We start from the raw sequence: 111,645 nt of genomic DNA, 5'->3' as shown, positions 1-111,645 counted from the left end.
GTGCGCTACAGAAAACACGCACAATGGGGTGGCGCGCTCGCCAGCATCGATGGGCGCAAGCGTCAGAAGCTGATACTCGCCGCGCAGTTTTTCCTGCAAAAAGAGCATCGATGGGCCGACAGCCCATGCCGTTTCGATGTGGTTGCCATAGAAAGCACACCGTCGGGGCCCGCTGATCTGAATTGGCTCAAAGATGCCTTCGACAGCTGACTCACCCGGCACCTTCACCCCACACTTTTGCTCTTTGCTTTGCGGGCTGCACATTTCTGTGCCAAACAGCCGCGCTAATTAAGGTCACACAGATGGACATGCAATCCCGAATTCGCCAGCTTTTCCAGGCCAGCATCGACACCAAGCAACAGGCGATGGACGTACTTGCACCGCACATCGAGCAAGCCAGTCAGGTCATGGTCAACGCCTTGCTCAACGAAGGCAAAATGCTTTCGTGCGGCAACGGTGGCTCGGCCGGCGACGCCCAGCATTTTTCCTCCGAGCTGCTCAACCGCTTCGAGCGCGAGCGCCCGAGCCTGCCGGCGATCGCCCTGACCACCGATTCGTCGACGATCACCTCGATCGCCAACGACTACAGCTACAACGAAATCTTCTCCAAACAGATCCGCGCCCTCGGCCAGCCGGGCGATGTGCTGCTGGCGATTTCCACCAGTGGCAACTCGGCGAACATCATTCAAGCGATCCAGGCCGCACATGATCGCGAAATGATTGTCGTAGCATTGACCGGGCGCGACGGCGGCGGCATGGCTTCGCTGCTGCTACCTGAAGATGTGGAGATTCGCGTTCCAGCCAACGTCACCGCACGCATTCAAGAAGTCCATCTGCTGGCGATCCACTGCTTGTGCGATCTGATCGACAGCCAACTGTTCGGGAGTGAAGAATGACCGTTAATCGCCTCAGCCTTTTGGCCATCACGCTGTGCCTCGCCATCAGCGGCTGCAGCACGGCAATTACCGCTACACGGGACACCCCGATCCAGGACGACAGGGGCACACGCACCTTCGGCAGCACCATCGATGACTCGCTGATCGAAACCAAGGTCAAGGTCAACGTCGCCAAAGCCGCTACAGACCTGGGCAATGGCGCATCACGCATTGTGGTCACCAGCTTCAATGGCGTGGTGCTGCTGGCCGGGCAGACCCCGCGCGCCGAGCTCAAGGCCCAGGCTGAACAAGCCGCCTCGACGGTGCAGCGAGTCAAGAAGGTTCACAACGAGCTGCAGGTCATGGACCCGATCACGCTGCTGGCCATCAGCAACGATGCCCTGCTGACCACCAAGATCAAGGCGCAGATGCTCACCGACAGCGCCGTTCCGGGCTCACGCATCAAGATCGTTACTGACAACGGTATCGTCTACATGATGGGCCTGCTGACCCAGGCTGAAGCCACCCGCGCGGCCAACCTGGTACAGGGCGTGTCCGGTGTGCAGAAAATCGTCAAGGTGTTCGAATACATCGACTGATGTAACCGTCACCCACAAAAAAGGGCGCCGTGCATTGACTGCACGGCGCCCTTTTTTGTGGGTGACGGTTTACTGGTACTGCGAGTACGGGTTGCCCTGGAACTGGTTGTTCTGCTGTGGCGCCTGTTGCTGGGCACCTGGCTGGCCGTACTGCTGGCCAGGGATCGGGCCAAGGTTCACTTCCACGCGACGGTTCTGGGCACGGCCATTCACGTCTGCGTTGCTGGCAATCGGGTTATCCGGACCCGCACCCCGAGCGCTCAGGTTGGCGGCGCTGACGCCCTGGGAGGTCAGGTAGTTGGCCACGCTCTGCGCACGGCGCTGGGACAGGTCCATGTTCAACTGGCGGCTGCCGGTGCTGTCGGTGTAGCCAACGATCTGAATGGTGTTCTGGTTGAACTGCTTGAGGGAGTTGGCCAGGTTGTTCAGCGGCGTGTAGAAGCTGCTGGAGATCGCGTCGGAGTTGGTGGCGAAGGTGATATTGCCCGGCATGATCAATTTGATCTGATCACCCTGGCGCTGCACTTCAACCCCGGTATTGGCCATGCTTTCGCGCAGTTTTTTCTCTTGCTGGTCGGCGTAGTAGCCGTAGCCGGCAGCGCCAGCACCGGCAACGACTGCGCCGATCAGCGCGCCCTTGCCACGGTTGTTATGGTCGATGGCCGCACCGGCCAATGCGCCAGCGAGCGCGCCGAGGCCGCCGTACTTGGCGGTCTTGCTCATGCCGCTTTCGGAACCATTGCTGGCCTGTCCCTGGCTGCCGTCATAAGGATTAGGGGAAGCGCAGCCGGACAACAGGGCTACGGCGGTGGCGACAACAAGCAGACGACGCGGAGTGAACATGAAGGAAGCTCCTACTTTTGCATTCTGAGATGCAGAGGACATGGACAATGGTCCTGTGCCGGGTTTGGAACACGACAAACGGTAAAAATTCCGTGAGCAAGGCGCAAACAGGATTTATCTAATCCATGCAGATCCCAGTGTGGGAGGGCTTGCTCCCGATAGCGTTAGATCAGTGAACTCAACTATAGCCGACACACCGTTATCGGGAGCAAGCCCCCTCCCATCGATGCAACGTCCCATCAGGCACGCACAAACGGGTTCTCTGTGCAGTTACACTGCAACGGGCCGACAGGGAAGGTTTCGCGAATCAGCGCTGGTTTTTTTCGGTATTCATAGGTGTCCTGCAAGCTCTATGGCACGTTCCAAGTACAGTATGGTGGAGCTTGCCCCCGCGCTGGAAGCGGTCGAGGCTACCGTACTGCTAAGCTACGCAAACGCCATTGAACCCACGGCAACGAGCAACACTGCAGTCAGTCGCATCTGGAGCAACATGTATGGCTAATCAACAGGTCATCTGCGAACACTGCGACTGCGTGTACCAGAAAGTCACGCTCGCCAGGCATCAGAAAGCCCTGTGCGTACGCTGCGAGGGCGTACTGCAGCGCTATAACGGCCTGTCGGTGCAACAGCGCCTCGCCTTGACCGTCACGGCCGCAGTGCTGTGGGCATTCGCCAATTTCTATCCGGTGATGAGCATCAGCCTGCAGGGCCTGAAGAACAGCGCGACGCTCTGGGATTCGGTGCTTGCACTGAGCCTGGGCCCCATCACGTTTATCGCCTTGGTAGCGGCGATTGCCATCATCATCGCGCCGGTCTTCCAGTTGCTGTTGCTGATCTGGGTGCTGGGTTTCGCCCTCAGGGGCACACGCTCGCCGGCCTTCAAGCTATGCATGCGCTGGCTGGAAGCACTCAGGCCCTGGAGCATGCTGGAGGTGTGCCTGCTGGGCGCGATGGTGGCGGTGATCAAGCTGGCCGGCATGCTCGATGTGATACCCGGCATCGGCCTTTTCGCGCTGGCCACCCTTAGCCTTTTGCTGATCCGCATTGCCGGGCGCGATGTGCGCGACCTGTGGGACACCCTATGACCTCACCACCCACCGCCCGCGAGCTTAACCTGTGCTTGTGCCACACCTGCGGCCAGCCTTGCGACATGCGCAACGAACCCACCGAGTGTGATCGTTGCGGCGCCCCCCTGCATCGACGCAAGGTGCAGTCCCTGACCCGCACCTGGGCCTACCTGCTCACGGCTCTGGCCTTTTATGTGCCGGCGAATGTGTTGCCGGTGATGAACACCACCATGCTCGGCTCCGGGGCAGACAGCACCATCATGAGCGGCGTGCTGGAGTTCTGGCAGCATGGTGCCTGGGACATTGCCCTGATCATTTTCATCGCCAGCATTGCCGTACCTGGCATCAAGTTCCTGTCACTGGGGTTGCTACTGATCACCGTGCAGCGCAATAGCGGCTGGGCGCGCAAGGAACGCTCCAAGCTGTTTCGGTTTATCGAGCTGATCGGTTACTGGTCGATGCTGGACGTGATCGTGGTCGCACTCGTGGCCGCGCTGGTGAAGTTCCAGGCCCTGGGCAATATCGAGCCGCGTCTGGGCATTCTGTTTTTTGGGCTGGTGGTCGTGTTCACGATGCTGGCGGCAATGAGTTTCGATCCCCGGCTGATCTGGGAAAATTCACACAATGAGGAGACCTCGGATGAGCTCATCCAAGGCTGACGCTGATATTGACAAGCCTGCGGGGCAACCCGAGATCAAGACACGCCGCTTCAGCGTTTCGCTGGTATGGATCGTGCCGATTGTCGCCGTGCTGGTGGGAGTTTCGCTGGTGGTTCATAGCGTGCTGCAACAGGGCCCGACCATCATCCTCAACTTCAAGACCGGCAGCGGGCTGGTGGCCAACAAGACGGAGGTGAAGTACCGCAGCGTGGTCATCGGCCACGTCACCGATGTCGCCTTGAGCGATGACCAGAAAAGCGTCAACGCCACCGTCGAACTGGCCAAGCAGGCTGAAAGCTTCACCCGCGAAGATTCGAAGTTCTGGGTGGTCCGCCCGCGCATCGGCGCAGGCGGCGTGTCCGGCATCGATACCCTGCTGTCCGGCGATTACATCGGTGCCGATATCGGCCAATCCAACACCCGCGCCAAACAGTTCAAAGGCCTGGAAAACCCGCCGCCCATCACCTATGGCGAGCCAGGCAAACGCTTCACCCTGCATACCCAGGGCCTGGGTTCGCTGGATATCGGCTCGCCCATCTACTACCGCAAAATCCCGGTCGGCCAGGTGGTTGCCTATGAACTGGACAGCGAGGGCAAGGGCGTGAATATCGAGGTGTTCGTGCACGCGCCCAATGACGCGTACGTCACCGAAAACACACGCTTCTGGAACGCCAGCGGTGTCGATCTCAATGTCGGGGCCAATGGCTTCGAACTGAAGACCGAATCGTTGTCGTCGATGTTGATGGGCGGGATCTCCTTCCAGGCGCCGCCCTACAGCCCCAACGACAAGCCCGCCGAGGAAAACCGCAATTTTGAGCTGTTCGACGACCAGCAAAGTGCCCTCGCCCCGCCCAATGGCGAAGGGCAATATATGGTGCTGCGTTTTGACCAGGCCCTGCGCGGGCTGAGAGTCGGCGCACCGGTTGAATTCCTCGGTGTCGAGTTCGGCAAGGTGGTCTCGATCAACCTGGACTTCGATGCCAAGAAGCGCAGCTTCCCGGTCAACGTCGGCATCGTGATTTACCCACAGCTGCTCGGCCAGGCGCACACCAAGCTGCTCAAGGCAATGAACCACAACCCCAACGATGAGGCGGCGGGAGTGCGCCTGATCGGCAGCTTCATCGAAAACGGCCTGCGCGCCCAGGCGCGCAGCGGCAATCTGCTGACCGGCCAGTTGTACATCGCCCTGGACTTCTACCCCAAGGCCGACAAAGTCGCGTTTGACCCGAACCAGCGCCCCGTGGGCATTCCCACCATCCCCGGCAACCTGGAGCAATTGCAGGAAAAATTCGAAGCCATCGTCAACAAGATCAGCCAACTGCCTGTCGAGCGTATAGCCGGCAATCTGGACGCCAGCCTGGTCGAGTTGCGCAAGGGCCTGGCACAGTTCAACGCCAAGACCCTGCCCGGCGTGCAGACCACGCTGGCCGACGTGAGCAAGACCCTGCAGTCAGCCAGTTCTACCCTGGCCGAAGACTCGCCGCAGCGCGAGCAACTGACCCAGACCCTGGATGAACTGGCGCGCATGTCGCGCTCCTTGCGCGAGCTTTCGGATTACCTGGGCCGGCACCCGGAATCGCTGATTCGCGGTCGCGCCGATAACGCCGCGCCGCTTGACCTGCAAGGGCCACCCCGCAAATGACCATTGGAGCCGCCATGACATTGCCGCTGAAAATCACCCTGGTGACCGCCCTGCTGCTGCTCGCGGCCTGCCGCAGCGAGCCGATTGCATTTCACACCTTGACCCCGGCGCACTTGAATAACGCCACACGAGCGGATGCCGACTCAGTGCGCATCGAAAGCATCACCGTGCCGCCTCAGGTGGACCGCGCGCAGATCGTGATCCGCCAGGGCGACAGCGGCCTGGCGATCCTGGAGACCCAGTGGTGGGCCGCCACCCTTGCCGATGAGCTGAGGAGCGCGCTGGTGGACCAGTTGGCCAGCAGCGATGCCCGGCAAGCCGTGTCGTTGCGCGTCGAGGTGCAGCGCTTTGATTCGGTGCCCGGGCAGTACGCACTGCTCGACGTGCGCTGGCGCCTCAGGCCGGCCGGCGGCGGTGATCGCCCTGCGCTGAGCTGCCGTTCAACCTTGCAGTCGCCCGCAGGCCCGAGCATCGATGACGTGGTGGTGGCGCACCAGAACAACCTCAAGCGCTTCGCCGCGCTGATCAGCAGCGCGGCCGGGTCGTCCCTGCAGCAGTGCCCGCGCGGGCAATAAGCGGCGGCGCAGTCAGCCCAGCAAACCCAGCGACTTGGCCCGCGCCACCGCCTGGGTGCGGCGCTCCACGCCGAGCTTGCTGTTGATATGGCTGGCGTGGGTTTTCACCGTATGCAGGGAAATGAACAGCTGGTTGCTGATTTCCTGGTTTGAACAGCCCTGAGCGATCAGCTGCAGTACCGCCAGCTCACGGGTGCTCAGGGTTTCAGGGTGAGACGAGGTTTCAATGATGGCGACTGCCGGCAGCAGCGCCAGCAACGCCTGGTTGAGCAGGTCATGCGGGCGCTTACTCAACTGCTCGCGCATCCAGTCCGGATATTCCTCCAGCAACCGCTGGAAAGGCTGCAACGCGCCCCCCACACCGGCGTCGAGTGCGCGGGCCAGGACCGGCCCGGCCTTGGCTTGCTGACCACAGGCCAGCAGTAAATGCACCTGCTGGGCCAGCGCCATCAGGGCAATCATCTGGCGCCCGCTGTCGAGCGCCTGTTGCGCCAGGTCCTCAAGCCGTTGCAGCGCTACATCAGGTTGATGGCGAATAGCATCCAGCGCAGCCTGTTGCAGCTCCACATGTTGCGGCAAGTGCGGATGAAACTCCGGTGCGGCGGCAGCCTGGTCGCCGGTGTAGGTCTGTCCCAGCCGGGTCAGCCAGGCATCGGCCAGGTCGGTACGGCCCTGGGCCAGCCACAGCTCGCACTTGATCAGGGTGATCATCGCCAGGTAGTAGATCGGCGGCACGTCCCAGATATGCATCAAGCGCTCGGCCTCGGCCAATTCGGCAAAGGCAGTGGAGAAATCGCCTCGCCGCCCTTCGAAGCTGGCGATCACGCAATGCCCGATCAGCACGCTGATATCCCGGCAGGCACGGGCTTCTGTCAGGCCGGCGCGCAACCGTGCAAGCCCGGCTTCGGGCTGATAACGCACCAGCAGCAGGTAGCCTTCATACAACCACAACCGCGCGCGCACGGCGTACAGCCGCTGCAGCGCCAGCCCCTGCAGGCGCTGCAGGCCCTGGCGCACTTCGTCCAGTGCGCGCAGGATTTCGCCCCGCGCCTGCAGCACGCGAGCGCGGTCGTAATGGGCCAAGGCTTCAAACAGAGGGTTACCGACGCGCTGCGCCAGCTCCAGGGATTCGCGGTTGAGGCCGCGGGCACGCCACAGGTCGGCGTCGACGATGGCCAGGTTGGACAGGGTCGACAGGCACATCAAGCGCTGGCCATAGCGCTTGTGCGGCAGACTCTCCAGCGCCTCGTTGCAATAGCGCTGGGTCAACTCGCGGTCCCCTCGCCCACGGGCGATGATCCCGCTCAGCGCCAGCCATTGGGCCAGCATGGATTTTTGCGCGGTGGCCGACGGCGCCGGCAGGAAGCGACTGAGGTAGCTGGACAGCTCTTGCGCCGCATCCAACTGGCATGCGAGCCCCAGCGCCCAACTGTAGAGCACGATCAAGCGCGGCGTACTGATCAACAGGCTGTCAGGCAAGTCCATCTTCCAGCGCAGCAGCATGCCGACATTCTGCTCGGCCAGCAGCTGTTCTTCGGAGAGGTTCTGCACCAGGTTCGCCGCCACATCCAGATGACCGGCCCGCAGCGCCTGCTCCACCGCCTCGTCGATCAAGCCCTGGGCGTTGAACCAGCGGCAGGCCCGCAGGTGCAGGCTGGCCAGCGGTAGGGTGGCGCTCTTTTCGCGACGGGCGCGCAGCAGGTCGGAAAACAAGTGGTGATAACGGTACCAATGACCCTGTTCATCCAACGGCACCAGGAACACCTGATGGGCGCGCAGGTAGCGCAGGATTTCCGGGCTGTCGTGGGCGTCGCGGACCGCGTCGCACAGCTCGCCGCAAAAACGCTCCTGGGGCGCAGTGTCATACAGGAACGCTTGCACCTCCGCAGGCAGGCAGTCGATGACTTCTTCGAGCAAATAATCGCGAATCAGGCCCTCACCACCGTTCAGGCCCTGCGGCAGGGTGCTGTCACTGCCGGCTTCGGAGGCGGCCAACAGCCAGAAACGCAGGCCGGCGACCCAGCCCTCGCTGCGGCGAATCAGGTTTTCCAAGGCTTCACCGCGCAACGAACTGCTATGCCGGTCGAGCACGGCCAGGGATTCGTCATGGGTCAGGCGCAGGTCCTGCTCATGCAATTCCAACAGGTGCCGCGACAGGCGCAGCCGTGCCAGGTGCCAGTCCGGGCGCTGGCGGCTGGTGACCAGCACCACCAGGCCATCGGGCAAATGATTGAGGAAAAATTGCAGGCAACGGTCCAGCACCGGCCCCTGGGCCAAGTGGTAGTCATCCAGCACCAGCAACAGCGGCGCCTGGACGGACAAGTGCACCGTCAGTTCATCGAGCAGGCCATCGAGCCATTCTTCAAAGGCAAAGGGTTGGTGACGCTGACGCATTTTCAGCAGGCCCAGGGATTGGGCGCCAAGTTGCGGGAAATACTGCCGCAAGCCTTCGAGCAGGCGCTCGAGAAAACGGCCAGGGTCGTTGTCCCGTGGGCTCAGGCCCAGCCACAGGCTTCGCCAGTGAGCGGGCAGGCTCTGGCAGAACTCCACCGCCAGGGAACTCTTGCCAAACCCCGCCGGCGCGCTGACCAGCAACAGTCGCCCTTCCAGGCCGGCGCCCAGGCGTTCGCACAGGCGCGGGCGCAGCACGTAGCCATCAGGCAGCGGTGGCCTGTAGAAGCGGCCCTCCAGGCTCGGAATCACCGCGCTGGCAGGCCCTTGGATTCGGGACAGATCAGTCATCGCCGGGCTCTTGTAGAAGGCTGTTGTCGGCACTGCAGATGTCCGCAGACTAGCGGTAAAAGCGGCGGGATTGTAGATCTTTGCAACAAATGCCTGAAAAAGAACTGCGACAAGAAATATCCCTGCACACGCCACAAACAAAAAGTGGGAGGGGGCTTGCTCCCGATGCCGGTGTGTCAGCCAACGCTTGGTTGACTGAACCACCGCCATCGGGGGCAAGCCCCCTCCCACAGGGGTATCAACATAGGTTCAGGTTAGCGAACACCGTCCTGGCGCAGGGCCGCCGGGGTGAAGTCGCTGGTGGTGGCGGTGAAGCCGAAGTCATAGGCCTGTTTCTCTTCGTTCTTCATGCCCAGGGCCAGGTAGCGTCCGGACTGCAGGTCGTAGAGGGTTTCGAGGGCGTACCACGGCACTTGCTTGTCGTAGTAGTTCTCGGCATGGGCTTCGGCGACGCGCCACAGTTGGCCACGGCCGTCGTAGTGGTCGATCACGGCAGCTTGCCAAGTGTCTTCGTCGATGAAGAAGTCACGTTTGGCGTAGATGTGGCGCTGGCCTTCCTTCAAGGTGGCGACCACATGCCAGACGCGACGCAGTTCATAGCGCGCGAGGTCCTGGTTGATATGGCCGGCCTTGATGATGTCGGCGTACTTGAGCTTCGGATCATCGATCTTGTAGCTATTGGAGGCGATGTAGATTTCTTTCTTGCCTTCCAGCTTCCAGTCGTAGCGGTCCGGCGCACCGTTGTACATGTCGAGGTTGTCGGAAGTACGCAGGCCATCGGCAGCCGTCCCCGGCCCGTCGTACGACACTTGCGGCGCCCGGCGCACACGGCGCTGACCGGCGTTGTAGACCCACGCCGAACGCGGTTCCTTAACCTGGTCGAGGGTTTCGTGCACCAGCAGTACACCCCCGGCCAGACGCGCCGGCGCGGTGACTTGCTGCTTGAAGTAGAACAGCACGTTGCCTGGGTTTTTCGGGTCGAAGTCCTTCATCTTGTCGCGGAACACGAACTGGTCGCGGAAGTACACCAGGCTGTAGGAACCGTTGGTTTGCGGCGTAGCCTGGGTGACCAGGCGCGTCACGCTGCCGCCACGATAACGGGTGATGTGGTTCCAGATGACTTCCACGCCGCTTTTCGGAATCGGGAACGGCACGGCGGTCTCGAAGTTTTCCAGGCCGTTGCCGCCAGACACCAGGTTGGTGGTGGTGGCGTTTTTCTTGATAGCGGCGAACACATCCGCCGGCACCGTGGCGCCGCGATGGGTCGGATAGACCGGCATCTTGAACGAATCCGGGTAACGCTTGAACATCGCGTACTGCCCCGGCGCCAGCTTGTCTTTGTATTGCTCCACGTTCTGCGCGGTGATGGTGAACTGCGGCTGTTCGCTGGCATAAGGGTTGGCCAGGAAACCTTTGGCATCCACGGCGCCCGCGTTGGTCGGCAGCGGCGTCCATTTCGGAATGGTGCCCGCTGCGTTACCGGCCATTTCGGCGCCCATCGGGGTCAGGCTGGTGCCCAGCTTGGCCGCTTCATCCGCCGAGACCGCCGCCATGACGTTGCTCGCCAGGATCGACAGCCCCAGCACACCCACGTGCAACAGACTTTTTGTTATTTTCATACTCTGGTCTTCCTGAATACGTGCCACTTGAAAAGAGTGTGCTTAGAAGTTGGCGCCAAAGCTCAACGCGACAAAATCACGGTCATCCACGGTGCTGAACTTGCCACCAAAGAAGTTGGTGTAGGCCAGGCTCGCGGTGTAGGTGTTCTGGTATTCGGCATCCAGGCCCAGGCTGACCGCCTTGCGCCCTTCTTCGAAGTTGCCGCCAGGGCCTGGCGAGTAACCTTTGACGTCATGGGACCAGGCCACGTTGGGCTTGAGGTTGACGCCAGCGAACACGTCCGGGTACTCCCAGATGGCACGGGCGCGGTAGCCCCAGGAAGTGGCGGTGGTGTAGCCGTCGTTGTTGCAGTTGGTGTTCAGGCCCGCCGCGTTGGGCAAGCCGGCCCCGTTGGCGGTGGAGTTGTTGAGCGCGTTGCAGAACCCGCCTGGCAGGGTGCCTGGGCCAAAAACCGGATCGCGGCCGTAGCGCGCCTGGGATTTGCTTTCCAGGCCACCCACGTGAGTCACGCCGATTTCACCGACGGTGGTCAGGCGGCTGGCGCCCATCACCTGGTCGAAGAAGTGCGTGAAGGTGGTCTGGAACTGGGTCACTTCCTTGCGGTTGTAGCCGTGCAGGTCCTGGCCTGGCGTACCCTTGAGCACGGACGCATTGCCAAAACCCGGGATCGGCGTAACGCCGGCAAACAGGATGTCGGTGGTGCTCAACTGCACCGGCGCATTCGGACGGTAGCTCAACTCACCGCTCCACGCGGTGCCGGTAGGCAAGGTGGTGGAGAAGCTCAAGCCGTACAGACGGATATCTTCCGGGTACTCGACGAAGTAGTTCGAGCTACCCGCCACGATCAGCGGACGCAACGCCCCCAGCGGGCCCAATGGACGGGTGTAGGCCGCCGATGGCGCGCCCTGCGCACTGAAGATCGGCGCACGGCTGTGGTAGTTCATGAAGTAGGCGCCGAACTCGGTGTCCAGCGGCTCGAAGTTGTAGTGCATGGCCACGCCGAACTGGCCGCTGTCGCGGGCATCGCGATCCGGGCCACGGCGCACCAGCACGCCCTCGCTGTTCACGTCCACACCCAGGGCGCCCAGGGTCGGCAGGGCCGCCGCTGGAATGGTCGAGCGCTTGTTCAGCACCCGCAGGTTGTTGCTGCAACCATCGGAAATCACGTCCGGCTGCGAGAAGAAGGTGCCGCAGTTGTCGGTAACGGTCTGGTCCCATTCCAGCTGGTAGAACGCCTCGGCCGACAGGTTGTCGGTGAGCGTCTGGGAAACATAGAACATGTTGACCGGAATCAAGCCTTCCTTGATCTCGGCGCCTGGACGACGGAACGCCGAGACGTCGATCGGGTTGATGGAGTTGATCCCGCCGCCAATGAAGGTGCTTTCGCCCCAGCTCACTACCTGCTTGCCAAAACGCACCGAACCCGGCGCATCGGCGATCGAGTAGTTGTGGTAGACGAACGCATCGAGGATCTGCCCGCCCGACGACTTGGCGCCTTCCTTGCGGTTGTTGTCGCTGATGTCCTTGAACGGACGACTTTCGTCCTTGAGTTCAAAGTCGTACCAGTACTTGCCACGCACAAACACACCGGTGTCGCCGTACTTCAGTTCCAGGTCGTGGATGCCCTTGAAGATCTTCGAGAACGTTTCTCCGCGCTTGAAGTTCAGGTGCCCGTCATCGGAGGTCTGGGACAAGCCCTTGCCGCCGTTGTTGGCGCCGATCAGGTCGCGATTGGCCTTGGACGTGCTCCAACTGGCGCCTACCGAGAGGGATGAGTCGAAACTCCCCTCAATTTCGCCGATGTTGAAACTGACGCCGAATGCGGGCCCGGCGAGCGTAGAAGCGAGACTGACGGCCAAAGGCAATCGTGCCCGGCGCCAGAACTGGTTTACTGAGGTCATCGACGCTACTCCATGTGCATTTTATTGTTATGGCAGTGAGCTCTTTCTGAAGATGCATGTAACGGCCGGGATACAACGATTCCAATGCCGAGCGACAACCGGGCCACCCTCACCCGAAGCGCAACATCTACGAAAAACTCTGGAAGGGACTATAGCCAGCAGGGGGTAGTGCTTGATCCCTCTAAAGTGTGATTTGCATCACCAACCCGTCTGCCACGACCCTTTCGCCACGCCGACGAAGGTCGACGCGGGAAGGATGGCTGAAATTCGGCAAATCACAAGTAGAGGCTTGAGATAGAGCATTTCCGCGCCCGGAAGGGCGCGGCAAGAGGCGTCAGAGGGTCGACAGGAACGTACTGTTGTTGGCCTGCCATTCGATGATGTCGATGCGGATACGTTTTTTGTCGAGCTTGCCGACGCTGGTCTTGGGAATTTCAGTAACAACAGCGATCTGGCTCGGAATCGCCCACTTGCTCAAGTGGCCCAATTCAACGAACGGCTTGAGGTGCTCCTTGAGCTCGCGGGCGCCTATCACATGGCCATCACGCAATACCAACAGGGCAAACGGACGCTCGCCCCACTGCGGATCGGCAATCCCCACCACCGCTACTTCGCGTACCGCCGGGTGACGACTGACCAGGTCTTCCAGGGCCAGGGAAGAAATCCACTCGCCACCGGTCTTGATCACATCCTTGATACGGTCGCGGATATCGATCACACCGAACGCGTCCAGGGTGGCGACATCACCGGTGTGCATCCAGCCCCCGGCCCACAGCTCGGCGCCCTTTTGCGGCTCGTTGTAATAGCCCTCGGTGAGCCAGGGTGCGCGCAATACCAGCTCGCCCTGGGATTCGCCGTCGGCAGGCAAAAAGTTGCCATCGGTGTCCATGATCGCCGCCTCCACCAAAGGCCCGGGCACACCGGCCTTGATGCGATAGGTGGTGCGTTCGTCCTCGCTGCCGGCCATCAGCTCGGCATTGAGATGGGCACAGGACACCAGCGGCCCGGTCTCGGACATGCCGTATGCGGCGGTCAATTGAATGCCACGGGCCTTGGCGGCTTCGTACAGCGAACGGTTGAGCGCGCTGCCGCCGATGACGATTTTCCACCCGCCGAAATCCACGCCCTGCGCCGCCTTGGCGTTGAGCACCATTTGCAGGATGGTCGGCACACAGTGAGAAAAGGTGACATTTTCCTTGCGCCACAGCTCCACCAGGTATTCCGGGTCGTACCGACCGGGGTAGACCTGTTTGAGGCCGAGCATGGTCGCCACATACGGCAGGCCCCAGGCATGCACATGAAACATCGGCGTGATCGGCATGTACACGTCGTTGGTACCGAGCAAACGCACGCTGTCGACGCTGCCCATGATGGTCGCCACGCCGATGGTGTGCAGCACCAGTTGGCGGTGGGTGAAATACACGCCCTTGGGGTTGCCGGTGGTGCCGGTGGTGTAGAACGTGGTGGCGACGGAGTTTTCGTCGAAATCCTCGAAGTCGTACTTCGGGCTCGCGGCAGCCAGCAGGGTTTCGTACTCGCCCACCAGGTTGGGCAGGTCGGCGGTCTTGCTGTCGCCGTCGGTGATCAGCAAGGTCTTGTCGACGCTGGTAAGTTGCCCGGCGATGGCCTGGTAAAGCCCCACGAACTCGCTGTTGACCAACACGAAGCGGTCGTCGGCGTGGTTCATGGTGTAGAGGATCTGTTCAGGCGACAGGCGCACGTTGATGGTGTGGATCACCGCACCGATCATCGGAATGGCGAACATGCACTCCAGGTAACGGTGGCTGTCCCAGTCCATCACCGCCACCGTGTCGCCGGCCTTGACCCCGGCTTCGGTCAGCACATTGGCCAGGCGCGCAACGCGCTCGATCAGGGTCGGGTAGGTGTAGCGCAGTTTGTCGCGGTAGACGATTTCCTGGGTCTTTTCGTAACGGGTTCCGGACATCAACAGGCGCTTGATCAACAGCGGGTATTGGTAAGCGCCTTCGGCGGGTGGGATGACACGGGTCTGCAACATACGAATCCCTTTTATGACTGCGCGGTCTTGGCTTGAAGACCTGCACTGTAGAGACGTTATGTTTCAACCAAATCAGCCAAAGGAATGATTTGCAGAGCCAGCAAATACTAGCTTTTAGCCAGCACCTACGGTTCACGAAGATCCAATGTGGGAGGGGGCTTGCCCCCGATAGCGGTGCTTCAGCCAAGTATTTATCAGCTGATCCACCGCAATCGGGGGCAAGCCCCCTCCCACATTTTGACCGTGCCGGCTTGAGTGAGCGGCAATTACTTCATGCTGGTAAACGCCAGTTTCACCCCAATCGCAATCAGCACCGCGCCCATGGTGCGATCGAACCAATGCCCCATCTTCGCAAAGCCCGCGCGCACGCGCTGCTGGCTGAACAGCATGGCCACCAGGCAAAACCACAGCGCTGTCGCCACTGCCAGGTACAGGCCATAACCGGCCTGCACCGCCAGCGGTGTGTGCGGGTTGATCACCACCGTGAACAGCGACAGGAAAAACAGCGTGGCCTTGGGGTTCAAGCCGTTGGTCACGAAGCCCGCCGTGAACGCGCCGCGAGGGGTGCGCTCGCCCGCCTCGCGATGCAGCTCGCCTTCGGCCGCAGGCTTGGCCGGTTGCGCGCGCAGCGCCTTGAAGCCGATATACAGCAGGTAGGCCGCTGCCGCCCATTTCAGCGCATTGAACAGCACGATGGACTGGGACACGATCAAACCGATGCCCAGCAACGAGTATCCGACGTGCAGAAAAATCGCCGAACCGACGCCCAACGCCGTCCAGGTACCGGCGCGACGGCCATGGGTCACGCTTTCACGAACCACCACGGCAAAGTCCGGCCCGGGGCTGGCCACCGCCAACAAGTGAATCAAGGCTACGGTCAAAAACTCGGCGACGTACATGCGCACTCCATTAAGTAGCTGATTATTTGATCTGATAGGCTCAGCAGATTACGCCTTCGAACCTCGCCGCAAAAGGTACAGTTGATCATGAACAATCGCCGCGCCGTCTTCCTCGATCACCCCTCCCTGGACCTTGGCGATCTCGACCTCAGCGGCTTGCGCGCCTGCTTCAGCGAGCTGCAGTTGTTCGAGCAGACCACGCCGCAGAATGTGCTCGAACGCTTGCAGGGCGCGCAGGTGGTCATTAGCAACAAAATCCCGCTCAACGCCCAGACCCTGGCGGCTTGCCCGGAGCTCCGGCTGATCCTGGTGTCGGCCACCGGCACCAACAATATCGACCTTGAGGCCGCCCGCGCTCACGGCATCACCGTGAGCAACTGCCAGGGCTACGGCACACCGTCGGTGGCCCAGCATACGATCATGCTGTTGCTCAACCTCGCCACGCGCCTGAAGGACTATCAACGGGATGTGGCTGCGGGCAAATGGCAGCAGGCCAAACAGTTCTGCCTGCTGGACTACCCGATTGTCGAGCTGGAGGGCAAAACCCTCGGCCTGCTCGGGCATGGCGAATTGGGCAGCGCCGTGGCGCGCCTGGCCGAAGCGTTCGGCATGCGCGTGCTGCTCGGCGCGATTCCCGGCCGCCCTGCCCGCGCCGACCGCGTGCCGCTGGATGAGCTGCTGGCACAGGTCGATGCGCTAACCCTGCATTGCCCGCTCAACGAGCACACCCGCGACTTTATTGGCGCGCGCGAACTGGCATTGCTCAAGCCCGGCGCGTTTGTCGTCAACACCGCACGCGGTGGTTTGATCAACGAACAGGCCCTGGCCGATGCGCTGCGCAGTGGGCACCTGGGCGGAGCGGCCACTGATGTGTTGAGTGTGGAGCCTCCGGTCAACGGCAACCCGCTGCTGGCCACTGATATTCCCCGGCTGATCGTCACGCCCCATAACGCCTGGGGCAGCCGTGAGGCGCGGCAACGGATCGTCGGGCAATTGAGCGAAAACGCGCTGGGCTTTTTCAACGGTGCCCCGCTTCGCGTCGTCAGTTGATAAACTGCGCCCCTTTTCAAGGAGCAGACCATGGATCCGCGCAGTGAAGTACTGCTTCGCCAGGCCGAACTTTTTCAAGGCAACCTGCTGCTGGTCGGTTTGCCGGCCGACGATTTGCTAGGGCGCCTGCCCAACGCCCACGGCTGGTGCTGGCATGCTGGCGATCAGGCGGTGCTTGAGGCACGCTTTCCCGAGCGCAGCGAGTTCGGTGTGACTGTGCCTGAGCGCGCATTCGATGCGGCGGTGATTTTCCTGCCCAAGTCCAAAGACCTCACCGACTACCTGCTCAACGCCGTGGCCGCACGCCTGCCCGGCGCCGAGCTGTTCCTGGTGGGCGAGAAAAAAGCCGGCATCGAAAGCGCCGCCAAACAGATGATCCCCTTCGGCAAACCGCGCAAGCTGGATAACGCACGGCATTGTCAGCTCTGGCAGGTCACCGTGGACAACGCGCCGCAAGCGCGCGAACTGGGCAGCCTGGCGCAGACCTTCGAGGTACCGCTGGTAGATGGGCCACTGAAGGTAGTCAGCCTGCCGGGCGTGTTCAGCCATGGTCGTCTGGACCGTGGTACCGAACTGTTGCTGGAGCACCTGGACAAGCTGCCCAGCGGGCATTTGCTCGACTTCGGTTGCGGCGCCGGCGTTCTGGGCGCCGCGGTGAAACGTCGCTACCCGCATAACACCGTAACGATGCTCGATGTGGACGCCTTCGCCGCCGCCAGCAGCCGCCTGACCCTGGCCGCCAATGGCCTGGAAGCCGAGGTGTTGACCGGTGACGGCATCGACGCCGCACCGATGGGTTTGAACGCGATCCTGAGCAACCCGCCGTTCCATGTCGGGGTGCACACCGATTACTTCGCCACGGAAAACCTGCTGCGAAAAGCGGGCAAACATCTGGCAAAAGGTGGCGAATTGCGCCTTGTCGCGAATAGCTTCCTGAAGTATCAGCCGCTGATCGAAGAGCACTTGGGCATCTGCGCCGTGAAGGCCGAAGGCAACGGTTTTCGCATCTACCGGGCCAAGCGCCCCTGACGAACGCTTGAAAAAGAACGCTTGCCGAATGGGTTTTGCCTAGGCAGAATCCGCTCCGTCCTAGGGGAGTAGTCTCCCACGAGCCCCATGCTCGTCCGGCATACGTCAACATACTTGGTCAGCAGACCATGGCGTATGCGACCCAGGAGTCCGCACAGACGGACCGGGGTTTGACAAGACCTATGACACGCACACCTTACCCGGGGCGGGAAGGCTGTACGTGTCATAGCCGTGTCGACCCGCCCCTGGAAACCTACCTGATGCTGGATTCACTGCTCGTTCCTACCGCAATCGTTGCCCTGGCCGAAATCGGCGACAAGACGCAACTGCTCGCGCTTATTCTCGCTGCGCGCTTTCGCAAGCCCTGGCCCATCATCGCCGGCATCGTCGCCGCGACCCTGGCCAACCATGCGGCGGCCGGCGCAGTCGGCGCCTGGTTCGGGAGTTTCTTTTCCGATGCGGTGCTGCACTGGATTCTCGCAGCGAGCTTCTGTGCCACGGCGCTGTGGACACTGGTGCCGGACAAACTCGACGATGACGAAGCCAGCACCACGCGCAAGTTCGGGCCATTCCTGACCACGCTGATTGCGTTCTTTATCGCGGAAATCGGTGACAAGACCCAGATCGCCACGGTGATGCTGGCGGCTCAGTATCCGGAGTTGTGGCTGGTGATCATCGGCACCACCCTGGGCATGTTGATTGCCAACGTGCCGGTCGTGCTGGCGGGGAATTTTGCAGCGGAGAAGTTGCCGTTGACGTTGATTCGCCGATTGGCGGCGACGGCGTTTTTCGTGCTGGCGATTGTGGCGGTGTACAAAGCCATGCAAAGCAGTGGCTGGATCTAAATCTGCAAACCCAATCCAATGTGGGAGGGGGCTTGCCCCCGATTGCGGTATTTCAGCTCAGTATTTATAAGCTGACCCACCGCTATCGGGGGCAAGCCCCCTCCCACATTTAGTGTTTCACAGAGGTCAGGACTTCTTGGCCTGCTGGTAGAGCGGCATCACCTTCGGAATTGCCGCCTGCAACGAGGCGATACGGCTGTCCGAAGCCGGGTGGGTGCTCATGAACTCCGGAGGCGCGCCTTCCGAGGCCTTGGCCATCTTGTTCCACAGCGTGATCGCCGCGTTCGGGTTGTAGCCGGCGCGGGCGGCCAGCTCCAGGCCGATCAGGTCGGCTTCGTTCTCGTTGCTGCGGCTGTTGGGCAAGGTCATGCCGTAGTTGGCCACGGTATCGGCCAGCGCCAGGCTGTCCTGGCCCAGCCCGAACAACGCGCCGGCGCCCTGCTTGGCCATTTCAATGCCGTAGGCCTTGGACATGGCTTCGCGACCGTGTTCACGCAAGGCGTGGGCGATCTCATGGCCCATCACGGCGGCCAGTTCGTCATCGGTGAGCTTGAGGTTGTCGATCAACGCGCTGTACACCAGTATCTTGCCACCCGGCCCGCAGTTGGCATTCATCTCATCGCTCTTGATCAGGTTCACTTCCCACTTCCATTGCGCCGCATCCGGGCGGAACGTCGGTGCCTGGGCGATCAGCCGATTGGCGATGGCCTGCACGCGCTTGGCGTTGGCGCTGGTCTTGTCCAACACGCCTTTGCCGCTCGCCTCACCCAAGGTTTGCTGGTAGGACTGGGCGTACATCTGGTCGACTTCCTGGCTCGACAGCATGCTGAACATGTACTGCTTGCGCTCAACCCCAACCGCGCCACCGCTGGTGGTGTTGACCGACTGACACCCGGCCAGCAACATCGCTGCAACCAACCCGCTTACCGCCAATGACTTCTTCATGAACGCTCTCCCTGAAAACATGGCGCGTATCGTAGGCGGACATTTGTATCAGCGCCAGATACATCAGAGGTTTAAGTGCTTAATTTCGGACGCATCTCACAACCCTCCGGCTCAAGCCGGGGTCAGGCACTCCGGCCCATTGAGCTTGGGATCGTTGACCATGTTGGCCAGCACCCGCTCGCGCAACGCGGCGGGTTCGCTGGCCAAGAGACTTTGTAGCACGGGCAGCGGCGTCTCGGGATCCAGCCAGGCGGCTTGCCCCGCCGCATCCAGGATCAACGGTCGGCGCTGCGCCTGCGCAGCTTGAGTGACCACCGCCGTACTCAACCACACCTGCTCCTGCACCGGATACGCTTCCCAGATCGCCGCGAAAAACAACGTGGAGCCCTCTCCCGGCGTCAGCCAGTACGGGCGTTTGCGCTGGGTGCCGCGCCATTCGTAAAAGCCGTTGGCCGGTAGCAGGCACCGGCGCTGGCGGAACGCTTCGCGAAACATCGGTTGTTCGGCCAGGGTTTCGGCGCGGGCGTGGGCCGGTGTGCGGGACAGGTCGGTGAGCCAGGGCGGCGTCAGGCCCCACCGTGCGCGCGCCAGGGTGAGCTGGCCGTCGATGGCGCGCTGGATCAGCACCGAATCGTTCGGGGAAATATTCCACTGGGCCTGCTGGTCGGCCGGAAAGCCCGGCAGGGCAGCAAAAGCGGGGTTCCAGCGAAACAGGGCATAACGTCCACACATGGGGCAACACGACTCCTGGGGTAAACCGACCGACAGCCTAACAGACCAATACGTCGGGGAAGCTGTCGGGTTCGTCGCCAGGTAAGGGTTGCGCGTCGTTATAGGCGGTTATGAGCTCGCGGGCACAAGCGGCCTGGTCATTATCGACCTCCAGCCCCAGCAAGCCGAAGATCGGCAGCTCACCCGTGCCACCGAGCAAATGGCGCCCCACCAGGTGCGCCTCGATCCCTTCGCTGGCAAGCATCTGTTGCAGCAACTCGCCTTCCATGAGGTTTTCCGGTTCGTAGATTCGCTGCATGGAGGTACCTGTTATTTATTCATTCTCGCTGCGGGTTTCGAGCATCCACTCGTCACCATCGACCTGCAGACTGAACGTGATGGGTTTGCAGCACACCTGACAGTCTTCTATGTAAACCTGATCACCGCCGGATAAATCCACCGTCGTTTCGACCGCTTCACCACAATAAGGACAATCGTACAGCGCAGATTCCAGCATCGCAGTCTCCCGAGTGACTTGTGCGTATAATCGCCGGTCTATTTACAGGGCTATTCTCGGCCAGGCCAATTACCTGGACCGCACCCTGGTATTTCTTCTACTTACCCTAGCCGTTTCTAACAAGAGAGCATGATGGGCGAATTCGATACCATCCGACCTTACAACGACAGCGAAGTCCCGGCAGTGCTGGACCGACTGTTCCGTGACAAGGCCTTTCTGGACATCCTGACCCACTTCCGCTTCCCGCGCTTCGCCGGCACGCTGGGCTGGCTGCTCAAGCCGATGATCGCACGCAAGCTGCGCCGTGAATTCGCCGGCGTCACCACCGTGGCGACGCTGCAGGATAAAGTCGAGTATTACGTCGACCATACCATCGACCGCGCGACTGACGGCGTGACCTATACCGGCGTCGAGCAACTGAAGTCCGGCAGCGCCTACCTGTTTCTGGCCAACCACCGCGACATCGTGATGGACCCGGCCTTCGTCAACTACGCCGTCTACCATGCCGGCCTGCCGACGCCGCGCATCGCCATCGGCGATAACCTGCTGCAAAAGCCGTTCGTCAGCGACCTGATGCGCCTGAACAAGAGCTTCATCGTGCACCGCTCGATCACCGGACGAAAGGAAAAGATGGCGGCCTACCATCTGCTGTCGGCCTACATCAACCATTCGATCCGCAAGGACTGCCAGTCGATCTGGATCGCCCAGGCCGAAGGTCGGGCAAAGGATGGGGATGATCGCACCGAATCGGCGATCCTCAAGATGTTCCACGTCAGCCGCAAGGACGAGCCGTTCGCCGAGGTCATCCAGTCGTTGAACCTGACGCCGGTGTCGATCAGCTACGAGTATGACCCGTGCGACGCCGCCAAGGCCCGCGAGCTGTATATCCGCGCCACCACCGGTACCTACAGCAAGGCGCCGGGCGAGGATGACGTGAGTATTGCGCTGGGCATCACCGGTTACAAAGGCCGGGTGCACGTGAACTTCGCGCCGCCGATTACCGAGCGCTTCGAAGACACCAAGCTGCTGGCGGCCGAGATGGACCGGCAGATTCTGGGCGGTTATCGGTTGTTCCCGGTGCACTACCTGGCGTATGCCCAGTGGAATGATGCCGACCCGCAACTTGAAGTGCCCAAGGCCGCGGACGTATTCCCGGCCGATGAGCTGGCCAAGGCGAAAGCGGAGTGGGAACGGCGCTTGAACGAATGCCCGTCCGAGCACCGTCCGTACCTGGTGACGCAATATGCGACGCCGGTGCGTAATCAGTATCGGGTCAAGGCCGGAATTCCGTTGTAAACACCGGTCAAACAATGTGGGAGGGGGCTTGCCCCCGATAGCGGTGGGTCAGCCAGTGGATAGTTCGACTGGCACACCGCAATCGGGGGCAAGCCCCCTCCCACATTTTGCTCCGGTGTTATTTAAAGGTGGGTGCTGAGCCAGGATAGAACCAGCGCCAACCCCAGGCCGGCGAACCCGATGCGGTAAGCCTGGCGATACGCCCGTTCGGTGCGCGTATCCAGAAACAGCATCGGCTGATCAATGGCCCTTTCCTCGCTGCGCACGGCCAGGTCGGCCATCGCACGTTGCGCGCGCAGGCGGGTGGTGAACAGCACTACGGCGCCCGAACAGGCGGTCAATAAGGCAACAGCATTGATGAGCAGTGCGGGCAACGCCATCGCAAACCTCGGCGGAACAGTATTCGGGTATCGGTTCAGATACAAAGCTGAACGATAGTGGCTTCCTGCGCCTGAAATGCTCCCTCCCCGTTGACGGTTAATGTATCCAGTAATTTACAGCGTCACCTGAACGTCACCTTAACAAGCCACTCTGTTGCCCTTCGACGCTTGAGGAGCTTGTCATGTTGCATGCGCAAAACCAGGACCGGCTGTATCTGATCGCTCAAAGCGACGAACAGGAAGCCTTGATCGGCGGCCTTGCGTTCAACGTCCAGGACCATCATTGGCTGGTGTATTGCGCCCTCGCCGGGCAACCGCACGCCGACTTGCCGGAGCTGGATTTATTCACTGGGGTGAGCATGTTGGATTTTTATGTCGATACAGCGGCGTAAAGCGACAGGCATAAAAAAACCGGGCTCAGATGAACCCGGTTTTTTTTGAACAGCTTATTGCGAACTGAGCAACTGGCCGATGCTTGGGTCCTTGAACAGACGGGTCAAGGCATCGCTGAGCACGTCGCTGACCAGCTTGGTGTTGGTTTCCTGGTTCGGCGACATGCCGAAGCGCTGGTTCAGGGAGGCAGCGTAGCGGCCGCTGTAGCGACGGGTACCTGCGCTGACGTCGGACTTGAACGTTGCGCCGATGGAAGCTTCGGTCACATACAGGCCTTCCTTGGGCGACTGGTATTTCAATTCAGCCAGGGTCACTGTCAGTTGCGGCACACCCGGCGAGTTGGTCGGGGTGAAGCCCAGCAAACGCACAGCGGCTTCAGCCTGGGCCTGCAGCTTGGGCAGCACGTCCTGGCCGGTCACCGAAATCAGCGCGGTCTCCGGGTACAGGCCGCCACGCGAACCGAGGGTAGGCGACGGACGGCCGTCCACCACGCGCACCGACACGGGCTGGCCGTGACCGACCGGGGCCAGCTGCGCAGTGACTTTAGGTTGCGGGCTGAGTTGTTGCGGGCTGTTGGCGCAGCCAACCAAAGCCAAACTGGTCACAGTGATCAAACCGAACAACAGGCGTTGCAACATACTCATTTCTCCAGGACTAGGCGCAGACAGGCCGCCAGTATAACGGTGCACGCGCATCACTCACCAGCGATCCTGAACCGCAGCTGAAGGCATGGCCAAATTACAATTTCACATAAAATCGTCATTCCAATGTCATGGCAGACTGAGAACCTTCAAGCATGTAACGCAACCGGTACACAGCCATGCGCCTTCTCAAGTCATTGTTCCTGTCACACCCCCGCCACCGCCACTTTGCCTTGCTCGATGCCCACGGTCATTGCCTGGCGTTCAAGCAATGCAGCTCGCCGCCCGTCGGTGAAGGCTGGGTGGAAGTCGCGGAGACACACCTGGGCTGGATGCACCGCCCGCTGCCGGCCAGCGCCAGGATCAGCCCTCAGTTTGTACGCGCATCAGCGCGACAAGCGTTGGCCTCCTGACCAATGCACTAATAAAAGTCATAAAACACGCCCATTTCCCCGGCGTTCTTCGCTACAATCTCCCCCCGATTATAAGGACGTCTCCTGATCGGGCCCCGCAGCATCGTTATTGCCTCGGCATTAACCTCCAAATCGCCCACAGAGAGCCGCCCACACAGATCGACTGAAGCTGGCGTGCTTGCTGTTTCCTGTGCAAACCACCCGTCTCTATCGAATCTGCCAGAGCTGCCATTGCGCTCGGCCACTTGAGTTTTTTGCCCGTTTCGCGGGCCAGGTGCCAGGCTGGGGCAGCCCTTTTTTGAGGTTCACGTCTTCAAAAGAGCGTGAAAAAAACGGGTTTTCACAACTTCACAAGAGTGTGGCGAGCAAATGAATAGTTTGGCGTTTGTACAAGCACCATCAGCGTCTGGAACAGCCCAACACAGGACCGAGTACTCCTTAACAACCGGAGCTTGAGCCTGTCCGCTACGGATTGATTGCACGAATCGCACGCTTTGACCATAAGTCGAATTGCCACAGGCGCCCATGAATGCGTTCATAGGCAGACTAGCCGGGCAGAAAGCGTGCGCTGAAGTTGCAAGGAATTGCGAAACGGACATGGCGATCCTGGCCATGGGTAACCTGGGGCAACACGTGAACCGCCCCGTCACTCCTGGCAGCCATGCCGTCAATTTGGTGCTGCAGATTTTGGAGACGCGTTAAATGGCGCATAACGAAGCAGTCGACGTAGTTCTGGTAGGGGCCGGCATCATGAGTGCCACCCTGGCCGTACTGCTCAAGGAGCTCGACCCCGGCCTCAAGCTGGAAGTCGTTGAGCTGATGGATTCGGGTGCCGCGGAGAGTTCCAACCCGTGGAACAACGCCGGTACCGGCCACGCCGGGCTGTGTGAGCTGAACTACACGCCACAGGCCGCTGACGGTTCCATCGATATCAAGAAAGCCGTGCACATCAACACCCAGTTCGAAGTGTCGAAGCAGTTCTGGGCGTACCTGACCAAAAAAGGCACCTTTGGCTCATCCAAGTCCTTCATCAGCCCGGTTCCGCACCTGAGTTTCGTGCAGGGCGACAACGGCGTTGCCTTCCTCAAGAAGCGCTTTGAAACCCTCAGCCAGCACCATGCGTTTTCGGACATGCACTACACCGAAGACCGCAGCGAGATGGCCGAGTGGATGCCGCTGATGATGCCGGGTCGCCCGCTGGACGAAAAAATCGCCGCGACCCGTGTTATGAACGGTACTGACGTCAACTTTGGCGCCCTGACCAACCAACTGCTCAACCACCTGACCAGCTCGGCGGACGCCCAGGTCAAGTACTGCAAGCGCGTAACCGGCCTCAAGCGCAATGGCGCCGGCTGGACCGTGAGCATCAAGGACGTCAACAGCGGCAACAGCCGCGAAGTGGACGCCAAGTTCGTCTTCCTCGGCGCCGGCGGTGCGGCACTGCCGTTGCTGCAGGCATCGGGCATCGAAGAAAGCAAAGGCTTCGGCGGTTTCCCGGTCAGCGGCCAGTGGCTGCGTTGCGATAACCCGGAAGTGGTCAAGCAGCACCAGGCCAAGGTGTACAGCCAGGCTGCGGTGGGTTCGCCACCGATGTCGGTGCCGCACCTGGACACCCGCGTCGTCGATGGCAAGAAATCCCTGTTGTTCGGGCCATACGCCGGGTTCACCACCAAATTCCTCAAGCACGGCTCGTTCCTCGACCTGCCGATGTCAATTCGCGCCGGCAACATCGGCCCGATGCTTGCCGTGGCTCGCGACAACATGGACCTGACCAAGTACCTGGTCAGCGAAGTGCGCCAGTCCATGGAGCAGCGCCTGGAATCCCTGCGCCGCTTCTACCCTGAGGCCAAAGCCGAAGACTGGCGCCTGGAAGTGGCCGGCCAACGGGTGCAGATCATCAAGAAAGACCCGAAGAAAGGCGGCGTGCTGCAGTTCGGCACTGAGCTTGTGGCTGCAAAAGACGGTTCGCTGGCGGCGTTGCTGGGTGCCTCGCCGGGCGCTTCGGTGACGGTGTCGATCATGCTGGAGCTGATCGAGCGCTGCTTCCCCGAGAAAGCCAACGGCGAATGGGCGACCAAGCTGCACGAGATCTTCCCGGCACGCGAGAAAGTGCTGGAGACGGATGCCGAGCTGTATCGCAGGATCAATACGCAAAACAACATCAGCCTGGAGCTGGTGGATCCGGTAGGAGCGAGCTCGCTCGCGAAAAACGATAACGATAACGCAACGCATCTGGTTTGACGCGGCGCTCTCAGGTTCTTCGCGAGCAAGCTCGCGCCTACCGCTAAAAGCGAAACGCCCCGGGCTCTTATGAGGCCGGGGCGTTTTTTTATGGCTCGAATAATCAGTTGCGGGCGTTGTCGATCAGCTCGATGTACTCGGCGGCGTTGCGCTGGTCCTTGATCAGTTCGACAAAGGTCTGGCCATGCTCATCCTTGCCATCCAGGTCCAGGCCGGCTTCCTTGAAGAACCCCAGAAAGCGTTCGAAGTCGTCGATACGCAGGCCACGATAGGCCTTGATCAGTTTGTGCAGGGAGGGAGAAGTCGCATCGACCGGCTCGAAATTCAGGAACAACTTGATCTGGTCGTCGCCGATCTCATCACCGATCACCTGTTTTTTATCTTTACGCATTACCGACTCCAGCCTGCAGACATTGATACGGGGTTTGAAGTCTACCTGTGGTGCACAGGCTTCGAAAGCGTTGAAGAGCCCCCTCCCACCAGTGGATTTGCAGCTTAAGCGAACTGGGCGAGCATCCAGCGCTGGTAGTCGGCCACGCCGGCATCGCCTTCGCGCGGTGCCCAATCGGCCAGTTCACCTTCGCCCACCGGCCGGTAGGGCCCGGCCTTGCATTCGAACATCACCGTGTCCGGCTCCAGCACCACCAGGCCATGGAACACACCCGGCGGCAGATCGACACCGGAGCACTCGCCCCCCGCCTGCATGACACGCTTGGCGATGACTTCACCGGTGTCGCTGAAGATCAGCAAACCCAGTCGTCCCTGAAGGACCAGCAAGGTTTCCGCCTTGTCCGCGCTCAGGTGGCGATGCGGCGGCACATAGGTACTTGGTTGCAGGGCCACGGCGAGGCGATGACACGGCTCCTCCATCTGGTGGAAGTTGTGATGGTGCCGGCCACGGGGGCTGTCGCCCGCTTTCTCGGCCAACTCTGCAAATAAGGTTTGATCAAGAAAGCGGGCCATCGATTACATTCCTTTAACGGCGTAGATGCCATTGGCATTACGCCAGTAGCCCTTGTAGTCCATGCCATAACCGAAGATATAGCGGTCGACGCACGGCAACCCGACGAAATCGGCCTTGAGCTCGGGGCGAGCCTTGCGGTCGTGGTCTTTGTCGATCAGCACGGCGGTGTGCACTTTGCGCGCGCCGGCGTGTTTGCAGAAGTCGATGATCGCGCCCAGGGTGTGCCCTTCGTCGAGGATGTCATCGATGATCAGCACATCACGGTCGATAAACGACACTTCCGGCTTGGCCTTCCAGAACAGGTCGCCGCCGCTGGTTTCGTTGCGATAGCGGGTGGCGTGCAGATAAGAGGCTTCCAGCGGGAATTGCAGGTGAGTGAGCAATTTGCCGGCGAAGATCAGGCCACCGTTCATCACGCAGAAGACCACCGGGTTGGTGTCGGCCATTTCGCGGGTGATGTGCGCGCCGACCTTGGCGATCGCTGCTTCGACTTGCGCTTCGGTGTACAGGCAGTCAGCCTCGTGCATGATTTGACGGATATGCTCGAGATCAGCGGACATGGCGCTCTCCAGGGGGTGCTGTGGCAAGAAAAGCGGGCGAAGTTACGCTTCTCGTGCGTTCCGAGCAAGCCTTAATGGACTAACGTACTAGATGTCTATAGGACAACACCCTCGGATAGATTAATCTAGGCCGGTTTTTTTGCCCGCCGCCGGAGCCTTTCCCATGCCCACTCGCGAGATCCGCCACCCGCTGATCCGACACAAACTCGGCCTTATGCGCCGCGCCGACATTAGCACCAAGAATTTCCGTGAGCTTGCTCAGGAAGTCGGAGCGCTGCTCACTTACGAAGCCACCAAGGATTTACCCCTGGAAACCTACGAGATCCCCGGTTGGGCCGGTCCCGTACAAGTCGAGAAAATCGCCGGTAAGAAAATCACCGTGGTACCGATCCTGCGCGCCGGTATCGGCATGCTCGAAGGCGTACTCAGCCTGATCCCGGGCGCCAAGGTCAGCGCCGTTGGCGTAGCCCGCAACGAAGAAACCCTGCAGGCCCACACCTACCTGGAAAAACTCGTCCCGGAAATCAACGAGCGCCTGGCCATGATCATCGACCCGATGCTCGCCACCGGCAGCTCCATGGTCGCCACCATCGACCTGCTGAAAAAAGCCGGCTGCCGGGACATCCGCGCCATGGTGCTGGTTGCCGCCCCCGAAGGCATCGCCGCGGTCGAGAAAGCGCACCCTGACGTGCAGATCTACACCGCCTCGATCGACGAGCGCCTGAACGAACACGGCTACATCATCCCCGGCCTGGGCGATGCCGGTGACAAGATCTTCGGCACCAAGCAGAAGGACGCCTGAGCATGCAGGATGAATTCAACGACCCGCTTTGGCGCCAGATCCTGTCTGGCGCACAAATGCTCTTCGTAGCATTTGGCGCGTTGGTGTTGATGCCGCTGATCACAGGTCTTGATCCAAACGTCGCACTCTTCACCGCTGGCCTGGGCACGTTGTTGTTCCAGGTGGTGACCGGGCGACAGGTGCCGGTGTTCCTGGCATCGAGCTTTGCATTCATCACCCCGATCATTCTCGCCAAGGGCCAGTTCGGCCTGGCCGCGACCATGGGCGGGGTGATGGCAGCGGGTTTCGTCTATACCTTCCTGGGCCTTGCCGTGAAGGTCAAAGGCACTGGTTTTATCGACCGACTGCTGCCGCCGGTAGTAATCGGCCCGGTGATCATTTCCATCGGCCTGGCCATGGCACCGATTGCCGCCAATATGGCGATGGGCAAAGCCGGTGATGGCAGTGAGCTGATTCATTACCAGACAGCGATGCTGATCTCCATGCCCGCGCTGCTGACCACCTTGATCGTAGCGGTGTTCGGCAAAGGCATCTTCCGCCTGGTGCCGATCATTTCCGGCGTGCTGGTGGGCTTTGCCATGTCGTTCTACTTTGGCGTGGTCGACACCGCCAAGATCGCCGCCGCCCCGTGGTTCGCCCTGCCCCACTTCACCGCGCCGGAGTTCAACTGGCAGGCGATCCTGTTTATCGTACCGGTGGCCCTGGCCCCTGCGATCGAACACATCGGTGGCGTGATTGCGGTAGGCAGCGTGACCGGTCGCGACTACCTGAAGAAACCCGGCCTGCACCGCACGCTGCTGGGTGACGGGATTGCCACCACGGCCGCAGGCCTGTTTGGCGGCCCGCCCAATACCACCTACGCCGAAGTGACGGGCGCGGTGATGCTGACCAAGAACTACAACCCGAAAATCATGACCTGGGCTGCGGTGTTTGCCATCAGCCTGGCGTTCATCGGCAAGTTCGGCGCACTGCTGCAGAGCATCCCGGTGCCGGTGATGGGCGGGATCCTGTGCCTGCTGTTCGGCTCGATTGCGGCGGTGGGGATGAACACGCTGATTCGCCACAAGATCGACCTGGGTGAAGCGCGCAATCTGGTGATTGTGTCGGTGACCCTGGTGTTCGGGATTGGCGGCGTGCTAGTGGGTACCGGCACCGGCCCGGATGATTTCGGCCTCAAGGGCATCGCCCTGTGCGCGGTGGTAGCGATTGGTTTGAACCTGCTGCTACCGGGCAACGATGGCTGGAAGAACAAAAAGCCGGATGAGCCGCTGCTCTAACCAACACTGCAAAACCAAATGTGGGAGGGGGCTTGCCCCCGATAGCGCAGTGTCAGTCACTGATGTATTGACTGAGACACTGCCATCGGGGGCAAGCCCCCTCCCACATTTTTTGATCTTCAGTGTGGCTTAGGGCTCGCCAAGGCCATCGATCAGCGCCTGGTTCTGCTCTGGCGTACCGATGCTGATCCGCAGGAACTGGGCGATCCGCTCTTGCTTGAAGTGCCGCACGATCACGCCTTGCTCACGCAGTTTGGCCGCCAGGCCGGCAGCGTCGTGCCGTGGATGGCGCGCGAAGATGAAGTTGGCCGCTGATGGCAACACCTCAAACCCCAAGCCTTCCAGTTGCGCGACGAGCTTGTCGCGGCTGTCGATCACCCGTTGGCAGGTTTGCTCGAAATACTCACGGTCCTCGAACGCCGCCGCCGCACCGACAATCGCCAGCCGATCCAACGGATAGGAGTTGAAGCTGTTCTTGACCCGCTCCAGCGCTTCGATCAGGTCCGGGTGACCTACCGCCAACCCGACACGTAGCCCGGCCAATGAACGCGACTTGGACAGGGTCTGAGTCACCAGCAGGTTCGGGTAGCGGTCCACCAGGCTGATGGCGGTTTCGCCACCGAAGTCGATATAGGCTTCATCGACCACCACCACCGAATCCGGGCTGGCCTTGAGGATCTGCTCCACCGCGTCCAATGCCAGCACGCAGCCAGTCGGCGCGTTCGGGTTAGGGAAGATGATCCCGCCATTGGGTCGCGCATAGTCAGCCACGCGGATCTGGAACTGCTCGTCCAATGGCACGGCGTCGAAGGCGATGCCGTAGAGGCCGCAGTACACCGGATAGAAGCTGTAGCTGATGTCCGGAAACAGCAGCGGCAGGCCATGCTGGAACAAGCCGTGAAAGATGTGCGCCAGCACTTCATCGGAGCCGTTGCCGAGGAATACCTTGCCCGCATCGATCTCGTAATAGCTGGCCACGGCCTGCTTGAGCAGGTCGCTGTTCGGATCGGGGTACAGGCGCAGGTTGTCGTTCAATTCGGCCTGCATTGCCGCCAGTGCCTTGGGTGATGGGCCGTAGGGGTTTTCGTTGGTGTTGAGCTTGACCAGCTTGGTCAGCTTCGGCTGTTCACCGGGCACGTAAGGCACGAGGTCCTTGACGAAAGGGCTCCAGAATTTGCTCATGCCTCATTTCCCCTCTTCAAGAATGCGGTATTCAGCGCTGCGCGCGTGGGCGCTCAGCGACTCGCCACGGGCCAGCACCGAGGCGGTCTTGCCCAGTTCGGACGCACCCTGGGGCGAACAGAAGATGATCGACGAACGCTTCTGGAAGTCATACACCCCCAGCGGCGACGAAAAACGCGCGGTGCCGGAGGTCGGCAGCACGTGGTTGGGGCCTGCGCAGTAGTCGCCCAGGGCTTCACTGGTGTGACGGCCCATGAAGATCGCACCGGCGTGGCGGATCGACGGCAGCCAGGCTTGTGGGTCCGCCACGGACAGTTCCAGGTGCTCCGGTGCGATACGGTTGGCCACTTCGATGGCTTGCTCCATGTCGCTGACCAGAATCAGTGCGCCACGGCCATTGATCGATTTCTCGATGATCTCGGCGCGCTCCATGGTAGGCAACAGCTTGTTGATGCTGGCGGCGACCTGATCGAGAAACGCGGCGTCGGGGCTGACCAGGATCGCCTGGGCGTCTTCGTCGTGCTCGGCCTGGGAGAACAGGTCCATGGCGATCCAGTCCGGATCGGTCTGGCCGTCGCACACCACGAGGATCTCCGAGGGGCCGGCGATCATGTCGATGCCGACCTGGCCAAATACGTGACGCTTGGCGGTGGCCACGTAGATATTGCCCGGCCCTACCACTTTGTCGACTTTCGGCACGCTTTCGGTGCCATAGGCCAGCGCGGCAACCGCTTGGGCGCCACCGATGGTGAATACCCGGTCGACTCCGGCGATGCAGGCCGCAGCCAGCACCAGCTCGTTGATTTCACCACGTGGGGTCGGCACCACCATGACCACTTCGGTCACGCCTGCCACCTTGGCAGGGATCGCGTTCATCAATACCGATGACGGGTAGGAGGCTTTACCGCCGGGAACGTACAGGCCGGCGCGGTCCAGCGGCGTGACCTTCTGGCCCAGCACGGTGCCGTCGGCCTCGGTGTAGCTCCAGGAATCCTGCTTCTGTTTTTCGTGATAGTTGCGCACCCGCGCCGCCGCCACTTCCAGGGCTTCACGCTGAGGCGCGGTGATGCGCGTCAGGGCCAGCTCCAGGCGTTCGCGGGGCAGAATCAGGTCCGCCATGGACTTGACGTCCAGGCCGTCGAACTGACGGGTGAAATCCACCAGTGCCGCGTCCCCGCGCTCGCGCACGGCTTTGATGATCTCGAGCACCCGCTGGTTGACAGAGTCGTCGGACACGCTTTCCCAGCTCAGCAGATGATCCAGATGATGGGCGAAATCCGGGTCGGCAGCGTTGAGTCGGGCAATTGCAGTGGACGTGGTCATAGCGAGGGCCTCAATAGAATTGGCAAAAACTCAGGCGCCCTAAACTACCGTTCGCTCCGCTTGGGCACCTGAGAATTCTGGCTATGAGGCGGATAGACGGGCGCAGCTTCTCAGCTACGCAGGTGAGTCAACCGCGGTGTCGCGACTCCACTGCCTTGCGCAGGGTGTCGATCAACGCCTGAATACGGGCGTGCTGCATCTTCATCGACGCTTTGTTGACGATCAGCCGCGAGCTGATGTCGGCAATAAAATCCTGCGGCTCCAGACCGTTGGCGCGCAGGGTGTTGCCCGTGTCGACCACGTCGATGATCTTGTCAGCCAGGCCGATCAGCGGCGCCAGCTCCATCGAGCCGTAGAGCTTGATGATATCGACCTGACGGCCTTGTTCGGCGTAGTAGCGCTTGGCGACGTTGACGAACTTGGTCGCCACCCGCAGGCGGCCCTTGGGCTCGACATCGCCGACACGCCCAGCGGTCATCAGCTTGCACAGGGCGATACGCAGGTCCAGTGGCTCGTAGAGACCCTGGCCACCGTATTCCATCAGCACGTCCTTGCCGGCGACACCCAGGTCGGCGGCGCCATGTTCAACGTAGGTCGGCACGTCGGTAGCCCGCACGATCAAGAGGCGAACGTCGTCCTGGGTCGTGGGGATGATCAGCTTGCGGCTCTTGTCCGGATTCTCGGTCGGCACGATGCCCGCTTCAGCCAGAAGCGGCAACGTGTCGTCAAGGATGCGGCCCTTGGACAGTGCGATGGTCAACATGGGAAATGTCAGTCCTTCATCAGGCTATTGCTGTCCGGTCACAAACGGCGCCAGACACAGATCGAGGCCCTTACAGCCTCGATTTGAAACAAACCGGTGTGTGTGTGTAGGAGCGAGCTTGCTCGCGAAGAACTCATGGGCACCGCGTTGATACTGGATAAACGCGTTATCGTTGACGTTTTTCGCGAGCAAGCTCGCTCCTACAGTGCAGCGGGGGTTAGCCCGGAACGCGGCGGATTTTGGCGCCGAGCATCTGCAGTTTTTCTTCGATGCACTCGTAGCCACGGTCTATGTGGTAGATGCGGTCGATCAGGGTATCGCCGTCGGCGCACAGTGCCGAGATCACCAGGCTGGCCGAAGCCCGCAGGTCGGTCGCCATCACTGGCGCGCCCTTGAGCTTGTCGATGCCGGTAACGATGGCGGTGTTGCCCTCGACCTGGATCTTGGCACCCATGCGGTGCAGTTCGTACACGTGCATGAAGCGGTTTTCGAAGATGGTCTCGATCACGGCACCGGTGCCTTCGGCAATCGCGTTCAGGGAAATGAACTGCGCCTGCATGTCGGTCGGGAACGCCGGGTACGGGGCGGTACGCACGTTGACGGCTTTTGGCCGCTTGCCGTGCATGTTCAGCTCGATCCAGTCTTCGCCGGTGGTGATTTCTGCGCCGGCTTCCTTGAGTTTTTCCAGGACGGCTTCGAGGATGGTCGGATCGGTGTCCTTGACCTTCACGCGGCCACCGGTAACGGCGGCGGCAACGAGGTAGGTGCCGGTCTCGATACGGTCCGGCATCACTTTATAGGTGGCCGAGTGCAGGCGCTTCACACCATCGATGGTGATGGTGTCGGTGCCGGCACCACTGATGTTGGCGCCCATGGCGATCAGGAAGTTGGCCAGGTCGACCACTTCCGGCTCGCGCGCGGCGTTTTGCAGCACGCTGCGGCCATTGGCCAGGGCAGCGGCCATCATGATGTTCTCGGTACCGGTCACGCTGACGGTATCAAAGAAGAAGTTCGCGCCACGCAAGCCGCCTTCCGGCGCCTTGGCCTTGATGTAGCCGCCTTCGACGTCGATGACCGCGCCCATGGCTTCGAGGCCACGGATATGCAGGTCGACCGGACGCGAACCAATGGCGCAACCGCCAGGCAGGGCCACTTCAGCCTCACCGAAACGCGCGACCATCGGGCCGAGCACCAGGATCGACGCACGCATGGTTTTCACCAGCTCGTACGGGGCGATCAGGGTCTTGATGGTGCGTGGGTCGATTTCGACGGACAACTTCTCGTCGATCACCGGCTCAATGCCCATGCGACCGAACAGCTCGATCATGGTGGTGATGTCGTGCAGGTGCGGCAGGTTGGCCACAGTGACAGGGCCATCGCAAAGCAGGGTCGCTGCCAGGATCGGCAAGGCGGAGTTTTTCGCACCGGAAATGCGGATCTCGCCATCGAGGCGGGCACCGCCGGTAATAATCAATTTATCCATAAGAATCTCGACGCCTTGGGGGCTCAGGTGCGCTCGGCCCAGGCCGCGCGGCTGAAAAATTTCATAGTGACCGCATGGATGCTGCCATCGGTGATCCACGGGTTCAAATGGGCATAGATCTGCTGCTGACGCTTGACCGGGCTCAATGCCGCCAGTTCATCGCTAATCACGTTCAGCTGGAAATTGCAGCCTTCGCCTTCAACTTCAACAGTCGTTTCCGGCAGCTTTCCTTCAAGGAAGCTCTTAACTTCTAGGGCCTGCATGCTCAACCTCTATCGGCGCCCAGTGCGCACGGGTCGCACATCATACAAAAAAGCCCCGCGCCTGCGAACCCCGCATAGCAGGACTCTGACGGGGGGCTTCTCTAATAAATGTGTATTAAGGGTGTACCAACAGCTCGGTCAGGCCAGAAACCTCGGCGATCTCGCGCATGTCTTCAGGCAATGCACGAATACTGACCGGCTTTTTTGCCGCTTGGGCATCACGCATAAAGCACAGCAGCAATGACAAGCCGACGCTGCTTGACTTGGTCACCGCTGAACAATCGAGCACCAGCGCAGGCGCGGCGCTGGCCTTGATCAGCGCCTGGCCCTGCTTGCGCAGGTCAGGCCCGGTGCGGTAATCCAGCACGCCGCTGAGGAACAGCTCGCCGGCATTGCCGAGACGAACAGCCGACTCGGTCATTGCGCAGGCTTCCCGGCTTCCTTGTCGGAAGCCTCTTTGGCCTTGGCCACTTCACCGGCCCAACCATTGATGGTCTTGTCCAGATCGTTGCCATTGCGCTGCATCGCGTCAGCGAACTGATCACGGAACAGCTTGCCGATATTGATGCCGTTGATGATCACGTTGCGCAGCTTCCACTCGCCGTTGACCTTCTCCAGCGTGTATTGCACAGGGTACACGGCGCCATTGGTACCTTTGACGGTCATGTTGACGCTGGTGCGATCACCCGATTCATCACCGGCCGGAGCGACGGTAATCCCCTGGTTGTTGTACTCGAGCAAGGCATTGCCGTAGAACTGGAACAGGCCGCGCTTGAAGTTCTCCTGGAAGCGCTGCATCTGCGCAGGCGTCGCCTTGCGCGAATACTTGACGGTCATGATGCTGCGGGAGATGCCTTCGGCATCGACCACCGGGCCGACGATGGTATTAAGCGCGTTATAGAACTGGCTCGGGTCTTGTTTGTACTTTTCCTTGTTGGCCGACAGGTCAGCCAACATCTTGTTGGTGGTGTCCTGCACCAGTTCGTGGGCAGAACCGGCTGCGTTGGCCATCAACGGCAGCGCTGCAAGCAGGACCAGAAGGCCACGTCGCAAGGTAGAGATCATGAACAGATTCCTCATTTGGCGTCTTTATTGACCGTATTGAGCAGGAATTTACCGATCAGGTCTTCAAGTACCAACGACGACTGTGTGTCGTGGATGGTCGAGCCATCCTTGAGCAGGGCTGTTTCCCCGCCCACGCTGACACCGATGTACTTCTCGCCCAGCAGGCCCGCGGTGAGGATAGACGCCGTGGAGTCGGTCGGCAGATTATCTACCTTCTTGTCCAGTTGCATCGTCACTCGACCGGTGAAGCTGTCGCGATCCAGATCGATTGCCGTGACCTTGCCGATGGTCACACCGGCCATGGTCACTTTAGCTCTGACCGTCAAACCGGCGATATTGTCGAAGTACGCATAAAGTTTATAAGTGTCGGCGGTGGGGCTGGCCGACAGGCCACTGACCCGCAGGGCCAGCAACAGTAAAGCCAGGATGCCAGCCAGCAAGAAAAGGCCGACACCGATTTCCACAGTGCGGTTTTGCATCAGAAATCTCCAAACATCAAGGCGGTCAAAATGAAGTCAAGGCCCAGTACCGCCAGCGAGGCGTACACAACGGTCTTGGTGGTGGCGCGACTGATCCCTTCTGAGGTGGGTTCACAGTCATAGCCTTGGAATACGGCGATCCAGGTCACTACAAAGGCGAAGACGATGCTCTTAATGATGCCGTTGAGCACGTCGCCCGTGAAGGTCACGCTGTTTTGCATGTTGGCCCAGTAAGAGCCGTCATAGACCCCCAGCCAGTCCACTGCCACCCACGAACCACCCCAGATCCCGACCACGCTGAAGATCATTGCCAGCAGCGGAAGGGAAATGAAGCCAGCCCACAGGCGCGGGGCAACAATGTACTTGAGCGGGTCCACGCCGATCATTTCCAGGCTGGACAGCTGTTCGGTGGATTTCATGTTACCGATTTCAGCGGTCAGCGCAGAACCGGCACGACCGGCGAACAACAAGGCGGTGACCACCGGCCCCAGTTCCCGCAACAGCGTCAGGGCGACCATCTGCCCTACCGCCTGCTCGGAACCGTAGCTCGACAGAATGTTGAAGCCCTGCAACGCCAGCACCATACCGATGAATACCCCGGAGACCACAATAATCACCAGGGACATCACGCCAACCGCATGCAGCTGCTTGAGCAGCAGGCCAAAGCCGCCGCCGATGCCACCGCGGCCAAGCAAGGCGTGGAACAGGAAAATAGTCGAACGCCCCAGGACTTCGACGATGTCGATGCCCGAGCGACCGAAAAGGCGAACCTTTTCGACAAGAGATGTTTTGCGCATCAGCGCTTCCCCAGAAGATCTGCGCGGTAATCCGCTGCCGGAAAGTGAAAAGGCACCGGGCCATCGGGATCGCCGGTCATGAACTGGCGAATGCGCGGGTTATCGGCATTCATCAGCTCTTCCGGCGTGCCCTGCCCCAGCACCTGACCATCACCTACTACATAGAGGTAATCGGCGATGCTCGCGGTTTCGGCCAGGTCGTGAGACACCACGATGCTGGTGATTCCCAACGCGTCGTTGAGCAGGCGGATCAGGCGCACCAGTACGCCCATGGCGATTGGGTCCTGGCCCACGAAAGGCTCGTCGTACATGAGGATCTGCGGGTCGAGGGCAATGGCTCGCGCCAGGGCGACACGGCGCTTCATGCCGCCGGACAACTCGTCCGGCATCAGGTCGATGGCCCCGCGAAGCCCTACGGCCTGCAGCTTCAGCAACACGATGTCACGAATCATCTCATCGGACAGTTGGGTATGCACCCGCAGCGGGAACGCTACGTTTTCGAATACATCGAGGTCGGTGAACAGCGCGCCGCTCTGAAACAGCACACCCATGTGCTTGCGCGCATCGAACAGATCGCTGCGCGACAGCGTCGGCAGGTTCTGGCCGTTGACCCACACTTCACCGGCACTGGGGCGCAATTGCATGCCCATCAGGCGCAACAAGGTGGTCTTGCCGCAACCGGAAGGCCCCATGATGCCCGTGACTTTTCCGCGAGGAATGCGAATATCGACGTTATTGAAGATGCTGCGCGTACCGCGCTTGAAGGAAAGGCCCTTCAGCTCGACCGCGTAGGCGTTATCGGCACTCATCTAATCTCCTTGGGATGCAGCCTTTCACTCAGACACCCTGCATGCGACTTTCGTTTGCACAGGGATGCGCAATAGTTTGCACCATGGGTTGGCCGGGACCGAACTGGCCGCGAACTATATCACTGCTGGTGCAGAGCCCCCAAGGCCGGAACAGCGCTTGTTCAGATTCAGGACAGCGAAAAACCGTTGCCGGCCATGTTATCAAGACGATTCCGAGAGCCCTTCAGAATAAAGCCTGACGAACTTGCGTGAGGGAATTGATCATTACCGCTATAATCGCCGACTTTTCGTCAGGCTATACGATTTCAGACATGAGCCAATCCAGCGACCTTATTCAATCCGCACAACGCACCATCCGCCTCGAGCTGGAAGCCGTAGAAGGTTTGCTGGCACATATCGACGCAGATTTCGTACGCGCCTGCGAGATGATTCTGGCCAGCAAGGGCCGCGTTGTCGTGGTTGGCATGGGTAAGTCCGGCCACGTCGGCAACAAGATCGCCGCTACGCTGGCCAGCACCGGAACCACGGCGTTCTTCGTGCACCCGGCCGAAGCCAGCCATGGTGATATGGGCATGATCACCAAGGATGACGTGATTCTGGCCCTGTCCAACTCCGGTACCACCAACGAGATCGTGACCCTGCTGCCGCTGATCAAGCGCCTGGGCATCAAGATGATCAGCGTCACTGGCAACCCGGAGTCGACCCTGGCCAAGGCCGCCGAAGTGAACTTGAACGTTCATGTCGCCCATGAAGCCTGCCCGCTGAACCTGGCACCCACCTCTTCCACTACTGCAGCCTTGGTGATGGGCGATGCATTGGCCGTCGCACTGCTGGAGGCGCGCGGGTTCACGGCTGAAGACTTCGCGTTTTCCCACCCGGGCGGCGCTTTGGGCCGTCGTTTGCTGCTGAAAGTGGAAAATGTCATGCATGCGGGCGATGAATTGCCCCACGTGCCACGCGGCACCTTGCTCAAGGACGCACTGATGGAGATGACCCGCAAGGGCCTGGGCATGACCGTGATCCTGGAAACCGACGGACGACTGGCCGGCGTGTTCACCGACGGTGATTTGCGTCGCACCCTGGACCGTACCATCGACATCCATACCGCAACCATCGACGCGGTGATGACGCCCCACGGCAAGACCGCCCGCCCCGAAATGCTTGCTGCTGAAGCCCTGAAGATCATGGAAGACCACAAGATCGGCGCGCTGGTGGTGATCGACGAGAATGACCGCCCGATTGGCGCCCTGAACATGCACGACTTGCTGCGTGCAGGAGTGATGTAGATGACCAGCGACCTGTTGCAACGCGGTAAAAACATCAAGTTGGCGATATTCGACGTGGATGGCGTGCTGACCGATGGCCGCCTGTACTTTCTCGAAGACGGCAGCGAATTCAAGACGTTCAACACACTCGACGGCCAGGGCATCAAGATGCTGATGGCGGCAGGCGTGCAAACCGCGATTATCAGTGGTCGAAAGACACCGGTTGTGGAACGCCGCGCACAAAACCTCGGGATTCCTCACCTGTATCAGGGGCGCGAGGATAAACTGGTGGTATTGGACGAGCTTCTTGGCCAACTCAACCTAAGCTATGAACAGGTCGCCTACCTGGGTGACGATCTGCCTGACCTGCCGGTGATCCGCCGGGTCGGCCTGGGCATGGCCGTGGCCAATGCCGCAGCGTTTGTGCGTGAACATGCCCATGGCATTACCACCGCCCGCGGCGGCGAAGGTGCCGCCCGCGAGTTCTGTGAATTGATCCTGCGTGCCCAGGGCAGTCTTGAAGCGGCCCACGCCGCCTACTTATAGAGCGTTATATGCTGAGTAAAAAGATTCGCAATTTCCTGCTGTTCGGGGTCATCGCCGCGTTGCTCCTCGCGGTGGGCTACTGGAATATCAGCCCGGAGCGCTTTCTCGACAAACCTGTCGTGCAGGTGGATGAAAGCATCATCGACAACTTTGCCACCAACACCCACACCGTGCAGTTCCTGCCCGATGGCAAGGTGCAGTACGTATTGGTCTCCGATAAGGTCGAGCGCCTGAAAGCTTCGGAAGTCAGCCTGCTGACCAACCCGGACCTGAACCTCTACCGCGGCACCGAACAGCCCTGGCATGTCACCAGCCTGCGTGGCGAGGTCAACCCGGACGGCACCGAAATCGAACTGATCGACTCGGTGCGCGTCGCACGTACAGACGCACAGAACCGCGACACCATCATTACCAGCAGTCGCATGACCGTATTCCCACAGAAGGAATATGCGCAGACCGAGCAAGACGTTAGAATCGACGGCGCTGGCGGTGTATCGACTGGCAAGGGAATGAAAGCGTATTTGAAAGAAAGCAGGATACACCTGCTATCGAACGTAAGAGGACAGTATGAGGCTCGTTAAAACCCTCCCTATTTTGCTCGGTCTGGGCGCAGCACTGGGAAGCGTGAGCGCCTGGGCTCTGCCGAACGATAGCCAGCAACCGATCCACATCTCGGCTGACGATGCGCAGCTCGATGACAAACAAGGCGTCGCCACCTACACCGGTGGCGTGATCATCACCCAAGGCTCGATGAAGATCACTGGCAACACCGTGACCCTGACTCGCACCGCGACCGGCGATATCGACGTCGTGACCTCCGTGGGCAACCTGGCTTACTTCGAACAGAAGCAAAAGGCAGAAGACCCGGGCCCGATGAAAGGCTATGGCAAGACCATCCAGTACCATGCCCAGCAAAATCGCATCGTACTGATTGATCAGGCCAAGGTACTCAGTGCCGACGGCAACTCCACCGAAGGCGAGAAGATCGTCTACAACACCCAGACCCAGGTCGCCCAGGCGGGTCGCGCCAATGGCAACAAGGTCACCGCACCTCGCCCACGTATCGACATGGTCATCCAGCCGAAGAAGAAGGCCGAGTAATGGCAACCCTGAAAGCCCAGCATCTGGCCAAGGCCTATAAAAGCCGCCAGGTGGTACGCGATGTCAGCCTGTCGATCGACAGCGGCCAGATCGTCGGCCTGCTCGGCCCCAACGGCGCCGGCAAGACCACCTGCTTCTACATGATCGTCGGGCTGGTCCAGGCGGACCAGGGCCGTGTATTGATTGACGACCTGGACGTCAGCCACCAGCCGATGCACGGCCGTGCGCGCGCAGGTATCGGCTATCTTCCGCAGGAGGCGTCGATCTTCCGCAAACTGTCGGTAGCCGACAACATCATGGCAATCCTCGAGACCCGCAAGGAACTCGACCGCGACGGCCGCCGCAAGGAACTGGAAAGCCTGCTTCAGGAATTCCACATCAACCACATTCGCGACAACCTCGGCATGAGCTTGTCCGGTGGTGAGCGTCGTCGTGTGGAGATTGCCCGCGCCCTGGCGACCGCGCCCAAGTTCATCCTGCTGGACGAACCGTTCGCCGGTGTCGACCCGATCTCGGTCGGCGACATCAAGCAAATCATCCATCACCTCAAGGCCAAGGGCATCGGTGTGTTGATCACCGACCACAACGTCCGCGAGACCTTGGATATCTGCGAAACCGCCTATATCGTCAACGACGGCCAGTTGATTGCCGAGGGCGATTCCGCCACCATCCTGGCCAACGAACTGGTCAAGGAAGTGTACCTGGGTCACGAGTTCCGCCTGTAAACACGGTGGTATCAGGCCATTCGCTGTTGAGCGCGCGAGTCAATAAAAACCTCAGTATTTTTATTGTTACCGCGCTCTAGGCAAAGCCCCCGATATCAGGCATATAATTTGCTTATGTTTGGCGCTCACGCGCCCTGTCGTGGATGGCGCATTGCGCCGGCGAATAAGGTGTTAAGCCCCTGCCATGAAACCATCGCTAGTCCTGAGAATGGGCCAGCAGCTGACGATGACACCGCAGCTGCAACAGGCCATCCGCCTGCTCCAATTGTCGACCCTGGACCTGCAACAGGAAATCCAGGAGGCCCTGGAGTCCAATCCGATGCTCGAACGCCAGGAAGAAGGCGACGACTTCGACAATACCGACCCGTTGGCCGACAACATCGAGCAAAAGCCCAATCCCGATGTACAGGAACCGTCCTACCAGGAAACCGCCCCCACGGTGGATAACCTTGAGGACGGCGAATGGAACGAACGCATTCCCAACGAGCTTCCCGTGGACACCGCATGGGAAGACGTCTACCAGACCAGCGCCAGCAGCCTGCCCAGCAATGATGATGACGAGTGGGACTTCACCACCCGTACGTCTGTCGGCGAGAGCCTGCAGAGCCATTTGCTGTGGCAACTGAACCTGGCGCCGATGTCGGACACCGATCGCCTGATCGCCGTCACCCTGATCGACTGCATCAATAACCAGGGCTACCTGGACGAAACGCTCGAGGAAATTCTTGAAGCCTTCGACCCGGAACTGGATATTGAACTGGACGAGATCGAAGCCGTCTTGCACCGGATCCAGCAATTCGAGCCCGCCGGTATCGGCGCGCGCACGCTCAGCGAGTGCCTGCTGCTGCAACTGCGCCAGCTCCCGGCCAAGACACCCTGGCTCGCTGAGGCCAAGCGCCTGGTCAGCGACTACATCGACCTGCTGGGCAGCCGCGACTACAGCCAGCTGATGCGTCGCATGAAGCTCAAGGAAGACGAACTGCGCCAGGTCATCGAGCTGGTGCAGAACCTCAACCCTCGCCCTGGCTCGCAGATCGAGTCCAGCGAAGCCGAATATGTCGTGCCCGACGTGATCGTGCGCAAGGACAACGAACGCTGGCTGGTGGAACTGAACCAGGAATCGGTGCCGCGCCTGCGCGTCAACCCGCAATACGCCGGCTTCGTGCGGCGCGCCGACACCAGCGCCGACAACACCTTCATGCGCAACCAGTTGCAGGAAGCGCGCTGGTTCATCAAGAGCCTGCAAAGCCGCAACGAAACCCTGATGAAAGTGGCGACCCAGATCGTCGAGCATCAACGCGGCTTCCTGGAATACGGCGACGAAGCGATGAAGCCCCTGGTACTGCACGACATCGCTGAGGCGGTCGGCATGCATGAATCGACGATTTCACGGGTGACCACGCAAAAATTCATGCATACCCCACGGGGTATTTATGAGCTGAAATACTTTTTCTCAAGCCACGTAAGCACCTCCGAAGGCGGCGAATGCTCGTCCACGGCGATCCGCGCGATCATCAAAAAACTGGTTGCCGCGGAAAATCAGAAAAAGCCGTTGAGTGACAGCAAGATCGCTGGTTTACTGGAGGCACAAGGCATTCAGGTCGCCCGTCGAACCGTCGCCAAGTACCGCGAGTCTCTCGGGATCGCGCCTTCCAGCGAGCGAAAGCGTTTGATGTGACGGGCGGGCCACAGCGTTCCAGTGGCAGGCGTTTTGCCTGCCGCTTTATGCACTGGCAACGAAGGAGAAGCTGTATGCAAGTCAACATCAGTGGACACCAGCTGGAAGTCACCAAGCCCCTGCGTGAGTACACCGAGAGCAAGCTGAACAAGCTTGCGGGGCATTTTGACAAGATCACCAACGTGCAGGTCATCATGGAGGTCGACAAGCTCAAGCAGAAAATCGAGGCCACCCTGCACGTACCGAATGCCAAGCTCGTCGCCAATGCGGAACATGAAGACATGTACGCGGCGATCGACTCGCTCTACGACAAGCTCGACCGCCAACTCATAAAGCATAAGGAAAAGAATCTGCACCTGATGCAAGGTACAGGTCGTTAACTCTCCCCCCATGATCCGACTTGAAACCATCCTGACCCCCGGCCGTTCCCTCGTGAACGTGCCGGGCGGCAGCAAGAAAAAAGCCCTCGAACAAATTGCCAACCTGATCAGTAGCCAAGTGCCTGAACTGGAGATGCAAGATGTCTTCGAGGCCCTGATTGCCCGTGAAAAACTCGGCTCGACCGGTTTTGGCAACGGCATCGCCATCCCCCACTGTCGTCTCAAAGGCTGCGAAACACCCGTCAGCGCCCTGCTGCACCTGGATCACCCCATCGATTTCGACGCCATCGACGGCGCCCCGGTCGACCTGCTGTTCGTTCTGCTGGTCCCGCAAGCCGCCACCGATGCGCACCTGGAGCTGCTCCGGCAGATCGCCAGCATGCTCGACCGCAAGGAAGTACGCGAAAAACTGCGCAGTGCCAGCAGTAATGAGGCCCTGTATCAGGTCGTCCTGGATGAACAAAGCGGGCAATAATCATGCGTTTGATCATCGTCAGCGGCCGCTCCGGCTCGGGCAAGAGCACTGCGCTCAACGTTCTTGAGGACAGCGGCTTCTACTGTATCGACAACCTGCCCGCCGGGCTGCTGCCGGAATTGGCGGAACGCGCACTGATCCATACCGAACTGGCGCAACCGCTGGTCGCTGTGTCGATCGACGCCCGCAACCTGCCCAGCCACCTCTCGCGGTTCCCCGAACTGCTTGAGGAAGTGCGTGCCAAGCATATTCATTGCGACGTGCTGTACCTGGATGCCGACGAAGAAACCCTGCTCAAGCGTTTCTCTGAAACCCGTCGACGCCATCCGCTCAGCAGCGCCAACCGCTCCCTGGCGGAAGCCATCGAGGACGAGACCAAACTGCTGGGGCCGATCATCGACCTGGCCGATCTGAAGATCAACACCACCAACCTGAACCTCTACCAGCTGCGCGACGCCATCAAGCTCCGATTGCTCAACCAGCCGGAGCCTGGCACTGCGTTTCTGGTCGAGTCGTTTGGTTTCAAGCGTGGCATGCCGGTGGATGCCGACCTGGTATTTGACGTGCGCTGCCTGCCCAATCCTTATTGGAAGCCGGAATTGCGCGATCAGTCTGGGCTCGACCAGCCGGTAATCGACTACCTGGCCGCGCAGGCGGATGTGGAAGAGATGTTCCAGGATATCTCCAGTTACCTGCTCAAATGGTTACCGCGCTTTGCCGCAAGCAATCGTGCCTATGTCACCATTGCCATCGGCTGCACCGGTGGTCACCACCGCTCCGTCTACCTGACGGAACGACTCGGCCAGGTACTGCAACAAACCCTCAAGAACGTCCAGGTTCGCCACCGCGACCTTAGCTGAAAGGAACACTTGCGCGATGCCCGCTCTGGAAATTGAAATCATCAACAAGCTGGGCTTGCATGCCCGTGCATCAGCCAAATTTGTCGGCGTCGCCGGGAAGTTCCCCTGCCAGATTCGCGCCGGGCGCACTCCAGAGTCGATGGTCGACGGCAAAAGCATCATGGCAATGATGATGCTCGCCGCAGGCAAAGGCACCAAAATCCACCTGAAAACCGAGGGTGAGCAGGAGCAGGAAGCGATGGACGCATTGGTGGCGTTGATCAATAACTACTTTGATGAAGGCGAATAACCTGTCTCTGTAGGCTTAAGCCTTACCCCAACGCCGTGTCCATCACCATCATCAAGCAAAACCCGATGCACAACCCCAGGCTGGCAAGCTTATCGTGACCGTTTCGGCGTGACTCGGGGATGACCTCATGGGTCACCACCAACAGCATTGCGCCAGCCGCCAGCGCCAGCCCCAGGGGCAGCAGCACTTCGGCAAGGCTCACCAACCACGCGCACAGCACGGCAAAGACGGGCTCTACCAAACCCGATGCGGCACCGATCAGAAACGCCCTGATCCGCGACATCCCCGCCCCCGCCAATACCAGCGCAATCACCAGGCCTTCCGGTACATCCTGCAGGGCGATGCCCATGGCGAGGCTGTCGGCATCCGCCATGCCGCCGCCAGCAGAGACGCCTACGGCCATGCCTTCAGGTATGTTGTGGGCAATGATGGCAAACACGAACAGCCAGATGCGCGGCGGGATAACCGGTTTATCCGGCGTGCCCACCAGCATTTCCGGGCTGGCGCCGGAGACCTTGCGGTCCACCAGATACAGCCCGAAGGCACCCAGCATGATGCCGAAGCTGATCAAGCCGCCCGCGCCCCAGGGCGAGAGCCCCAGGTTTTCAGCGGCGGCGATACCCGGCACCACCAGCGAAAAGGCGGTCGCCGCCAGCATGACCCCCGCGCCAAAACCCAGCAAGGTATCGCTCAACGCCGCCGGCATCCGGCGAATCACCAGCACCGGCACTGCTCCCAGCGCCGTGCCGAGTGCGCAGATCGCCCCGCCCTGCAGCGCGCGCAAGATGCGTGGTTCCAGGTCGAGCCAGGCCAGCCCATGGGCCACCAGCAATGCCGTACCGACTAATACAAGCAGGGAGCCAAACGCGTAGCGAAATAATCGCACGCTGCTAATCGCCAGTGTTTCAGTGCCCATAATCGGCCTTAGATCTTGTTATAGGTTGAATGTCAGGCCAAGGCAGCCTGGTAGCGTGCGGCAACCTCCGGCCAATTGATGACGCTATAGAATGCATTGATGTACTCCGGTCGTCGGTTTTGGTACAGCAGGTAGTAGGCATGCTCCCAGACATCCAGACCGAGGATCGGCGTGTTACCGCTCATCAGCGGGCTGTCCTGGTTGCCGCTGCTTTCCACCACCAAGGTTTTTTGCGGGGTGACACTCAACCAGGCCCAGCCGCTACCGAAACGGGTCAACGCCGCCTTGGTAAAAGCCTCCTTGAAGCTGTCGAAGCCACCCAACTGCTCGTCGATAGCTTTGCCCAGCACCCCCTCGGGCTTGCCGCCACCTGTCGGCGTCATGACCGCCCAGAACAACGAGTGGTTGGCATGACCGCCTCCTTGGTTGACCACAGCAGCGCGTAATTGCTCCGGTAATTTTTCAACGCTGGAAACCAACTTCTCCACCGGCCAGCCCGCGTACTCGGTGCCCTCGACCGCCGCATTAAGATTATTGATGTAGGTCTGGTGGTGTTTGGTGTAGTGGATTTCCATGGTTTGCGCATCAATATGGGGTTCAAGCGCATCGTAGGCATAAGGCAAAGCCGGCAAGGTGTAGGTCATATCAATGTGCTCCATAGTGAGAGGTGGCCGGTTGCGTCGCGGCAGCGCCCAGCAGGCGATGGGTGCGCGGGTATTCGCCGTGATCACTGATGAAATTCAACAGCTCGATATAGGTTTTGCTGCTCTGGCGCAACGCTGCCTCGCGCAACTTCGAACTGAGGCGGGGGTCCTGCATGGTTTGCAGCAGGCGCTGGTGAATGGCGCAGAGGTATTCCGCGCTTTCTTCAGGCTGGTTGAGGCGCAGGTGCAGGTCTGCCAGGTTGTGATGGGAAATGACGCAAGCCGCCACTGCTTCGTCGGCGTCCACCCAGCGTTCGAACAACACCTGGGCCAGGGCCAGCGCTTGCAAGTAGGCCTCGCGGGCATCAACCAACTCGCCCGCCATAAAGCAGCGATTGGCCCGTTCGATCGTGCGTTTCCAGTGCTCCATAGTGAGCCTCCAAAGCAGGGTCGGGATTACACGCCGCCCGCCGTGAGCTTTTCCGGGTCCAGCAGGACTTCCAGTTGGCTACGCGGCAGGTCGGTGTGTTCAAGGGCGACATCGATGACCGGGCGACCCTGCTGATACGCCTGCTTGGCGATTTCGGCGGCCTTTTGGTAACCAATGATCGGATTAAGGGCAGTGACCAGAATCGGGTTGCGCGACAGCGCCTCCTTGAGCTTGGCTTCATTCACCTTGAAGGTGGCGATGGCCTTGTCCGCCAGCAGGCGACTGGAATTGGCCAGCAATTGAAGGCTGCTGAGCAGGTTCTGGGCGATGATCGGCAGCATCACGTTCAGCTCGAAGTTGCCAGATTGACCGGCAACGGTGATCACCGTGTCATTGCCGATGACCTGCGCGGCAACCATGGCCGTCGCTTCCGGGATCACCGGGTTGACCTTGCCAGGCATGATCGAAGAGCCCGGCTGCAGGCCTTCCAGCTCGATTTCACCGAGGCCGGCCAACGGGCCGGAATTCATCCAGCGCAAGTCGTTGGCGATCTTCATCAGCGATACTGCGGTCGCTTTCAACTGACCGGAGACGGCGACGGCGGTGTCCTGGGAGCCGATCAACGCAAACAGGTTCTTGCCCGGCGTGAACTTCACTTGGGTCAGCTGGCTCAAGTGCTGGCTGAAACGTGTAGAGAATTCAGGGTGTGCGTTGATGCCGGTGCCTACCGCCGTGCCGCCCTGAGCCAGCGCCTGCAGCGCCGGTAACAGGTCTTGCAGGTGGCCGACATTGGCCTTGAGCTGCTGTGCCCAGCCATTGAGCACCTGGCTCATGCGTACCGGCATGGCATCCATCAAGTGAGTGCGGCCGGTCTTGATGAACGGGTGAACCGCTTCGGCCTTTTGCTCGATCACCTGCACCAGGTGCAGCAAGGCCGGCAGTGTTTGCTCGTGCAGCACCAGCGCCGCGCTGACGTGAATGGTGGTCGGGATGATGTCGTTGCTGCTTTGCCCACAGTTGACGTGGTCGTTGGGGTTCACCACCTCGCCCAGCAAACGGCTGGCCAGGGTCGCAATCACTTCGTTGGCGTTCATGTTGGAGCTGGTGCCGGAGCCGGTCTGGAAGATATCCACCGGGAAGTGCTGCATATAGTCGCCTTCCAGCAAGCCTTGGGCGGCATCGACAATCGCCTTGCCCTGCCCTTCGCTGATCTGCTTGAGGTCGACGTTGGCCCTGGCAGCAGCGGCCTTGGCCAGAACGAGCGCGCGGATAAACTGCGCCGGCATGCGCTGATGGCTGATAGGAAAGTTATTGACCGCGCGTTGGGTCTGCGCACCGTACAAGGCCTCGGCGGGCACTTGCAGTTCGCCCATGCTGTCGCGTTCGATACGACTATTACTCATCGTTAGATCCTTGCACCAAGTCGGAGTGAGAGAGGGATGGCAGCAGTTGGCAGGTTGCCAATTGCCAGGCAAAGGCCTGCCAGCGCTTGAGGCGGCAGGCGCACTGGGAGAGTTTTTCCAGATCACGCAGTGGGCGCCAAGCCTGGTCCAGGCACAGGGAGCGCCAATGCCAGGGCAGCGCGATATCGTTGGCGGTATCGATGAGCAGGCGAAATGACGTTTCGGCGATGGTCCATGGATGGGTGGCGGTGCAACACGCCAGGTAGCGCCCCTCACTGAGGTAATGTTCGATCAGGCGAGGTTCATTAGGATCGAGCCCGCAACGGATCTGACGACTCATCCACCGCCAACTTTCCAGGTACGGGTCCTCATGCAAGACAGAACTCATGATCCACACTCATTCAGTAATGATATTCATTATTAAATGATATTAAGAATCAAACAAGGATGACTGATTCAATCCTCTCTATCGGAGCCACAAAAAAAGGCGCGCCATCATTCATATGGCGCGCCTTTTTTTGGTGAAGCGTTGCGGGTCAGCTACCGGCGACCGTCATCCGTTCGATCAACACGGAGCCCGTGCGAATATTGCTGCGCAGCTCAAGATCGTTACCCACCGCAACGATCTGTTTGAACATATCGCGCATGTTGCCGGCGATGGTTACTTCCTGGACAGCAAACTGGATCTCACCGTTTTCCACCCAGAATCCTGCCGCACCGCGGGAATAGTCACCGGTCACCATGTTCAGGCCGTGGCCCATCAACTCGGTCACTAGCAGGCCGCGTCCCATGCGGCGCAGCAGCGCCGCCTGGTCGTCATCGCCATGGGTCACGAACAGGTTGTGAACGCCGCCGGAGTTGGCGGTGCTGGGCAAGCCAAGCTTGCGACCGGCGTAAGTGCCCAGCACATAAGACACCAACTCGCCCTTCTCGACGAACGGTTTGGCATACGTGGCCAGGCCATCGCCGTCGAACGAGGCGCTGCCCATGGCGCGCATGAGGTGCGGACGCTCATCGATGGTCAGCCACTCAGGGAAGAGCTTCTGGCCGATCGCGCCTTCCAGGAATGACGATTTGCGGTACAGGTTGCCACCGGAAATCGCCCCGAGAAAACTGCCGAACAAGCCACCGGCCAGTTCAGCGGAAAACAGTACCGGCACTTCGCACGTGGGCACCGGGCGTGCGCCCAAACGGCTGGCTGCACGCTGCGCAGCCCGTTGGCCAATGCTCACCGGGTCTGCCAGCAACTCGCCTTGGCGGTTCACGTCGTACCAGTAGTCACGCTGCATCTGGCCGTTGGCTTCGGCGATCATGACGCAACTGAGGCTGTGACGCGTGGAAGCGTAGCCACCGATAAAACCATGGCTGTTACCGTAGACACGGCAACCCTGGTGGGTACTCAACGTGGTGCCATCGGCGTTCTTGATGCGAGGATCGGCGTCGAATGCCGCGGCTTCGCAGGTCAACGCCTGCTCGATGGCTTGCTCGGGCGTGATGTCCCAGGCGTGAAACAGGTCAAAATCCTGCAGATCCTTGGCCATCAGTGCTTTGTCGGCCAAGCCTGAGCTTTCATCCTCGGAGGTGTGCTTGGCAATGGCCAACGCGGCGGCGACGGTCTCGCGAATCGCTTCAGAGCCACTGGCCGAGGTACTGGCCGAACCTTTGCGCTGGCCCACATACAAGGTAATACCAAACCCCTGGTCGCGATTGAATTCTACGGTTTCCACTTCCCGCTGACGCACCGAAGTCGACAGCCCCTGCTCCAGCGACACCGCGACTTCACAGGCGCTGGCCCCCTGGCGCTTGGCCTCGGCAAGGATCTGCTCGACTTGTTCCTGCAGTGCCGGTAACGCTTGTGGACCGACGCTTTGGGCTGCACTCATGGTTTTCTCCACTCAAATTCTGCTCTCGGTTAAGGCCATCGAGCGACCGGGCCGGACAAGCGGCCCCCGACTGGTTATCATGGCGGCGTTTCTTTGCGGACTGCCACCATGGTTGATTCTTACGACGACTCCCTCGATGGGGAGAAAAGCAAAACCCAGGTCAAACGTGAGCTGCATGCTCTGGTTGACCTTGGCGAGCGTCTTACAACGCTCAAAAAGGACTTGATTGCCAAACTGCCACTGACCGACGAAATGCGTCGGGCCTTGGCCGATGCGCCTAAGCACACCGCGAATATCGCGCGCAAACGGCACATCATGTTTATCGGCAAGCTGATGCGCGATCAGGACACTGACGCCATTCTGGCCCTGCTCGATCAAACCGATGCCTCCACTCGCCAGTACAACGAGCGCTTCCATAACCTGGAGCGCTGGCGTGACCGCCTGATCTCGGGCGATGACGCCGTGCTGGAAAAATTCGTATTGGACTACCCGGATGCGGACCGCCAGCAATTGCGCTCCCTGATCCGTCAGGCCCAACACGAACAGGCGCATAACAAGGCGCCGGCCACCAGCCGTAAAATCTTCAAATACATCCGTGAGCTGGACGAGACTCAACGCGGTCTGCGCTGATCCTCTTCCCCGGGTGGCGACCTTCGCCACCCGAAGCTTGCGGGCTTAAGACCCGGTGCCACCCACGGTGATCGCATCGATCTTCAACGTCGGTTGGCCCACGCCCACCGGCACCGACTGTCCATCCTTCCCGCACGTCCCCACGCCGCTGTCCAGCGACAGGTCGTTGCCAACCATCGACACCTTGCTCATGGCCTCCGGCCCATTGCCAATCAACGTCGCACCCTTGACCGGCGCGGTAATCTTGCCGTCTTCGATCAAGTACGCCTCGCTGGTGGAGAACACGAATTTGCCGCTGGTGATATCCACCTGCCCGCCGCCGAGGTTGGCGCAGTAGATGCCGCGCTTCACCGAAGCAATGATTTCTGCCGGATCGCTTTGGCCGCCGAGCATGTAGGTGTTGGTCATCCGTGGCATGGGCAAGTGCGCATAGGATTCACGGCGACCGTTACCGGTGCGTGCCACGCCCATCAGGCGGGCGTTGAGCTTGTCTTGCATGTAGCCCTTGAGCACGCCGTTTTCGATCAGGGTGGTGCACTCGGTCGGCGTGCCCTCGTCGTCCACACTCAACGAACCACGGCGACCGGCCAGGGTGCCGTCGTCGACGATGGTGCACAGTTTGGACGCAACCATCTCGCCCATGCGCCCGCTGTAGGCGGAACTGCCCTTGCGGTTGAAGTCTCCTTCCAGCCCATGGCCCACGGCTTCGTGCAGCAGCACACCGGACCAACCCGAGCCCAGCACCACCGGCAACGTGCCGGCCGGTGCCGGAATCGCTTCCAGGTTGACCAGTGCCTGGCGCAGCGCTTCACGGGCATAGCCCATGGCGCGGTCTTCGGCGAGGAAATAACGGTAGTCGGTACGCCCGCCGCCGCCATGGCCGCCGCGCTCGCGGCGACCGTTCTGCTCGACGATCACACTCACATTGAAACGCACCAGTGGTCGCACATCTGCCGCCAGCCCGCCGTCGGTGGAGGCGACGAGGATGCGCTCCCACACCCCGGCCATGCTCACGGTCACCTGCTGGATACGCGGGTCCAGCGCGCGGGTCGCCGCGTCGACACGCTTGAGCAGCTCGACCTTCTCGGCGCGGCTGATCACTTCCAACGGATTGTCCGGCGCGTACAACTGCGCCACGTCCTGGGTGCTGAACGCCTGCACCGTACCGTTCTGGCCGGCGCGGGAAATCGAGCGTGCCGCACGCGCCGCGAGACCCAGAGCCTCCAACGTAATGGCGTTGCTATAAGCAAAACCGGTCTTTTCCCCGGATTGCGCGCGCACACCTACGCCCTGGTCAAGGTTGAAACTGCCTTCCTTGACGATGCCGTCTTCCAACGCCCAGGACTCGGAAATCTGCCCCTGGAAATACAGGTCGGCCGCGTCGATTCCGGGGCCGGCCAGGTCGCCCAGCACGGTTTGCAGACTTTCGATGGTCACGCCACCGGGTGCCAGGAGGTGTTCACTGACTGAGGACAACAACTCGCTCATAGGTTTGGCCTTAAATTCATCGTTCTGAAGCAGGTCGCTGTGCGCCCTGCGAGAAAAAGCGCCGGTGATTGACCACCGGCATGCGCGCCCGTATCGACGCCTGTTCATTGCTGTCGCGTTCGGCCACTAACACCGCTTCGCCTTGATCCTGTTGAGCCAATACACGCCCCCAAGGGTCGATAATCGCTGCATGCCCATGGGTTTCTCGTGGCCCCGGATGCACACCGCCCTGGGCAGCCGCCAGCAGGTAACACTGGGTCTCGATGGCACGTGCACGAATCAGCACGTCCCAATGCGCAGCGCCGGTCACCGCCGTAAACGCTGAGGGCGCGCTGATCAACTCAGCCCCGGCCGCACGCAGCTCGCTGTACAGTTCAGGAAAGCGCAGGTCGTAACACACCGTCAGCCCCAGTCGCCCCACCGGCGTGTCCGCCACCACCACGTTGCTTCCGAAAGCATAGTCGTCGGATTCGCGATAACGACCCCGGGCATCCGCCACATCCACATCGAACAAGTGCAGCTTGTCATAACGAGCGGCGATTTCACCGCGGTCGTCGATCAGCAGCGAACAGGCGTTGGGTTTGGCGTTCGGTTGGTCCCTGGGGGGCAACGGCACGGTGCCGGCCACTATCCATAAGGTGAGGTCGCGAGCGGTCTGTTTCAACCATGGCAGGATCGGACCTTCACCCAAGGCCTCCGCGCGACCGATATCGGCCATGTCACGGCGGCCCATGGCGGCGAAGTTTTCCGGCAGTACCGCAAGCCTGGCGCCATCCGCCGCCGCTCGTTCCAGCAGGCGGCGTGCCTGGGCCAGGTTAGCCAGCACATCACTCTGGCTGACCATTTGGATTACCGCAAAGGACATGGGCCGACACTCCATAAAGGGCATGGGGCCATGCTACTCCACCGCCTCTCAGTTTGGCTTTTCAAATGGCTTGTCGAAGGTGATTTTCGGGTCTTTCCAGGGGCCTTGCACGGTGTACTGCACGCTGGCGAAGCGCGACACCCGGTCGCCGATCAACTTGTCGATCAGGAACAACGCGCCACCAATGGCCGGTGCGCCGACGATCAACGCCGCGATGGGCAGGTTATTGGTGACCGGCAGCGTCACCAGCAACTTGGCATCAACGCGATCGGCTACCAGGTCCAGGGTGCCGTTCAGCTCAAGATTGGTGGACGGCCCGGTCATGGTGATGGGTTCACGGGTCACGAACACACCATCGCTGGCGGCCAGCAAGCCCTTGACCCGGTCGTAGCTCAGCCCCTTGCCGAGCAGGTCGGAGAAGTCCAGGCGCAAACGGCGGCCAATGGAGTTGAAGTTAAGCAGGCCGAACACCCGCAGTGCCTGGGCGCCGCCCTCCACTTCCACGAACTGGCCTTTACGGAACGCTGCATCCAGGCTACCGGAGAACCGCTTGGGCCCGACCCAGGCGGGCGAACCCGGCCAACGGCCATCCACGTCCAGATGGAAGTCCTCGCTGGTGACTGTGGGCGCAAAGCCCCAACCCTTGAGCACGTCGGCAATGTTCTTGCCGTCCAACCGCCCTTTGTACCAACTGCTGCTGGCCCCCGGCGCGCCTTCCCAACCACCGGCACCGTTGAGCTGCATGCCTTTGAGGCCCAGGGCCAGGTTGTTGAAGGCCAGGCCCTTGGCGGTCGGCCGGATTTTCAGCGACCACGCGCCCACCAGGTCCGGGCCCTGGAACAGTTGATCGATGGCGATATCCATTGCTGGGATATCCTTGGGGTCGATATCGGCCAGCGGGTCCGGCGCGTTCTCGTCCGCCTGTACGGTCGGATCGACCGCAGGCAGCTTCACGTACTGCAGGTTGATGGCGATAGGCGCGCCTTTGGCGTCGGGCAGATTCACCGTGCCCTTGGCTTGCTGGCTGTCGAACTGCAGGCCCCAGGCCACAGGCTTGCGATCCAGTTGCAGTTTGACCTGGTCGAACTGCGTACCAAAACCGGTCAGCTTGCCTACCTTGAAATCGGCGCCGCTGAGCAGCTGCTTGGCACTGCCGCCCGGATCATTTCCGGCGTAACGGTTCGCGAGTTTTTTCCACGGGTCGATGTCCAGCTCGGAGAGCACCCCGCGAATGCGCAGGCCCTTCGCGCCAGGCAACACCGCATCGCCATCACCGAGGAACAGTTCGCCGCGGCCATCGTTGAAGTTATCCGGCGGCGCCGCAAACGTAAAATTCGCCAACTCGCCGTAATCGAACCAGTAACGACGCTCAGCGCCCTGCAAGGTCATGCGGAACGTGCTGTCACGCCCCTGGCTCGCCGGCATGCCGAACGGCGCCGGCAGATCCACCGCGACGCCCTTGAGATTGGAGCTGACCATCAGCTGACTGTCCGCGCCGTCCAGAATCACTTGCAGCTGGTACGGGATATCGCCGGACAGGGGCAGCGGCTGGCTGATTTTCAACCAGTCCGTGAGCCGCTTGACCGTCACCTGCCCCTTGGCGGTCACGCGGGTGCTGATATTACCGGGCTTGCCCTCGGCAAAAATTTGCGCGTTGATCGGACGGTCGAACGCCTGGGCCGAAATATTCTGGCCGCTCAAGCCTTTGGCACTGTCGAACCGGAAGTCACCCTTGAGCTGAGTCAGGTCCAGGGTGGGCTCCGCCAGTTGCAGGCGCGCTTTGTCGGTCTTGAAGTCGACCACGATCTTGGGCTCTGTGCCCTTGGCCAACGGCACATCCAGATCCAGGCTGCCCTGCAGGTCGCCCTCGCCCTTCCAGCCCGCGAAGGTGGATGCGGTGCCGATAGGCGCTTCCTGTAGGATTTTCAAACCATCGCCCAACCCACCGGAAAACCCACCGGTGAGCAGCAGGTGGCTGTCCTTGCCGGTTGGCGCGTGGGGGATGTTGACGTAGACGTCCTTGACCTGGGTATCAAGCAATTGACCCTTGCTGGCCAGGATGCGCACGCCGCTCTCCTCGACGAACACCTCACCGTTGACCTTGCTCACGTGCGGCCAACCCGGCTGGAAGGCCAGCTCGGCATCATGCACCTTGAAGAACAGGCTGATATTGCGCGAGGCCGGCGGCGCGTTGTGGCTCAGGGAGCCCTGGTACTGGAAAAAGCCTTCGTCGACCGCGCCTTTGAGGATCGCCGTGCGCAACCACTCATCGAGCGCCGGGCTCAACACCGCCGGTAAGTACTTGGGGGTGAAACGACCATCGCCATTGACCATGCCGACCCGCAGGTCCATGTAGTCCTCCTGGCTATGGTCGAAATGCAGGCGAATCAGGAAGTCCGCCGCAACGTTGCCTTCCTCCCCTAGCACCTTGATATACGGCGCGATCAGGGTGAAGCCCTGCTTGTCCAGCTTCCAGGTCAGGCGCGCGTTGGCCTGGATGTACTGCCATGGCTTGGCGAAGATCGGGAACAGATGCAGGGAAAAGTCCTTGCTGTCCATGCGCAACTCGCCATGGCCCAGGTCGCCACTGATGCTGCCGGACACGTTACGTGCAGCCGGCGCGCCGAAGTACGCATCAAAACCGACACGCTCAAGGTTGGCGGCAAAACTGACTTTTTGATCGGTGGTGTCCTGGGGTCGGAAATCCACCAGCACGTTGCGCAACAGGCCGGTGGCTTTCAACTGCTCGACAGCCTTGGCGAAGCCTTCCGGCAACGGTGCCAGGGCATTGAGCAAGGGCGTGATGGGGGTAAGGTCGAGCCGGTCGGCCTGCAGCTTCCACACTTCCTGATCTTTATCGTTCGCCAGGCTCTGTTGCAGTTGCAGGCGCGATTGCCAACGGGTGTCCCCGATGTTCATCGCCAGCGAATCGAACAGCACCTTGAGGCCACCGTCGCTGCGTTGCACATAAGCGGTCAGGGCCAGGTTTTCGATATGCACCGGCTTGCGCTCGGCGTAACTGCCTTTTACCTGCGGCGAATTGAGGCGCACCACCGCGCTTTGCACGGTGCCGTTGGCCCAACTGAGCCAGAACTCACCGCCGGCCTTGAGCTGGGTGAGCTTCCATTGCTGGGTCAACGTGGAGGGAATCCACTTGGCCCAGTCGCTTTGGGGAAGGCTCAGGTAGGCCTCGACCTCAGCGTCTTTCCATTGGCTGGCGCGGATGCGGCTACGCAGGCTCAAGGCGAGCGGTTGGCCGTCGGGCAAGGTCAGGCGCGCATCCAGGCGCTGCCTGCTCATACCGGTGTGCAGGCTCAGGCCTACATACGTCACGGTCACCGGCGCCCGGTCGAACGGTTGCAGGGTCAGCTGGCTGTCTAGCACCGACACGCGCTTGACCATCTGCATGCGGGTGAGCAGCTGTTGCGGGTCCAGGGGCTGGTCGTCCTGCACCGGCAAGCCTTGCAGCGCCCAGTGGCCGTCCTTATCTTCCTTGACGCTCAACTGCAAGCCGCTGACCTGCAGATGGGCGATGCGTACTTCACGCGCCATCAGGCTCGCCCAAAGGTCGGGCACCACTTCGACCTGATCCAGGCGCAAGGCACTGTTGCCCTCGCCGACCATCACGTCATGGGCCAGCACTATTGGCGCAAAGCCGCTCCAGCGGCCTTCGAGGCTACCGATATGCACGGGCATCTGCACCGCAGCCTGGGCTTTGGTTTCGACTTCAGCACGGTATTCGGCCACCAGCGGGATCAACTCACGCCCCAGGCTCACGTACACCGCCGCCAATACCAGCAGCAACGCGCAAAGGCCCAGCCCCCAACGGGTCAAAGCGGCAAAAAAGCGTATCAGACGCTCCATGTCAGGCGACCCTCAAAGCGGTAATCGGACCACGGGTCAATGCCTGTCGGTCTCGGAAAGGAAAAACGAATGGGGATCAGAGCAGCACCACGTCGTATTGTTCCTGGGAATACATGGTTTCGACCTGAAAACGAATGGTGCGGCCGATAAACCCCTCCAGTTCAGCGACGTTGCCCGACTCTTCGTCCAGCAGGCGATCGACCACTTTCTGGTTGGCGAGCACTCTATAACCTTCAGCCTGATAGGCGCGTGCCTCTCGTAGAATTTCGCGGAAAATCTCGTAGCAAACCGTTTCCGGGGTCTTCAATTTACCGCGCCCCTGGCAGCTGCTGCAGGGTTCGCACAGCACTTGTTCAAGGCTTTCGCGGGTGCGCTTGCGGGTCATCTGCACCAGGCCCAGTTCGGTGATGCCGATGATGTTGGTCTTGGCGTGGTCGCGCTCCAGCTGCTTTTCGAGGGTGCGCAGCACCTGGCGCTGGTGCTCGCCGTCTTCCATGTCGATGAAGTCGATGATGATGATGCCGCCCAGGTTGCGCAGGCGCAGTTGGCGCGCTATCGCAGTGGCGGCTTCCAGGTTGGTCTTGAAGATGGTTTCTTCAAGATTGCGGTGCCCCACGAATGCGCCGGTGTTGACGTCGATGGTGGTCATGGCTTCCGCCGGGTCAACCACCAGATAGCCACCGGATTTGAGCGGGACCTTGCGTTCCAGGGCTTTCTGGATTTCGTCTTCGACGCCATACAGGTCGAATATTGGCCGTTCGCCCGGATAGTGCTCCAGACGGTCGGCGATTTCCGGCATCAGTTCGGCAACAAACTGGGTTGTGCGCTGGAAGGTTTCCCGCGAATCGATGCGAATTTTCTCGATTTTCGGGCTGACCAGATCGCGTAAAGTCCGCAACGCCAAGCCAAGGTCTTCGTAGATCACGCTTGGCGCGCCAATGGTCTGGATCTGCGCCGCGATCTGGTCCCACAGACGCCGCAGGTAGCGGATATCCATGAGAATTTCATCGGCGCCCGCGCCCTCGGCGGCGGTGCGCAGGATAAAACCGCCGGCTTCCTTGATGCCTTCGGCGGCGACACAATCGCTGACCACTTTCTTCAGGCGCTCACGCTCGGCCTCGTCCTCGATCTTGAGGGAAATACCGACATGGGCGGTACGCGGCATGTACACCAGGTAGCGCGAAGGGATCGACAGCTGAGTGGTCAGCCGTGCGCCTTTGGAACCGATGGGGTCCTTGGTGACTTGCACCACCAGGCTCTGCCCTTCGTGCACCAGCGCGCTGATGCTTTCCACCGCCGGGCCTTCGCGCAGGGAGATTTCCGAAGCATGGATAAACGCGGCACGGTCCAGGCCGATATCGACAAAAGCCGCCTGCATGCCCGGCAATACGCGCACCACCTTGCCTTTATAGATGTTGCCGACGATCCCGCGCTTCTGGGTGCGCTCTACGTGCACTTCTTGCAGAACACCGTTCTCTACCACCGCCACGCGCGATTCCATCGGCGTGATATTGATCAGAATCTCTTCACTCATGGCTGGGTCTCGTTCAGGCGTTTTCACAATAGTGACCGATCGCTTATGGCTTGGCGCGCAAGTAAAGGCGTTCAGCGCGCGGTAAGGTTTTGCCAACAGGGTATGCCGAATTGGCCCAGCAGTTGCGCGGTTTCGCACACCGGCAGGCCGACCACGGCGGAATAGCTGCCATTGAGTCCGCTCACGAACACCGAGCCCAGCCCCTGGATAGCATAGCCGCCGGCTTTGTCCTGGGGTTCGCCACTGTGCCAGTAAGTCGTAGCCTCCTGGACAGAAATCTCACGAAACCCCACGCGACTGCTCACACATCGGGTTTCACAGCGCTGGCCGTCGGTAAGGGCGATGGCCGTGAGGACTTCATGCTCACGCCCTGCCAAGGCCATCAACATCGCCAAGGCATCGGCCTGGTCCACCGGTTTGCCAAGAATCTTGCCATCCACGATCACGGCGGTATCGGCACCCAATACGCAGACGCCAGCGGCTTGTTGGAGCGCAGCCAAACCCGCCGCCGCCTTGCTTCGAGCCAGGCGCTCGACATAGGCAACGGGGGGTTCGTCAGTAAGAGGCGTTTCATCGATAGCGGCGCTGACCACGGTGAAAGGCACGCCGATCTGGGTCAGCAACTCGCGTCGCCGCGGTGAGCCCGAGGCCAGATAAAGCACATTCATTGCAGACTCTCCCTGTAGGGTTCGATGACCAGGCAGAGCCTCGCGATCCATCAATTGATTTTATAGCGACGACGTAACCCACGCAGGCCGAAACTGATCCAGGGCCACAGCAAGGCGCTGACCAGCGCCGGCAACACCAGCGCCAGGGTGGGTTGGCGATTGCCGGTCAAGGCGCTGAGCCAGAGCTGAACCAACTGCGCCAGGCCGAAGATCACCAAAATCACCAAGCACTGCTGCCACATCGGGAACATGCGCAAGCGCTGCTGCAACGACAGCACCAGGAAGGTAATCAGGGTCAGGATCAGCGCGTTCTGGCCCAGCAAGGTGCCATACAGCACATCCTCGGCCAAGCCCAGGCACATGGCCGTGACCATGCCCACCTTGTGCGGCAGGTTCAACGACCAGAACGCCAACAGCAAGGCCAGCCAGAGCGGGCGCAGGATTTCCATGAATTGTGGCAACGGCGAAACGCTGAGCAGCAAACCGATGGCAAAGGTCAGCCAGACAATCCAGCCATTGCGCGAATGAGTACTGGCCATTATTCCTCCCTCTGCCGCGTGGTGGCCGGGGCGGTTGCCGCGGGCCTGGCCGCAGGCGCGGTGGTCGCAGCAGGTTTCGCCGGGCGTGCGCTGTGTGCCGCCGGCTTGGCCGGTGTAGCGACTGGCGCTGCGGTTGCCGGTGCAGCCGGCATGGCCGCAGGTGCGGGTGGCCCAACAAAAGCCGGTTTCGGCACGGTGGCAGGAATCACAGGCGTGGTGCCGTTCTGCTTGTCTTCCGCTTCCTGGGCCTGCGCGGCGTCATTGGCGCGCTCTTCCGGCGTGCGGTTGTCGCTGAACACCAGCAGCAGATAGCGGCTACGGTTCAACGCGGCAGTCGGCACGGCACGCACAATGGCAAACGGCTGGCCGGAATCGTGGATGACCTCCTTGACCGTCGCCACCGGGTAACCCGCCGGGAAACGCTGCCCCAGGCCGGAGCTGACCAGCAGGTCACCTTCCTTGATGTCGGCGGTGTCGGCCACGTGCCGCAACTCCAGGCGTTCCGGGTTACCGGTGCCGCTGGCAATCGCGCGCAAGCCGTTGCGATTGACCTGCACCGGAATGCTGTGGGTGGTGTCGGTCAAGAGCAAGACGCGCGAGGTATAGGGCATCAACTCAACCACCTGGCCCATCAGGCCGCGAGCATCGAGCACCGGCTGACCGAGCACCACACCGTCGCGCTCACCCTTGTTGATGATGATGCGATGGGTGAAGGGGTTGGGGTCCATGCCGATCAATTCGGCCACTTCGACCTTTTCGTTGACCAACGCCGAAGAGTTGAGCAACTCGCGCAGCCGAACGTTCTGCTCGGTGAGGGCCGCGAGTTTTTGCATGCGGCCCTGCAGCAGCAGGTTTTCGGTCTTGAGTTTTTCGTTCTCGGCCACCAGTTCGGTGCGGCTGCCGAATTGGCTGGCCACGCCCTGGTAGAGACGTTGCGGCAGGTCAGTGATCCAGTAAGTCTGCATCAACACCAGCGACATCTGGCTACGCACAGGCTTGAGCAGCGCAAAGCGGGCATCGACCACCATCAGCGCGACCGAAAGCACGGTCAGCACCAACAAGCGCACGCCCAATGAGGGGCCTTTGGCGAAGAGCGGTTTAATAGGCCGCTCCTCCCAGGCAAATGTTCTCTTTATTCATACGGCATCAAACCGGCCTGGATGCAGATTGAAGAAGATAAACGTCAACAGGCAGCACTGCAAAGTGCTGCCTGCCGACCCAGCATGAACCGTCCAGGCGATCTTATTCGCTGGAGAGCAGGTCCATGGTGTGTTTATCCATCATTTCCAGTGCACGACCACCGCCACGCGCCACGCAGGTCAACGGGTCTTCGGCGACGATCACCGGCAGGCCGGTTTCCTGGGCCAGCAGCTTGTCGAGGTCGCGCAGCAACGCGCCACCACCGGTCAGCACCAGGCCACGCTCGGCGATATCGGAAGCCAGTTCCGGCGGCGACTGCTCCAGGGCGCTCTTCACAGCCTGAACGATGGTGGCCAGGGACTCTTGCAGAGCTTCCAGCACTTCATTGGAGTTCAGGGTGAACGCACGCGGTACGCCTTCAGCCAGGTTGCGACCGCGAACATCGACTTCGCGAACTTCGCCGCCCGGGTAAGCGGTACCGATTTCCTGCTTGATGCGCTCGGCGGTGGATTCGCCGATCAGGCTGCCGTAGTTACGACGCACATAGGTGATGATCGCTTCGTCGAAACGGTCGCCGCCCACACGCACGGATTCGGCATACACCACACCGTTGAGGGAAATCAGGGCGATCTCGGTGGTACCGCCACCGATATCCACCACCATCGAACCGCGGGCCTCTTCAACCGGCAGGCCGGCGCCGATTGCGGCGGCCATCGGCTCTTCGATCAGGAACACTTCGCGGGCACCGGCGCCAAGGGCCGATTCACGGATGGCACGACGCTCCACCTGGGTGGACTTGCACGGGACGCAGATCAGCACACGAGGGCTGGGCTGCAGGAAACTGTTTTCGTGAACCTTGTTGATGAAGTACTGCAGCATCTTTTCGCAGACACTGAAGTCGGCGATCACGCCATCTTTCATCGGACGAATGGCAGCAATATTGCCTGGTGTACGGCCGAGCATGCGCTTGGCCTCGGTGCCAACGGCAACGACACTTTTCTGATTACCATGGGTCCGAATGGCCACAACCGATGGCTCATTCAGAACGATACCGCGCTCGCGCACGTAAATAAGGGTGTTGGCAGTGCCCAGGTCAATGGAAAGATCGCTGGAAAACATGCCACGCAGTTTCTTGAACATGGGAAAGGGACCCTAGGCAACGCGTGGGTAAAAAAGTGCGGCAAACTCTAACAACGACAGGGATTTTGGGCAAGGCGCCAATGTGCTAAATTGGCCGACTTTCTGTGCACCAACCCCCACAATCGCGGCCTTATGACCGTAGAAATGCGGTAGTGTTCCGACAATCTAACACACGGAAGCCCTCCGTTCTGTTTTCCACTGGAGAATCCCATGGCGCTTGAACGCTCCGACGTGGAAAAAATCGCGCATCTGGCCTCGCTTGGCCTCAATGACGCCGATCTTCCACAGACCACCGCAGCCCTGAACAGCATTCTCGGGCTGGTTGACCAAATGCAGGCCGTCGACACCGACGGCATCGAGCCCCTGGCTCACCCGCTGGAAGCCAGTCAGCGCCTGCGCGCCGACGTCGTGACCGAGCGCAATCACCGCGAGGCCTACCAGTCCATCGCGCCAGCGGTCGAAAACGGCCTGTACCTGGTTCCGAAAGTCATCGACTAAAGGGAAAGAGCCTTTCATGCATCACATGACTCTGGCCGAGATCGCCCGCGGTCTCGCCGACAAAACGTTTTCTTCCGAAGAGCTGACCACGACCCTGCTGGCGCGTATCGCCGAGCTGGACCCCAAGGTCAACAGCTTCATCAGCCTCACCCAGGAGCTGGCCCTGAGCCAGGCCAAGGCCGCCGACGTACGTCGTGCCAACGGTGAGAACGGCGCGCTGCTGGGCGCCCCGATTGCCCACAAGGACCTGTTCTGCACCCAGGGCATTCGCACCAGCTGCGGCTCGAAGATGCTCGACAACTTCAAGGCGCCCTACGACGCCAGCGTGGTCTCCAAGCTGGCCGCCGCCGGCGCCGTGACCCTGGGCAAGACCAACATGGACGAATTCGCCATGGGTTCGGCCAACGAGTCGAGCTACTACGGCGCGGTGAAAAACCCGTGGAACCTGGAGCATGTACCCGGCGGTTCGTCCGGTGGTTCGGCCGCTGCCGTTGCCGCGCGCTTCCTTCCGGCCGCCACGGCCACCGACACCGGCGGCTCCATTCGCCAACCGGCCGCGTTCACCAACCTCACCGGTTTGAAACCGACCTACGGTCGCGTTTCCCGCTGGGGCATGATCGCCTACGCCTCGAGTCTCGATCAGGGCGGCCCGCTGGCGCGCACGGCTGAAGACTGCGCAATATTGTTACAAGGTATGGCCGGCTTCGATAAACAGGATTCCACCAGCATCGATGAGCCGGTGCCAGACTACAGCGCCAGCCTGAATACGTCGCTCAAGGGCCTGCGCATCGGCGTGCCCAAGGAATACTTCAGCGCCGGTCTCGACCCACGTATCGCCGACTTGGTGCACAACAGCATCAAAGAGCTGGAGAAGCTCGGCGCGGTGATCAAGGAAATCAGCCTGCCGAACAACCAGCACGCGATCCCTGCCTATTACGTGATCGCCCCGGCCGAAGCCTCCTCCAACCTGTCGCGGTTCGACGGTGTGCGCTTCGGCTATCGTTGCGAAAACCCCAAAGACCTCACCGACCTGTACAAGCGCTCCCGTGGCGAAGGCTTCGGCGCCGAAGTACAGCGCCGGATCATGGTCGGTGCCTATGCCCTGTCGGCTGGCTACTACGACGCGTACTACCTCAAGGCGCAGAAGATCCGTCGCCTGATCAAGAACGACTTCATGGCGGCCTTCGAAGAAGTCGACGTGATCCTCGGCCCGACCACGCCGAACCCGGCCTGGAAGATCGGCGCCAAGACCGGCGATCCGATCGCCGAGTACCTGGAAGACCTCTACACCATCACCGCCAACCTCGCGGGCTTGCCGGGCATGTCCATGCCCGCCGGTTTCGTCGATGGCCTGCCGGTCGGCGTGCAATTGCTCGCCCCGTATTTCCAGGAAGGCCGCCTGCTCAATGTGGCGCACCAGTACCAGTTGAACACCGACTGGCACACTCGCACCCCTACCGGCTTCTGAGGAGAACACTATGCAATGGGAAGTTGTGATCGGGCTGGAGATTCATACCCAGCTCGCCACCCAATCGAAGATTTTCTCCGGTAGCGCCACCACGTTCGGCTCCGAGCCCAACACCCAGGCCAGCCTGGTCGACCTGGGCATGCCCGGCGTGCTGCCGGTGCTGAACCAGGAAGCGGTGCGCATGGCGGTGATGTTCGGCCTGGCGATCGACGCCGAGATCGGCCAGCACAACGTGTTCGCGCGCAAGAACTACTTCTACCCGGACCTGCCCAAGGGCTACCAGATCAGCCAGATGGAACTGCCGATCGTCGGCAAGGGCCACCTGGACATTCCCCTGGAAGACGGCACCATCAAGCGCGTCGGCGTAACCCGTGCGCACCTTGAAGAAGACGCCGGCAAGAGCCTGCACGAGGAATTCCCCGGCGCCACCGGTATCGACCTGAACCGGGCCGGTACGCCCTTGCTGGAGATCGTGTCCGAGCCGGACATGCGCAGCGCCAAGGAAGCCGTGGCCTACGTCAAGACCATCCACGCGCTGGTGCGCTACCTGGGCATCTGCGACGGCAACATGGCCGAGGGCTCGCTGCGTTGCGACTGCAACGTGTCGATCCGTCCCAAGGGCCAGGCCGAGTACGGCACCCGCTGCGAGATCAAGAACGTCAACTCGTTCCGCTTCATCGAGAAGGCGATCAACAGCGAAGTGCGTCGCCAGATCGAACTGATCGAAGACGGCGGCAAGGTGATCCAGCAAACGCGCCTGTACGACCCGAACAAAGACGAAACCCGCGCCATGCGCAGCAAGGAGGAAGCCAACGACTACCGTTACTTCCCCGACCCGGACCTGCTGCCGGTGGTGCTGGAAGATTCGTTCCTCAACGATATCCGCGCCACCCTGCCGGAACTGCCGCAGCAAAAACGCGAACGGTTCCAGGAGCAGTTCGGCCTGTCGGTCTACGATGCCAGCGTACTGGCGTCCAGCCGTGAGCAAGCCAACTACTTCGAAAAAGTCGTGAGCATTGCCGGCGACGCCAAGCTGGCGGCTAACTGGGTCATGGTCGAGTTGGGCAGCCTGTTGAACAAGCAAGGCCTGGAAATCGACGAAGCGCCGGTGAGCGCCGAACAACTGGGCGGCATGCTGCTGCGCATCAAGGACAACACCATTTCCGGCAAAATCGCCAAGACGGTGTTCGAAGCGATGGCCGCCGGTGAAGGCAGCGCCGATGAGATCATCGAGAAGCGCGGCCTCAAGCAAGTCACCGACAGCGGCGCCATTTCCGCCGTACTCGATGAAATGCTCGCGGCGAACGCCGAGCAGGTCGAACAATATCGCGCGGCTGACGAAGCCAAGCGCGGCAAGATGTTCGGCTTCTTCGTCGGCCAGGCGATGAAAGCGTCCAAGGGTAAAGCCAACCCGCAACAAGTCAACGAACTGCTCAAAAGCAAGCTCGAAGGCTGACAGCAGTGAAGGCGCCGAGTGAGTTTTCATGCTCGACTCGGACCTTCTGTGGGAGGGGGCTTGCTCCCGATAGCGGTGATTCAGTCAACACATCAGTGACTGGCCCACCGCTATCGGGAGCAAGCCCCCTCCCACATTTGATATGGGGATACCCAGAATGAAGCGTCTACTCGGCCTCCTGGCCCTGTTCTCCCTGCTGACCGGTTGCGCCAGCGGCGTCATCGACCCCAACGGCTACGACGAAACCGGCACCGCCTCCTATTACGGTGCCAGGCACCATGGCAAAAGAACCGCCAGCGGTGAAGCCTTCAACCAGAACGCCCTGACCGCGGCCCATCGGCGCCTGCCCTTCGGCACCCAGGTCAAGGTGACCAACCTGGATAACAACCGATCTGTCGTGGTGCGCATCAATGATCGCGGCCCGCATACCCGTGGACGGCTGATCGACCTTTCCCGCAAGGCCGCCGAGCAATTGCGTATGCTGGGCAGCGGCACCGCACGGGTGCGCGTGCAAGCCCTGAACAACTGATCGAGGCCGCCTTGAGCATTTTTGGATTGAACGCCCTCTCGCCCTGGAGCCTGCTGGAACTGGTCAGCGGTTTGCTGCTGTTGATCGTCGGCGCTGAAGTGCTGGTACGGGCCGCAGTGCGCCTGGCCGCCAGCCTCAAGGTGCGGCCATTGATCATCGGCCTGAGCATCGTGGCCTTCGGCAGCAGCGCGCCGCAGATGGCCGTCAGCCTGCAGGCCACCCTGGCCGGCAACACCGACATCGCCGTGGGCAGCGTGATCGGCAGCAGCATCTTCAACATCCTCGTCACCCTGGGTTTGTCGGCGCTGATCATCCCGCTACGGGTGTCGCGACAACTGGTGCGCCTGGACATCCCGGTCATGATCGTGGCCGGCCTGCTGGTGTTCGTCCTGGCCGCCAATGAGGCGCTGACCCCGTTCGACGGGCTGGTGCTGCTGGTTGCGCTGGTGGCCTACCTTGGCGTGCTGCATTACCAGACGCGCCACTCCCGCCGCCCCCGCACACTCGCCACCGTAACCCGGGCGCCCTGGCTGAGCAGCGTGCTGTTGATGCTGGGCGGGTTGCTCGTGCTGGTGCTGGCCGGGCACCTGCTGCTGGGTGCGGCCGTAGAGGTAGCGAGTGACCTGGGCTTGTCGGAGCGCATCATCGGCCTGACGCTGATCGGCGTCGGCACCTCGCTGCCCTGCCTGGCGACGTCGCTGATTGCCGCCTTGCGCGGCGAGCGGGAGATTGCCGTGGGCAACGTGATCGGCAGCAACCTGTTCAACCTGCTTGGCGTGCTGGGCTTTACCGCGATGGTGGCGCCGTCGCCGCTGTCGGTCTCACCCAACGCCCTGGACTTCGACCTGCCGGTCATGCTCGGCGCCATCATCCTGTGCCTGCCCGTGTTCTATACCGGCTACCGCGTCACGCGGGTCGAAGGCCTGGTGTTGCTGGGGCTCTATGTGGCTTATGGCCTGCATGTGATGGCGTTCACCACTGGCATGCCCCTGGCCGCCAAACTGGAACAATTGATGCTGTTTTACGTCTTGCCGGCGTTAGTGGTGGTGCTGTTGTTCACCTCGCTGCGCGCCTGGCAGCGCCAACACAAGAGGGAGTCGCAATGACCGATCAGAAAAAGCCAGGGGTTGAAGTGCGTCGCCAGGTGATGGGCGATGCCTTCGTTGACCGCGCCCTGGGCAATGCCACCGAGTTCACCCAGCCGCTGCAGGATTTCGTCAATGAACACGCGTGGGGTAGCGTGTGGAATCGCGAGGGTTTGCCGCTCAAGACGCGCAGCTTGATCACTCTCGCCGCCCTGACCGCGCTCAAATGCCCGCAGGAACTCAAAGGCCATGTGCGCGGCGCGTTGAACAACGGCTGCACCGTAGAGGAGATCCGCGAAGCGTTGCTGCATTGCGCGGTGTATGCCGGAGTGCCGGCAGCGATCGATGCGTTTCGGGCGGCACAGGAAGTCATCGACACCTATCAGAAAGAAGCTTAGATCCAGCCACCCGCCTGCAACACGAAGATGCCGATATTCGTGGTCACCGCCGCCATCAGCGTGGTGATCACGATAATCGCCGCCGCCAGTTCATGATTGCCCTCGGCCGCCCTGGCCATCACGAAGCTTGCCGCCGCCGTCGGCGCGCCGAAGTACAGAAACAGAATGCCCAGCTCCGGCCCACGGAACCCCAGCAGCCATGCACCCAAGGTGGCGATCACCGGCAGCCAGACCATCTTCATCAAGCTCGCGCTCAAGGCCATTTTGCCGCTCTTGCGCAGCGCCGCCAGGGACAAGGTGCCACCAATGCAGATCAGCGCCAGGGGCAAGGTGGTGTCCGCCAGGTACTGCATGGATTTTTCCAGCCAACCCGGCAAGCCGATCTGGAAATAGGCAAACGGCGCAGCGACGATCACGCTGATGATCAGCGGGTTGGCCACCACACTCTTGAAGATGCTCCACGGGTCGGACTTGATCACCGGGCTGTACACCGCCAGCACAATGGTCGACAGGGTGTTGTAGAACAGGATCACCAACGCCGCAAGGATCGCACCGAGGGAAATCCCGTAGTCGCCGTACATGCTGGCAGCCAGCGCCAGGCCGATCACCCCGTTATTGCCGCGAAACGCACCCTGGGTGTAGATGCCCCGGTCTTCGCGCTTGCAGCGCAGGATCGCCCAGCCCCACGCCATGGCAAAACTCACCAGCGTGGCCACGGCAAAGTAGATCAGCAAGCCCGGCTTGAGCGCTGAATGCAGGTCGGCATGCAGGATGCCGAGAAACAGCAGCGCCGGCATGGTAACGTTGAACACCAGGGACGAGGCGGTATGGATAAAGTTGTCGTTGATCCAGTTGATGCGTTTGAGCAGTACACCGAGAAACAGCATGGCGAACACCGGCGCGGTGATGGTGAGCGTGGTGAGGAAGATTGCCAGCATGCCGGGGAGAACCTTGGTGAGCGTCGTGAGTGGGCTAATGATAAGCCATACCGCTCGACGGTGCCTGATAGACCGCTATCGGGGGCAAGCCCCCTCCCACATTTTGACCGCATTTGTCCTGGAAGAATGCGGTCAAGTGTGGGAGGGGGCTTGCCCCCGATTGCAGGCGACTCGGTCTCAGGTAATCGGCGCCGGGTTGAACAGGGTGATGTCGTTATGCAGCTTGTGCCGCTCCGCCCACGTCTGCTTCTTGCCGCTGGCCACATCCAGGTAAAAGTGAAACAGCTCCCAGCCCAGCTCCTCGATACTCGCGCGCCCGGTGGCGATGCGCCCGGCGTCGATGTCGATCAGGTCCGGCCAGCGCTGCGCCAGCTCAGTGCGCGTCGACACCTTCACCACTGGCGCCATCGCCAGGCCGTAAGGCGTACCGCGCCCGGTAGTGAACACATGCAGGTTCATACCCGCCGCCAGTTGCAAGGTGCCGCACACGAAGTCACTGGCCGGGGTCGCGCAAAAAATCAGGCCCTTGCCCTTGAAGCGCTCGCCGGGGCCGAGCACGCCGTTGATCGCGCTGCTGCCGGACTTGACGATGGAGCCCAATGACTTCTCGACGATATTCGACAGCCCGCCCTTCTTGTTGCCCGGCGTGGTGTTGGCGCTGCGATCCGCCTCGCCCTTGGCCAGGTAACGGTCGTACCAGTCCATTTCCCTGACCAGCTCCTGGGCCACTTCCTTACTCTCAGCCCGAGACGTCAGCAGGTAAATCGCATCGCGTACCTCGGTCACTTCGGAAAACATCACCGTCGCCCCGGCACGCAGCAACAGGTCTGACGCATAGCCCAGCGCCGGGTTGGCGGTAATGCCGGAAAACGCATCACTGCCGCCGCATTGCATGCCCAGGATCAGCTCGGACGCCGGCACCGTTTCACGGCGGCGCTGGTCGAGCTTTTTCAAGCGCACCTCGGCCAGCGCCATGATCTGTTCGATCATCTCGGTAAAGCCGTGACTGGAATCCTGCAACCGGTACAGCCACGGCTCGCTCAGGTCGACGGAGCTATCGTTGTCGTGCATCACTTGCCCGGCCTGCAGTTTCTCGCAGCCCAGGCTGATCACCAGGGCTTCGCCGCCCAGGTTCGGGTTGCGCGCCAGGTTGCGCACGGTACGGATCGGGATATAAGCATCCGTGGCCGTGATCGCCACGCCACAGCCGTAGCTATGGGTCAGCGCCACCACGTCATCGACCTGGGGGTACTTGGGCAGCAACTCGTCCTTGATGCGCTTGACGGCATGGTCCAGCACGCCGGTCACGCACTGCACCGTGGTGGTGATACCCAGAATATTGCGCGTACCCACGGTGCCGTCGGCGTTGCGGTAGCCCTCGAAGGTGAACCCCTCCAGCGGCGCCTGGGACTCAGGCACCTCGGTGGACAGCGGAAGGCTGTCCAGCGGCGGCGCGGTGGGCATGCGCAGCTGGTCTTCCTGCACCCAGCTGCCACGCGGGATCGGCGCCAGCGCGTAGCCAATCGTCTGGCCGTAGCGAATGATCTGGCCGCCTTCGGGGATATCTTCCAGGGTCACCTTGTGGCTCTGGGGGATGAAATCCACCGTGACCAGGCCGTCCGGGAATTCGGTCCCGGCCGGGACGCCCTGGTCATTCACCACGATCACCACGTTGTCGCGCTCGTGCAAACGAATCGAGCGCGGCGAGTCGGCATGTTCAATCAACTGCATCACACGAACCTCAGGAATGCGCTTGGGAAAGGTTGGTCAGCTCAGGGCCTTTGCTTGGCGGCTCCTTGAGCACCACGCGCTTGATCGGGCCGACGATTACCAGATAGCTGAACACCGCCACCAGCGCGTTGGCGCCGACGAACACCAGGGCCCACTTGAACGAGCCGGTGGTGCTGATGATGTAGCCAATCACAATCGGCGTGGTGATGGAGGCCAGATTACCGAAGGTGTTGAACAAGCCACCACTGAGGCCGGCGATCTGCTTGGGCGAGGTGTCGGAGACCACTGCCCAACCGAGTGCGCCAACGCCTTTGCCGAAGAAGGCCAGGGCCATGAAGCCCACCACCATCCACTCAACGTCCACGTAGTTACACGCGATGATACTGCTGGAGACCAACAGGCCGGCAATGATCGGCGCCTTGCGAGCAAAGGTCAGGGAATGGCCCTTGCGCAGCAGGTAGTCGGAAATGACGCCGCCGAGCACACCTCCGATAAACCCGCAGATCGCCGGCAGCGAAGCGATGAAGCCGGCCTTGAGGATGGTCATGCCACGGTCCTGCACCAGGTACACCGGGAACCACGTCAGGAAGAAGTACGTGATGCCGTTGATGCAGTACTGGCCCAGGTAGACGCCGAGCATCATGCGATTGGTCAGCAACTGACGAATGTAATCCCACTTTGGGCCGTCGGTTTTTTTACCCTTGCCCTTGTCCTGGTCCATGTCGACCATCGCGCCATTGGCCGCGATGTGATTGAACTCAGCCTCGTTGATCATCGGATGCTGGCGCGGGCTGTGGATGACTTTCAGCCAGATCAGCGAGAAGACGATGCCAATCGCGCCCATCACGATAAACACGTGCTGCCAGCCGAAGCTGTAGACGATCCAGCCCATCAACGGTGCAAACAGCACGGTGGCGAAGTACTGCGCAGAGTTGAAGATCGCCGATGCCGTGCCGCGTTCAGCCGTGGGGAACCACGCCGCCACAATGCGCGCATTGCCCGGGAACGAAGGCGCTTCGGCCAGGCCCACCAGAAAGCGCAGCATGAACAGCGCGACGACTGCGGTGGAGACACCGAACTCGCCGACGTAGCCTTGCAGCACGGTGAACAGTGACCAGGTGAAAATGCTCAGGGCATAGACTTTTTTCGAGCCGAACCGGTCAAGCAGCCAGCCACCGGGAATTTGACCGGCAACGTAGGCCCAACCGAATGCAGAAAAGATATAACCGAGGGTGACCGCGTCGATGCCGAGGTCTTTTTGCAGGCTGGAGCCGGCGATGGCGATAGTGGCACGGTCGGCGTAGTTGATCGTGGTCACCAGAAACAGCATGAGCAGGATCAAATAGCGGACGTGGGTCGGCTTGGTCGCTTGCATGTAGAAGTACTCCCACTAATTATTTTTTTTGCGGGTAATCGTTGTGTATTGCTTGATGCTGCCTCTTGTAGGAGCGAGCTTGCTCGCGAAAAACGTCAACGAATACGCAGGCATTCAGGATGCACGCGGTGCCCTTGAGTTTTTCGCGAGCAAGCTCGCTCCTACGGGTTACGAACCGATGTAGCTGGTTTTCACCACGGTGTAGAACTCTTGCGCATAGCGACCCTGCTCACGCGAACCGTAGGATGAACCCTTACGGCCACCGAACGGAACGTGGTAGTCCACGCCGGCGGTCGGCAAATTGACCATGACCATCCCGGCCTGGGAATGGCGCTTGAAGTGGTTGGCGTACTTCAGCGAGGTGGTGGCGATACCCGCCGACAGGCCGAATTCGGTGTCGTTGGCCATGGCCAGCGCTGCCTCGTAATCGGCCACCCGCACCACGTTGGCCACCGGGCCGAAGATCTCTTCACGACTGATACGCATGGCGGCTTCACTGTCGGCAAACAGCGTTGGCGCCAGGTAGTAGCCCTCGGTGTCGCAGGTCACCAGACCGCCACCGCTGACCAGCCGCGCACCTTCGCTTTGGCCGATGTCGATGTACTTCATGTCCTGGTCCAACTGGGCCTGGGAAACCACCGGGCCAATGTCGGTGCCGCTGGTGAGTGCGTGGCCGACCTTGATCGACTTCATGCGCTCGGCCATCGCCGCGACGAACTGGTCGTGGATGCCGGCGGTGACGATCAGGCGGCTGGAAGCGGTGCACCGTTGGCCGGTGGAGTAGAACGCGCTCTGTACCGACAGCTCGACGGCTTGCTTGAGATCGGCGTCGTCGAGAATGATCTGCGGGTTCTTGCCGCCCATTTCCAACTGCACCTTGGCCTGGCGCGACACGCAACTGACCGCGATCTGGCGGCCCACGCCCACCGAGCCGGTAAAGCTGATGCCGTCGACTTTGGCGCTGTTGACCAACACATCGCCGACGACGCGGCCGCTGCCCATCACCAGGTTGAACACCCCGGCCGGGAAACCGGCACGGGAGATGATTTCAGCCAGGGCCCAGGCACAGCCGGGTACCAGTTCGGCCGGCTTGATCACCACACAGTTGCCGTAGGCCAGGGCCGGGGCGATTTTCCAGGCCGGGATGGCAATGGGGAAGTTCCAGGGGGTGATCAGGCCGACGACGCCGAGGGCTTCACGGGTGACTTCCACGTTGACGCCCGGACGCACCGACGGCACATAGTCGCCAGACAGGCGCAGGCATTCACCGGCGAAGAACTTGAAGATGTTACCGGCGCGGGTCACTTCGCCGATGGCTTCGGGCAGGGTCTTGCCCTCTTCCCGGGCCAGCAAGGTGCCGAGCTCTTCGCGGCGGGAGAGGATTTCGCTGCCCACTTTATCCAACGCATCGTGACGCGCCTGGATACCGGAGGTGGACCAGGCCGGGAAGGCGGCACGTGCAGCCTCGATAGCGCTGTTGACTTGGGCGACGTCGGCCTTGGCGTATTCGCCAATCACATCGGAAAGATCCGACGGGTTGATATTGGTGCAGTAGTCGGCACCCGCTACCCATTCGCCGTTGATGTAGTTCTCGAAACGTTTTGCTTGGGACACGAATCTTCTCCTGACGCAAAAGGCCGCTGATTGCTCAGCGGCCTTGTTGATAAGTTATTGCGCGCCTTGCTTGTCGATCAGCGCGGCCAGGGCTTCGTATTCTTCCGGCAGCAGATCGGTCAGCGGGGTGCGCACCGGGCCGGCGTCGTAGCCGGCGATCTTCGCACCTGCCTTGACGATGCTCACGGCGTAGCCGGCCTTGCGGTTACGGATGTCCAGGTAGGGCAGGAAGAAATCGTCGATGATCTTGGCGACGGTGGCGTGATCATCCTTGGCAATCGCGTGGTAGAAGTCCATCGCGGTTTTCGGAATGAAGTTGAACACTGCCGAGGAGTACACCGGCACGCCCAGGGCCTTGTAGGCAGCGGCGTAAACTTCTGCAGTCGGCAGGCCGCCGAGGTAGCTGAAACGGTCGCCGAGACGACGGCGGATCGAAACCATCAACTCGATGTCACCCAGGCCGTCCTTGTAGCCGATCAGGTTCGGGCAGCGCTCGGCCAGGCGCTCGAGCAGTGGTGCGGTCAGGCGGCAGACATTGCGGTTGTACACCACCACGCCGATCTTCACCGATTTGCACACAGCTTCAACGTGGGCGGCAACGCCGTCCTGGCTGGCTTCAGTCAGGTAGTGCGGCAGCAGCAGCAGGCCTTTGGCCCCCAGGCGCTCGGCTTCTTGAGCGTACTCGATGGCCTGGCGGGTAGCACCGCCGACACCGGCAAGAATCGGCACGCTGGTAGCGCAGGTATCAACAGCAGTCTTCACCACCTGGGAATATTCGCTGGCGGCCAGGGAGAAAAACTCACCGGTGCCGCCCGCAGCGAACAGCGCCGTGGCGCCATACGGGGCAAGCCATTCAAGACGCTTGATATAGCCCGCCTGGTGAAAGTCACCCTGGGCGTTGAAATCGGTCACCGGAAAAGACAGCAGACCGTGAGAGAGGATGGACTTCAGTTCTTGTGGATTCATTATTCGAACACCCTGGGCGAAGACTTTCTGAGGAAAGCGTTGTTGTTGGTTTAGATGATGTCGTACGTCATCGTACAACTATAAAAAGATTCGTCAACTGCAATTCATCGACGTTTATCTCAAGCGCGCCGTGGAAACCGATTTCTTGACGCAGGAAATTTTACCTCTATGCTCGAGATGACTGTATGCATATACAGTAACCAAAGAAGATTATCACGACATAGCAAGGAGCTAACATGTCAGATCTTGAATACGCCACACCCACCCAGAACCGCCCTACCCTGCGTTTCGAAGGCAGTGAACACACCGCCATCGGCGACGACACGCTGTTGCGCTTTGCCAAGGGCGCCGCCGCGATCCCTGCGTATCAGGTCGAACTGCATTTGCCCAACGGGCTGGCGCTGACCTACGGCCAGGTGATTGCCCTGGGCGGCGATTTCTACGGCATTCCCGGCCAACCCATCAGCGATGGCGCCTCCCCTGCCGACCGCGTGCAACGTTTCACCGCCGCCTTCAATTCGCTGGCGGTACTGCCTGCTTCACGGGAAGAGGCCGGCAAGATCCTGGCGGTGATGCAAAAAGAGATCAACGCGGTCAAACAGGCCCTCAAGGACGGCAAGCAGCCGCATGAAGCCTATGATGCCCTGGGTGATACGTTGTCCGAGGAGTGGAACCGCATCACCGGTGGCGGCAGTGCGGTTTCTGCACTGATCCCGCTGGGGCGCTACTTGAAATTGGCGGCGGACAATGCCGACCATTTTGGCGAATGGGCCTTGTCCGCCTACCTGGCCGGGCACACCGCGGCGCTGCAACAGGCGGTCGTCGCCCATCAAACCGGCACCGACCAGGCACTGGAACTGGCGTATGCCATGAACAGCTTTGCCGATCACTTCCTGACTGACCTGTTTTCCGCCGGCCATTTGCGTGTGCCGCGCAAACAACTGGCAGCAGTGGTCACGCCTGGAGAGCTGGGCTCGCTGATCAGTCGCTTCATGCACGATGAAGACAGCAAGTTCGGCCTCAAGGTGCGCAACGCCATGGGTGCTCAGTGGCACGCCTATGGAGATAGACGCTATTTCGACATGATCGATGCGGACAACCGGACTCAGGTTAAAGGCGCAGTACAAGCGTCAGCCGATGAGATTTTCGAGACCTTCCTCAGCGGCGTGGCGCCCTCACCGGCCACCTTCAAGGCGCCGTTGTATGTGCCGGATCTGAATGCCGTACAGAACCCGGCGAACAACTTCTCGCCGCTGTTCAAGATGGAGGGGGACAAGGTGTTGCGTCGCAAGGAGGTGAATGATCTGAACGACAAGCACTGGACGAATGACTGGTGGGGGTGGAGTACGTATTTATTGCTCAAGGACTACAAACCGAATAGGCCGCTGCCTTGAGAAAATTATTTACGCGCGGAACCGCTCGTCGCTACTGTCAGATCTGACAGTAGCGACGTATTTGTCGAGTTCATAAGGTACCTCCAATTCCCTGTAGAACAGTGCAGAAAACACACCGTCACTGGGAAGCATGCAACTACCCGTAACTTAGGAGGTGATCCATGTCCATGAAAGTAAACGTCGTTGATAGAGGTAAAAAGAAGCGCGCGCTCGACTTCGAACCCCAAATTGGCGACGAGATCTACAACTCTGTAACTGGCTTGCAAGCAGTCGCCCGCAAAGTTTATGACGAGGAGGCCAACGAAGTTATCGTCTATATGGAACCATCCCCAAACCCATACCCTTGAACAAACCTCCTACCCGCGCTGCGCCTCCGCCTCTTCATGGGCATGGCGCAGCCTTTCCCGACTGTTGGTCAAATGCAGCCGCATCGCCGCCCGCGCCGCGTCCGAATCCTGGCGTGCGATAGCCTCGTAAATCTCTTCGTGCTCGCGGCTCAGGCGTCCCATGTAATGCTGCTGATCATCATGGGCCAGCCGCGCCGAATTCAGGCGGGTACGCGGAATGATGCTGGTGCCCAGGTGGGTCATGATGTCGGTGAAGTAACGGTTGCCGGTGGACAGCGCAATTTCCAAATGAAATGCGAAGTCTGAAGCCACTGCATCACCCGCATGGGCCGCGCTTTCATTCAAGGCGTCGAGGGCGGCACGCATCGCTGCCAGTTGCTCATCATTACGGCGCAAGGCAGCCAGGCCAGCGGACTCCACTTCCAGGCTGATACGCAGCTCCAGGATCGCCAACACATCACGCAACGTCACCACCGTGGCCGGATCGATCCGGAAACCGCTCGGGCTTGGTGTATCCAATACGAATGTACCGATACCGTGCCGCGTCTCTACCTGCCCAGCTGCCTGCAAGCGCGAGATGGCCTCGCGCACCACAGTGCGGCTGACCCCATGGGCATCCATGATCGCCGACTCGGTGGGCAGCTTGTCGCCACGTTTGAGCTGGCCGTCGCGGATCTGTTCGGACAACACCGTGACCAATTCCTGGGCAAGGCTGCGGCGCTTGCGGGGCAGACGTGGGGCGGCGTTGGCGTTTTCCATGATGAATCATCTTTCTCGGCGAACTGAAGACGCATCATAGCCCATGGCGGTTGTACGATCACCGTTCCTGTGGTGACTTTCATCTCTATGCGGCAGGCAAAAAAATGCCCCGGCAACCGCCGAGGCATTTTTCAGGCTCGCCCGAAGGCAACAGCCGCTTACTTCACCACTTTCAAGCTCGGTCGGCCGGTAGGGCGCGGCGGCTCGCTATCCGGTGGTGGCACATCATCGCCGCCATCGCTTTCGATCGTTTCGTCATCCTCGAAAGGTGACTCCAGATCGAACACCATGCCTTGGCCGTTTTCACGGGCATAAATCCCGAGGATGGCGCCGATCGGCACGAACAGCGTATGCGGCACACCGCCGAAACGCCCTTCGAAGCTGACCGCTTCGTTGTCCATGTGCAGATGGCGCACGGCGCTGGGCGATACGTTCAAGACAATCTGCCCGTCACTGGCAAAACCCTGCGGAACCTGAACCGCAGGAAATTCGGAATTGACCAGCATGTGAGGGGTGCAATCGTTGTCCACAATCCACTCATAGAGCGCGCGGACCAGGTAGGGTCGACTGGAGTTCATCAGCGGCTCCTTAAGCCTTAGCGCATGTCGCGTTCGACACCAGACAGACTCGCCTGGAAAGCCTCACGCGCGAACTGGCGCTCCATGTAATCAAGCAACGGCTTGGCCGGCCGTGGCAGTTCAATGCTCAGAATCGGCAAGCGCCAGAGTATGGGTAATAGGCAGCAATCCACCAAGCTTTGTTCCTCGCTGAGGAAAAAAGGTTTATCGGCGAACAACGGCGAAACACCGGTCAGGCTCTCGCGCAATTCCTTACGCGCCTGTACCCGAGCGGCTTCTTTGGAACGCGAATCCAGAATCACATCCACCAGCCCGCACCAGTCACGCTGGATCCGGTGGATCAGCAGGCGGCTGTTGGCACGCGCCACCGGATACACCGGCAGCAAAGGTGGATGCGGGTAACGCTCATCCAAGTATTCCATCACCACGGTTGACTCCCACAACGCCAGGTCACGATCGACCAGGGTGGGCAAGCTGCCGTAAGGGTTCACTTCGATCAGTTTCGGCGGCTGACGGCCTGCCTCCACGCTGATGATCTCGGCGCTGACACCCTTCTCTGCGAGCACGATGCGTACTCGGTGGGAATAGTGGTCGGCGGGGTCGGAGTAACAGGCCAACCGATTGGTCACGCCCATGGCGGTCCTCCTCGCTTGTTGAAATTATCGAAAGCTCAAAAACGAGCGCGCCCAGAGAGCATCTCGGTAACGTCCGCTAAAACCGACGCTACGTGTTCAGAGATGCCGCTGGGCGCGCAAGATTAACAGCAATTGCTTACGGTTGGATCAATGCACGTCCTTCCAGTACTCGCGTTTGAGCAGATAGGCGAATACGAAGAAGAAAGCCAGGTACAGCAACACATAAGTACCGATGCGCTGGTGCTGCAGTTTGACCGGGTTGGCCGAGTAGGCCAGGAAGGTCACCAGGTTCTTGACCTTCTCGTCGAACTGCTCTTCGTTCAGTGTACCGGTCTTGGGCACGATGGTCAGTTGATCGCACGCTTCATGGGTCAGCGGCGTGCCGGTCAACGGATCATATTGCTTCTTGCCGTCTTCAACGACCTGAACCTGCTTGCATCCTACCACTTGGCGCCCCTGCAGGCCGACCAGAACGTTAGGCATGCCGACGTTCGGAAACACTTTGTTGTTCACGCCCCAAGGACGGGCCGGGTCTTCGTAGAAGGACTTGAGGTAGCCATACAGCCAGTCGGTGCCACGCACGCGCGCCACCAGGGTCAGGTCGGGCGGTGTTGCGCCGAACCAGGCCTTGGCATCCGCCGGTTTCATGCCGATGTTCATGTGGTCGCCGATCTTGGCCCCGGTGAACACCAATTTTTCCAGCATCAACTCATGGGGAATGCCCAGGTCATCGGCAACCCGCTCATAGCGCTGGAACTTGGCGCTGTGGCAGCCCATGCAGTAGTTGGCGAAGGTACGTGCGCCATCTTGCAGGGCGGCTTTATCGGAGACGTCGATGTCGACTTTTTCCAGTTCCGCGCCATGCTCGGCAGCAAAGGACAGTAGCGGCAGTGCCGCAAGCACGAGTGCAACAAATAATTTTTTCATCAGCCAGTCACCCTTTCCGGAACCGGTTTGGTCTTCTCGAGCCGGGTGTAGAACGGCATCAGAATGAAGTAGGCGAAGTACAGGAAGGTGCAAACCTGCGACAGCAACGTACGCTCAGGGGTCGGCGCCAAGACGCCCAGCACACCCAGGATCACAAAGGCGATGCAGAACACCCACAGCCAGATCTTGCTCAGCCAGCCCTTGTAGCGCATGGACTTGACCGGGCTGCGATCCAGCCATGGCAACACGAACAGCACCGCAATCGCCGCGCCCATGGCGATCACGCCCATGAGTTTGTCGGGAATCGCCCGCAGGATTGCGTAGAACGGCGTGAAGTACCACACCGGCGCAATATGCTCGGGGGTCTTGAAGGCGTTGGCTTGTTCGAAGTTAGGCTTCTCCAGGAAATACCCACCCATCTCCGGAAAAAAGAACACGATCGAGCAGAATACGAACAGGAACACGACCACGCCGACAATGTCTTTCACGGTGTAGTAAGGGTGGAATGGAATGCCGTCCAACGGGATGCCGTTCTCGTCCTTGTGCTTCTTGATATCCACGCCATCCGGGTTGTTGGAACCCACTTCATGCAGCGCCAGGATGTGCAACACCACCAGGCCCAGGATCACGATCGGCAAGGCCACAACATGCAAGGCAAAGAAGCGGTTGAGGGTGATGCCGGAGATCAGGTAGTCACCACGGATCCACTGAGTCAGGTCGTTGCCGATTACCGGGATCGCACCGAACAGCGAGATGATCACCTGGGCGCCCCAGTAAGACATCTGGCCCCATGGCAGCAAATAACCCATGAAGGCTTCGGCCATCAGCGCCAGATATATCAGCATGCCGAACACCCACACCAGCTCGCGGGGCTTCTGATACGAACCGTAGAGCAGGCCACGGAACATGTGCAGGTAGACGACGATAAAGAACGCCGATGCGCCGGTGGAGTGCAACAGGCGCAGGATCGAGCCGTACTCGACGTCACGCATGATGTATTCGACGGAGGCGAACGCCTCTTCCGCCGACGGCGTGTAGCTCATCGTCAACCACACGCCGGTGACGATCTGGTTGACCAGCACCAGCAGTGCCAGGGAGCCGAAGAAGTAGAAGAAGTTGAAATTTTTAGGCGCGTAATATTTGCTGAGGTGGTCTTCCCACATTTTGGTGGCGGGGAAGCGTGCATCCACCCAATCCATGAACTTGCTCATCACGCGTTCTCCTTATCGAGGCCAATGACAATAAGGTCGTCAGTTTCGTAGGTATGCGGAGGAACCGGCAGGTTCAGGGGCGCGGGCTGAGACTTGTAGACACGGCCGGCGAGGTCGTAGTGAGAACCGTGGCACGGGCAGAAATAACCGCCGACCCAATCCTTGCCCAAGTCGACGGGAGCGACTTCCGGGCGAAAGGTCGGTGAGCAACCCAGGTGGGTACAGAGGCCAACCAGCAGCAGAATCTCTGGTTTGATGGAGCGCACTTCGTTCTTGGCGTAGGCGGGCTGGTCGGAATTTTCGGATTTCGGATCAGATAACTGACCCTCGATCTTTTTCAGATTCCCCAGGATTTCCTCGGTACGACGAACAATGAATACTGGCTGGCCGCGCCATTCAGCAATCATCTGCTGCCCTGGCTCGATCTTGCTGACATTCACCTTCACCGGTGCACCTGCGGCTTTCGCCTTGGCACTGGGAAACCATGACCCCACGAACGGGACCGCAGCCCCCACCGCTCCTGCAGCACCCACCACGGATGTGGCTGCTACCAAGAAGCGACGCCGGCCTGCATTCACGCCGTCATTGCTCATTCAGTCCTCTCCCATCAGCTTTTTGGCCTGTTAAATCAGGCGTCTACTAAGTGTTGAATCTTTACTTATAAAAATTTTGACGGATGGTAATGAAAAGCCCCACGTATGACAAGGGAATTGCCCGGACCTCCACCCCCAGGCCTTGTAGTATAGGGGGTCTACGGATGTGGCAAGTTGTCACGGCGAAAATTGTGCATAAATCACAGGCAATAAAAAACGCCCAGCTCCGTAAGGAGGCTGGGCGTTTTTGTGGAACGTAAAGCGAATTAACGCTTCGAGTACTGCGGACGCTTACGCGCTTTACGCAGACCGACTTTCTTACGTTCAACTTCACGAGCATCGCGAGTTACGAAGCCAGCTTTGCGCAGAGCGCCACGCAGGGTTTCGTCGTACTGCATCAGAGCGCGAGTGATACCGTGGCGGATTGCGCCAGCTTGACCACTTACACCGCCACCGATAACGGTGACGTAGATGTCGAACTTTTCAACGGTCTCGGTCAATTCCAGCGGCTGACGAACTACCATGCGGGCAGTTTCGCGGCCGAAGAAGTTGTCCAGGGAGCGGTTGTTGATCGAGATGTTACCAGTGCCCGGACGCAGGAAAACACGTGCGGTTGCGGTTTTGCGACGGCCAGTGCCGTAATTTTGAGTCGCCGACATAATGAACTATTCCGTTAAAACTTCAGTTCTTGGGGCTGCTGAGCAGCATGAGGGTGTACAGCGCCCGCATAGACTTTCAGCTTGCGAAACATATCGCGACCCAGTGGGCCCTTAGGCAGCATGCCTTTGACCGCGATTTCGATCGGGGCTTCAGGCTTCTTGGCAATCAGGCCTTCGAAGTTGGAAGACTTGATACCGCCTGGGAAACCGGAGTGACGGTAGTACATTTTGTCGCTTGCTTTGTTGCCGGTCACACGAACCTGCTCAGCGTTGATGATGACAATGTAGTCACCGGTATCAACGTGCGGGGTGTATTCAGGCTTGTGCTTGCCACGCAGACGGCTGGCGACTTCAGTGGCCAGACGACCCAGGGTCTGACCAGCGGCGTCGACGACAAACCAGTCGCGCTGAACTGTTTCCGGTTTTGCAGTAAAAGTTGTCATTCTTTAATAGCCTCAGGGGCCGCCTGTAAATTTAGACGGCGGATCTTACTGAATAGTGCGTACTTTGACAAGGTCAAAGGCAGCCGGATACAGACGCTATCGGGGGCTCGGGTCAGCGCGTCCGTTCAACGGCAAGATTCTTCGGCAGGCGGCGCATCACTTCCACTGCAGAAAGAGGTGGGCAATTATGCAGATTGCGAAAAAAAATTCAACCTGCTTTTATGATTGTTTTCCCCTGAAGGAGTACCCGATGGATTATCGACAGCTGGGCCGGACCGATCTGAACGTAAGCGCGATTGCCTTGGGCACCATGACCTGGGGTGAGCAGAACAGCGAGGCAGAGGCCTTCGCACAGATCGAACGGGCCAAGGCCGCAGGCATCAACTTCCTCGACACGGCGGAAATGTACCCGGTACCGCCCAAGGCCGACACCTACGCCACCACCGAGCGCTATATCGGTAACTACTTCAAGAGCCGTGGCGACCGCGCCGACTGGATCCTTGCCAGCAAGATCGCCGGCCCCGGCAACACCATCGACTACATCCGCGACGGCTACCTGCGTCATAACCGCAAGCACATCGTCCAGGCCCTGGACGCCAGCCTCAAGCGCCTGCAGACCGACTGGATCGACCTCTACCAGTTGCACTGGCCCGAGCGCAGCACCAATTTCTTTGGCCAATTGAGCTACAAGCACAAGGACGAAGACGACCTCACACCACTGGAAGAAACCCTCGAAGCGCTGAACGAGCAGGTCAAGGCCGGCAAGATCCGCCACATCGGCCTGTCCAATGAAACGCCGTGGGGAACCATGAAGTTCCTGGCCCTGGCCGAAGCCCGTGGCTGGACCCGCGCCGTGTCGATCCAGAACCCCTACAACCTGCTCAACCGCAGCTTTGAAGTGGGCCTGGCAGAAATCGCGATTCGCGAACAATGCGGCTTGCTGGCCTACTCGCCACTGGCGTTCGGCATGCTCAGCGGCAAGTACGAGGGCGGTGCACGCCCAGCCAAGGCGCGCCTGACGGAATACAGCCGTTTCAGTCGTTATTTCAACCCCCAGTCGGAAGCAGCGTGCAGCCGTTATGTGGCTCTGGCGCGGGAACACGGCCTGGACCCGGCGCAGATGGCCTTGGCGTTCGTGACGCAACAGCCGTTCGTGACCAGCAATATCATTGGCGCCACGTCGCTGGAGCAGTTGGACAGCAACATTGCCAGTGCTGATCTGAAATTGTCGAAAGAGGTGCTGGAGGGGATTGAGGCGATTCAGAAGGATCATCCGAATCCGGCGCCTTGATTGATCTTTAGGCCGCTATCGGGGGCAAGCCCCCTCCCACATTTGATTTGCGAATGCAGTCAAAGGTGGGAGGGGGCTTGCCCCCGATGAGGCCCTCGGCAGCACCAAAGATCAAAGCGCCCGCGCAATGATCTCCTTCATGATCTCATTGGTCCCCGCATAAATGCGCTGCACCCGCGCATCCGCCCACGCCCGCGCAATCGGGTATTCCCACATGAAACCGTACCCGCCGTGCAGTTGCACGCACTCATCGAGCACCTTGCATTGCAGATCCGTGGCCCAGTATTTGGCCATTGCCGCGGTGGGCACATCCAGCTTGCCGTCCAGGTGCAACGCCATGCATTTATCCACGAACACACGGCCGATCTGAATCTCGGTGGCCATCTCGGCCAGCTTGAACCGGGTGTTCTGGAAGTCGGCAATCGCCTTGCCAAACGCCTTGCGCTCGCGGGTGTAATCCAGCGTCCATTGCAACGCCGCTTCAGCCGAAGACAGCGCGCCAATCGCCACGGTCAGCCGCTCCTGGGGCAGCTCCTGCATCAGGTAGGCAAAGCCCATCCCCGCCTGGCCCAGCAGGTTTTCCTTGGGCACGCGCACATCCTGGAAAAACAACTCCGAGGTGTCCTGGGCCTTCATGCCGACCTTCTCCAGTCGCTTGCCTTTGTCGAAGCCCGGCGTAGCCGCCTCGACCAGGAACAGGCTGGTGCCCTTGGCGCCGGCCTTGGGGTCAGTCTTGGCTACCACGATGACCAGGTCGGCCAGGTAACCGTTGGTGATAAACGTCTTGGAGCCGTTAATCACATACTCATCACCGTCCAGCACCGCCGTGGTCTTCACCCCTTGCAGGTCGGAACCGGCGCCCGGTTCGGTCATGGCAATGGCGGTGACCATCTCGCCGGAGATCAGCTTGGGCAGGTATTTGTGCTTCAGCGCTTCGCTGCCGTAATGCAGGATGTACGGCGCGACAATGTCCGAATGCAACGAAAAGCCAATGCCGGTCAAGCCCAGGCGGCTGATCTCCTCGATCACGACCGCGCTGTAGAGGAAATCCGCGCCCAACCCACCGTATGCTTCGGGCACGTGCGAACACAGCATGCCCGCCTCCCCCGCCCGACTCCAGAGGCTACGGTCGATATAACCCTGTTTCTCCCACTGCCCATGGAACGGCGCCGCGTCTTTTTCAAGGAAAGTGCGCACGCTTTCGCGAAAGAGTTCGTGCTCGGGGCTGAACAAGGTTCTGGGAATCATGAGTCACCTGCGTGGATTGTCGGACAAGGACGAGCCCACAGAGCCTATGCCGCGAAGACCTCACGGGACACTGGACACATGCGACAAAAAATAAGACGATCCAGCCGTCTGGTGACCACTTTCCCCTATAAGAATAAATGAAATTATGTCTAACCAAATCTCCACGCCCTTGCGGCGCGTCAGCATTCTGGCCATTGATCGGGTATTCGCTTCAACCCTCATGCAAGCCAAGGATTTCTTCCATCTCGCCAGCCTGCGTTATGGCAAACAACAGGGCCTGGGCCTGACGCCCGCGTTCGAGACGCGCCTGGTCAGCCCCGACGGGCGCTCTGTGTGCAGTTTCAGCGATGTGATCATGCCGGTGGACGGCGGCCTGGAAGATGCCGACATCATCGTGCTGCCAGCCTTCTGGGACGATTTCGACGCCTTGTGCACCCGCTACCCCCAGGTACTTCCATGGCTGCGCGCACAACACGCCCGCGGCGCCGTACTGTGCGGCGAGGCCACCGGCGTGTTCTGGCTGGCTGAAGCCGGCCTGCTCGATGGCAAGGAGGCGACCACCTACTGGCGCTTCTTCAACGCGTTCAGCGAACGCTTCCCCAAGGTGCAGCTCAACCAGGACAAGCACCTGACCGACGCCGACAACCTGTATTGCGCCGGCGGCACCACTTCAGCCTGCGACCTCTACATTTATCTGATCGAGCGCTTCTGCGGCGCCAACATCGCCCAGGCGGTGGCCCGCGACATTCTGTATGAAGTGCAACGCAGCTATTCGCCGGGGCGCATCGGTTTTGGCGGGCAGAAGCTGCATCAGGACGTGATCATCCTGCAGATCCAGCACTGGCTCGAAGAACACTTCGCCGACAAGTTCCGTTTCGAAGACGTCGCGCGGGAACACGGCATGAGCATCCGTAACTTCATGCGACGCTTCCAGACCGCCACCGGCGACAAGCCGTTGCATTACCTGCAACGCCTGCGCATCGAGACGGCCAAGGGCCTGCTGTCGGGCAGCCGCAAGAGCATCAAGACCATCAGTTATGAGGTGGGTTATGACGATGCGAGTTTCTTTGCGCGGTTGTTCAGGCAGCACACTGAGTTGTCGCCGAACCAGTATCGGCAACAGTTCCAGCAGGCGGCATAAGCGGCAGCTTATACAGGACAAATGTGGGAGGGGGCTTGCCCCCGATAGCAGTGTGTCAGCCAGTACACCTGGCACTGATACACCGCTATCGGGGGCAAGCCCCCTCCCACATTTTGATCTACATCGCTTTTAAGGTTTGTGCCCGCGGGACAGGAACTCGTGGGACTGCATTTCCAGCAGGCGGCTCAGGGTGCGCTGGAATTCGAAGTTCAAGCGACCACCGGTATAGAGGTCCTTGAGTTCGACTTCCGCCGAGATGATCAGCTTGACGTTACGGTCATAGAACTCGTCGACCATGTTGATGAAACGCCGCGCGATATCGTCGGTGGTCACGCCCATCTGCTCCACACCGCTCAAGATCACCGCATGGAAGATCTTGCCCAATTCGATGTAGTCGTTCTGGCTACGCGGGCCGTCGCACAGTTGGCGGAATTCGAACCAGGCCACGTCATCGCAGGTACGCAAGGCGATGATTTCGCGGTTCTCGATCATCAACTTGTCGTTTTCCACGGCCTGGGTGCATTCCGGCGTCAACGCGCGGAAGCTTTTCTTCAGGCTGTCGTGGGCCGCTTCGTTGAGCGGAAAGTGGAACAGCTCCGCTTGCTCGAGGTGACGCAAACGATAGTCGACGCCGCTGTCGACGTTGACGATATCGGTATGCTGTTTGATCAACGCAATGGCCGGCAGGAAGCGGGCACGCTGCAGGCCGTCCTTGTAGAGACCATCGGGCACGATGTTCGAGGTGGCGACCAGGGTCACGCCGTTCTTGAACAGCTCTTCCATCAAGGTGCCGAGGATCATGGCATCGGTGATGTCGGAAACGAAGAACTCATCGAAGCAGATCACCCGCGCTTCTTCGGAGAAGCGCTTGGCAATGATCGTCAGCGGGTTCTTTTCCCCCGGCAGGGTCTTCATCTCTTCGTGCACACGCTTCATGAAGCGGTGGAAGTGAGTGCGAACCTTTTCCTTGAACGGCAGTGCTTCGAAGAAGGTGTCCACCAGGTAGGTCTTGCCCCGGCCGACGCCACCCCAGAAGTACAGGCCTTTGACCGGTGTGTGGTCTTTTTTGCCAAACAGCTTGCTGAACATCCCTTGCTTGGCTTGGGAGGCCGCGACCAGGTCTTCGTACAGGCGCTGCAAATGACGCACCGCATTTTCCTGGGCCGCGTCATGGAAGAAGTCAGGGCGTTTCAGATCAGCTTGATATCGTTCTAGGGGCGTCATAATTTCGTTAGCAAGGCAACAAAAACGGGCCGTCACTGTAACGACGGCCCTGGATAATGGCAATCAACCCTTGGTCGGGTTAATCCTCGGAAGGGGTCAGCGCAACACGCAAGGCGGCGATGGCAGCATCACGAGAGGCGCTGTCGGCGAACTCGGCGCTGTCGGCCACGGCGGCGTCGTCCAGCCATACGCTGAAGCTCAGGGCCTCGGTGCGTACATCCAGCGCCTCGCCATTTTGCAATTGCTTGGTCACCGCGCCTGCCGCTTTGCCGTCGGCGAAGTTGCGCGACAGCAGCAGTTGCTCGCCATCGGCCGCCAGCAGGCGGAAGCGGAAACTGCCGTCGTCTTCACGAAAACTCACGAAGCGTGCGGCCTTCGCGACCTTTTTCTTGCTGGCGACCGGCGCCGCAGCCTGGTTGACGAACGAACGCAGGCCCACTGCTTCGCGCAGCTCTGCCAGGAACGGCGCCGCGACGGCACGGGCCTTCTTGGCGCCGACCAGCAGCAGATCTTCCATGTCCGACGGGCGTGACATCAGTTGGTGGTAACGCTCGCGTGCTTCCCCCAACTGGCCGTCCAGCAACTGGAACAGACGATTCTTCGCCTCGCCCCAGCCCAGGCCTTGCAACAATTCACTGCGGAACGCTTCTGCCAGGTCCTTGCTCGCAAACGCCTGGTACAGGGTGAACAGGTGGGAGTTGTCCGGGTCCTTCGCCTCGCCGGGCGCGCGCGAGTCGGTGACGATCCGCGAGATCGCGTCTTTCATGTCTTTGGCGCTGGTGAACAACGGGATGGTGTTGTCGTAGCTCTTGGACATCTTGCGGCCATCCAGGCCCGGCAAGGTGGCGACGCTTTCTTCGATCAGCGCCTCGGGCATGGTGAAGAACTCTTTACCGTTGCCGAACAGGTGGTTGAAGCGCTGGCCGATATCACGGGCCATTTCCACGTGCTGGATCTGGTCGCGACCCACCGGCACTTTGTGCGCGTTGAACATCAGAATGTCCGCCGCCATCAGCACCGGGTAGCTGTACAGGCCCATGCTGATGCCCGCATCCGGGTCTTCGCCGGCTTCGACGTTTTTGTCCACCGAGGCTTTGTAGGCGTGGGCGCGGTTAAGCAAACCCTTGGCGGCCACGCACGTCAGCAGCCAGGTCAGCTCGGGAATTTCCGGGATGTCGGACTGGCGATAGAAAGTCACCCGGTTCACATCCAGGCCACCGGCCAGCCAGGTCGCGGCGATTTCCATACGCGAGCGCTGGATGCGCTGCGGGTCATCGCACTTGATCAGGGCATGGTAGTCGGCCAGGAAGTAGAAGGAATCGGCATTGGCGTCCTGGCTGGCAAGGATCGCCGGGCGGATCGCGCCAGCGTAGTTGCCCAGGTGCGGCGTGCCGGTGGTGGTGATGCCGGTGAGGATACGGGTACGCGTCGTCATGGGTAATCGCTTATCAGACTGCTATCAATTCGAGAGGCGCGGCAGCACCAGATCCTTCAGATCGGTGAGCTTGCCGTGAAAAAAGTGTCCGCATTCTGCCACTTTCAGCAGCTCATGGGGGCGTTTCAAGGCGGCGGACCAGTCGTAGACGACTTGCGGGTCGACCACTTCGTCGGTTTCCGGCTGGATCAGGGTCAACGGGCAATCCTGTGGCAGAACATCCGAATCGCGCAGACGCATCACGGCAGCGGCAACCATGAACAGGTGAGCCAGCTTTTCACCCTTGGCTTCCAGGCGGCCGCCGAGGCTGGCGGCCACATAGCCACCGAAGGAAAAACCCAGCAGGGTGAGCGGCAGCTCGGGGTGTTTTGCCCGCAGCCAGGTGGCGACCGCTTCGGCATCGTCGACTTCACCGGTGGACATGTCATGGCTACCGGCACTCGCACCGACGCCACGATAGTTGAAACGCAATGTAATCAAACCGGCATCGCGGGCGGTACGTTGCAAGGTCGAGACAACCTTGTTGAGCATGGTCCCGCCCTGCACCGGGTTGGGGTGGCAGATCAGCGCCAGGCCACGTGGTTCGGGGTGATCCAGGTACAAGGCTTCCAATTGCCCCACCGGGCCATCGATCAAAACAGGGGTTTCACGCATGAGCAAGGATGAACTCCGTGACCTCTCAAGGGGTCGACTCGTCTAGCTAAAAGTCTGTGCATGGCATCATTGCGAGCTTAATCGCGGTATACAGCGCAGGTTTGAGCCGTTAACGTAAAGCAAAGCCGTTTATAGAGGAAGGACTCGTGGAACACTCGCTCTTAGTTTGGTTGTTGCCGACTCTTGCCCTGGTTGCCGGTGTCGCCATTGGTTTCCTGGTTGCCCGCTTGCTGCCGAATGCCGCGCCTAACCGCACGCAGCGTCAGCTGGATGACATTCAGGAACGTTTTGACAGTTATCAGAACGAGGTTGTTACCCACTTCAACAGCACCGCGACCCTGGTCAAGAAGCTCACCCAGAGCTACCAGGAAGTACAGGATCATCTCGCCGATGGCGCTAACCGCCTGGCCCTCGACGACATCACCCGCCAGCGCCTGCTGGCCGCGCTGCATTCCGATGCACCGCAAACACCCCGCGAACGCCTGACCCCCCCTCGGGAAAACCAGGAACCGCCACGGGACTACGCGCCAAAAACGCCGAACGCCCCAGGCATGCTGGATGAGCATTACGGCCTGAAGAAGTAATTCCTCTTCAAGCATCAAAAAGCCCGACTGATCGATGATCAGCCGGGCTTTTTATTGGGCCTCAATTTTCCTGACAATGGAGATCCAATGTGGGAGGGGGCTTGCCCCCGATTCCGGTGGATCAGCCAATGCATCTGTGACTGACAGACCGCTATCGGGGGCAAGCCCCCTCCCACATTGACTTAGGCTGGCTGCTGTTCTTGCAACCGCCCACCCTCGATCCGCACATGTCGCCCATGAAAGCGCTTGAGGCTGCTGCGATGCCCGACACTGACGATACTCAGCCCCGGCAACTCATCGATCAGCGCCTGGTACAACGTCGCCTCATCCTCTTCATCCATCGCCGAGGTGGCTTCGTCCATGTACAGCCACTGCGGCGCGAACAACAGGGCGCGGGCGAAGGCCAGGCGCTGCTGTTCGCCCGGCGAGAGCATGCGCTGCCAGTGGTTGGCTTCATCAAGACGGCTGACCAGATGCGGCAGGCGGCAGGTTTCCAGCACCTGTGCATAACGTTGTGCCGGATAGGCGCTGTCGTCTTGTGGATAACTCAACACCGCCTTCAACGTGCCTATCGGTAAATAAGGCTTCTGTGGCAGAAACAGATAACGCGCAGCCGGCAGACGGATGCTGCCGTGCCCTGCCGGCCACAAATGCCCCATGGCGCGCAGCAAGGTACTTTTACCGCTGCCGGAACGCCCGCTGAGCATCACACGCTGACCTGGTTCCACGGTCATGTCGGCGTCAATGAGCAAGTGACGGCCGTCGGCCAGGTCCATGCCCAGGCCCTGCACCACCAGGCGCTCGCCTTCGGGGCGAACATCGATGGCCGGCGCGCGCTGCTCATTGTCGGTCATGGCCTGACGGAAGCTCAGCAGACGATCACTGGTGGCACGCCACGACGCCAGTTCCGAATAGGCATTGATGAACCAACTGAAGTTTTCCTGCACATTGCCGAACGCCGAGTTGATTTGCATCAGCTCGCCCAGTTCGATCTTGCCGGTGAAGTAGCGCGGCGCGGCGACGATAAACGGAAAGATGATCGCTATCTGGCTGTAGCCGGCGGTAAAGAAGGTCAGGCGCTTGGACACTTTCATGATGTCCCAGAAGTTGTGCCAGACCTTGCCGAAGCGCGAACTCAGACGCTGCTTTTCGTTCGGCTCGCCGTCGTAGAGGGCAATGCTTTCGGCATTTTCCCGCACCCGCACCATGGAAAAACGCAGGTCCGCTTCGAAGCGCTGTTGCTGGTTGCTCAAGCCGATCAAGCGACGCCCGATCAGGTGCGTCAGCCAACTGCCCACGGCCGCATACAGCAGCGCACACCAGAACATGTAGCCGGGAATGGTGATGCCAAACACCTCGATGCTGCCGGACACGCCCCACAGGATGATCGAGAACGACACCAGGCTGACCACGTTGCGCAGCAGCCCCAGGCCCAGGCTCAAGGTGCTGGAGGTGAAGGTGTTGAGGTCTTCGGAAATCCGCTGGTCAGGGTTATCGGTGTAACCGCCCTGCTCCAGCTGGTAGTAGTTCTTGTGAGCGAGCCAGCGCGCGAAGTGCTTTTCGGTCAGCCAGGCACGCCAGCGGATGGTAAGCATCTGGGTCAGGTACAGGCGATACACCGCACCAAGGATCGCCACGGCCGCAATGCCGCCGAAGTAACCGATCAACTGCCAGAAGGCGACAGTGTCCTTTTTCTGCAGGGCGTTGTAGAAATCCTTGTACCAGTGGTTGATCCACACGGATATCGCCACGCTGAACAGCGACAGACCAATCACGGCAGCCAGCAGCAACCAGGCCCTGCCCTTCTCTTCACTGCGCCAATACGGCGTGATCATCGCCCAGGTTCGGCGAAAGAATTGCCCGTGCACCGCATCGTTGACCGCGGAGTATTCAGCGTTCTGATTCATCGTTCAGGCTCGTCAGGGAATTATGGCAGGCGTTTGAACCGATCATAGGCGATCGGTTCAGGGCTCCGTGCAGCCTGAAGCGGATTGTTCAGTCTTCGTTCAGCGCCGTACCGGGCGCTTCTGCAGTTTGCGCTGCAACGTGCGGCGGTGCATGCCAAGGGCGCGGGCGGTGGCGGAGATGTTGCCTTCGTGCTCCGTCAGGACGCGCTGGATGTGCTCCCACTGCAGGCGATCTACCGACATCGGGTTTTCCGGCACCAGGGTGTCGAGGTCGGCGTGCTCGGAGAGCAGCGCGGCAAGCACGTCATCGGCATCCGCCGGCTTGCACAGGTAATTGCAGGCGCCACGCTTGATGGCTTCGACGGCGGTGGCGATGCTGGAATAGCCGGTGAGGATCACCACGCGCATTTCCGGGTCGAGTTCGAGCAGCTTGGGCAGCAGCACCAGGCCCGAGTCGCCGTCCATTTTCAGGTCGAGCGCGGCGTAGTCCGGCAGGTCGGCCTGGGCGATGGTCAGGCCTTCTTCGGCCGAGCCTGCGGTGCTGACGCGAAAGCCGCGACGGCTCATGGCGCGAGCCATCACGCGGGTAAAGGTGGCGTCATCATCTACCAGCAATAAATGCGGCAGTTCTTCGCCTTCGACTTGGATCTCGTCACTCATCGATATCTCCTCGTGCGACACGGGGCAGGCGCAGCTCGGTAAGCGTGCCACCTTCCTCATGACTATAGAGCTTCACTGAGCCGCCGGCGCGGGTCACGCTGGCCTTGCTCAGAAACAGGCCGAGGCCGAAGCCTTTGCCCTTGGTGGTAAAAAACGGCTTGCCGATTTGCTCGGCAATGGCCAGCGGCACGCCCGCGCCGTGGTCGCGAATGCTGATGGTGACGTTTTCCGCGTCCCAGTCCAACTGCACACCCAGACCTTCAGGGCAGGCGTCGGCGGCGTTGTTCAATAGGTTGAGCAAGGCCTGGGTGAGGTCAGGCGGCGGCGCCATGCGTGGCACGCTGCCCTGGCCCAACAGGCTGAAACGGTAACTGGCTTCGGGGCGCATCAGGTGCCAACGGTTCAGCGCTTCGTCGAGCCACTGGGTGACGTCCTGCATCTCTACGGCCAGACGCCGATTGGCTTCGGCGGCGCGTACCAGTTGCTGCAGGGTCAATTTGCACTGTTTGACCTGTCCCTGCAGCACGCTGAGGTCATCCTGCAACGCCGGGTCGTGGTGGTCCTGGGTCATCTCCTTGAGCAGCACGCTCATGGTCGCCAGCGGCGTGCCCAGCTCATGTGCCGCACCCGCGGCCTGGGTGGCGACGGCCAATAACTGCTGGTCGCGCAAGCCTTCTTCACGGCGAATCGCACGAAGTTCTTCCTGGCGGCGCAGCTCTTCAGCCATGCGCGCGGCAAAAAAGGTGATCACGGCGGCAGACAGCGCAAAGCTCAGCCACATGCCGTAGATCTGCAGGTTTTCGCGGGCGATGGGAAACGTCTGCAACGGATAGAACTGCGCCAGCAGCAGGGTGTACAGCGTCAGCGCGATGCCCGACAGCACCACCGAATAGCGCCACGGCAGGGTCACGGCGGCAATGGTCAGTGGCACCAGGTAATAAGAAACGAACGGGTTGGTGGAACCACCGGAGAAATACAGCAACACACTGTGGATAAACAGGTCGCACGCCAATTGCAGGGCATATTCCAGCTCGGTGACCGGCCACGTGGTGCGCAACCGGATGGCGGTGAACGCACAAAGCACGGTGGAGAAGCCGAGGGTCACGGCCAGTTGCAGCCAGGGCAGCGGCAGCAGGTCGAACCAATAGGCGAGCCCGACAGAACCGGCCTGTGCGGCCAGTACCAGGGTGCGAATGAACGTCAGGCGCCAGAGGTTCTGGCGAGTGGCGGAAGTCAGTTTTACGGCGGCGAGCATGAGCTCTCCCGATGAGCGCTGCAGGCGGATCGGCACGAGTATAAACGAAGCAGACCGGCTGGCACGGCGCGTGTGGCTCTTTGACGCAGGCGAGCAGATGACCGTTCGTCGCCGCTGCTACATCTTGTAGGGAATGTGTAAACCCGAAGAACCCGATGCCACCGTCTACAGTCATACCGAACACGACAACCTCAAGGAGCTTTCATGTCTCGTTTCACTCGCAGTGCCGCTGTTCTCACCCTTGGCGCCAGCGCCCTGGCCAGCCTGCCGGCCATGGCCGCCGACGAACTGCATTACAACCAGATCTCCCTGCGCGCCGAAGTCAGCCAGGAAGTGGCGCGCGACAAGATGATCGTCACCCTCTACACCGAATCGCAAAACGCGGACCCGGCCAAGCTTGCCGCCGAGATCACCAATACCATGAACACGGCGCTGGGCCAGGCGCGCGAAGTCAAGGCCGTGACCCTGAGCCAGGGCAGCCGCAACAGCTACCCGATCTACGACAGCAAGAACCAGAAAATCACCGGCTGGCGTGAACGCGCCGAACTGCGCCTGGAAAGCGCGGACTTCCCGGCGCTGTCCAAACTCACCGGCGAGCTGCTGAACTCGCTGAAAATGGACAACATGAACTTCGCCATCGCCGACAGCACGCGCAAGGCCAGCGAAGACGCAATGCTCAAGGACGCGGTTGCCGCGTTCAAGGCCCGCGCGCAACTGGCTACCGATGCGCTGGGCGGCAAGGGTTACAAGATCGTCAACCTGAACTTCAACACCAACGGCTACCCGATGCCCTACGAGCGCGGCAACACGATGATGATGAAAGCGGCGATGGCCGACTCAGCGCCCACACCTGAAGTGGAAGCCGGCACCAGCAAAGTCAACATGAGCGCAGACGGCGTGATTGAAGTGCAAATGCAGTGACCCCTACCTGACACTCCTGAACGGCGGTAACCTCGGTGACCGCCGTTTTCGTTTGCGCAGCTTTTATAGGGTTGCCACTTCAGGGGTCTCCATGGAAAGAATCGCCTTCAAACCACTGCTCCTCGCCGCCGGCCTGCTGGCCTTCCTACCGATGGCCCAAGCCGCCACCACCCTGGTCTACTGCTCCGAAGCCAGCCCCGCCGGCTTCGACCCGAGCCAGTACACCAGCGGCACCGATTTTGACGCCTCAGCCGAAACCGTGTTCAACCGCCTCACTCAGTTCAAGCGCGGCGGGACCGAAGTCGAGCCTGGCCTCGCCACCCGCTGGGAGGTGTCCGACGACGGTCTGACCTACACCTTCCACCTGCGCGACGGCGTGAAGTTCCACACCACCGATGACTTCACCCCGACCCGCGATTTCAACGCCGACGACGTGTTGTTTACCTTCAACCGCCTGTTGGATGCCGAGAGTCCGTTTCGCAAGGCCTACCCTTCCGAATCGCCCTACTTCACCGACATGGGCCTGAACACCACGATCAAGCACATCGACAAGCTCGACGAGCACACCGTGCGCTTCAGCCTGAACAACGTTGACGCCTCGTTCGTGCAGAACCTGGCAATGAGTTTCGCTTCGGTGCAATCGGCCGAATATGCCGACCAGCTCCTGAAGCAAGGCAAGGCCGAGGACATCAACCAGAAACCGGTCGGCACCGGCCCGTTCGTGTTCAAGCGCTACCAGAAAGACTCGCAGATTCGTTACGTCGCCAATAAGCAGTACTGGAAACCCGAAGACGTGAAGCTCGACAACCTGGTGTTCGCCATCACCCCTGATGCCGCTGCGCGCCTGCAGAAACTCAAGGCGGGTGAATGCCAGGTCAGCGGCTACCCCCGCCCGTCCGACATCGAAGTGATGAAGCAGGACCCAAACCTGCGCGTGCTGCAGCAGGCCGGTTTCAACCTGGGTTTCCTGGCGTACAACGTCACCCACCCGCCGCTGGACCAGCTCAAGGTGCGCCAGGCCCTGGACATGGCCATCGACAAACCGGCCATCATCAAGGCCGTGTACCAGAGCGCCGGACAATTGGCGCAGAACGCCCTGCCTCCCGCGCAGTGGTCTTATGACCCGAACATCAAGGACGCCCCCTACGACCCGACCAAAGCCCGGGCGCTACTAAAAGAAGCAGGGGTTGCACCAGGTACCACCATCAACTTGTGGGCAATGACCGTACAACGCGCCTCCAACCCCAACGCGCGCATGTCCGCGCAGATGATCCAGCAGGATTGGGCCAAGGTCGGTATCAAGGCCAACATCGTCAGCTATGAGTGGGGCGAATACATCAAGCGCGCCAAAAATGGCGAACATGACGCGATGATCTACGGCTGGACCGGCGACAACGGCGACCCGGATAACTGGCTTGGCGTGCTCTACAGTTGTGCCGCGGTCAAGGGCAGCAATTACGCCAAATGGTGTAACCCGGCCTATGACAAGCTGGTGCAGCAGGCCAAGGTCAGCAACGACCGCGAGCAGCGCATCAAGTGGTATCAACAGGCTCAACAAATCCTTAAGGAACAAGTACCTATAACGCCTATTGCGAACTCGACGGTTTTCCAGCCCCTGCGCAAGGAAGTTCGCGATTTCAAGATCAGCCCGTTCGGGCTGACACCGTTCTACGGCGTGAGTCTAGATAAGTAACAACAACGCCCCAATCGAGTGCGCTAGACGCCTCGTTTGGGCTTTTTCGGTGCGGCCTGCGCACCGAAAAAACCCGCCAAACTGACGCATTTATGTCCAAACTTTCATAAATGCGACATTCTTGTACGCTCGTCCCACTGTTTGGCGCTCGCAGCCGCTCAACATCTTGCAATGGGTATGGCGCCTGCATAAGTATCCGCAGGCCGACTCACGAGGTCGCCCTCACCACCAAAAATGACAACAAATCATGAGGCCAACATGCTTAAACACGCAGTCCTTCCGATATTAGTGAGCGCTGGCCTTATGGCCGCAGCCCCATTTGCCCAAGCGGCAGCTAACCTGGTGTTCTGCTCCGAAGGGAGCCCGGCCGGTTTTGACCCAGGCCAGTACACCACCGGAACAGACTTCGATGCCTCGGCCGAAACCATGTTCAACCGCCTGAGCCAGTTCGAACGTGGCGGCACCGCCGTGGTTCCTGGCCTCGCCACCAGCTGGGACGTGTCCCCGGACGGCCTGACGTATACCTTCCACCTTCGCGAAGGCGTCAAGTTCCACACCACCCCGTACTTCAAGCCGACTCGTGAGTTCAATGCCGATGACGTGCTCTTCACGTTCAACCGCATGATCAACAAGGACGACCCGTTCCGCAAAGCCTATCCCACCGAGTTCCCGTATTTCTCGGACATGGAGATGGACAAGAACATCAAGAACATCGAAAAGGTCGATGACCACACCGTCAAGTTCACCCTTGGCACCGTGGACGCCGCCTTCATCCAGAACCTGGCCATGAGCTTCGCCTCGATCCAGTCGGCCGAATACGCCGCCCAGCTGTTGAAGGAAGGCAAAGCCAGCGACATCAACCAGAAGCCAATCGGCACTGGCCCGTTCGTGTTCAAGAGCTATCAGAAAGACTCCAACATTCGCTTCACCGGCAACAAGGAATACTGGAAGCCTGAAGACGTCAAGATCGACAACCTGATCTTCGCGATCTCCACGGACCCTTCGGTCCGCATCCAGAAACTGAAGAAGAACGAGTGCCAGATCACAGCCTATCCTCGCCCGGCGGACATCAAGCCACTGGAAGCGGACAAGGACATGAAGATGCCGCACCAGGCCGGTTTCAACCTGGGTTACATCGCCTACAACGTGATGCCTGTGCTCAAGGGCCAGACCACGCCGAACCCATTGGCTGACCTGCGGGTTCGCCAGGCGCTGGACATGTCGGTCAACAAGCAACAGATCATCGACTCCGTTTACCAAGGCGCAGGCCAACTGGCCGTCAACGCCATGCCGCCAACCCAATGGTCGTACGACACCACCATCAAGGATGCCAAGTACGACCCTGCAAAAGCCAGGGAACTGCTCAAGGAAGCCGGCATCAAGGAAGGCACCGAGATCACCCTGTGGGCCATGCCAGTCCAGCGTCCGTACAACCCGAACGCCAAGCTGATGGCCGAGATGCTGCAGAGCGACTGGAAACAGATCGGCCTGAAGGTCAACATCGTCAGCTACGAGTGGGGCGAGTACATCAAGCGTTCCAAAGGTGGCGAGAACCAGGCCATGATCATTGGCTGGAGCGGTGACAATGGTGACCCGGACAACTGGCTGGGCACGCTCTTTTCGTCCCCGGCATTGAACGGCAACAACTTCTCCAAATTCGTCAACAAGGATTACGACGCCTTGATCAGCCAGGCCAAGGCGACCACTGACGTTGCCAAGCGCACCGAACTGTACAAACAGGCGCAACAACTGCTTAAACATGAACTGCCTTACACACCTATCGCGCACTCGACGGTGTATCAACCCATGCGCAACACCGTGCAGGACTTCAAGATCAGCCCGTTTGGCTTGAACTCCTTCTACGGCGTCAGCGTAAGCGGCAAGTAAGGATCGATAGCGGCGGCGTTTCATAACGCCGCCGTTATTACATCTGCCAGGCCCGTAGGAAACAGACCACATTCGCAACCGTTGCCGTCCTACAGCAATGAACTGCGCTTCGTGCCTCCGTTGCCTACAGGGTCAGTCCGATTTGGCGCATTTACTGCGAAGTCCGCGACCCATAACGTCGTAGGACTGCAGAGGCACCAACTTGGGAAAGGCACTTACCGCGTGTGGGACCAGTGATGTCCCCCTGGCTACAGGCCTGAGGGATTGCTCGCTGTTGATAACTACAGACAAGGATCGGAATCGTCATGCGCCATACCATCGTTCTATCCGCAATGTTTGCCACCAGCCTGCTGGCTATGGCTACGACCGCTCAGGCCGCCGACAAGAAGAGCCTGGTGTTCTGCTCCGAGGGCAGCCCGGCAGGCTTTGACACCGCGCAATACACCACCGCCACCGACAACGATGCCGCGGAGCCGTTGTACAACCGCCTGGTCGAGTTCGAAAAAGGTGCAACTGATGTGGTGCCTGGGCTGGCAACCAAGTGGGATATTTCCGAAGACGGGCTGACTTACACCTTCCACCTGCGCGAAGGGGTGAAGTTCCACAGCAGCAAGGAGTTCAAGCCGACGCGCGACTTCAACGCCGACGACGTGCTGTTCACCTTCAACCGCATGCTTGACCCCGAGCATCCGTTTCGCAAGGCCTACCCCACCGAGTTCCCGTACTTCAACGGCATGAGCCTGAACAAGAACATTGCCAAGGTCGAGAAAACCGACCCGCACACCGTGGTGATGACCTTGAACACGGTCGACGCCGCGTTCGTGCAAAACATCGCCATGAGCTTCGCCGCGATCCTCTCGGCCGAATATGCCGAGCAGTTGCTCAAGGAAGGCAAACCCAGCGATATCAACCAGAAGCCAATCGGCACTGGCCCGTTTGTGTTCCAGCGCTATCAGAAAGACTCGCAGATCCGTTACGTGGCAAACAAACAGTATTGGGACCCGAGCAAGGTCAAGCTTGACCAGTTGATCTTCGCCATCAATACCGACGCTTCGGTGCGCGTGCAGAAGCTCAAGGCCGGCGAGTGCCAGGTCACCCTGCACCCGCGCCCCGCCGATGTCGACGCGCTCAAGGCCGATCCAAACCTGCAACTGCTGACCAAGCCCGGCTTCAACCTCGGCTACATCGCCTACAACGTGCGCCACAAACCCTTCGATCAGCTCGAAGTGCGCCAGGCGCTGGACATGGCGGTGAACAAGCAGAGCATTCTCAACGCGGTGTACCAGGGCGCCGGGCAACTGGCGGTCAACGCCATGCCGCCGACCCAGTGGTCCTACGACGACAGCATCAAGGACGCCGCCTACAACCCGGAAAAAGCCAAGGAGCTGCTCAAGGCCGCCGGCGTGAAGGAAGGCACCGAGATCACCTTGTGGGCGATGCCGGTACAACGTCCGTACAACCCCAACGCCAAGCTGATGGCCGAAATGCTGCAGAACGACTGGGCCAAGATCGGCCTGAAAGTGAAGATCGTCAGCTACGAATGGGGCGAGTACATCAAGCGCACCAAGAACGGTGAGCACGATATCAGCCTGATCGGCTGGACCGGCGACAACGGTGACCCGGACAACTGGCTGGGCACCCTCTACAGCTGCGACGCCATCGGCGGGAACAACTACTCCATGTGGTGTGACCCGGCGTACGACAAGCTGATCAAGCAAGCCAAGGTCGTGACCGACCGTGAACAAAGGACTGTTCTGTACAAACAGGCGCAGCAACTGCTCAAGCAGCAGGTGCCGATCACGCCAGTCGCCCACTCGACGGTCAACCAGCCGTTAAGCGCCAAAGTCGAAGGCTTCAAGGTGAGCCCCTTCGGCCGCAACGTGTTCTCGGGCGTCAGTATCACCCCATAAGAAAATAACCGGATTGCGGGGGGCCAAGCTGGCCCTTCGGCAAACGTGCATGCTTTTGTTGGGATTTTTCCTACGCCAAACGTTTGCAACAGCTTGAACGCGTTACACACCCAATAGCCGGTTCACCTAAAAAGACCGGCATAAAAAAGAGAACCAAAGGAGCTTCACCCATGAAACTGAGCAGCAAAGCGCTTCTGGCCTTGGCCATCAGCAGCATCACGGCAACCGCCTTCGCTGAATCCGCCAGCCAGGATTTCGTTCCTACCACATTGGCCGGCACCAGCGCCCAAAGCGAGGCCAAGGGCTTTATCGACGGTCAAAGCCTGGGCGGTACTACCCGTAACTGGTACGCGAACGAAATGAAGTTCCGCAACGACCGCTTCAGCTACCGCAAAGACGGCGTGAAGACTCCGATCTCCCGTCGTATCAACTGGGCTCAGGGCACCATCCTCAACTACACCTCGGGCTTCACCCAAGGCACCGTTGGCGTCAGCACTGAAGTCGCTGCTTACAACTTCATCGCCCTTGACCGCGACCGCAAGGACATTGCCGGTGGTTCCAACCGCACCCTCGCTGACTCCGGCGGTGACGCGGTAGGCCAATGGAGCAAACTGGGCCTGGCCAACGTCAAGTTCCGTGTCTCGAACACCACCTTGACCGCCGGTCGCCAGAACTTCAGTACCGGTATCGTCGACACCATCGGCAACCGTGCCCTGCCGTCGAGCTTTGAAGGTGTGAGCTTCAACAGCGAAGAGTTCAGCAACCTGTCGTTCCAGGGCGGTATCTTCGATCGCGTTTCGCCACGTACCGAACAGAGTCTGTCGAAATTCCGCTCCGAATACGGCAATGGCCAGGAAACCGACAAGGTCAAGACCCTGGGCTTCAACTACCAGCCATTCAAGAGCCTGAAAACCAGCGTATTCGCCGCGAACGTCGAAGATTTCTGGAACCAGTACTACTTCGGTGCTACCCATGAACTGGGTGATGCACAGACCCTGGCACTGACCACCGGCCTGAACTACTACAAGACTACCGACACCGGCAGCAAGAAGATGGGCAACATCGACAACGATACTTACTCGTTGTCCCTCGGGCTGACCCACCAGGCCCACAGCCTGACCTTCTCGTACCAAGAAGTGAACGGTGACGAGTACTTCGACTACCTGCACGAAACCAACGGTATCTACCTGGCCAACTCCCTGACCTCGGACTTCAACAGCCCGAACGAGAAGTCCTTCCAGATCGCCTACGGTATCAACATGGCCGAATACGGCGTGCCAGGCCTGAAGTTCAACGTCTACTCGGCACGCGGCTGGGGCATCGACGGTACTCACTACAACGGTACCGCCTACGGTACCGCCGGTGAGAGCCGCAGCGACCTGCGCCTGATGGACGGCGAGAAGCACCAGGAATACGGCGTGGGTTCGTCCTACGCGATCCAGAGCGGCCCGCTCAAGGCCACGACTATTCGTGCAACCTACGTCACTCACCGTGCCAGTTCCGAACAGGCTGACGGCAACATCAAAGAGTTCCGTCTGGTGACCACCATCCCGTTCAACATTCTTTAATTAGCGCCAGGCAGGCGGCGGGCTCAGGACGAGCCCGCCGTCTACGCGTTTCTGGCTCCATCGATTGCAGAGGGCTCTGAATGAAAATGCTCCCGTTACAAGCTGCCATGGCCGCCGCGCTGCTGAGCGTGGCGATCGGCGTTTCGGCCAAACCGCTGGTGGTCTGCACCGAAGCCAGCCCGGAGGGTTTTGACCCGGTCCTGTACACCACCGCCGTGACCGCTGACGCCGCTGCGGAGACCATGTTCAACCGCCTGGTGGACTTCAAGCCCGGCACCACCGAAGTGGTCCCGGCCCTGGCCAAGGACCTGCCGCAAATCAGCGCCGATGGCCTGACCTACACGTTCCACCTGCGTGAAGACATCAAGTTCCACACCACCGACTATTTCAAACCCACGCGCAACATGAATGCCGACGACGTGCTTTGGAGCTTCCAGCGCCAGCTGGACCCGAATCATCCTTGGCATAAAAAGTCCCTCGTGGGCTATCCGTACTTCGAAAGCATGGGCTTCAAGGAACTGCTCAAGAGCGTAGAGAAGACCGACGATTACACCGTTGTCTTTACCCTGACCCGTCCTGAAGCACCGTTCCTGGCCGACCTGGGCATGGCATTCTCTTCAATCCATTCGAAGGAATACGCCGACCAGTTGCTCAAATCCGGCAAGACCGAGGATCTGAACGCCAAGCCTATCGGCACTGGCCCGTTCATCTTCACCCGTTATCAGAAAGACGCCCAGGCGCGCTTCAAGGCCAACCCCGACTACTTCCGCGGCAAACCGGCAGTCGACCCGCTGATCCTGGCGATCAGCACCGACAACAACGTGCGCCTGCAGAAGCTCAAGGCCAATGAATGTCAGATCGCGCTGTTCCCCAAGCCGGATGACATCCCCAGCATCAAGAAAGACCCCAACCTGAAAGTCGATGAACTGGCGGCGATGACCACCAGTTACACCGCGCTGAACACAACCCACAAATACATGAGCGATGCGCGGGTGCGTCACGCCATCAACATCGCGTTCGACAAGGCCGGCTATACCGAAGCCCTGTTCGGCAAAGGCAACGCCGTGGTGGGTACCGGCCCGTATCCGCCGACCTTGCTGGGCTTCAGCGACAAGCTGAAGAACCCACCCCGCGACCTGGACAAGGCCCGCGCCCTGCTCAAGGAAGCCGGCGTACCGGAAGGCACCGAGTTCACCCTGTTCACCCGTAACGGCGGCGGCCCGACCAACCCCAATCCAATGCTCGGCGCCCAGCGCATGCAGGCGGATCTGGCGCAGATTGGCCTGAAGGTCAACATCAGAGTCATGGAATGGGGCGAAATGCTCAAGCGCGCCAAAAACGGCGAGCACGACATGGTTTCGGCGGGCTGGGTCGGTGATAACGGCGACCCTGACAACTTCCTTACGCCAAACCTGAGTTGCGATGCAGCGAAAAACGGCGAAAACTACGCGCGCTGGTGTAACAAGGAGTTTCAAGACTTGATCGACAAAGCGCGCGCCATCGCTGAACCGGCCGAGCGCGCTGCACTCTATGAACAAGCACAGGATGTTTTCGATAAGGACCAACCATGGCTGCCCATGGCTTATCCGAAACTGTTCACCGCCATGCGCAAGAACGTAGAAGGCTTCACCCAAAGCCCTCTGGGGACCAATAACTTCGCCACCACCCAGGTGAAGTAATAAGAAAAACGCTCGGCGCCGTCGACCCTGACGGCGCCGAACCTGCCTAACCGGCTGATTGAGGTATACACCAAGATGTTTAGTTTTATTGCCCGCCGACTGGGGTTATTGATCCCCACGTTCTTCGGCATCACGTTGCTGACGTTTGCGTTGATTCGCATGATTCCAGGCGACCCCGTAGAAGTCATGATGGGCGAACGCCGCGTCGACCCCGAGATGCACGCACAGGCAATGGAGCGCCTTGGCCTTAACAAGCCGCTGTATGCGCAATACCTGGATTACGTCGGCAAGCTCGCCCAGGGCGACCTTGGCGAATCGCTGCGTACCCGCACCAGCGTGTGGACCGAGTTCACCGCACTCTTCCCGGCGACCCTGGAACTGTCCATGGCCGCCTTGTTGTTCGCCGGTATCCTGGGCCTGCTGGCCGGGGTGATCGCGGCCTTGAAGCGAGGGTCCCTGTTCGACCATGGGGTGATGGGCATTTCCCTGGCGGGGTATTCGATGCCGATCTTCTGGTGGGGCCTGATCCTGATCATGTTCTTCTCGGTGAGCCTGGGCTGGACCCCGGTCTCCGGGCGTATCGACCTGCTCTATGACATCGAGCCGCGCACCGGCTTCATGCTCATCGACACGCTGCTGGCCGACGAGCCGGACGCGTTCTGGGACGCCCTGCACCACCTGATCCTGCCGGCCATCGTGCTCGGCACCATCCCGCTGGCGGTGATTGCGCGGATGACCCGCTCCTCGATGCTCGAAGTATTGCGTGAAGACTACATCCGTACCGCCAAGGCCAAGGGCCTGTCGCCAGCACGCGTGGTCTTCGTACACGGCCTGCGCAACGCGCTGATTCCGGTGCTCACCGTGGTCGGCCTGCAAGTCGGCACCCTGCTGGCCGGTGCGGTACTGACCGAAACCATCTTCTCGTGGCCCGGCATCGGCAAATGGCTGATCGAAGCCATTGGCGCGCGGGACTACCCGGTGGTGCAGAACGGCATTCTGTTGATCGCCTGCCTGGTGATCCTGGTGAACTTCGTCGTGGACGTCCTCTACGGCTTCGCCAACCCACGCATCCGTCACCAGCGCTGAGATCATGACCATGACCACACCTACTCCAGTGTCAGCAGTCGATCAAAGCCTGCTGTACCCGTCTCCGTACAAAGAATTCTGGCAAGCCTTCTCCAAGAACAAAGGCGCGGTTGCCGGCCTGCTGTTCATGCTGGTGATCGTGTTCTGCGCGATCTTCGCCCCGTGGGTGACCCCGCATAACCCCAGCGAGCAGTACCGCGACTTCCTGCTGACCCCTCCGGCCTGGCTGGAAGGCGGGCAGATCCAGTTCCTGCTGGGCACCGACGAACTGGGCCGTGATTTGCTCTCGCGCCTGATCCAGGGCTCGCGCCTGTCGCTGCTGATCGGTTTGTCGTCGGTGGTGATGTCGCTGATCCCGGGCATCCTGCTGGGCCTGTTCGCCGGGTTCTTTCCGCGCTTGCTTGGCCCGACCATCATGCGCTTGATGGACATCATGCTGGCGTTGCCGTCGCTGCTGCTGGCTGTAGCCATTGTCGCGATCCTAGGCCCTGGCCTGATCAACACCGTGATCGCCATCGCCATCGTGTCGCTGCCGTCCTACGTGCGCCTGACCCGCGCCGCGGTGATGGGCGAACTGAACCGCGACTACGTGACCGCTGCGCGCCTCGCCGGTGCCGGCCTGCCGCGCCTGATGTTCATCACCGTGCTGCCCAACTGCATGGCGCCGCTGATCGTCCAAGCGACCTTGAGCTTTTCGTCGGCGATTCTCGATGCCGCGGCCCTGGGCTTCCTCGGCCTTGGCGTACAACCGCCAACCCCGGAGTGGGGCACCATGCTGGCTTCGGCCCGCGACTACATCGAACGCGCCTGGTGGGTAGTGAGCCTGCCTGGCCTGACCATTTTGCTCAGCGTGCTGGCAATCAACTTGATGGGTGACGGCCTGCGCGACGCGCTGGACCCGAAACTCAAGAACGCCGCCTGAGGAGATTCCCATGTCACTGTTAGAAATCAAGAATCTCAACGTCCGCTTCGGCGACAAGACCGCCGTGCCGGTGGTCGATGGCCTGGACATTTCGGTCGACAAAGGCGAAGTACTGGCGATCGTTGGCGAGTCGGGCTCGGGTAAATCCGTGACCATGATGGCGCTGATGGGCCTGATCGAACACCCCGGCATCGTCACCGCCGACGCACTGACCTTTGACGGCAAGGACATGCTCAAGCTGAGCAACCGCCAGCGCCGCCAGATCGTCGGCAAAGACCTGGCGATGGTGTTCCAGGACCCGATGACCGCACTGAACCCCAGCTACACCGTGGGTTTCCAGATCGAAGAAGTGCTGCGCCTGCACCTGAAAATGTCCGGCAAGCAAGCGCGCAAGCGCGCCATCGAACTGTTGGAAAAGGTGGAAATCCCTGGCGCCGCCAGCCGTATGGATGCCTACCCGCACCAGCTGTCCGGCGGCATGAGCCAGCGTGTAGCTATCGCGATGGCGATTGCCGGCGAGCCGAAACTGCTGATCGCCGACGAACCGACCACGGCCCTGGACGTAACCATCCAGGCGCAGATCATGGAACTGCTGCTGGCCCTGCAGAAAGAACAGAACATGGGCCTGGTGCTGATCACTCACGACCTCGCGGTGGTGGCTGAAACCGCCCAGCGCGTCTGCGTGATGTACGCCGGCCAAGCCGTGGAAGTGGGCCAGGTGCCGCAACTGTTCGACATCCCGGCGCACCCTTACAGCGAAGCGCTGCTCAAGGCGATTCCGGAACACAGCCTGGGCGCCACGCGGCTGGCCACGCTGCCGGGCATCGTGCCGGGCCGCTATGACCGCCCGCAAGGTTGCCTGCTGTCGCCGCGTTGCCCGTACGTGCAGGATAACTGCCGCACCCAGCGTCCCGGCCTTGATCCGAAAACCAACAGCCTTGCGCGCTGCTTCTACCCCTTGAACCAGGAGGTGGCGTAATGGCCGTCGTTCTTACCGCCCGCGACCTGACCCGTCACTATGAAGTGTCCCGTGGCCTGTTCAAGGGCCACGCCACGGTGCGCGCCCTCAATGGTGTGTCCTTCGAACTGGAAGCCGGCAAGACCCTCGCCGTGGTAGGCGAGTCGGGTTGCGGCAAGTCCACCCTGGCCCGTGCCTTGACGCTGATCGAAGAGCCATCGTCCGGCTCGCTTAAAATCGCCGGCCAGGAAGTGGCCGGCGCCGACAAGGCCCAGCGCAAGCAATTGCGCAAAGACGTGCAGATGGTGTTCCAGAGCCCGTACGCCTCGTTGAACCCACGCCAGAAGGTCGGTGACCAGCTCGGCGAGCCGCTGCTGATCAACACCAACCTGTCCGCCGCCGAACGCCGCGAGAAAGTGCAGGCGATGATGAAACAAGTGGGCCTGCGCCCCGAGCATTATCAGCGCTACCCCCACATGTTCTCCGGTGGCCAGCGTCAGCGGATCGCCCTGGCCCGGGCGATGATGCTGCAACCCAAAGTGCTGGTGGCGGACGAACCGACCTCGGCGCTGGACGTGTCGATTCAGGCCCAGGTGCTCAACCTGTTCATGGACCTGCAGCAGAAATTCAACACCGCCTACGTGTTCATCTCCCACAACCTGGCGGTGGTGCAACACGTTGCCGACGACGTGATGGTGATGTACCTCGGGCGCCCGGTAGAAGTGGGCCCCAAGGAAGACATCTACGCCCGTCCCCTGCACCCGTACACCCAGGCGCTGCTGTCGGCCACGCCGACCATTCACCCGGACCCGAACAAGCCGAAGATCAAGATCGTCGGCGAGCTGCCCAACCCGCTGAACCCGCCGTCTGGCTGTGCTTTCCACAAGCGCTGCCCGTACGCCACGGCGCGTTGCAGCACCGAGGAGCCGCTGTTGCGGCCGCTGGATAACCGCCAGGTGGCTTGCCACTACGCGGAGCAATTCGTGGCCTGAGGCGAGACGATTGCCCCTGTAGGAGCGGGCTTGCTCGCGAAAAGCGCCAACGATAACGCAGGCATCCGGTTTTACGCGTTGCCCGTGCGTTCTTCGCGAGCAAGCTCGCTCCTACAGGGGGGCCTGCGGTGTAAATGAGTTTTACAGCCCTTCCCGCCCGGTTGCGCATCAGCCGGGCGGGAGGGGCTTCTTTTTGCGCAGGGTTTACGTCTGGCTGTCGCCTTCATCTTCCGGAGTGTCGCTGTCCGGCTCGTCGGTCGTCGAGTCATCGTCATCTTCGCTGCCGCCCTGGCCCTGATCGCCAGGCTCTGCCTCGGACTTGGCCAACTGCAAGTGCGTGCTCTGGGCACCCTGCGCAACCGCTGCGCCCTGCACCGGGTTCTGCGCCCAGGCTGTCGACATCCCCATGGACAACAGCACCAGCACCTTGATCAACAACACCACGCGTTGAAAAATACTCATGGTCGATTCCGTCCAGTCAGTAGGTGAACCCCTCACGACGGCGGTTACCGTCGCCAGAATGAAAGCTAGTCCGAATGTGCCGTTCTTGCCAGGTATCAGGTCTCGCCGTCGTCGAAGGTCACACTGTCTTCCCCTTCGTTGATGGGGTTTTCCGGGTCTTTGACATCTGTGGGCTGGGGCTGGGGTTGCCAGCTGCCCGAGTTGACCTCGTTCTGCTTTTTCTTGGTGACCGGACCGGTGTCTTTCCACTGGGGCGCTCCGGCGTCGGCCCATACCGGAAAGCTTGTCAGCCCCAGGGCGGCCAGCAGCACCAGGGTGATGGCACTTTGAGCATTTCGCACGGCAGTCTCCTTTACAGTCGGTGGGTAAACGCTAGACCCGAAGCAGGGTTCTCGCCAATTCATGGCGTTATGAAGATCCAAATGTGGGAGGGGGCAAGCCCTCAATAATGTAGGAGCGAGCTTGCTCGCGAAGAACTCAGGGCCCCCGCGTTTATCCAGAATGAACGCGTTGCCTGGACGTTTTTCGCGAGCAAGCTCGCTCCTACATTGAGCCACCTCCCACATTTGGGACTGCAGCGGGCATGAAAAAGGGCGAAGCCATCACAGCTTCGCCCTGTTCTTTACCGCTCAGCCCTTAATGGTGCTCACGCGTCGCCCGGAATTTCACGTCCGGCCAGCGCTCTTCCATCAGCGCCAGGTTGACCCGCGTCGGCGCCAGGTAGGTCAGGTGTCCACCGCCGTCCACCGCCAGGTTTTCCACGGCCTTGTTGGAGAACTCTTCCAGTTTCTTCTTATCGCTGCAATCGATCCAGCGCGCCGAATACACGGTGATCGGCTCGTAGGAGCACTCCACTTTGTATTCTTCCTTCAAGCGGCTGGCGACCACGTCGAACTGCAGCACACCCACGGCGCCGAGGATGATGTCGTTGCTGCGCTCGGGGAAGAACACCTGGGTGGCGCCCTCTTCCGCCAATTGCTGCAAGCCCTGGCGCAGTTGCTTGGATTTGAGCGGGTCGCGCAGGCGTACGCGGCGGAACAGTTCCGGGGCGAAGTGCGGGATACCGGTGAAGCCCAGCGCTTCGCCTTCGGTGAAGGTGTCGCCGATCTGGATGGTGCCGTGGTTGTGCAGGCCGATGATGTCGCCGGCGTAGGCTTCTTCGAGCTGTTCACGCTCGGAGGAGAAGAACGTCAGGGCATCGCCGATGCGTACGTCCTTGCCGGTGCGCACGTGGCGCATCTTCATGCCTTTTTCGTAACGGCCTGAGCAGATACGCATGAAGGCGATGCGGTCGCGGTGCTTGGGGTCCATGTTCGCCTGGATCTTGAACACAAAGCCGGTGAATTTCTCTTCAACCGGTTCGACGGTGCGCTCGTTGGCAACGCGGGCAAGGGGCTTTGGCGCCCAGTTCACGACGGCGTCGAGTACGTGATCGACACCGAAGTTGCCCAGGGCCGTCCCGAAGAACACTGGAGTCAACTGGCCGTCGAGGAATTCCTGCTGATTGAACTCATGGCAGGCGCCCTGCACCAGTTCCAGCTGATCGACAAAACGGTCGTACTCGTCGCCCAGGTGCGCACGCGCTTCGTCGGAGTCGAGCTTTTCGATGATTTTCACATCGGTGCGTTCATGGCCGTGGCCGGCGGTGTAGACAATGATGTAGTCATCGGCCAGGTGGTACACGCCCTTGAAGTCGCGGTAGCAACCAATCGGCCAGGTAATCGGCGCGGCCTTGATCTTCAGGACGGCTTCGATTTCATCCAGCAGCTCGATGGGGTCGCGGATATCGCGGTCGAGTTTGTTGATGAAGCTGACAATCGGCGTGTCGCGCAGACGGCACACGTCCATCAGCGCGATTGTGCGTGGCTCGACGCCTTTACCGCCGTCCAGGACCATCAACGCCGAGTCCACCGCGGTCAGGGTGCGGTAGGTGTCTTCGGAGAAGTCTTCGTGGCCCGGGGTATCGAGCAGGTTGATCATGTGGTCGCGATACGGGAACTGCATGACCGACGTGGTAATGGAAATACCCCGTTGCTTCTCCATCTCCATCCAGTCGGACGTGGCATGGCGGTCGGATTTGCGGGACTTCACCGTGCCGGCCACCGCGATTGCCTTGCCCATCAGCAGGAGCTTTTCGGTGATGGTGGTTTTACCGGCATCGGGGTGGGAAATAATGGCGAAAGTGCGGCGTTTCGCGACTTCGGCGGCCTGGTGGGTCATGGGAAATCGCCTGGCAGGTGAGTCAAAAAAGGGCGGCGAGTATAGCGCAAACCCCAGGCGCCGGACCACCGTTCACCCGATTGGGGGTGGCTAAATAGTGCCAAGTGTGGAACCTTTTAAAAGGTAGAGACGTCCACTCCCCTGCTAACGCACTCGGAACAGGGGCTGAAAAATCAGCAAGTTAGCCTGACGAGGCTGCGCTCATGGCTCGATCGCATACTGCATTTGCCAGTATCGGCGAGCTGCTTTTCGCGAACTCATTGCCGACAGCCAGTAATGGCATTGCCGCTCGGAAATGTGTTCGCCGACAAAAGAAAAAAGGAGTCCGCCTGTGGCTATTCGCTATGGCAAAGGGCTGATAGGAGGCGCGGTTGTCGTCGCGCTCCTGGCCCTGCTGGTCCACTGGATCGGCATCAACACGATCGAACTGTACCGCGACGATTTGTTGTTTTACCTGCAAGCTCATCTGATTCTGGTTTTAGTGTCCATGCTGGCCGCCCTGATTGTGGGCCTCCCCGCTGGCATCCTGCTCAGCCGACCGAACATGGTCGGGCGCGCAGAACGTTTCATGCAGATCTTCAATATCGGCAACACCGTCCCTCCCCTGGCCGTACTGGCCATCGCCCTCGGCGTCCTCGGCATCGGCAGCGGCCCGGCGATCTTCGCGCTGTTCCTCGCCTCCCTCCTGCCCATCGTGCGTAACACCTACGAGGGCCTGAAAAATGTGCAGGGCTCACTCAAGGAAGCCGCCACCGGCATTGGCATGACGCCGCGCCAGGTGCTGTTTCGCGTGGAGTTGCCCAACGCCGTGCCGATCATTATCGGTGGCGTGCGTGTGGCCCTGGCGATCAACGTCGGTACCGCGCCGCTGGCATTCCTGATCGGCGCCAACAGCCTCGGCAGCCTGATCTTCCCCGGCATCGCCCTGAACAATCAGCCGCAACTGCTGCTCGGCGCCGCGTGCACCGCACTGCTGGCACTGCTGCTCGATGGCCTGGTGACCCTGGCCAGCCGCCTCTGGCTGGAACGCGGGTTGCGCCCGTCTTAAGGCCTGGTAAGGAATCGACATGAAAAAACTAAGCTTGGTACTCGGCTGCGTCCTGCTGTTTGCAGGTATTGCGCAAGCCGCTGAAAAACCCCTGATCCGCATCGGCGCCCGGGTGTTCACCGAACAGACCCTGCTGGCCGAAATCACCTCCCAGTACCTGCGCACCAAGGGCTACGACGCCCAGGTGACCGGTGGCCTGGGCAGTAACCTGGCGCGCAGCGCCCAGGAAAGCGGCCAGTTGGACCTGATCTGGGAATACACCGGCGTGTCGCTGGTGGCGTACAACCACATCGACGAGAAACTCGACAGCGCCCAGTCCTACGCACGGGTGAAGGAACTCGACGCGAAAAAAGGCCTGGTCTGGCTGTCGCCGTCGCGCTTCAGCAACACCTACGCCCTGGCGTTGCCGGAGAAAGTCGCGCAGGAACATCCCGAGATCAACAGCATCAGTGACCTCACCCGCGCCATGGCCGCAGACACTAAGGAACACCGCCTGGTCGCCCTGGACACCGAGTTCGCCAACCGCTCCGACGGCCTGGCCGGCATGGTCAAGCTGTACGACATGAACCTCACGCGCAACAACACCCGGCAGATGGACGCCGGGCTGGTCTACACCGCGCTGCGCAATGGCCAAGTGTTTGCCGGTTTGGTCTACACCACCGACGGTCGCCTGAACGCCTTCAAATTGAAGCTGCTGGAGGACGACAAGCACTACTTCCCGGACTACACCGCCGCCCCGGTGATCCGCAAGGAATACCTCGACCAGCACCCGCAACTGGCCGCCGAGCTCAAGCCGCTGGCCGCGCTGTTCGATGACGAAACCATGCGCCAGCTGAATGCGCGGGTCGACGTTGGCCATGAAAGCCCGTCCGCTGTTGCCGCAGATTTCCTGCGCCAGCATCCGATCAATCAATAAGAGGAAAAGACATGGAATTTTTGAACGCCTTTTCCCACCTTGATTGGGCCCAGGTCCTGCACCTGACCTGGCAGCACATCACCCTGGTTGGCATCGCGGTTATCCTCGCGATCCTGATCGGCGTGCCCCTGGGCATCCTGATGACGCGCTTCCCCACCCTGGCCGGCCCGCTGCAGGCCAGTGCCACGGTGCTGCTGACCGTACCGTCCATCGCACTGTTCGGCCTGCTGCTGCCGTTCTATTCCAAGTT

General features: G+C 60.5%; 113 protein-coding genes and 1 riboswitch (2 of these 114 only partly in view). Of the genes, 51 read left to right on the top strand and 62 right to left on the bottom strand.

Annotated elements, in window-relative coordinates:
* The 3 genes from C4J94_RS05175 to C4J94_RS05165 all read left to right on the top strand — a co-directional run.
* On the top strand, positions 1-210 hold the 3' portion of the coding sequence (locus tag C4J94_RS05175) for a YraN family protein (protein ID WP_124385193.1). The gene continues 162 nt to the left of window position 1, outside the view; the window shows 210 of its 372 coding nt (coding positions 163-372); its start codon lies beyond the left edge, outside the window; the stop codon is at positions 208-210.
* 92 nt (positions 211-302) lie between these two features.
* Positions 303-896: a phosphoheptose isomerase gene (locus tag C4J94_RS05170; protein ID WP_007904374.1), complete on the top strand. Its 594-nt coding sequence runs from the start codon at positions 303-305 to the stop codon at positions 894-896.
* Positions 893-1,474 (top strand): BON domain-containing protein, encoded by a 582-nt coding sequence (locus C4J94_RS05165; protein WP_124385192.1) that lies wholly within the window; start codon positions 893-895, stop codon positions 1,472-1,474. Before C4J94_RS05170 ends, C4J94_RS05165 begins: the two co-directional genes overlap by 4 nt.
* 69 nt (positions 1,475-1,543) lie before the next feature.
* On the opposite strand, the gene C4J94_RS05160 is transcribed toward C4J94_RS05165, so the two are convergent.
* Positions 1,544-2,317, bottom strand: a complete 774-nt coding sequence (locus C4J94_RS05160) for an OmpA family protein (protein ID WP_124385191.1) — start codon at positions 2,315-2,317, stop codon at positions 1,544-1,546.
* 494 nt (positions 2,318-2,811) lie between these two features.
* On the opposite strand from C4J94_RS05160, the gene C4J94_RS05155 reads away from it, so the two are divergent.
* From C4J94_RS05155 to C4J94_RS05140, 4 genes are read left to right on the top strand one after another with little or no spacing between them, the layout of a single operon-like run.
* Positions 2,812-3,402 (top strand): paraquat-inducible protein A, encoded by a 591-nt coding sequence (locus C4J94_RS05155; protein WP_124385190.1) that lies wholly within the window; start codon positions 2,812-2,814, stop codon positions 3,400-3,402.
* A complete protein-coding gene (locus C4J94_RS05150) occupies positions 3,399-4,043 on the top strand; it encodes a paraquat-inducible protein A (RefSeq protein WP_124385189.1) in 645 nt (214 codons plus the stop codon). Before C4J94_RS05155 ends, C4J94_RS05150 begins: the two co-directional genes overlap by 4 nt.
* Positions 4,024-5,685 (top strand): intermembrane transport protein PqiB, encoded by a 1,662-nt coding sequence (locus C4J94_RS05145; protein ID WP_124385188.1) that lies wholly within the window; start codon positions 4,024-4,026, stop codon positions 5,683-5,685. Before C4J94_RS05150 ends, C4J94_RS05145 begins: the two co-directional genes overlap by 20 nt.
* A 14-nt stretch (positions 5,686-5,699) precedes the next feature.
* Positions 5,700-6,260 carry a membrane integrity-associated transporter subunit PqiC gene (locus tag C4J94_RS05140; RefSeq protein ID WP_124385187.1) on the top strand — a complete coding sequence of 187 codons (561 nt, stop codon included), beginning with the start codon at positions 5,700-5,702 and terminating at the stop codon, positions 6,258-6,260.
* A 12-nt stretch (positions 6,261-6,272) separates the two neighbouring features.
* Here the strand turns inward: C4J94_RS05140 and C4J94_RS05135 are convergent, their stop codons facing one another.
* The 5 genes from C4J94_RS05135 to C4J94_RS05115 all read right to left on the bottom strand — a co-directional run bounded on the left by C4J94_RS05135 (position 6,273) and on the right by C4J94_RS05115 (position 15,439).
* The gene (locus tag C4J94_RS05135; protein ID WP_124385186.1) at positions 6,273-9,002 is read right to left on the bottom strand and encodes a LuxR C-terminal-related transcriptional regulator; all 2,730 of its coding nucleotides are present in this window, start codon (positions 9,000-9,002) and stop codon (positions 6,273-6,275) included.
* A gap of 254 nt (positions 9,003-9,256) precedes the next feature.
* Positions 9,257-10,621 carry a DUF1329 domain-containing protein gene (locus C4J94_RS05130; protein WP_124385185.1) on the bottom strand — a complete coding sequence of 455 codons (1,365 nt, stop codon included), beginning with the start codon at positions 10,619-10,621 and terminating at the stop codon, positions 9,257-9,259.
* A 42-nt stretch (positions 10,622-10,663) separates the two neighbouring features.
* Complete coding sequence (locus C4J94_RS05125; protein ID WP_124385184.1) at positions 10,664-12,523, bottom strand: DUF1302 domain-containing protein; 1,860 nt, start codon at positions 12,521-12,523, stop codon at positions 10,664-10,666.
* A 334-nt stretch (positions 12,524-12,857) separates the two neighbouring features.
* Positions 12,858-14,540, bottom strand: a complete 1,683-nt coding sequence (locus tag C4J94_RS05120; RefSeq protein ID WP_124385183.1) for a fatty acid--CoA ligase — start codon at positions 14,538-14,540, stop codon at positions 12,858-12,860.
* A gap of 266 nt (positions 14,541-14,806) precedes the next feature.
* Positions 14,807-15,439 carry a LysE family translocator gene (locus C4J94_RS05115; RefSeq protein WP_124385182.1) on the bottom strand — a complete coding sequence of 211 codons (633 nt, stop codon included), beginning with the start codon at positions 15,437-15,439 and terminating at the stop codon, positions 14,807-14,809.
* Positions 15,440-15,526: 87 nt separating this feature from the next.
* Here C4J94_RS05115 and C4J94_RS05110 point away from each other — a divergent pair, with 87 nt between their 5' ends.
* The 3 genes from C4J94_RS05110 (at position 15,527) to C4J94_RS05100 (ending at position 18,363) form a co-directional block, all read left to right on the top strand.
* The gene (locus C4J94_RS05110) at positions 15,527-16,489 is read left to right on the top strand and encodes a 2-hydroxyacid dehydrogenase (protein WP_372240857.1); all 963 of its coding nucleotides are present in this window, start codon (positions 15,527-15,529) and stop codon (positions 16,487-16,489) included.
* A gap of 30 nt (positions 16,490-16,519) precedes the next feature.
* On the top strand, positions 16,520-17,518 hold the full coding sequence (locus C4J94_RS05105) for a class I SAM-dependent methyltransferase (RefSeq protein ID WP_124385181.1): 999 nt from the start codon (positions 16,520-16,522) through the stop codon (positions 17,516-17,518).
* A 51-nt stretch (positions 17,519-17,569) separates the two neighbouring features.
* Positions 17,570-17,689, top strand: a riboswitch (yybP-ykoY riboswitch).
* Positions 17,690-17,778: 89 nt separating this feature from the next.
* The gene (locus C4J94_RS05100) at positions 17,779-18,363 is read left to right on the top strand and encodes a TMEM165/GDT1 family protein (RefSeq protein WP_124361337.1); all 585 of its coding nucleotides are present in this window, start codon (positions 17,779-17,781) and stop codon (positions 18,361-18,363) included.
* A gap of 126 nt (positions 18,364-18,489) precedes the next feature.
* Here C4J94_RS05100 and C4J94_RS05095 read toward each other — a convergent pair whose 3' ends face one another.
* From C4J94_RS05095 to C4J94_RS05080, 4 genes are all read right to left on the bottom strand, one after another.
* Positions 18,490-19,308, bottom strand: coding sequence for a M48 family metallopeptidase (locus C4J94_RS05095; RefSeq protein WP_124361336.1), 819 nt, complete (start codon positions 19,306-19,308; stop codon positions 18,490-18,492).
* Positions 19,309-19,419: 111 nt separating this feature from the next.
* Positions 19,420-20,040 carry an SOS response-associated peptidase gene (locus tag C4J94_RS05090; protein ID WP_124385180.1) on the bottom strand — a complete coding sequence of 207 codons (621 nt, stop codon included), beginning with the start codon at positions 20,038-20,040 and terminating at the stop codon, positions 19,420-19,422.
* Positions 20,041-20,077: 37 nt separating this feature from the next.
* Positions 20,078-20,338: a putative signal transducing protein gene (locus tag C4J94_RS05085; RefSeq protein ID WP_124385179.1), complete on the bottom strand. Its 261-nt coding sequence runs from the start codon at positions 20,336-20,338 to the stop codon at positions 20,078-20,080.
* A 15-nt stretch (positions 20,339-20,353) separates the two neighbouring features.
* Positions 20,354-20,536 (bottom strand): CPXCG motif-containing cysteine-rich protein, encoded by a 183-nt coding sequence (locus C4J94_RS05080; protein ID WP_124385178.1) that lies wholly within the window; start codon positions 20,534-20,536, stop codon positions 20,354-20,356.
* Between the two features lie 132 nt (positions 20,537-20,668).
* Here C4J94_RS05080 and C4J94_RS05075 point away from each other — a divergent pair, with 132 nt between their 5' ends.
* Positions 20,669-21,832 (top strand): 1-acyl-sn-glycerol-3-phosphate acyltransferase, encoded by a 1,164-nt coding sequence (locus tag C4J94_RS05075; protein WP_177413441.1) that lies wholly within the window; start codon positions 20,669-20,671, stop codon positions 21,830-21,832.
* 122 nt (positions 21,833-21,954) lie between these two features.
* Here C4J94_RS05075 and C4J94_RS05070 read toward each other — a convergent pair whose 3' ends face one another.
* The gene (locus C4J94_RS05070) at positions 21,955-22,212 is read right to left on the bottom strand and encodes a hypothetical protein (RefSeq protein WP_124385176.1); all 258 of its coding nucleotides are present in this window, start codon (positions 22,210-22,212) and stop codon (positions 21,955-21,957) included.
* A 182-nt stretch (positions 22,213-22,394) separates the two neighbouring features.
* Between C4J94_RS05070 and C4J94_RS05065 the strand changes: the two genes are divergently transcribed.
* Positions 22,395-22,604 (top strand): hypothetical protein, encoded by a 210-nt coding sequence (locus tag C4J94_RS05065; protein WP_124385175.1) that lies wholly within the window; start codon positions 22,395-22,397, stop codon positions 22,602-22,604.
* Positions 22,605-22,658: 54 nt separating this feature from the next.
* On the opposite strand, the gene C4J94_RS05060 is transcribed toward C4J94_RS05065, so the two are convergent.
* Positions 22,659-23,243 carry a YajG family lipoprotein gene (locus C4J94_RS05060; protein WP_122737951.1) on the bottom strand — a complete coding sequence of 195 codons (585 nt, stop codon included), beginning with the start codon at positions 23,241-23,243 and terminating at the stop codon, positions 22,659-22,661.
* Positions 23,244-23,425: 182 nt separating this feature from the next.
* On the opposite strand from C4J94_RS05060, the gene C4J94_RS05055 reads away from it, so the two are divergent.
* Together C4J94_RS05055 and mqo are read left to right on the top strand one after the other, a co-directional pair.
* Entirely contained in the window at positions 23,426-23,659 is a 234-nt protein-coding gene (locus C4J94_RS05055; protein WP_124385174.1) for a hypothetical protein, read from the top strand.
* A gap of 702 nt (positions 23,660-24,361) precedes the next feature.
* The gene (mqo, locus tag C4J94_RS05050; protein ID WP_124385173.1) at positions 24,362-25,900 is read left to right on the top strand and encodes a malate dehydrogenase (quinone); all 1,539 of its coding nucleotides are present in this window, start codon (positions 24,362-24,364) and stop codon (positions 25,898-25,900) included.
* A 103-nt stretch (positions 25,901-26,003) separates the two neighbouring features.
* Here the strand turns inward: mqo and C4J94_RS05045 are convergent, their stop codons facing one another.
* From C4J94_RS05045 to C4J94_RS05035, 3 genes are all read right to left on the bottom strand, one after another.
* A complete protein-coding gene (locus C4J94_RS05045) occupies positions 26,004-26,291 on the bottom strand; it encodes a PA4642 family protein (RefSeq protein ID WP_124385172.1) in 288 nt (95 codons plus the stop codon).
* A gap of 104 nt (positions 26,292-26,395) precedes the next feature.
* Positions 26,396-26,863 carry a WbuC family cupin fold metalloprotein gene (locus C4J94_RS05040; protein WP_124385171.1) on the bottom strand — a complete coding sequence of 156 codons (468 nt, stop codon included), beginning with the start codon at positions 26,861-26,863 and terminating at the stop codon, positions 26,396-26,398.
* A 3-nt stretch (positions 26,864-26,866) separates the two neighbouring features.
* Complete coding sequence (locus tag C4J94_RS05035; protein WP_003188610.1) at positions 26,867-27,424, bottom strand: hypoxanthine-guanine phosphoribosyltransferase; 558 nt, start codon at positions 27,422-27,424, stop codon at positions 26,867-26,869.
* A 163-nt stretch (positions 27,425-27,587) separates the two neighbouring features.
* Between C4J94_RS05035 and upp the strand changes: the two genes are divergently transcribed.
* Both upp and C4J94_RS05025 read left to right on the top strand, forming a co-directional pair.
* Entirely contained in the window at positions 27,588-28,226 is a 639-nt protein-coding gene (upp, locus tag C4J94_RS05030) for a uracil phosphoribosyltransferase (RefSeq protein ID WP_003188608.1), read from the top strand.
* Between the two features lie 2 nt (positions 28,227-28,228).
* Positions 28,229-29,503 (top strand): uracil-xanthine permease family protein, encoded by a 1,275-nt coding sequence (locus C4J94_RS05025; protein ID WP_124385170.1) that lies wholly within the window; start codon positions 28,229-28,231, stop codon positions 29,501-29,503.
* Between the two features lie 129 nt (positions 29,504-29,632).
* Here the strand turns inward: C4J94_RS05025 and hisC are convergent, their stop codons facing one another.
* The 10 genes from hisC to C4J94_RS04975 form a co-directional block, all read right to left on the bottom strand.
* The gene (gene hisC / locus C4J94_RS05020; RefSeq protein ID WP_124385169.1) at positions 29,633-30,685 is read right to left on the bottom strand and encodes a histidinol-phosphate transaminase; all 1,053 of its coding nucleotides are present in this window, start codon (positions 30,683-30,685) and stop codon (positions 29,633-29,635) included.
* Positions 30,686-30,688: 3 nt separating this feature from the next.
* A complete protein-coding gene (gene hisD, locus C4J94_RS05015; RefSeq protein ID WP_124385168.1) occupies positions 30,689-32,008 on the bottom strand; it encodes a histidinol dehydrogenase in 1,320 nt (439 codons plus the stop codon).
* Between the two features lie 127 nt (positions 32,009-32,135).
* A complete protein-coding gene (gene hisG, locus C4J94_RS05010; protein WP_003188599.1) occupies positions 32,136-32,771 on the bottom strand; it encodes an ATP phosphoribosyltransferase in 636 nt (211 codons plus the stop codon).
* A gap of 217 nt (positions 32,772-32,988) precedes the next feature.
* Positions 32,989-34,254, bottom strand: coding sequence for a UDP-N-acetylglucosamine 1-carboxyvinyltransferase (murA, locus tag C4J94_RS05005; protein ID WP_004372068.1), 1,266 nt, complete (start codon positions 34,252-34,254; stop codon positions 32,989-32,991).
* Between the two features lie 23 nt (positions 34,255-34,277).
* Complete coding sequence (locus tag C4J94_RS05000) at positions 34,278-34,517, bottom strand: BolA family protein (RefSeq protein ID WP_003188597.1); 240 nt, start codon at positions 34,515-34,517, stop codon at positions 34,278-34,280.
* Between the two features lie 115 nt (positions 34,518-34,632).
* Entirely contained in the window at positions 34,633-34,938 is a 306-nt protein-coding gene (locus tag C4J94_RS04995) for a lipid asymmetry maintenance protein MlaB (protein WP_124385167.1), read from the bottom strand.
* On the bottom strand, positions 34,935-35,582 hold the full coding sequence (locus C4J94_RS04990) for a phospholipid-binding protein MlaC (RefSeq protein ID WP_124385166.1): 648 nt from the start codon (positions 35,580-35,582) through the stop codon (positions 34,935-34,937). Before C4J94_RS04990 ends, C4J94_RS04995 begins: the two co-directional genes overlap by 4 nt.
* Positions 35,583-35,593: 11 nt before the next feature.
* Positions 35,594-36,061: an outer membrane lipid asymmetry maintenance protein MlaD gene (mlaD, locus tag C4J94_RS04985; protein WP_003171814.1), complete on the bottom strand. Its 468-nt coding sequence runs from the start codon at positions 36,059-36,061 to the stop codon at positions 35,594-35,596.
* Positions 36,061-36,858, bottom strand: a complete 798-nt coding sequence (mlaE, locus tag C4J94_RS04980; protein WP_124385165.1) for a lipid asymmetry maintenance ABC transporter permease subunit MlaE — start codon at positions 36,856-36,858, stop codon at positions 36,061-36,063. The genes mlaD and mlaE overlap by 1 nt, the downstream gene beginning before the upstream one ends.
* Positions 36,858-37,667: an ATP-binding cassette domain-containing protein gene (locus tag C4J94_RS04975; protein ID WP_057724577.1), complete on the bottom strand. Its 810-nt coding sequence runs from the start codon at positions 37,665-37,667 to the stop codon at positions 36,858-36,860. Before C4J94_RS04975 ends, mlaE begins: the two co-directional genes overlap by 1 nt.
* Positions 37,668-37,978: 311 nt before the next feature.
* On the opposite strand from C4J94_RS04975, the gene C4J94_RS04970 reads away from it, so the two are divergent.
* The 10 genes from C4J94_RS04970 to C4J94_RS04925 all read left to right on the top strand — a co-directional run bounded on the left by C4J94_RS04970 (position 37,979) and on the right by C4J94_RS04925 (position 44,986).
* The gene (locus C4J94_RS04970; protein WP_124385164.1) at positions 37,979-38,953 is read left to right on the top strand and encodes a KpsF/GutQ family sugar-phosphate isomerase; all 975 of its coding nucleotides are present in this window, start codon (positions 37,979-37,981) and stop codon (positions 38,951-38,953) included.
* Complete coding sequence (locus tag C4J94_RS04965; RefSeq protein ID WP_034118123.1) at positions 38,954-39,478, top strand: HAD family hydrolase; 525 nt, start codon at positions 38,954-38,956, stop codon at positions 39,476-39,478.
* An 8-nt stretch (positions 39,479-39,486) separates the two neighbouring features.
* The gene (gene lptC / locus C4J94_RS04960) at positions 39,487-40,059 is read left to right on the top strand and encodes an LPS export ABC transporter periplasmic protein LptC (protein WP_124385163.1); all 573 of its coding nucleotides are present in this window, start codon (positions 39,487-39,489) and stop codon (positions 40,057-40,059) included.
* Entirely contained in the window at positions 40,046-40,579 is a 534-nt protein-coding gene (gene lptA, locus C4J94_RS04955; protein ID WP_124385162.1) for a lipopolysaccharide transport periplasmic protein LptA, read from the top strand. Before lptC ends, lptA begins: the two co-directional genes overlap by 14 nt.
* Positions 40,579-41,304: an LPS export ABC transporter ATP-binding protein gene (lptB, locus tag C4J94_RS04950; protein WP_003171806.1), complete on the top strand. Its 726-nt coding sequence runs from the start codon at positions 40,579-40,581 to the stop codon at positions 41,302-41,304. Before lptA ends, lptB begins: the two co-directional genes overlap by 1 nt.
* A gap of 184 nt (positions 41,305-41,488) precedes the next feature.
* Positions 41,489-42,982, top strand: a complete 1,494-nt coding sequence (locus tag C4J94_RS04945) for an RNA polymerase factor sigma-54 (protein WP_124385161.1) — start codon at positions 41,489-41,491, stop codon at positions 42,980-42,982.
* Between the two features lie 74 nt (positions 42,983-43,056).
* Positions 43,057-43,362: a ribosome hibernation-promoting factor, HPF/YfiA family gene (gene hpf, locus C4J94_RS04940; RefSeq protein WP_003171804.1), complete on the top strand. Its 306-nt coding sequence runs from the start codon at positions 43,057-43,059 to the stop codon at positions 43,360-43,362.
* Between the two features lie 10 nt (positions 43,363-43,372).
* Complete coding sequence (gene ptsN, locus C4J94_RS04935; RefSeq protein WP_124385160.1) at positions 43,373-43,837, top strand: PTS IIA-like nitrogen regulatory protein PtsN; 465 nt, start codon at positions 43,373-43,375, stop codon at positions 43,835-43,837.
* A 2-nt stretch (positions 43,838-43,839) separates the two neighbouring features.
* Positions 43,840-44,697: an RNase adapter RapZ gene (gene rapZ / locus C4J94_RS04930; protein WP_124385159.1), complete on the top strand. Its 858-nt coding sequence runs from the start codon at positions 43,840-43,842 to the stop codon at positions 44,695-44,697.
* Positions 44,698-44,713: 16 nt separating this feature from the next.
* On the top strand, positions 44,714-44,986 hold the full coding sequence (locus C4J94_RS04925; protein ID WP_124385158.1) for an HPr family phosphocarrier protein: 273 nt from the start codon (positions 44,714-44,716) through the stop codon (positions 44,984-44,986).
* 22 nt (positions 44,987-45,008) lie between these two features.
* On the opposite strand, the gene C4J94_RS04920 is transcribed toward C4J94_RS04925, so the two are convergent.
* The 6 genes from C4J94_RS04920 to pmbA form a co-directional block, all read right to left on the bottom strand.
* On the bottom strand, positions 45,009-45,902 hold the full coding sequence (locus C4J94_RS04920) for a ZIP family metal transporter (protein WP_124385157.1): 894 nt from the start codon (positions 45,900-45,902) through the stop codon (positions 45,009-45,011).
* A 32-nt stretch (positions 45,903-45,934) separates the two neighbouring features.
* Positions 45,935-46,546, bottom strand: coding sequence for a superoxide dismutase (locus tag C4J94_RS04915; RefSeq protein WP_124385156.1), 612 nt, complete (start codon positions 46,544-46,546; stop codon positions 45,935-45,937).
* Position 46,547: 1 nt separating this feature from the next.
* Positions 46,548-46,976 carry a hypothetical protein gene (locus C4J94_RS04910; RefSeq protein WP_124385155.1) on the bottom strand — a complete coding sequence of 143 codons (429 nt, stop codon included), beginning with the start codon at positions 46,974-46,976 and terminating at the stop codon, positions 46,548-46,550.
* A 26-nt stretch (positions 46,977-47,002) separates the two neighbouring features.
* On the bottom strand, positions 47,003-48,379 hold the full coding sequence (locus tag C4J94_RS04905; RefSeq protein WP_124385154.1) for a lyase family protein: 1,377 nt from the start codon (positions 48,377-48,379) through the stop codon (positions 47,003-47,005).
* Positions 48,372-48,767 carry a FagA protein gene (locus tag C4J94_RS04900; RefSeq protein ID WP_124385153.1) on the bottom strand — a complete coding sequence of 132 codons (396 nt, stop codon included), beginning with the start codon at positions 48,765-48,767 and terminating at the stop codon, positions 48,372-48,374. The genes C4J94_RS04905 and C4J94_RS04900 overlap by 8 nt, the downstream gene beginning before the upstream one ends.
* A 148-nt stretch (positions 48,768-48,915) precedes the next feature.
* Complete coding sequence (pmbA, locus tag C4J94_RS04895) at positions 48,916-50,262, bottom strand: metalloprotease PmbA (protein ID WP_124385152.1); 1,347 nt, start codon at positions 50,260-50,262, stop codon at positions 48,916-48,918.
* A gap of 108 nt (positions 50,263-50,370) precedes the next feature.
* Between pmbA and yjgA the strand changes: the two genes are divergently transcribed.
* A complete protein-coding gene (gene yjgA, locus C4J94_RS04890; RefSeq protein ID WP_017138246.1) occupies positions 50,371-50,892 on the top strand; it encodes a ribosome biogenesis factor YjgA in 522 nt (173 codons plus the stop codon).
* Between the two features lie 45 nt (positions 50,893-50,937).
* Here the strand turns inward: yjgA and tldD are convergent, their stop codons facing one another.
* The 8 genes from tldD to mreB form a co-directional block, all read right to left on the bottom strand.
* Positions 50,938-52,380 (bottom strand): metalloprotease TldD, encoded by a 1,443-nt coding sequence (tldD, locus tag C4J94_RS04885; protein ID WP_124361304.1) that lies wholly within the window; start codon positions 52,378-52,380, stop codon positions 50,938-50,940.
* A gap of 16 nt (positions 52,381-52,396) precedes the next feature.
* Positions 52,397-53,245 (bottom strand): carbon-nitrogen hydrolase family protein, encoded by an 849-nt coding sequence (locus tag C4J94_RS04880; RefSeq protein WP_124385151.1) that lies wholly within the window; start codon positions 53,243-53,245, stop codon positions 52,397-52,399.
* A 48-nt stretch (positions 53,246-53,293) separates the two neighbouring features.
* Positions 53,294-57,109, bottom strand: a complete 3,816-nt coding sequence (locus tag C4J94_RS04875; protein ID WP_124385150.1) for a YhdP family protein — start codon at positions 57,107-57,109, stop codon at positions 53,294-53,296.
* Positions 57,110-57,185: 76 nt separating this feature from the next.
* Positions 57,186-58,643, bottom strand: coding sequence for a ribonuclease G (rng, locus tag C4J94_RS04870; RefSeq protein WP_065885774.1), 1,458 nt, complete (start codon positions 58,641-58,643; stop codon positions 57,186-57,188).
* Between the two features lie 71 nt (positions 58,644-58,714).
* Positions 58,715-59,311 (bottom strand): nucleoside triphosphate pyrophosphatase, encoded by a 597-nt coding sequence (locus C4J94_RS04865; protein ID WP_124385149.1) that lies wholly within the window; start codon positions 59,309-59,311, stop codon positions 58,715-58,717.
* A 50-nt stretch (positions 59,312-59,361) separates the two neighbouring features.
* Positions 59,362-59,850, bottom strand: a complete 489-nt coding sequence (mreD, locus tag C4J94_RS04860; protein WP_043048570.1) for a rod shape-determining protein MreD — start codon at positions 59,848-59,850, stop codon at positions 59,362-59,364.
* Positions 59,850-60,953: a rod shape-determining protein MreC gene (mreC, locus tag C4J94_RS04855; RefSeq protein WP_124385148.1), complete on the bottom strand. Its 1,104-nt coding sequence runs from the start codon at positions 60,951-60,953 to the stop codon at positions 59,850-59,852. Before mreC ends, mreD begins: the two co-directional genes overlap by 1 nt.
* A 139-nt stretch (positions 60,954-61,092) precedes the next feature.
* Entirely contained in the window at positions 61,093-62,130 is a 1,038-nt protein-coding gene (mreB, locus tag C4J94_RS04850; protein WP_002555108.1) for a rod shape-determining protein MreB, read from the bottom strand.
* 210 nt (positions 62,131-62,340) lie between these two features.
* Between mreB and gatC the strand changes: the two genes are divergently transcribed.
* The 6 genes from gatC to C4J94_RS04820 all read left to right on the top strand — a co-directional run bounded on the left by gatC (position 62,341) and on the right by C4J94_RS04820 (position 67,564).
* Positions 62,341-62,628, top strand: coding sequence for an Asp-tRNA(Asn)/Glu-tRNA(Gln) amidotransferase subunit GatC (gatC, locus tag C4J94_RS04845; protein WP_124385147.1), 288 nt, complete (start codon positions 62,341-62,343; stop codon positions 62,626-62,628).
* A 16-nt stretch (positions 62,629-62,644) separates the two neighbouring features.
* Positions 62,645-64,096 carry an Asp-tRNA(Asn)/Glu-tRNA(Gln) amidotransferase subunit GatA gene (gene gatA, locus C4J94_RS04840; RefSeq protein WP_124385146.1) on the top strand — a complete coding sequence of 484 codons (1,452 nt, stop codon included), beginning with the start codon at positions 62,645-62,647 and terminating at the stop codon, positions 64,094-64,096.
* Positions 64,097-64,106: 10 nt separating this feature from the next.
* The gene (gene gatB / locus C4J94_RS04835) at positions 64,107-65,552 is read left to right on the top strand and encodes an Asp-tRNA(Asn)/Glu-tRNA(Gln) amidotransferase subunit GatB (RefSeq protein WP_016976220.1); all 1,446 of its coding nucleotides are present in this window, start codon (positions 64,107-64,109) and stop codon (positions 65,550-65,552) included.
* A 157-nt stretch (positions 65,553-65,709) separates the two neighbouring features.
* Positions 65,710-66,081, top strand: a complete 372-nt coding sequence (locus C4J94_RS04830) for a septal ring lytic transglycosylase RlpA family protein (protein ID WP_124385145.1) — start codon at positions 65,710-65,712, stop codon at positions 66,079-66,081.
* A 26-nt stretch (positions 66,082-66,107) separates the two neighbouring features.
* Positions 66,108-67,187 carry a calcium/sodium antiporter gene (locus C4J94_RS04825; protein WP_124388922.1) on the top strand — a complete coding sequence of 360 codons (1,080 nt, stop codon included), beginning with the start codon at positions 66,108-66,110 and terminating at the stop codon, positions 67,185-67,187.
* The gene (locus C4J94_RS04820; protein ID WP_124385144.1) at positions 67,184-67,564 is read left to right on the top strand and encodes a carboxymuconolactone decarboxylase family protein; all 381 of its coding nucleotides are present in this window, start codon (positions 67,184-67,186) and stop codon (positions 67,562-67,564) included. The genes C4J94_RS04825 and C4J94_RS04820 overlap by 4 nt, the downstream gene beginning before the upstream one ends.
* Here C4J94_RS04820 and C4J94_RS04815 read toward each other — a convergent pair.
* The 5 genes from C4J94_RS04815 to kdgD form a co-directional block, all read right to left on the bottom strand.
* Positions 67,561-68,502: an AEC family transporter gene (locus tag C4J94_RS04815; protein WP_124385143.1), complete on the bottom strand. Its 942-nt coding sequence runs from the start codon at positions 68,500-68,502 to the stop codon at positions 67,561-67,563. The genes C4J94_RS04820 and C4J94_RS04815 overlap by 4 nt on opposite strands.
* Positions 68,503-68,679: 177 nt before the next feature.
* Positions 68,680-70,233 (bottom strand): galactarate dehydratase, encoded by a 1,554-nt coding sequence (gene garD, locus C4J94_RS04810; RefSeq protein ID WP_124385142.1) that lies wholly within the window; start codon positions 70,231-70,233, stop codon positions 68,680-68,682.
* A 10-nt stretch (positions 70,234-70,243) separates the two neighbouring features.
* Positions 70,244-71,608 (bottom strand): MFS transporter, encoded by a 1,365-nt coding sequence (locus C4J94_RS04805; RefSeq protein ID WP_124385141.1) that lies wholly within the window; start codon positions 71,606-71,608, stop codon positions 70,244-70,246.
* A 168-nt stretch (positions 71,609-71,776) separates the two neighbouring features.
* On the bottom strand, positions 71,777-73,222 hold the full coding sequence (locus tag C4J94_RS04800; RefSeq protein WP_124385140.1) for an aldehyde dehydrogenase family protein: 1,446 nt from the start codon (positions 73,220-73,222) through the stop codon (positions 71,777-71,779).
* Between the two features lie 54 nt (positions 73,223-73,276).
* The gene (kdgD, locus tag C4J94_RS04795) at positions 73,277-74,188 is read right to left on the bottom strand and encodes a 5-dehydro-4-deoxyglucarate dehydratase (RefSeq protein WP_122720915.1); all 912 of its coding nucleotides are present in this window, start codon (positions 74,186-74,188) and stop codon (positions 73,277-73,279) included.
* A 236-nt stretch (positions 74,189-74,424) separates the two neighbouring features.
* Between kdgD and C4J94_RS04790 the strand changes: the two genes are divergently transcribed.
* Positions 74,425-75,582 (top strand): phospholipase, encoded by a 1,158-nt coding sequence (locus C4J94_RS04790; RefSeq protein WP_124385139.1) that lies wholly within the window; start codon positions 74,425-74,427, stop codon positions 75,580-75,582.
* 161 nt (positions 75,583-75,743) lie between these two features.
* Positions 75,744-75,929 (top strand): hypothetical protein, encoded by a 186-nt coding sequence (locus C4J94_RS04785; RefSeq protein ID WP_124385138.1) that lies wholly within the window; start codon positions 75,744-75,746, stop codon positions 75,927-75,929.
* A gap of 9 nt (positions 75,930-75,938) precedes the next feature.
* Here C4J94_RS04785 and C4J94_RS04780 read toward each other — a convergent pair whose 3' ends face one another.
* From C4J94_RS04780 to rplM, 8 genes are all read right to left on the bottom strand, one after another.
* Positions 75,939-76,688 (bottom strand): FadR/GntR family transcriptional regulator, encoded by a 750-nt coding sequence (locus C4J94_RS04780; RefSeq protein WP_124385137.1) that lies wholly within the window; start codon positions 76,686-76,688, stop codon positions 75,939-75,941.
* A 158-nt stretch (positions 76,689-76,846) separates the two neighbouring features.
* Positions 76,847-77,266 (bottom strand): ClpXP protease specificity-enhancing factor, encoded by a 420-nt coding sequence (locus C4J94_RS04775; protein ID WP_124385136.1) that lies wholly within the window; start codon positions 77,264-77,266, stop codon positions 76,847-76,849.
* A gap of 17 nt (positions 77,267-77,283) precedes the next feature.
* Positions 77,284-77,901 (bottom strand): glutathione S-transferase N-terminal domain-containing protein, encoded by a 618-nt coding sequence (locus tag C4J94_RS04770; RefSeq protein WP_124385135.1) that lies wholly within the window; start codon positions 77,899-77,901, stop codon positions 77,284-77,286.
* 147 nt (positions 77,902-78,048) lie between these two features.
* A complete protein-coding gene (locus C4J94_RS04765; protein WP_124385134.1) occupies positions 78,049-78,828 on the bottom strand; it encodes a cytochrome c1 in 780 nt (259 codons plus the stop codon).
* On the bottom strand, positions 78,828-80,039 hold the full coding sequence (locus tag C4J94_RS04760) for a cytochrome bc complex cytochrome b subunit (RefSeq protein WP_003171746.1): 1,212 nt from the start codon (positions 80,037-80,039) through the stop codon (positions 78,828-78,830). Before C4J94_RS04760 ends, C4J94_RS04765 begins: the two co-directional genes overlap by 1 nt.
* On the bottom strand, positions 80,039-80,632 hold the full coding sequence (gene petA / locus C4J94_RS04755) for a ubiquinol-cytochrome c reductase iron-sulfur subunit (protein ID WP_034118089.1): 594 nt from the start codon (positions 80,630-80,632) through the stop codon (positions 80,039-80,041). Before petA ends, C4J94_RS04760 begins: the two co-directional genes overlap by 1 nt.
* A gap of 266 nt (positions 80,633-80,898) precedes the next feature.
* Positions 80,899-81,291: a 30S ribosomal protein S9 gene (gene rpsI, locus C4J94_RS04750; protein WP_002555064.1), complete on the bottom strand. Its 393-nt coding sequence runs from the start codon at positions 81,289-81,291 to the stop codon at positions 80,899-80,901.
* Between the two features lie 14 nt (positions 81,292-81,305).
* Positions 81,306-81,734 carry a 50S ribosomal protein L13 gene (rplM, locus tag C4J94_RS04745; protein WP_003188508.1) on the bottom strand — a complete coding sequence of 143 codons (429 nt, stop codon included), beginning with the start codon at positions 81,732-81,734 and terminating at the stop codon, positions 81,306-81,308.
* A 250-nt stretch (positions 81,735-81,984) separates the two neighbouring features.
* Here rplM and C4J94_RS04740 point away from each other — a divergent pair, with 250 nt between their 5' ends.
* On the top strand, positions 81,985-83,025 hold the full coding sequence (locus tag C4J94_RS04740; RefSeq protein WP_124385133.1) for an NADP(H)-dependent aldo-keto reductase: 1,041 nt from the start codon (positions 81,985-81,987) through the stop codon (positions 83,023-83,025).
* A 111-nt stretch (positions 83,026-83,136) separates the two neighbouring features.
* Here the strand turns inward: C4J94_RS04740 and C4J94_RS04735 are convergent, their stop codons facing one another.
* Positions 83,137-84,273, bottom strand: coding sequence for an acyl-CoA dehydrogenase family protein (locus C4J94_RS04735; protein WP_124385132.1), 1,137 nt, complete (start codon positions 84,271-84,273; stop codon positions 83,137-83,139).
* A gap of 220 nt (positions 84,274-84,493) precedes the next feature.
* On the opposite strand from C4J94_RS04735, the gene C4J94_RS04730 reads away from it, so the two are divergent.
* A complete protein-coding gene (locus C4J94_RS04730) occupies positions 84,494-85,414 on the top strand; it encodes a GlxA family transcriptional regulator (protein ID WP_177413475.1) in 921 nt (306 codons plus the stop codon).
* A 129-nt stretch (positions 85,415-85,543) separates the two neighbouring features.
* Here the strand turns inward: C4J94_RS04730 and zapE are convergent, their stop codons facing one another.
* The 3 genes from zapE to C4J94_RS04715 form a co-directional block, all read right to left on the bottom strand.
* On the bottom strand, positions 85,544-86,638 hold the full coding sequence (zapE, locus tag C4J94_RS04725) for a cell division protein ZapE (protein ID WP_124385130.1): 1,095 nt from the start codon (positions 86,636-86,638) through the stop codon (positions 85,544-85,546).
* A 79-nt stretch (positions 86,639-86,717) separates the two neighbouring features.
* Positions 86,718-88,073: a tryptophan--tRNA ligase gene (locus C4J94_RS04720; protein WP_124385129.1), complete on the bottom strand. Its 1,356-nt coding sequence runs from the start codon at positions 88,071-88,073 to the stop codon at positions 86,718-86,720.
* Between the two features lie 24 nt (positions 88,074-88,097).
* Positions 88,098-88,727, bottom strand: coding sequence for an alpha/beta hydrolase (locus C4J94_RS04715; protein ID WP_124385128.1), 630 nt, complete (start codon positions 88,725-88,727; stop codon positions 88,098-88,100).
* A gap of 146 nt (positions 88,728-88,873) precedes the next feature.
* Between C4J94_RS04715 and C4J94_RS04710 the strand changes: the two genes are divergently transcribed.
* Entirely contained in the window at positions 88,874-89,311 is a 438-nt protein-coding gene (locus C4J94_RS04710; protein ID WP_003171734.1) for a YhcB family protein, read from the top strand.
* A 182-nt stretch (positions 89,312-89,493) separates the two neighbouring features.
* Here C4J94_RS04710 and C4J94_RS04705 read toward each other — a convergent pair whose 3' ends face one another.
* From C4J94_RS04705 to C4J94_RS04695, 3 genes are all read right to left on the bottom strand, one after another.
* The gene (locus C4J94_RS04705; RefSeq protein ID WP_124385127.1) at positions 89,494-91,218 is read right to left on the bottom strand and encodes an ABC transporter ATP-binding protein/permease; all 1,725 of its coding nucleotides are present in this window, start codon (positions 91,216-91,218) and stop codon (positions 89,494-89,496) included.
* Between the two features lie 99 nt (positions 91,219-91,317).
* Positions 91,318-91,878 carry a response regulator transcription factor gene (locus C4J94_RS04700; RefSeq protein ID WP_003171731.1) on the bottom strand — a complete coding sequence of 187 codons (561 nt, stop codon included), beginning with the start codon at positions 91,876-91,878 and terminating at the stop codon, positions 91,318-91,320.
* Complete coding sequence (locus tag C4J94_RS04695; RefSeq protein ID WP_124385126.1) at positions 91,871-93,133, bottom strand: ATP-binding protein; 1,263 nt, start codon at positions 93,131-93,133, stop codon at positions 91,871-91,873. Before C4J94_RS04695 ends, C4J94_RS04700 begins: the two co-directional genes overlap by 8 nt.
* A gap of 204 nt (positions 93,134-93,337) precedes the next feature.
* Here C4J94_RS04695 and C4J94_RS04690 point away from each other — a divergent pair, with 204 nt between their 5' ends.
* The 10 genes from C4J94_RS04690 (at position 93,338) to C4J94_RS04645 (ending at position 106,749) form a co-directional block, all read left to right on the top strand.
* On the top strand, positions 93,338-94,054 hold the full coding sequence (locus tag C4J94_RS04690) for an SIMPL domain-containing protein (RefSeq protein WP_124385125.1): 717 nt from the start codon (positions 93,338-93,340) through the stop codon (positions 94,052-94,054).
* Between the two features lie 91 nt (positions 94,055-94,145).
* On the top strand, positions 94,146-95,747 hold the full coding sequence (locus C4J94_RS04685) for an ABC transporter substrate-binding protein (RefSeq protein ID WP_124385124.1): 1,602 nt from the start codon (positions 94,146-94,148) through the stop codon (positions 95,745-95,747).
* A 258-nt stretch (positions 95,748-96,005) separates the two neighbouring features.
* On the top strand, positions 96,006-97,634 hold the full coding sequence (locus C4J94_RS04680) for an ABC transporter substrate-binding protein (RefSeq protein ID WP_124385123.1): 1,629 nt from the start codon (positions 96,006-96,008) through the stop codon (positions 97,632-97,634).
* Positions 97,635-97,939: 305 nt separating this feature from the next.
* Positions 97,940-99,544 (top strand): ABC transporter substrate-binding protein, encoded by a 1,605-nt coding sequence (locus tag C4J94_RS04675; RefSeq protein WP_124385122.1) that lies wholly within the window; start codon positions 97,940-97,942, stop codon positions 99,542-99,544.
* A gap of 170 nt (positions 99,545-99,714) precedes the next feature.
* Positions 99,715-101,112 (top strand): OprD family outer membrane porin, encoded by a 1,398-nt coding sequence (locus C4J94_RS04670; RefSeq protein WP_124385121.1) that lies wholly within the window; start codon positions 99,715-99,717, stop codon positions 101,110-101,112.
* An 80-nt stretch (positions 101,113-101,192) separates the two neighbouring features.
* Entirely contained in the window at positions 101,193-102,791 is a 1,599-nt protein-coding gene (locus tag C4J94_RS04665; RefSeq protein WP_124385120.1) for an ABC transporter substrate-binding protein, read from the top strand.
* 75 nt (positions 102,792-102,866) lie between these two features.
* Positions 102,867-103,877: an ABC transporter permease subunit gene (locus C4J94_RS04660; RefSeq protein ID WP_124385119.1), complete on the top strand. Its 1,011-nt coding sequence runs from the start codon at positions 102,867-102,869 to the stop codon at positions 103,875-103,877.
* A gap of 10 nt (positions 103,878-103,887) precedes the next feature.
* Positions 103,888-104,799, top strand: a complete 912-nt coding sequence (locus tag C4J94_RS04655; RefSeq protein WP_124385118.1) for an ABC transporter permease subunit — start codon at positions 103,888-103,890, stop codon at positions 104,797-104,799.
* A gap of 10 nt (positions 104,800-104,809) precedes the next feature.
* A complete protein-coding gene (locus tag C4J94_RS04650) occupies positions 104,810-105,778 on the top strand; it encodes an ABC transporter ATP-binding protein (protein ID WP_124385117.1) in 969 nt (322 codons plus the stop codon).
* On the top strand, positions 105,778-106,749 hold the full coding sequence (locus tag C4J94_RS04645) for a peptide ABC transporter ATP-binding protein (RefSeq protein ID WP_124385116.1): 972 nt from the start codon (positions 105,778-105,780) through the stop codon (positions 106,747-106,749). Before C4J94_RS04650 ends, C4J94_RS04645 begins: the two co-directional genes overlap by 1 nt.
* A 204-nt stretch (positions 106,750-106,953) precedes the next feature.
* Here the strand turns inward: C4J94_RS04645 and C4J94_RS04640 are convergent, their stop codons facing one another.
* The 3 genes from C4J94_RS04640 to C4J94_RS04630 form a co-directional block, all read right to left on the bottom strand.
* Complete coding sequence (locus tag C4J94_RS04640) at positions 106,954-107,211, bottom strand: hypothetical protein (RefSeq protein WP_124385115.1); 258 nt, start codon at positions 107,209-107,211, stop codon at positions 106,954-106,956.
* Between the two features lie 95 nt (positions 107,212-107,306).
* Positions 107,307-107,552, bottom strand: coding sequence for a hypothetical protein (locus tag C4J94_RS04635; protein ID WP_124385114.1), 246 nt, complete (start codon positions 107,550-107,552; stop codon positions 107,307-107,309).
* Between the two features lie 295 nt (positions 107,553-107,847).
* Positions 107,848-109,431: a peptide chain release factor 3 gene (locus C4J94_RS04630; protein ID WP_124385113.1), complete on the bottom strand. Its 1,584-nt coding sequence runs from the start codon at positions 109,429-109,431 to the stop codon at positions 107,848-107,850.
* A 331-nt stretch (positions 109,432-109,762) separates the two neighbouring features.
* On the opposite strand from C4J94_RS04630, the gene C4J94_RS04625 reads away from it, so the two are divergent.
* The 3 genes in view from C4J94_RS04625 to C4J94_RS04615 are tightly spaced (at most 19 nt apart) and all read left to right on the top strand, a layout consistent with a single transcriptional unit that may run on beyond the window.
* Positions 109,763-110,479 carry an ABC transporter permease gene (locus C4J94_RS04625; RefSeq protein WP_124385112.1) on the top strand — a complete coding sequence of 239 codons (717 nt, stop codon included), beginning with the start codon at positions 109,763-109,765 and terminating at the stop codon, positions 110,477-110,479.
* A 19-nt stretch (positions 110,480-110,498) separates the two neighbouring features.
* Entirely contained in the window at positions 110,499-111,395 is an 897-nt protein-coding gene (locus tag C4J94_RS04620) for a glycine betaine ABC transporter substrate-binding protein (protein ID WP_124385111.1), read from the top strand.
* 11 nt (positions 111,396-111,406) lie between these two features.
* Positions 111,407-111,645, top strand: the 5' portion of a protein-coding gene (locus C4J94_RS04615) for an ABC transporter permease (RefSeq protein ID WP_124385110.1). The gene runs 415 nt beyond the window's last position; 239 of the gene's 654 nt are visible here — the first part of the coding sequence; it begins with the start codon at positions 111,407-111,409; its stop codon lies beyond the right edge, outside the window.

Origin of the sequence: Pseudomonas sp. R5-89-07 (assembly GCF_003851685.1) — a bacterium.
Classification (GTDB): domain Bacteria; phylum Pseudomonadota; class Gammaproteobacteria; order Pseudomonadales; family Pseudomonadaceae; genus Aquipseudomonas.
Note: the sequence above shows the minus strand (reverse complement) of the source record. Positions and strands in the feature narration are given on the sequence as shown.

Excerpts from the sequence above, each read along its gene's own strand:
- C4J94_RS04685 (WP_124385124.1), top strand. The coding sequence starts at position 94,146 with ATGGAAAGAATCGCCTTCAAACCACTGCTCCTCGCCGCCGGCCTGCTG.
- C4J94_RS05075 (WP_177413441.1), top strand. The coding sequence starts at position 20,669 with ATGGGCGAATTCGATACCATCCGACCTTACAACGACAGCGAAGTCCCG.
- C4J94_RS04990 (WP_124385166.1), bottom strand. The coding sequence starts at position 35,582 with ATGATCTCTACCTTGCGACGTGGCCTTCTGGTCCTGCTTGCAGCGCTG.
- mlaE (WP_124385165.1), bottom strand. The coding sequence starts at position 36,858 with ATGCGCAAAACATCTCTTGTCGAAAAGGTTCGCCTTTTCGGTCGCTCG.
- mqo (WP_124385173.1), top strand. The coding sequence starts at position 24,362 with ATGGCGCATAACGAAGCAGTCGACGTAGTTCTGGTAGGGGCCGGCATC.
- lptB (WP_003171806.1), top strand. The coding sequence starts at position 40,579 with ATGGCAACCCTGAAAGCCCAGCATCTGGCCAAGGCCTATAAAAGCCGC.
- C4J94_RS04715 (WP_124385128.1), bottom strand. The coding sequence starts at position 88,727 with ATGCGTGAAACCCCTGTTTTGATCGATGGCCCGGTGGGGCAATTGGAA.
- C4J94_RS04765 (WP_124385134.1), bottom strand. The coding sequence starts at position 78,828 with ATGAAAAAATTATTTGTTGCACTCGTGCTTGCGGCACTGCCGCTACTG.
- C4J94_RS04620 (WP_124385111.1), top strand. The coding sequence starts at position 110,499 with ATGAAAAAACTAAGCTTGGTACTCGGCTGCGTCCTGCTGTTTGCAGGT.
- rng (WP_065885774.1), bottom strand. The coding sequence starts at position 58,643 with ATGAGTGAAGAGATTCTGATCAATATCACGCCGATGGAATCGCGCGTG.
- C4J94_RS05085 (WP_124385179.1), bottom strand. The coding sequence starts at position 20,338 with ATGCAGCGAATCTACGAACCGGAAAACCTCATGGAAGGCGAGTTGCTG.
- C4J94_RS04645 (WP_124385116.1), top strand. The coding sequence starts at position 105,778 with ATGGCCGTCGTTCTTACCGCCCGCGACCTGACCCGTCACTATGAAGTG.
- yjgA (WP_017138246.1), top strand. The coding sequence starts at position 50,371 with ATGGTTGATTCTTACGACGACTCCCTCGATGGGGAGAAAAGCAAAACC.
- pmbA (WP_124385152.1), bottom strand. The coding sequence starts at position 50,262 with ATGAGTGCAGCCCAAAGCGTCGGTCCACAAGCGTTACCGGCACTGCAG.
- C4J94_RS04970 (WP_124385164.1), top strand. The coding sequence starts at position 37,979 with ATGAGCCAATCCAGCGACCTTATTCAATCCGCACAACGCACCATCCGC.
- C4J94_RS04830 (WP_124385145.1), top strand. The coding sequence starts at position 65,710 with ATGAAGCGTCTACTCGGCCTCCTGGCCCTGTTCTCCCTGCTGACCGGT.
- rapZ (WP_124385159.1), top strand. The coding sequence starts at position 43,840 with ATGCGTTTGATCATCGTCAGCGGCCGCTCCGGCTCGGGCAAGAGCACT.
- C4J94_RS04790 (WP_124385139.1), top strand. The coding sequence starts at position 74,425 with ATGTCAGATCTTGAATACGCCACACCCACCCAGAACCGCCCTACCCTG.
- C4J94_RS05105 (WP_124385181.1), top strand. The coding sequence starts at position 16,520 with ATGGATCCGCGCAGTGAAGTACTGCTTCGCCAGGCCGAACTTTTTCAA.
- gatC (WP_124385147.1), top strand. The coding sequence starts at position 62,341 with ATGGCGCTTGAACGCTCCGACGTGGAAAAAATCGCGCATCTGGCCTCG.
- C4J94_RS04665 (WP_124385120.1), top strand. The coding sequence starts at position 101,193 with ATGAAAATGCTCCCGTTACAAGCTGCCATGGCCGCCGCGCTGCTGAGC.
- C4J94_RS04900 (WP_124385153.1), bottom strand. The coding sequence starts at position 48,767 with ATGAGTTCTGTCTTGCATGAGGACCCGTACCTGGAAAGTTGGCGGTGG.
- C4J94_RS05115 (WP_124385182.1), bottom strand. The coding sequence starts at position 15,439 with ATGTACGTCGCCGAGTTTTTGACCGTAGCCTTGATTCACTTGTTGGCG.
- C4J94_RS04805 (WP_124385141.1), bottom strand. The coding sequence starts at position 71,608 with ATGCAAGCGACCAAGCCGACCCACGTCCGCTATTTGATCCTGCTCATG.
- ptsN (WP_124385160.1), top strand. The coding sequence starts at position 43,373 with ATGATCCGACTTGAAACCATCCTGACCCCCGGCCGTTCCCTCGTGAAC.
- C4J94_RS04820 (WP_124385144.1), top strand. The coding sequence starts at position 67,184 with ATGACCGATCAGAAAAAGCCAGGGGTTGAAGTGCGTCGCCAGGTGATG.
- C4J94_RS04690 (WP_124385125.1), top strand. The coding sequence starts at position 93,338 with ATGTCTCGTTTCACTCGCAGTGCCGCTGTTCTCACCCTTGGCGCCAGC.
- kdgD (WP_122720915.1), bottom strand. The coding sequence starts at position 74,188 with ATGAATCCACAAGAACTGAAGTCCATCCTCTCTCACGGTCTGCTGTCT.
- C4J94_RS04915 (WP_124385156.1), bottom strand. The coding sequence starts at position 46,546 with ATGACCTACACCTTGCCGGCTTTGCCTTATGCCTACGATGCGCTTGAA.
- lptC (WP_124385163.1), top strand. The coding sequence starts at position 39,487 with ATGCTGAGTAAAAAGATTCGCAATTTCCTGCTGTTCGGGGTCATCGCC.
- C4J94_RS04995 (WP_124385167.1), bottom strand. The coding sequence starts at position 34,938 with ATGACCGAGTCGGCTGTTCGTCTCGGCAATGCCGGCGAGCTGTTCCTC.
- C4J94_RS04785 (WP_124385138.1), top strand. The coding sequence starts at position 75,744 with ATGTCCATGAAAGTAAACGTCGTTGATAGAGGTAAAAAGAAGCGCGCG.
- hisC (WP_124385169.1), bottom strand. The coding sequence starts at position 30,685 with ATGAGCAAATTCTGGAGCCCTTTCGTCAAGGACCTCGTGCCTTACGTG.
- C4J94_RS05125 (WP_124385184.1), bottom strand. The coding sequence starts at position 12,523 with ATGACCTCAGTAAACCAGTTCTGGCGCCGGGCACGATTGCCTTTGGCC.
- C4J94_RS05000 (WP_003188597.1), bottom strand. The coding sequence starts at position 34,517 with ATGCAGGCCCTAGAAGTTAAGAGCTTCCTTGAAGGAAAGCTGCCGGAA.
- C4J94_RS05045 (WP_124385172.1), bottom strand. The coding sequence starts at position 26,291 with ATGCGTAAAGATAAAAAACAGGTGATCGGTGATGAGATCGGCGACGAC.
- C4J94_RS04630 (WP_124385113.1), bottom strand. The coding sequence starts at position 109,431 with ATGACCCACCAGGCCGCCGAAGTCGCGAAACGCCGCACTTTCGCCATT.
- C4J94_RS04670 (WP_124385121.1), top strand. The coding sequence starts at position 99,715 with ATGAAACTGAGCAGCAAAGCGCTTCTGGCCTTGGCCATCAGCAGCATC.
- C4J94_RS05060 (WP_122737951.1), bottom strand. The coding sequence starts at position 23,243 with ATGTTGCAACGCCTGTTGTTCGGTTTGATCACTGTGACCAGTTTGGCT.
- rpsI (WP_002555064.1), bottom strand. The coding sequence starts at position 81,291 with ATGTCGGCGACTCAAAATTACGGCACTGGCCGTCGCAAAACCGCAACC.
- C4J94_RS04945 (WP_124385161.1), top strand. The coding sequence starts at position 41,489 with ATGAAACCATCGCTAGTCCTGAGAATGGGCCAGCAGCTGACGATGACA.
- C4J94_RS04965 (WP_034118123.1), top strand. The coding sequence starts at position 38,954 with ATGACCAGCGACCTGTTGCAACGCGGTAAAAACATCAAGTTGGCGATA.
- C4J94_RS05110 (WP_372240857.1), top strand. The coding sequence starts at position 15,527 with ATGAACAATCGCCGCGCCGTCTTCCTCGATCACCCCTCCCTGGACCTT.
- C4J94_RS05160 (WP_124385191.1), bottom strand. The coding sequence starts at position 2,317 with ATGTTCACTCCGCGTCGTCTGCTTGTTGTCGCCACCGCCGTAGCCCTG.
- C4J94_RS04740 (WP_124385133.1), top strand. The coding sequence starts at position 81,985 with ATGGATTATCGACAGCTGGGCCGGACCGATCTGAACGTAAGCGCGATT.
- gatA (WP_124385146.1), top strand. The coding sequence starts at position 62,645 with ATGCATCACATGACTCTGGCCGAGATCGCCCGCGGTCTCGCCGACAAA.
- C4J94_RS05170 (WP_007904374.1), top strand. The coding sequence starts at position 303 with ATGGACATGCAATCCCGAATTCGCCAGCTTTTCCAGGCCAGCATCGAC.
- hisD (WP_124385168.1), bottom strand. The coding sequence starts at position 32,008 with ATGACCACGTCCACTGCAATTGCCCGACTCAACGCTGCCGACCCGGAT.
- C4J94_RS05065 (WP_124385175.1), top strand. The coding sequence starts at position 22,395 with ATGTTGCATGCGCAAAACCAGGACCGGCTGTATCTGATCGCTCAAAGC.
- C4J94_RS05090 (WP_124385180.1), bottom strand. The coding sequence starts at position 20,040 with ATGTGTGGACGTTATGCCCTGTTTCGCTGGAACCCCGCTTTTGCTGCC.
- C4J94_RS05145 (WP_124385188.1), top strand. The coding sequence starts at position 4,024 with ATGAGCTCATCCAAGGCTGACGCTGATATTGACAAGCCTGCGGGGCAA.
- gatB (WP_016976220.1), top strand. The coding sequence starts at position 64,107 with ATGCAATGGGAAGTTGTGATCGGGCTGGAGATTCATACCCAGCTCGCC.
- C4J94_RS04760 (WP_003171746.1), bottom strand. The coding sequence starts at position 80,039 with ATGAGCAAGTTCATGGATTGGGTGGATGCACGCTTCCCCGCCACCAAA.
- C4J94_RS04660 (WP_124385119.1), top strand. The coding sequence starts at position 102,867 with ATGTTTAGTTTTATTGCCCGCCGACTGGGGTTATTGATCCCCACGTTC.
- C4J94_RS05040 (WP_124385171.1), bottom strand. The coding sequence starts at position 26,863 with ATGGCCCGCTTTCTTGATCAAACCTTATTTGCAGAGTTGGCCGAGAAA.
- C4J94_RS05080 (WP_124385178.1), bottom strand. The coding sequence starts at position 20,536 with ATGCTGGAATCTGCGCTGTACGATTGTCCTTATTGTGGTGAAGCGGTC.
- tldD (WP_124361304.1), bottom strand. The coding sequence starts at position 52,380 with ATGAGCGAGTTGTTGTCCTCAGTCAGTGAACACCTCCTGGCACCCGGT.
- C4J94_RS04735 (WP_124385132.1), bottom strand. The coding sequence starts at position 84,273 with ATGATTCCCAGAACCTTGTTCAGCCCCGAGCACGAACTCTTTCGCGAA.
- C4J94_RS04650 (WP_124385117.1), top strand. The coding sequence starts at position 104,810 with ATGTCACTGTTAGAAATCAAGAATCTCAACGTCCGCTTCGGCGACAAG.
- C4J94_RS04640 (WP_124385115.1), bottom strand. The coding sequence starts at position 107,211 with ATGAGTATTTTTCAACGCGTGGTGTTGTTGATCAAGGTGCTGGTGCTG.
- mlaD (WP_003171814.1), bottom strand. The coding sequence starts at position 36,061 with ATGCAAAACCGCACTGTGGAAATCGGTGTCGGCCTTTTCTTGCTGGCT.
- C4J94_RS05120 (WP_124385183.1), bottom strand. The coding sequence starts at position 14,540 with ATGTTGCAGACCCGTGTCATCCCACCCGCCGAAGGCGCTTACCAATAC.
- C4J94_RS05130 (WP_124385185.1), bottom strand. The coding sequence starts at position 10,621 with ATGAAAATAACAAAAAGTCTGTTGCACGTGGGTGTGCTGGGGCTGTCG.
- C4J94_RS05070 (WP_124385176.1), bottom strand. The coding sequence starts at position 22,212 with ATGGCGTTGCCCGCACTGCTCATCAATGCTGTTGCCTTATTGACCGCC.
- upp (WP_003188608.1), top strand. The coding sequence starts at position 27,588 with ATGCCCACTCGCGAGATCCGCCACCCGCTGATCCGACACAAACTCGGC.
- C4J94_RS05155 (WP_124385190.1), top strand. The coding sequence starts at position 2,812 with ATGGCTAATCAACAGGTCATCTGCGAACACTGCGACTGCGTGTACCAG.
- C4J94_RS04720 (WP_124385129.1), bottom strand. The coding sequence starts at position 88,073 with ATGACGACGCGTACCCGTATCCTCACCGGCATCACCACCACCGGCACG.
- C4J94_RS04910 (WP_124385155.1), bottom strand. The coding sequence starts at position 46,976 with ATGGAGCACTGGAAACGCACGATCGAACGGGCCAATCGCTGCTTTATG.
- C4J94_RS04675 (WP_124385122.1), top strand. The coding sequence starts at position 97,940 with ATGCGCCATACCATCGTTCTATCCGCAATGTTTGCCACCAGCCTGCTG.
- C4J94_RS05135 (WP_124385186.1), bottom strand. The coding sequence starts at position 9,002 with ATGACTGATCTGTCCCGAATCCAAGGGCCTGCCAGCGCGGTGATTCCG.
- C4J94_RS04730 (WP_177413475.1), top strand. The coding sequence starts at position 84,494 with ATGCAAGCCAAGGATTTCTTCCATCTCGCCAGCCTGCGTTATGGCAAA.
- C4J94_RS05165 (WP_124385192.1), top strand. The coding sequence starts at position 893 with ATGACCGTTAATCGCCTCAGCCTTTTGGCCATCACGCTGTGCCTCGCC.
- rplM (WP_003188508.1), bottom strand. The coding sequence starts at position 81,734 with ATGACAACTTTTACTGCAAAACCGGAAACAGTTCAGCGCGACTGGTTT.
- petA (WP_034118089.1), bottom strand. The coding sequence starts at position 80,632 with ATGAGCAATGACGGCGTGAATGCAGGCCGGCGTCGCTTCTTGGTAGCA.
- C4J94_RS04775 (WP_124385136.1), bottom strand. The coding sequence starts at position 77,266 with ATGAACTCCAGTCGACCCTACCTGGTCCGCGCGCTCTATGAGTGGATT.
- mreD (WP_043048570.1), bottom strand. The coding sequence starts at position 59,850 with ATGGCCAGTACTCATTCGCGCAATGGCTGGATTGTCTGGCTGACCTTT.
- C4J94_RS04920 (WP_124385157.1), bottom strand. The coding sequence starts at position 45,902 with ATGGGCACTGAAACACTGGCGATTAGCAGCGTGCGATTATTTCGCTAC.
- C4J94_RS04905 (WP_124385154.1), bottom strand. The coding sequence starts at position 48,379 with ATGAGTAATAGTCGTATCGAACGCGACAGCATGGGCGAACTGCAAGTG.
- C4J94_RS04655 (WP_124385118.1), top strand. The coding sequence starts at position 103,888 with ATGACCACACCTACTCCAGTGTCAGCAGTCGATCAAAGCCTGCTGTAC.
- garD (WP_124385142.1), bottom strand. The coding sequence starts at position 70,233 with ATGCAGTTGATTGAACATGCCGACTCGCCGCGCTCGATTCGTTTGCAC.
- C4J94_RS04680 (WP_124385123.1), top strand. The coding sequence starts at position 96,006 with ATGCTTAAACACGCAGTCCTTCCGATATTAGTGAGCGCTGGCCTTATG.
- lptA (WP_124385162.1), top strand. The coding sequence starts at position 40,046 with ATGAGGCTCGTTAAAACCCTCCCTATTTTGCTCGGTCTGGGCGCAGCA.
- C4J94_RS05140 (WP_124385187.1), top strand. The coding sequence starts at position 5,700 with ATGACATTGCCGCTGAAAATCACCCTGGTGACCGCCCTGCTGCTGCTC.
- C4J94_RS05095 (WP_124361336.1), bottom strand. The coding sequence starts at position 19,308 with ATGAAGAAGTCATTGGCGGTAAGCGGGTTGGTTGCAGCGATGTTGCTG.
- C4J94_RS04975 (WP_057724577.1), bottom strand. The coding sequence starts at position 37,667 with ATGAGTGCCGATAACGCCTACGCGGTCGAGCTGAAGGGCCTTTCCTTC.
- C4J94_RS04875 (WP_124385150.1), bottom strand. The coding sequence starts at position 57,109 with ATGGAGCGTCTGATACGCTTTTTTGCCGCTTTGACCCGTTGGGGGCTG.
- C4J94_RS04695 (WP_124385126.1), bottom strand. The coding sequence starts at position 93,133 with ATGCTCGCCGCCGTAAAACTGACTTCCGCCACTCGCCAGAACCTCTGG.
- C4J94_RS04780 (WP_124385137.1), bottom strand. The coding sequence starts at position 76,688 with ATGGAAAACGCCAACGCCGCCCCACGTCTGCCCCGCAAGCGCCGCAGC.
- C4J94_RS04705 (WP_124385127.1), bottom strand. The coding sequence starts at position 91,218 with ATGAATCAGAACGCTGAATACTCCGCGGTCAACGATGCGGTGCACGGG.
- C4J94_RS05100 (WP_124361337.1), top strand. The coding sequence starts at position 17,779 with ATGCTGGATTCACTGCTCGTTCCTACCGCAATCGTTGCCCTGGCCGAA.
- hpf (WP_003171804.1), top strand. The coding sequence starts at position 43,057 with ATGCAAGTCAACATCAGTGGACACCAGCTGGAAGTCACCAAGCCCCTG.
- mreB (WP_002555108.1), bottom strand. The coding sequence starts at position 62,130 with ATGTTCAAGAAACTGCGTGGCATGTTTTCCAGCGATCTTTCCATTGAC.
- C4J94_RS04880 (WP_124385151.1), bottom strand. The coding sequence starts at position 53,245 with ATGTCCTTTGCGGTAATCCAAATGGTCAGCCAGAGTGATGTGCTGGCT.
- C4J94_RS05150 (WP_124385189.1), top strand. The coding sequence starts at position 3,399 with ATGACCTCACCACCCACCGCCCGCGAGCTTAACCTGTGCTTGTGCCAC.
- C4J94_RS05025 (WP_124385170.1), top strand. The coding sequence starts at position 28,229 with ATGCAGGATGAATTCAACGACCCGCTTTGGCGCCAGATCCTGTCTGGC.
- C4J94_RS05035 (WP_003188610.1), bottom strand. The coding sequence starts at position 27,424 with ATGTCCGCTGATCTCGAGCATATCCGTCAAATCATGCACGAGGCTGAC.
- C4J94_RS04865 (WP_124385149.1), bottom strand. The coding sequence starts at position 59,311 with ATGAATGTGCTTTATCTGGCCTCGGGCTCACCGCGGCGACGCGAGTTG.
- murA (WP_004372068.1), bottom strand. The coding sequence starts at position 34,254 with ATGGATAAATTGATTATTACCGGCGGTGCCCGCCTCGATGGCGAGATC.
- C4J94_RS04815 (WP_124385143.1), bottom strand. The coding sequence starts at position 68,502 with ATGCTGGCAATCTTCCTCACCACGCTCACCATCACCGCGCCGGTGTTC.
- C4J94_RS04925 (WP_124385158.1), top strand. The coding sequence starts at position 44,714 with ATGCCCGCTCTGGAAATTGAAATCATCAACAAGCTGGGCTTGCATGCC.
- C4J94_RS04770 (WP_124385135.1), bottom strand. The coding sequence starts at position 77,901 with ATGGGCGTGACCAATCGGTTGGCCTGTTACTCCGACCCCGCCGACCAC.
- hisG (WP_003188599.1), bottom strand. The coding sequence starts at position 32,771 with ATGTTGACCATCGCACTGTCCAAGGGCCGCATCCTTGACGACACGTTG.
- zapE (WP_124385130.1), bottom strand. The coding sequence starts at position 86,638 with ATGACGCCCCTAGAACGATATCAAGCTGATCTGAAACGCCCTGACTTC.
- C4J94_RS05055 (WP_124385174.1), top strand. The coding sequence starts at position 23,426 with ATGCGCCTTCTCAAGTCATTGTTCCTGTCACACCCCCGCCACCGCCAC.
- C4J94_RS04700 (WP_003171731.1), bottom strand. The coding sequence starts at position 91,878 with ATGAGTGACGAGATCCAAGTCGAAGGCGAAGAACTGCCGCATTTATTG.